The organism is Leeuwenhoekiella obamensis (assembly GCF_055391795.1).
The window spans coordinates 2,370,106-2,485,448 of record NZ_AP029251.1 but is presented as its reverse complement, the minus strand read 5'-3'; the positions used below and the strand labels follow the sequence as shown (position 1 = coordinate 2,485,448).

Below are 115,343 nucleotides of genomic sequence, written 5' to 3'. Positions count from 1 at the left end.
CGCCATAGGTGTCTGGCATGATTTGATAAAGAATGGGGTGTGCTTCTTTGCGTTTTTCTTTGTTGCGATGCCGCATAATATACTCTCGCATCATTCCGCTTTTTGCAACGCCTGGTCTTATGATGGAGCTGGCGGCAACAAGAGTGTTGTAATCTTCAACGCCTAATTTTAGCAACAGCATGCGCATGGCTGGAGATTCTACATAAAAACAACCGATGCAATCTGCGCGTGCAATCATCGCGTTGATCTTTTTATCTTTAAAAAAAACTTTTGCATTATGGATGTCTGGAAGTTTTACCTCTGGATGATTCTGTTTAATGATCTCTACCGCATCTTTTATTTTGCCAAGGCCTCTTTGTCCCAAAATATCAAATTTGAATAACCCTACATCTTCTGCGATGTGCATATCAAACTGTACTGTTGGGAAGCCTTTCGGCGGAAGATGGGTTGCAGAAAAATAATGAATAGGCTTCTCAGAGATCAAAATTCCGCCGGCATGAATACTCAAATAATTAGGTTTTTCATGAAGCAGTCGCGCATACTTCAAAACTAATTTTGAGAGTTCATCGATTTTTGCAGGATTGAATTTACCGCTACTTAATTTGTCAATCTCGTGTTTAGGTAAACCAAAGACTTTTCCTAGCTCACGCACGGCACCACTGTGTTTAAAAGTTACATATGATCCTAAAAGCGCTGCTTGACCGTTTTGACCAAATTCTCTAAAAATAAAGTCTGTAATATCATCACGATCCCAGGTAGAAAAATCAATGTCAAAGTCTGGTGGATTTGCTCTAAATTCATTCATAAATCGTTCAAAATACAAGTCGAGCTCCATAGGATCTACGTCAGTAATTCGTAGTATATAGGCAATTATACTGTTAGCTCCGCTGCCGCGGCCTACATAAAAATAGCCTTGTTCACGAGCATAATCTATGATGCATTTATTGATAAGGAAGAAAGAGACAAAGTCTAACTTTTTAATTACAGAGAGTTCTCTATTGATGCGTTCTTCAATTTCTGGGGTGAGCGCGTCATAACGGTCAGGGAAACCTTTGTTACAAAGATCTTTGAGAGCTTCATAATCAGCTTCTGATGATCCATGTAGGGTTTTAAGATTTTGTGGTTGTCTGTTTTTTGAGAAATCAAAATGTATAGAACAAGATTCTGCTAAATATTTTGTGTTTTCAATAATCTGAGGATATTCAGCAAAAGTATTTTTGAGCTTTTCTAGATCAACCATCATTTCCCACGGGTCGCCTTCTTCCTCTTTGGGGAGTTTGCTGAGTAGACAATTATTGTCAATGGCCCGTAGTAACCTATGTAGATTAAAATCGCGTTTGCAGGTAAAGCTTACGGGTTGCAAGATGACCAGTTTTTCTAGTTTGTTCTTGTATAGTGAGAACGGCAGTCTGCTTATATTTCTTAGGCTTACGCCAATGTATTCATGAGGTAATAGATCTGTTTTTCTAAGGGTTACGGCAGTTTCAAATGGATAAATGACAAAAACATTTTTAAATGCGGGGGCTTCCGCCAAAAAGGATTTCTTTTCATGTAAATGCTGTGAAAGAAAATTATTGAGTTCTAGAAAACCATCATTATTTCGCGCAAGGGCAACATAGCATTGCTCCATGCCATTTCTAAAGTCAATACCCACAATAGGCTTTATGGATGCTTCCTGTGCTTTTCTTATGAAATTTAAGCACGCAGAAGTGTTGTTGATATCTGTGAGCGCTAGAGAGGTTACTCCATTTGTTTTTGCCAGCTCAAGGAGCTGTTCTTCGGCTAGTGTGCCGTAACGCAGGCTGAAATATGAGTGACAGTTAAGATACATATTACTGATGTCTGTGAGCAAGCACGATAGGAGGCTCGCCGTTAAACGGATTTTTAAAATTGCCAATGGTTCTCGCGCCATCGCCCATACAAGCGGCGCGCATGATGATCCTGTCTCCATAGCGATCACGTATATTGTCCATCGCTTTATAGAGATTGATGGTTTTTTTAGGATCTTCAAATAGTTCGATCTGGGAGTGACCTTCAGTAAGAGAGCTATATCTTACGCCTACTAGCCTGATGAGCATACGTCGGTTGTATAGCTTATAAAAAAGCTCCATAACTTTGGGTATTAGATTATGATCTGCAGCGGTGTATGGAATACTCATCTGTTTTGAATAGGTTTGAAAATCTGAGTATCTAATCTTCACGGTAATACATGATGTAAGTTTGTTACCTCGTCTTAATTGAAATGCGAGATTCTCTGCCATGGCGCTAATAGTAGTCTTTAGCATGCTCATGTCTGTTGTATCCTGACCGTATGTGCGCTCATTAGAAATAGATTTACGCTCATGATATTCTATTATAGGAGAGTTGTCAATGCCATTTGCGCGCTCCCAGATAATTCTGCCATTCTTGCCAAAAACAGAGATCATCATTTCTACGGGCATTTGTTGAACTAGTGAAACTTGCCGCACACCCAGATTGCAAAAGGTGCGAAAGGTTTTCTCTCCTACCATGGGTATTTTTTTAATAGATAATGGTGCTAGAAATAACTTTTCATACCCATTGTCTATTTTTAATTGATTATTAGGTTTGGCTTCATTTGTGGCAACTTTAGAAACAGTTTTGTTGAGTGAAAGACCAAAGGAAATAGGCAGGCCGGTTTCTTTTATGACTTTTTTGCGTAGTTCAGATGCATATTTGTAGCACCCGAAAAATTTATCCATCCCTGTAAGATCTGCATAAAATTCGTCTACGCTTGCTTTTTCGAGAATGGGGACTTGTTCTTGGAGAATTTCCGTTACGGCTTTAGAGTATTTAGTATAAATACTGGCGTTGCCTCGTATGTAAATGGCATTTGGCAATAGTTGACGAGCCATTTTCATAGGCATGCCAGAGTGAACACCAAATTTTCGGCACTCATAACTAGCAGCGCTTACAACACCTCTGTCACCAGTGCCGCCCACAATTACAGGTTTTCCTTGTAGTCTGCTATCTCTAAGTCTTTCGCAAGAAACAAAGAAAGTGTCAAGATCTAGATGTAAAATACTTCTTGCCATAAATTGGAAATATTACAAAATTATGGAAATATTCCAATTTTTTAAAAGTGAGGAATACTAAAGTTTTGAACAATTCCCCTTTTGGCTTTAAGCCAAATCAACTAAAAAAACCAACATGGCATTTACCTAAAAATTTGCGTAAATTCGCACCCTATTCTACACAGCATGCTAGATAAACTCAATATAGTTAAACAACGTTTTGACGAGGTTAGTGACCTTATCATTCAACCAGATGTAATTAGCGATCAGAAGCGTTACATCGAACTTAATAAAGAATACAAAGACCTTAGAGCTTTGATGGATGTGAGGGAGCAATATGTTACCCTGCATGATCGTCTTACTGAGGCAGAAGAAATTATCGCAGACGGTAGCGATGCAGAAATGGTTGAAATGGCCAAAATGCAACTGGATGAAGCTAAAAGCGAACTTCCAGGGCTTGAAGAGAAAATAAGATTCATGCTTGTGCCTAAGGATCCTGAAGACGGTAAAAATGCCGTGATGGAAATTCGTGCGGGAACTGGTGGTGATGAGGCAAGTATTTTTGCAGGAGATCTGTATCGTATGTACACTAAATATTGCGAGAGCAAAGGTTGGAAGACAAGTACGATAGATTATAATGAGGGTACTAGCGGCGGTTTTAAAGAAATTCAGTTTGAAGTAAACGGTGAAGATGTTTACGGTACTTTAAAGTTTGAAGCAGGAGTGCATCGTGTACAACGTGTGCCACAAACCGAAACTCAGGGTCGTGTACACACAAGTGCTGCGACTGTAATGGTTTTTCCAGAAGCTGAAGAGTTTGATGTAGAGATCGATCCTAAGGACGTTCGTATAGATTACTTCTGTTCATCAGGACCTGGAGGGCAATCTGTAAACACAACCTATTCTGCGGTGCGTTTAACGCACGAGCCTACAGGACTTGTTGCTCAATGTCAGGATCAAAAATCACAGCATAAGAATAAAGAGAAAGCCTTTAGAGTACTGCGTTCTAGACTGTATGATCTTGAGCTTGCAAAACGCCAGGAAGAAGAGGCTGCAAAACGTGGTAGCATGGTAACTAGTGGTGACCGTAGTGCAAAGATCCGTACGTATAACTATCCACAAGGTCGTGTTACAGATCACCGTATCAACCTTACTTTGTATGATTTGTCAAACATAATTGATGGTGACATTCAAAAGATTATTGACGAGTTACAACTGGTAAGCAACACAGAGAAACTTAAAGAAGCCGGCGAAACCTTTTAGCATACCGTTTTGACAATAGACCACCTTTTTGACCAGATCAAGAAAAAAAGATCCATGCTTTGCGTGGGGCTAGATGTTGATCTTGGTAAAATACCAGCACATTTGCTGGATGAAGAAGATCCCATTTTTGCATTTAATAAAGCGATCATTGATGCAACGCATAAATTTGCGGTGGCTTACAAGCCTAACACAGCTTTTTATGAGGCTTATGGATTAAAAGGGTGGCAGTCGCTTAAAAAAACCATAGATTATCTCAACGGCCAGTATCCTGAGATTTTCACTATCGCAGATGCAAAGCGTGGCGATATAGGCAATACCAGCCGCATGTATGCAAAAGCATTTTTTGAAGATATGGCTTTTGATTCGGTTACGGTGGCGCCGTATATGGGTAAAGATTCAATTGAGCCGTTTTTGTCTTTCGACGAAAAGTACGCCATCATGCTTGCGCTTACCTCTAATGAAGGCGCATTTGATTTTCAGACTAAAGATGTTGAAGGTACTGAGCTTTATAAACAAGTGCTTGAGACTTCAAAACAATGGTCTGGAAGTGAGAAATTGATGTATGTTGTAGGCGCTACAAAGGCTGAATACTTTTCAGGCATACGTGAGATCATTCCACATGCATTCTTACTTGTACCTGGTGTAGGAGCGCAAGGCGGTGATCTAAGGTCTGTTTGCAAATATGGCATGAATGATCAAGCTGGTTTGCTTATTAACTCCTCACGCGGAATCATCTATGCATCAAACGCAGAAGATTTTGCAGAGGCAGCCGCTAATGAAGCAAGCAAGCTACAAACACAAATGGCCGAAATACTTACAGAAAAATTCGATTTGTAAAAGCGGTTAAGCTACTGTAAGATCTGCACGATTTTTATTTGAAGCCATTGATGAGATCTCTCTCATGATCTGCTCTGCTTCAAAATCATAATAATCGCTTTCAGAGGGCGAAGTGAACTTTAAATTGTACGCTAGTTCTAGAGCCTGCTTATACTTGGCTTCTAGTTTTTCCATGATAGACATAGGGTAAATATTTAGGGGTTACTCTAGTAAATATCGAATAAAAACGCATTAATCGCATGTGTATTTTGCAAATTCGAAATTGTTTAACAGCTTAATTGTTAAATTCCTAAAAGTGCAATTCTACCTTTAATACAGCTGTTTCTTCCTTAGCCTTTTAAAAATCAGCGTTTTCAGATATCGGTGTTTTTTTCGCTTAAAGCGAAAAGAAATTTTCTTAAATAAAGTTTAACATCTTTTGTAAATTGATGTGCGTCAATTTTTTATAAAATGAGGAAGTTTATACAAGTAGTTACAGTCTATTTCTGTCTATCGGCGGCGAGTTTGACTTTTGTTTATGCGCAAAATGAATGTAATTGCTGTTCAGAGTCTTATGAAAGTTTTGATTTTTGGATCGGCAAATGGAGTGTTACAGATCCTTCTGGTAAAGTTGTAGGCTCTAATACGATCACAAAAATGGAAGATGGATGTGTGATTCGCGAAGAATGGAAAGCAGCAAACGGCACATACACAGGAACAAGCTATAATTTTTATAATAGTAAAGAAAAGCAGTGGGAGCAGCTGTGGATTGATAATCAAGGTCAGCATTTAAAATTAAAAGGCAACCGTGAAGGGAGCAAAATGATTTTGGCCTCTGAGCCAACAAAAGATCGATCTGGAGAAACAATAATTAACCGCATCACTTGGAGGGCAAATAGCGATGGCATAGTGCGCCAGCTTTGGGAAGTTTTAAAACAAGATGGAAGTAAGACTACGGCCTTTGATGGATTGTATAAAAAGGTTGACTAGCCGTAATGTTCTTCACGAATAAGCTCAGTTTCTGGAGCGCTTTTAAAAACGTCCCAGTCTTTACCTTGTGTTCTTCTTGCCCCTAAAATATTAGCATACTGCCCGGCAAGAATAGGATCGTTAAATTTTGCGAATCCATAAGCTAGTCCGCCAGCAAAACTATCACCACAACCAGTGGTGTCTACAACTTTGTCCACTTTTACTGATGGGATCCAGTCTTTCACGGTGAGACCTTCTTCTTTGTGATACAATACGCAACCGCGAGAATCCATAGTGACATAGAAATATTTCACGCCTTTATTTAAAGCGTGTTCTGCCACAGCATCAAGATGATCTACTTTGTTCTCATCATAAATTGACGGTATATCACCATCATATTCATTTGCAAACCACATGCATTGTGATTCTTCAAGATTCATTTTAAGAACGTCTATATAAGGCAACCATTCATCACGATCTACCCAAAATTTGCGATGTCTATTTCCTTTTACATCCATTGCTGTGGTTGCTCCATGAGCATCAAAAATAATAGGAGCTTCGCTATTTTCTTTAATGAACTTTAGCGTGCTAAGGGCGATCTCAAAATCTGTGATAGGCACAAAAACAAATGCATCTGCATCAATATGCGCTTCCACATGATCTGGACGTATGGGATTCATACACGCGAGTTGTTTTTCTTCGCGATTGTTTTGATCCTTGAAGTTTAAGAAGATTACCGTTCCGCGGTCTTCTTCACTATTGATGCCTGTGAAATCTATATTGTTGTGACCGTCAAACTCTGCTATGATGTTTTCTTGATCTTTTTTATGGATGTTAGAAACTGGGATTACAGTACCTTCCTCTTTTAGCAATTTCGCAAGAGCGATAACCGGATGCGTAACGCAACCGTAGCGTGTGATGATATCGTTCTCATATGTTGAAATTGTATCTCTGGGAATAGGTCCTGCGACCACGATCTTAAGTTGATCCATAATTAATCTTGTAATGCAAAAACGCGCTGCAACAGGTTTGTGGTGCGTGCGGCAATATTGTCTCTAATATCTTTTTCTTCAACAGCGATCATGGTAAAAACACCATCTAACGCCTCGTTTGTAACATAATCGGTAAGGTCTGGATTTACCTTATTCACAAACGGAATTTGATTATATCTCGTGATCAGTTGCTCCCATATGGCGTCTGCGCCAACCTTTTGAAATGAGCTTTTGATCACCGGATTAAATTTTGCGTAAAGCGCAGTTGTTGTTCTATTCTCTAGATACGTGGTCGCAGATCTGTCGTTGCCTAGAAGAATTTTTCTCGCATCTGCAAAAGTGATTCCTTTTACTGCATCTATAAAAATAGGTGTGGCTTCACTCACGGCATCTTCAGCGGCACGATTGAGTAATTTTAAGCCTTCATCGGCTAAATTGTCAAGGCCAATATCGCGCAAGGTTTTGTCAACTCTTTGCAATTCTTCTGGCAGGAGAATTTTTACCAGTTCGTTTCTATAAAAACCGTTTTCCTGAGTGAGTTTTGTTACCTCTTTATCTATACCAAATTCTAATGCTTGTTTCAATCCGTCAGCGATCATCGCGTCGCTAATGCCTACATCGCCAGGCAGGTTATTGATCACTGTGTTAAGCTCTGCACAGCTCACAAGGGAGAAAACAAGAAATAGGGCAACGATTTTTTTCATGTAGCGGTATTTATTTAGAAAGTTACGAATTCTAAAACTCTCAAGAGTCTAAAAATGAACTTTGCGTGCGTATTTTTCGCTTAAAGCGAAATCAACTAAAAATAACTGTTTTGTTGTTGTAAACCAGAACTTTATTTTCGATGTGTGCTTTTATGGCTCTTGCCAAAACTACTTTCTCAAGATCTCGCCCTTTCTCAATAAAATCCTTAACCGTATGCACGTGCGAAACCCTAACGATCTCTTGCTCAATGATGGGACCTTCATCAAGATCTGCAGTGGCATAATGACTGGTCGCACCTATGATCTTCACACCGCGTTTAAACGCCGCGTGATAAGGCTTTGCGCCTATGAAAGCTGGCAAGAACGAATGGTGAATATTGATAATCTGATCTGGAAATTGTCTCACAAAATCATTACTTAGAATTTGCATATAGCGTGCAAGAATGATGAGATCAATGTTGTGTTCTTTTAAGATCTTAGTATGCGCTGCTTCGGCTTGAGATTTTGTTTCTTTTGTGACCGGCACATGTTTAAAAGGGATATCAAAACGCTTAGCGACGATCTCAAGATCGGGATGATTGCTAATGATCAACGGAATTTCAATTTTTAACTCACCGGAAGCATAGCGACCTAAAATATCATACAAACAGTGATCGTATTTTGAAACAAACAGCGCCAATCTAGGCGTGTAATGTGCGTCAAAGATTTTATAATCTAGTTGATATTCTTCTGCAAAATGCTTTTTAAACTCTGCTTCAAAAACCTCTTGATCAAACTCCGGACTATCAAATTCACATTCTAGGCGCATAAAGAAAACCTGTTGCTCACGATCTACATGCTGATCGAGGTAGACAATGTTCCCGTTTTCATCAAGCATAAATTGCGTGATTGTAGTGATAATTCCTTTTCTATCAGGACAATTGATAAGAAGTGTGATTTTATGCATAGCAAAGCTTTAACACTAAACTAAAACTTTCTATGAAAAATCATAATCAAAACACTTCAAAAGAATCGGCTTTTTCTTGTCAAATCCTTAAATTAGCAACGCATTAAAGCAATTTTTTTACGAATGGAACAAATAGCGCCGTACACGCCAAAAAATAAAATCAGAATTGTAACCGCAGCCTCACTTTTTGATGGTCATGATGCTGCCATAAATGTGATGCGTCGCATCATTCAATCCACTGGTGTTGAGGTGATTCATTTGGGTCACGATCGCAGTGTGGATGAGGTGGTGAATACAGCTATCCAGGAGGATGTGCAAGCCATTGCGATGACGAGTTATCAAGGCGGCCACATGGAATATTTTAAATACATGTACGACCTTCTTCAAGAGCGCGGTGCTGGGCAGATCCAGATTTTTGGCGGCGGCGGCGGAGTGATCCTTCCAGAAGAAATTGAAGAATTGCAAGCCTACGGCATCACTCGTATTTATTCTCCAGATGATGGCCGTGAGATGGGCCTTCAAGGTATGATCAATGACCTTGTAGGGAAGTGCGATCATACGGTAGGTGATTTGGCTTTAAGCCAAAATCTAACCGATGCACTACACGCAAAAAATACAAATGCCATTGCGCGTCTCATTAGCTTGGCAGAAAATCGCCATGATGAGTTTGAAAATCATTTTAAGCCTTCCGGTGAAAAGGTGCCTGTGCTGGGAATTACCGGTACTGGCGGTGCTGGGAAGTCGTCTCTGGTAGATGAACTGGTGCGTAGATTTTTAAGCGATTTTGATGATAAAACGCTTGGGATAATTTCGGTTGACCCTTCTAAAAAGAAAACTGGCGGCGCTTTACTGGGCGATAGGATCAGGATGAATGCGATCAATTCGCCTCGTGTTTATATGCGATCGCTAGCGACCCGTCAGAGTAATTTGGCGCTATCAAAACACGTGCAAGAAGCCGTTGAGGTGCTGAAGGCTGCCAAGTTTGATCTTATTATTCTTGAAACGTCTGGGATAGGGCAAAGCGATACCGAAATTCTAGATCACAGCGATGTTTCGTTATATGTGATGACGCCAGAATTTGGCGCGGCAACCCAACTGGAAAAAATCGATATGCTTGATTTTGCAGACCTTGTTGCCATCAACAAATTTGATAAGCGTGGCGCAATGGATGCCCTGCGTGATGTGAAAAAGCAATATGCGCGCAACCATCAATTATGGGATGCAAAAGATGATGAATTACCGGTTTTTGGTACGATCGCTTCCCAGTTTAATGATCCGGGAATGAACCAACTTTACAAAGCCGTGATGGATGAGTTGGTTGAAAATACAGAGGCAGATCTGCAAAGCGCTTTTGAGATCTCAAATGAGATGTCTGAGAAGATTTTTGTGATTCCGCCGGCACGCACACGCTACCTTTCTGAGATCGCAGAGAGCAATCGTCATTATGATAAAACGGCTTCAGAGCAAGCTGAGGTTGCGCAAAAACTTTACGGCATTTTCAAGACGGTTTGTACAGTTGCAGGATTGCCTTTCGGCGAAAGCGAAAATGCAATTATCACAAAGAACGGCTTAGATGCTGATGCGTTAGTGAGTCAAGTTCAAGAGGAAGATAAAAAGGAATTGGTTGAATTGCTTCTCAAAGAATTTGACCGCGTAAAAATGAATCTCGATCCGTACAATTGGGAGGTGATCGTAGGCTGGGATGAAAAAGTGAACAGGTACAAGCAACCGGTGTATAGCTTTAAAGTTCGTGATAAAGAAATAAAGATCGATACGCATACAGAGTCGCTGTCGCATTCTCAAATCCCAAAGGTTGCCTTGCCAAAATATAAGGCGTGGGGCGATATTTTAAAATGGGTTTTACAGGAGAATGTGCCGGGTGAATTTCCATACACTGCGGGACTTTATCCTTTTAAAAGAACTGGCGAAGATCCCACGCGAATGTTTGCAGGCGAAGGTGGCCCAGAGCGTACTAATCGTCGCTTTCATTATGTAAGTTTGGGCATGCCGGCAAAGCGACTTTCTACGGCTTTTGATAGCGTGACGTTATACGGTAACGACCCAGATTACCGCCCTGATATTTATGGGAAAATTGGTAATGCCGGTGTTTCTATCTGTTGTTTGGATGATGCAAAAAAACTCTATTCTGGTTTTGATCTGAGCGACCCGATGACCTCGGTGAGTATGACGATAAATGGTCCTGCGCCTATGTTGTTAGGTTTTTTTATGAATGCCGCGATCGACCAAAATTGTGAGAAATACATCAAACAAAACGGTCTGGAAGATAAAGTTGAGGCAAAGCTAAAAGAGCTTTATGATGACAAAGGAATAAACAGGCCGGCGTATAAAAATTTTGCCGCTCAAGGCGAAAACCTCAATGACAAAAACCTACCAGAAGGAAACGATGGTCTAGGTTTGATGCTGTTAGGTCTTACGGGTGATCAGATTTTGCCAAAGGATGTTTACCAGCAGATTAAGATCGAGACTTTAAATAAAGTTCGTGGTACCGTTCAGGCAGATATTTTAAAGGAAGATCAGGCGCAGAATACCTGTATTTTCTCAACCGAGTTTGCCCTGCGCTTAATGGGTGATGTTCAGGAATATTTTATTGAGCAGCAGGTGCGCAATTTCTATTCGGTTTCTATTTCTGGATATCACATTGCAGAGGCTGGCGCAAACCCGATTACGCAGTTGGCCTTCACGCTTTCTAATGGTTTCACTTACGTGGAATATTATCTGAGCCGTGGCATGGATATCAATAAATTTGGTCCTAATCTTTCGTTCTTCTTTAGCAACGGAGTTGACCCAGAATATGCCGTAATAGGACGTGTGGCGAGAAGAATTTGGGCGAAAGCCTTAAAAGAAAAATACGGTGCTAACGCGCGTGCGCAAATGTTGAAATATCATATTCAAACTTCGGGAAGATCACTGCACGCTCAGGAAATTGATTTCAACGATATTCGTACAACCTTACAAGCATTGTATGCCATTTACGATAACTGCAACTCGCTGCACACAAATGCGTATGATGAAGCCATCACAACACCTACAGAAGAAAGCGTGCGCAGGGCAATGGCGATACAGTTGATCATCAATAAAGAATTAGGATTGGCGAAAAACGAAAACCCAATTCAAGGAGCGTTTATCATTGAAGAACTTACAGACCTTGTGGAAGAAGCTGTTTTGTTAGAATTTGATAGGATAACAGAGCGCGGCGGAGTGCTGGGCGCGATGGAAACCATGTACCAACGTAGCAAAATTCAAGAAGAGAGTTTGCATTATGAAACCTTGAAGCATACAGGTGAATATCCTATTATTGGTGTGAATACATTCTTGAGCAGTAAAGGTTCGCCAACCATAAAGCCTATGGAAGTAATCCGTGCGACTGAGGATGAGAAAAAATCTCAGATCAACACGCTAGAGAATTTGCATGTAGCTTTCGCCGAAAGGCAAACAAACGTCTTAAAAGAAGTGCAGGAAGCTGCCATACAAAACGAGAATATCTTTGAAAAACTCATGGAGGCATCAAAGGTTTGCTCGCTAGGGCAGATCACTAATGCGCTGTTTGAAGTAGGCGGTCAATACCGCAGAAATATGTAGGGAAATTGTATTGAAGAGCTAAAAAAAACCGTTGTCAGAATTAGAACTGACAACGGATACGCAATAAAATGATTAGGGGTGAAATTTTAAAGCGTTAAAGCCCATTTGCGTTGCAGACGGTTAAATTTCTTCACCTCGCGACGCAATACTTTTATAAAATCTTTTCCGTTGCTCTCTGCGCGCTCAAGGCGAACGCATGTTTTATACAGACGCTGACTTAGCTTGCTTACAGAGTCGGCGTGCTTTAATCTTTGATCCTGGAAGGGATGCATTTCAGCCTTTTTGATCTCTGGCGCAAGAGAATCTGAATGTCTTATAATATCACCAGTAAAATAAATATTAAGATCTTCTGAGCCGTCATTTTTAAGCTCAGTAAGATCATAACCTAAGTAGTCTGAAATATTGCGAGATAAGTGCAATATTTCTAACGCATGGTTATAAAGTCTAATATTTCCTGGTAATCTTTCCATAGCAAATTCTAATATCAAATTTAATAGGAAAACAAATTGATTATCTTTGTGATTTAACGTGATATTCATTTTTTGATTTAAAATCAAAAGATTTAAAGCTTAAAACCTTTAAAATGAAAATAGATTCAACAAACTGGAAAATTTTGCAGTGTTTACAGCAAAATGCACGCATGAGCAATGCAGAGATCGGTAGGCGAGTAGGCATCACTTCTCCCGCTGTTGCAGAGCGTATTAGGAAGATGGAAGACGCAAATATTTTAACCGGTTATCGCGCTGAGGTTTCACCATGGCACACTGGCCATCAACTTAAAGCGATCATCACGCTGCGCGTTTTTATGGGTCGCTTAAAACCCTTTCTTGAAAAAGTAAAAGAATACAAAGAGATTCTCAACTGCTATCGTATCACAGGAAATGAGAATATCATCATTGAAGTTGTGCTAAAAGACCAATTTCACCTTGAGAAATTCATTGATAAACTCATCACGTACGGCGAAACAAAAACCCACATCGTGCTCTCTACAGTTATAGAAAACGCACCGATCTATAGCAACGAAATGAAATCTACATAGAGCCTAATCTGCCGCCATCAACTGCTAGACTTACGCCGTTGATATAACTAGCTGGCTGGCTGGCCAAAAATACAATGGCATTTGCCGTTTCCTCAGGGTTCGCAAATCTGCCCATTGGGATGGCGCTTTTCCAGTTGTTTTCTTCCTCGGCGATGCTGTGTCCTCCTTTTTCTGCGCGCGCTTCTATCAAGCTAGAAAGTCGTTCTGTTGCTGTCGCTCCAGGTAAAACGTTGTTTACTGTAATTCCAAATTTCCCAACCTCATTGCTCAAGGTTTTTGCCCAGCTAGCGACTGCCCATCTTGTCGTGTTTGAGACGCCAAGTCCCGGGATAGGTTCTTTTACAGAGGTCGAGATTATGTTTATGATTCGGCCGTAATTTGCTGCTTTCATTCCGGGTATTATGGCTTGCGCCAAAAGGTGATTGCACTTAAGATGTCGCGTAAGTGCAGTTTCAAATTCTGACACGTCAGCTTCTAGAATCGGGCCGCCAGCAGGACCGCCAGAATTGTTGATGAGAATATGAACGGGATCATTTTTCTTTAGAAATTCCGTGACAACGGCATTTACATATTCAGGATTGTCAAAATCTGCTGCAAGCATCGTGTGCTTTTGACCGGCAGAAGTGTCAAGCTCAGCTAATGTGGACTTAAGTTTGTTTTCATTTCGCGCAAGCAAAATAACATTTGCGCCTTCTTGTGCTAATAGCAAAGCCGTTGCTTTCCCGATGCCGGCCGTGCTGCCACAAACCAAAGCATTTTTACCGTGTAGACCTAAATTCATAGTTAATCTTCTTCCATTTCATTAAGCACAGCCTCATCGTGAAGCATACTTTTTATCTGTGCTTTTACGAGATTCAACTTTTCGCGTAAGCTTAAAGAATCTGGCAGTTTGCCGTCATAAATAAGGTTAAGGATCGCCTTATCTTGCAGTCTACCACGCAGCATGGCTTCTGTGTAGCGCAGGTCTTCCCTGAAAGTAACAAGCGAATATTTGCTGTAATATTCGGTAGGGAATTGTTCTTCAAAAGCGATTTCAAGCTTGCGTTTTTCCTGAAAAATAGGACGCGCCGTATGCGCTTTCATCTCATGAAAATTGTCTACGGCAAGGTCTGCAATCGCATCTGTATCGTCTTTGCGCACCGCTTGATATTCTTTAAAAATCTTTGTCCAGTCGCCCTCATATTTGTCGATAAATCCATCCAGCACATGAATGTCTTCAAAGGCGCTATTCATCCCCTGACCATAAAATGGAACGATACCATGTGCGGCGTCACCTATTAAAAGTGTTTTGCCGTAGGCGTGCCAAGGCGAACATTTAATCGTTCCTAATGGTGAAGTTGGGTTGTTCTCAAATTCTTCGGCGAGATTGGGCATCAACTTTAAGGCATCAGGAAATTCTTCCTCAAAGTATTTTGTTACCGCTTCCGCGGAATCTAATTTGTCAAAACTATTAGGTCCTTCATCCCAAGAAAGGAAAAGCGTAACCGTAAAACTGCCGTCAAGGTTAGGCAGCGCGATCATCATGTCTTTGCCACGCGGCCAGATATGCAATGCGTTCTTAAAAACCTGAAAATCTCCGTCTTTCGTTGGTGGGAAGGAAAGTTCTTTGTAACCGTGCGTCAAGAAATGTTGACCATAACTGAACAAGAATTTTCTATGCGCAAGCATACTTTTTCGCAGCATACTGCCCACGCCATCAGCTCCCATAATCACATCTGCTTGAAAGGTTTTTTTCTCCTCGCTCACAAAATGCTGAAAAGTCGCTTTGCCTTCCTCAAGGTTTACATCCACGCATTTCATATTAAAATGCATTTTGATGTTTGGCATTTTATCGCATTCGTCAAGCAACATTTTGTTGAGGTCTTCTCGCGAAATACTATTGATAAATTCCCCGCGACCACTATACGGACTCATAAAAGTTTCGCCCTCGCGGTCATGTATCATGCGGCCTTGCATTGGGATGCAAAGCGGTTTTACTTTATCTTCAAGGCCGGCGAGACGAAGACCTTTCATCCCCCTATCAGAAAAAGCAAGGTTAATACTACGACCAGAGTCAAGAGACATGATTCTAAGATCTGGGCGTTTTTCCATCACGGTAACTCGGTAACCACGTTGCGCCATGCGCAGTGCAAGAAGCGAACCGCAAAGTCCAGCGCCTATTACCAGTATATGTTCGTTATTGGTCAAAGTTTTTTGATTGATTGGTTAGCAAAAATTAGTTGTTTAGCAATTCGCGCAGTCGCACCGCCATTTCATAAACATCTTCAAAGTTGTTATAGATAGGAGCAGGTGCCACACGAATTACATCAGGCTCACGCCAGTCGCAAATGATGCCAGCCTCCAAAAATCCGTCAAACATGCTTTTGTCAGCATTTTTCACTTGGATCGAGAGTTGACAACCGCGCTCCTCCGGATTTTTTGGAGTGATGATATTGATACGGTCATCGTTGATCTCATTGATCAGAAATTCCAGATAGCCGGTTAACTTTATAGATTTCTCTCTAATGTTTTTGAATCCCGCTTCCGCGAAAACTTCTAGCGAAGCTCTCACTGCTGCCATGCTCAAAATAGGAGGATTGCTCAATTGCCATCCGTCTGCGCCAAAAGCTGGGTCAAAATCCAGACGCATATTAAAACGCGTTTCCAGTTTGTGTCCCCACCAGCCTGTGAATCGCTGAATTTCTTTATCATCTGCATGACGCTCATGAACAAAACATCCGCCAAGACTTCCGGGGCCGCTGTTCAAATATTTGTAAGTACACCAAACAGCAAAGTCAGGACCGGTTTCATGCAAATCTGCTTCGATGTTACCCACGCCGTGAGCCAAGTCAAAACCAACCATTGCGCCATGTTTGTGACCTAACTCGGTGATTTTTTTCATCGGGTATTTCTGGCCCGTGTAATAATTTGTATTTCCCAGCATGACAAGAGCAACTTCGTCGCCATGTTTTTCCATGATAGCTTCTAGATCCTCATAATGATTGAGGTATTCACCTTCGCGAGGTTGCCATAAGATCAAGGATTCATCAGGGTCGTAGTCGTGATGTTTTATCTGTGATTTTACCGCGTAAATATCAGACGGGAACGCATCACTCTCGATGACGATCTTATTTCTTTTTGGCGTAGGCCTGTAAAAAGAAACCATCATCAAATGCAAATTCGTTGTAAGCGTATTCATGATGATCACCTCGTCTGGCTTGGCGCCCACAATGTCTGCCATTTTTTTAGACAGCGCACGGTGATATTCTGTCCATGGGATTTCTGCTTTAAAATGGCCTTCTACACCTATTTTTGCCCAGTGGTCCAATTCTTTCTGAATAAATTCTTGAGCATTTTTGGGCTGTAAGCCTAGCGAATTCCCGCAGAGGTAAATGTAATTGTTACCATCTGGATCTTTTGGAAAATGAAACTTTTCGCGAAAGCTACGCAACGGGTCTTGCGCGTCGCATTCTTTGGCAAAAGCCAAACTGTTTTGATACCGAATCTGAGTGTCTTGCATATCCTACAAATTTAACAATATTGCTTTTTAAATGCCTGCGAGAATTGTGATATGTGCGATGTTTAAGGCTAAAATTTTGTTATTTTTCATAATTCAAAAGCATTTATGGAAGCCATCAAACTCGTTTTTACGAACCGAAAGTATTTTTCTCCTGCATTTCTCTTTGCGACGTTGAATATTGTCATCGGGACTTGGGCGATTTACATTCCTGCGATAAGCGCGAGACTTGATCTTGAAGAAAGCGAACTGGGTTTTGCGCTGTTTTTTATTGCGCTGGGCACGCTTGTGGCGCTTCCTTTTTTGCCTGTTTTGGCTAAAAGGCTCGGCATTGGGAAACTTTCTTTCTTGGCGGTTGTCTTGATGTGCGTGAGCATTCTAGGTCCATTTCTGGCTGAAAATTATATCACACTTTGCGCATCGCTTTTTGTTTTTGGCGTTTTTAATGGGTTGCTGGACGCTGGGATGAATACGTTGGTCAACGAAATCGAGAAGCAAGAAAATGCTCATTTTATGAGTATTTCACACGGCTTTTTCAGTCTCGGCGGGATGGTGAGCGCGGGTATCGGGACTTTTTTGATAGGTGTTTTTGACAGTGCGGTGTTGCATATCGCGACGGTGGTGGGGTTGATGATCGTTTTGAATCTGGCTTTCGCCAAAAACTATTCAAGTGTAAAAACCTCTGCCCATGAAGAAAGTTCAGGGTTTAAGTTGAAAAACCTCAAACCTTTGATTGGGCTGGCTATAATCGCTTTTTTGATCTTTGCCTCAGAAGGTGCGATCGTAGATTGGAGTGCTTTGTATCTTGAGAAAGTTACGCTGGCAGATGTTTCGCTTTTTGGGATGGGTTATACCGCTTTTAATGGTATGATGGCTGTGGGGCGCTTCTTTGGCGACGGAATAAGTAAAAGATTTGGTTCAAAAGTGATTCTCGTGGGTGGTGCTTTACTTGGTGCGATAGGTTTTGCGTTAGTTTTAACCGGCGAAACTTGGGTTGCCATCACTGGTTTTGCCATTGTAGGAACTGGCCTTTCAATTATAGTTCCTGAGTTGCTGCGTTATGCAGGTCAGCTTCTTAATGTTCCTTCAGCGGAAGGAGTGAGCTTTGTTGCAGGTGTAGGATTCTCAGGAATGCTATTAGGTCCGGTTTTACTTGGGTTTCTGGCAGGCGCCTTTTCGCTAAAAAGCAGCTTTATCGCACTATTGTGCGCAACGGTATTTGCTGCGGTTTTATCCTTTTCGCTTAAGCGAAAATAAATTGTATCTTGTATCAAAAGTAATGGATATGAAAGAGATTGTAGTAAAAGTGCCTGAATCTAGATTTGAGTTTTTTATGAATCTTGTGCGAGAATTAGGGATAGAAGCGATGGATACTGCTACCATATCTAGAGAGCAGGAAAAGGAGGTGGAAGCAAGAATAATGAAATCTTCAAAAAATCCAAGTCGCCTGTTGAAATGGGATGAGGTTAAGGGTGATCTTCTATAAGTTTGATGAGTTTTGAAATTTTAATAGAACCCGAGGTTCTTGAGGATATTAGAAATTCACATGCTTATTATGAAGAAAAATTAGATGGTCTGGGAGACAGGTTTATTGAGGAGGTCACTAAATGTATTGAAGACATAAAACTAAATCCCTATTATGAGGTGAGATATGGCAAGATTAGATGTGTTCCGCTTAAAGTTTTTCCTTATCTCATACATTTTGCACTTCGCGAGGAAACTGCTGAGATAACGATTCACGCCGTTTTTAATACATATCAAAATCCTGATAAATACCCAAAGAAATAAGACTACTCTGCAGTTTTAACTTCTATACCTGTAAAATAAAGCTTTACCATGTCACCTTCTGTATTGTGAGTTTCGGCGATCTGTAAACCTTCAAAGTTCTTGTAGTCTTCACAGCTGGTAACCATGCTCCAAGAATCTGCATTACCACGACGGAAGATCCACTCTTTTACCATGTAATCTTTGTCGTAATAAAAGTCGTAAGCGTCGCCAGGAGTATAACCACCTTCGTCACCATAAACGATGGTGATCTTTGATAAAAGTTCTTTGCTCATCGGCGCTGTGGCGGTGTCTTGAATAGTAAGACTTGTAGATTCTTTATCCCAAACCAAGTGATATGGAGCCAGTAACCAGAAAGAATCATTGATAAAACCTTTGTCTGTGGTAGTGGCTAGACTATCCATTTTAGTACGGTTATATTCTACCATGTCTTCTGGGTTTTTCATGGTGATATCGCCAGTCTTTGGCTTCCAAGTCCATGAACGCGCCATATGATCTTGACCACGATCTACATTAAATGTAAAAGCTAATTCTTCTACTTTATCCCAGTTTTCAATACCCGAAGCTTCTGCAATTTTCCAAGCAACTTCCTCTTCAGAAGTAAGGCTAGCGATGTCTATTTCTTCAGTTACTGTTTCTTGTTTTTTAGTGTCATTACAAGCGATCAATACAAGGCTTAGAAGAAATACTGAGAAAAGATTTTTCATGGTAGTTGTTTTTGTAAAAATACACAAAACTAAAAGCGGTATTCTTAATATTTTCTCAAAGCGGTGGTATCTTTGAATCAAAACAAATTCAAGATGAAAAATCCATCCATACTTTTACTTCTACTTTCAATTTTAACTGTGGCCTGCAATAATAAGGAAGCCGATATGCAATCTGATTATGATGCTATGATGGCCGAAACTATTGAAGTGCATGATGCTGTGATGAAAGATATGATGCCGTTGGGCAACATGAGTTCAAAAATGAAAAGGATGACAGACAGTCTTCCAGAAAATATGGAGTATAAAAATGCCTTGTCAAAACTTGAAAATGCGCATGATTTTATGATGAACTGGATGCAGGATTTTGGGCAGAAATTTCCTTATGAAGAGCGTCAAGGTAAAGTTGAACCATCGCAGGATCTTAAAACAAGATTTGACTTACTAAAGGAAGAAAATCAAGAGGTAAAAGCGATGCAAGATTCTGTTACCACTAGCATTGAGAACGCAAAGCAATTACTAGGCAGTTAATGAAAGGCTAAAGTAGCAACGTCTAAAAACGCGAATGGGTAACTTTGAGTAAATACAAATTTTATGAAAACCATATTGCATAGATCAGAGTCCAGAGGCGAAGCAAATTTTGGCTGGTTGCAGAGTAGACATACATTTAGTTTTGGGAATTATTATGACAGTCAGCGTATGAACTTTGGTGCGCTGCGTGTTATAAACGATGATAAAGTAAAAGGCGGTCAAGGTTTTGGTACGCATCCACACAAAAATATGGAGATCATTTCCATACCGCTGGTGGGCGCGCTAGAGCACAAAGACAGCATGGGCAATAGCGGTGTGATCCAGAACGGCGACATACAAGTAATGAGCGCCGGGACTGGCATTCGTCATAGTGAATTTAATCACAACGCAGATGAGGTTGTAGAATTTTTACAGATCTGGGTGATCCCAAATAAAGATAATGTTACGCCTAGATATGATCAATTAACCATGGACGCTGGGGCGCGAAAAAACAAATTACAGCAGATCTTATCGCCTAATCCAGATGATGACGGAGTTTGGATTCATCAGGATGCATGGTTTTTTATGAGTGATCTTGATAAAGACAATTCAATTGAGTATTCATTGCAGCATCCGGATAATGGCGTTTACATTTTCGTTTTAAACGGAAAAATCACTGCTGCAGATCAAGAGCTCGAAAAAAGAGATGGTCTTGGCGTTTTGGAAACCGAAACTTTTACAGTGACGGCGCACGATGACGCTCAAGTACTTTTTATGGAAGTGCCTATGAAATAATAAAATTCTTAAAATTTTTCAGGTCTTAGTGTAATTGATACAATTGTGGCTCGACTACTTAAAACATCAATCATTAATATTAAAATCTGAAAAGCATGGAAACACCTATTCAACTCACCTTAGTAGGATTTAAGAATGGAAATTATCAACTAAAATATCCTAATCTGGATATTCCCATTTCGGTAAACGAGGAACTTTACAGGAAGTTTTGTTCTAGCAAAGAGTATGTGATAAAACACGCGGTAGACAAGACAAAAATCCCAAAAGAAGAACTACAACAAATGTCCATTTGCGGCATGCAATAACTTAAGAAGCGCGATCCTGAGTCGCGCTTTTTTATTTTTTGGCTGCAGCCAAAAGAACACTCAAACCTTTTAGGTTAAAATTATGCGGTAAACTGCTAAAGACAGTTTGCTTTATGCGCAGAGGCGTAAATTTGCAAAACATGATAGGGAAGACAGAAGCGCTAAGAACAAAATCAAAAAACATCATTGTTGTCCTGCTGGGAACACTCATCGCACTAGGACCATTTTCTATAGACATGTATCTGCCGGCTTTTGGCAGTGTGGCAGAAGATTTTAATGTTGATATTTCAAGAGTTGGGCTCACGCTTACTAGTTATTTTATAGGCATTTCGTTAGGTCAATTAGCTTACGGCCCGTTGATGGACCGTTATGGAAGAAGAAAACCGCTGATCTTTGGTCTAATAATTTATATAGCATCCAGCCTTCTTTGCGCCTTGAGTTGGAATCTAGATGTACTTATCGTTGCCAGATTTTTTATGGCGCTTGGCGGTTGTGCTGGGATGGTAGCCAGTAAAGCCATGGTGCGTGATCTTTTTGAAAAAGAACAAGTAGCAGATGTCTTGTCTACTTTGATGCTTATAATGGGTGTTGCGCCTATTATTGCACCCACAGTGGGCGGAATTGTGATCTCGTCTTTAGGCTGGCACAGTGTGTTTATCATTTTGGCCGTTTTTGCAGGGTTAATGCTTTTTAATGTAACCTACATTTTACCCGAAAGTGCTTCGCCTAACCGGGCGACAAGCCTGAGACCAAAAGCTGTTTTTCTTGAATATGTTTCTATTTTAAAGAACAGAGATTTCTTTATTTTCTCAATGGTGCGCGGTATGGCGATGGGAGCTTTACTTTCTTATGTGTCAAGTGCGCCGTTTGTTTTTATCGAGTATTTTGAAATGAGCGAGCAGCAATTTGGTTGGATCTTTGGTGGTAATGCAGCAGGTTTAATTTTAGGTAGCCAGATGAATCGCTTTGCATTAAAACGCTTTTCACTATTAAAGATCACAATAGCAACGGCCGTAATTCTTGCGATAATCACAGGTGTAGGGCTGGTTGTAAGTTCGGTGTCTGTTCAGTTTTGGGTGGTTTATCCTATTTTATTCTTGATGCTGTTCTTTATAGGTTTTCAAAATCCCAATGCCACAGCACTTTCTCTACAACCGTTCACAATACAAGCGGGTAGCGCATCAGCTTTGATAGGAAGTTTAGGGATGATCTTTGGGAGTCTCGCTAGTATTCTTGTAACCACTTTTGTTACGACGAGCATCCTTCCGCTTTTTGTAATTGTTTTTACAAGTTGTCTTCTCAGTTTGGCGCTCATCGTGGTTTATAAAAAAACAAGACATTCATAAAGAATGCCTTGTTATTGTATGTGTTGCGCTTTCGCGAAAGCTATTCTAACCCAAAATCGACATGATCAGGATCTGGACCTAAACGCTCATGCTTGTCCATTGCATCAATGGTTGCCATTTCTTCATCTGAAAGTTCAAAGTTAAAAACATCTGCATTACTGATGATGTGGTCTTTTTTTACCGATTTTGGTATTGTAATCACTCCGTTTTGTAAATCCCAGCGCACGACAACTTTACCTTCGCTCACGCCGTGCTTGTCTGCTATTTTCTTTAAAGTTTCGTTGCCAAATGCATTGCCTTGCATAAGTGGCGACCATGCCTGATATTGAATATCGTGTTTAGCGCAAAATTCTTGTAGATCTTTTTGCACCAGCCAAGGATGAAATTCTACTTGATTAACCATAGGTTTTATGGTTGCGTCTTGCATTAGATCTTCGAGGTGATGCTGCAGGAAGTTACTAACTCCTATCGCTTTTATGCGGCCTTCTTTATACAGATATTCTAAGGCTTTCCAAGTTTCTTTGTATTTGCCTTTTACCGGCCAGTGCACGAGGTAAAGATCTAGGTAATCTAGATTAAGTTTTTCCATGGTCTTGTCAAAGGCGGCAATGGTTTTCTCGTATCCTTGATCGCTATTCCACAGTTTGCTGGTGACAAATATTTCGCCACGAGGCACATCGTGAGAATTTACAGCTTCTCCCACGCCTTCTTCGTTATCATAAAATGACGCAGTATCTACGTGTCTGTATCCTGCATCTAGTGCCCAGTGAATGGCATTAATGACTTCGTCGCCATCTTCTGCTTGATAAACACCTAGGCCTAAATATGGCATTTCAACACCATTGTGCAGCTCCCATTTGCCTTGAAGGTTTGTTATAGTTTTCATTTTATATTGTTTTTATAATTATGATAAAACACAAAACCCGTGATGTTTTAATTCACGGGTTTCATCTTTATTAGTGCGTATTGTTAATCTACTGCATCTTCTAGAGCATCTCCTGCATCGTCGATCGCATCTTCTACATCATCTGCAGCGTTGTTGCTTTCGCGACAGCTAACTAAAGTTGTACTTAGCGTTGCCATCATGCATAGAACTAAAAATATTCTTTTCATAATTATAGTGTTTAGTTAAGTTAATGGTTGATTACAGTCTTCTACCAGTAAGAAGTTTGTAAATGATAGCAATTACTGCTAGTACTAGAAGTATATGAATGATACTTCCTAAATCTGGAAATGCGAAATATCCCACTAGCCATCCAATAATAAGTAGTACGACTATGAGCCAAACAATGTCTCTCATGATAAATTAGTTTTAATTAGTTATCCTAAAAGTACCTAGTCGCTATGGCTATCGATGTCTAGTTAACAGCGGTTTAACGCGGGTTCTAGAAATTTTGTGGGTTCTTTATGATTTCGTAAGCCCTTTTCTTAAGGTTTTTAAGTTCTTCAGGATCTTTTTTCTCAAGAAGGCTCATCATCATGCTCATGCGTTGATTGTCTTTAAAATGTTCTCGCTTGTCGTCAAGAAAATTCCAATACAGACTATTAAATGGGCAAGCATTTTCACCAGTCTTTTTACTTACTGAGTAATGACAGTCTTTGCAGTAATTACTCATTTTATTTATATAGCTTCCGCTAGAAACGTATGGCTTTGTAGCTACGAGGCCGCCATCTGCAAACTGACTCATTCCACGTGTGTTTGTGATCTCAACCCATTCTATCGCGTCAATGTAGATGCCAAGATACCAATCGTCTACTTCGTCTGGATGCGTTTGTGTAAGTAAAGCATAGTTACCAGTGATCATCAACCGTTGTATGTGGTGCGCGTAAGCTTCATCAAGACTTTGCTTGATCGCATGGTGTAGGCAATTCATTTTAGTTTCTGCAGTCCAGTAGAATTCTGGTAGCTTGTTCTGGTTGTCAAGCTTGTTACTGCGGCGGTAGCCTGGCATTTCCTTCCAGTAGACGCCACGCATATATTCTCGCCAACCTAAGATCTGCCTAACAAAACCTTCTACCTGACTTATATCTATCTCATCTTTATGATCGCGCCAGTAATCAACAACACTCTCAATAACCTCAAGCGGATGCAGCATTTTACTGTTTATAGCAAAGCTCAGTCTGCTATGAAATAAAAATGCTTGATCTGGATCCATCGCGTCTTGATAATCGCCAAAGTGTTGTAGTAGATTTTTACAGAAATAATTAAGAACCTTAAGGCCGTCTTCTCGAGTTGTGGGCCAAGAGAAATTTTTCTCTTTAATATTTCCAAATGTTTTGACACCTTCATCATTGATCATTTTTACCAAAGAAGAAACGTCTTTCCTAAAGCCGCGCTCATGCGGAATTTCAGTGTCGCCTTTCCATTTGTTGCGATTGCTCTTGTCAAAATTCCATTTACCACCTTCAGGATCTTTACTGTTTACCATCATGATGTCGTATTTCTTGCGCATATCGCGGTAGAAATATTCCATTGTCATGGTCTTTTTGTTCTTGAAAAACTCTTCTAAATCTCCGCGCTGTGTAAGAAAATGTTCGGTGTCAAAAGCCTCTGTCTCAATCTCTAGATCTTTGCAGATTTCCTTGAGTTGCTTATCTAAGCGGTATTCATCTGGTAGTTGATATTCAAACTTTTTGAAGTTGTGCTTTTTGATGAGGTTTTTCAGGTTTTGTTGAAGATCCTGTTTGTTTTCTTTTGCGTCAAGCGAAAAATATATAACCTGATGATTTTTGGCTTTAAGCCAATCTGAAAAATTGCGCATCGCACTGAAAAACGCAACCACCTTTTGAATATGATGCTTTACATAATCTGTCTCCTGGCGCATTTCGGCCATGAAATATGTAATTTCTTCATTGGGATCATCATACCAAGAATGTTTATGGTTAAGCTGATCTCCCAAGATTAAGCGAAGCGTTTTCATAATTAAGAGGTAAGAGTTGAGTAATTAAAGACCGCCGTTTACTATGGCGTTAGTTAGGGTTTGCCCTGAAGTTACCCACAGGTAACTACGCTATAACCACGCTATAACTATGCTATAAGGTGATTCTAGAAAGCGAGTTTATATAGTTTAAACCATGAAAATACTTTGTGCGATCTAATAGATGTGTCATGGTTTTCATAAATTAGAAATGGTATTTGTTAAAATGATGGTTTGTTGAATTTTGTAGATATGAGGAATTTTTAATTGTATGGTGTAAAAAACTATCTTTGTGCGAAGCATACCTTATGTCTAGAAAAGCCCCTCTTCTTTATTTATGCCTGCTGCTTATATGCACGCTTGCTTCTTGCGTGCCTACTAAGAAACTCACTTATTTACAGGAGAATGAGAATGTGTTAGATTCTCTTATGGTTGTAAACAAACAGCAACAACCTTATCGTGTGCAGATGAATGATGTTTTAAGCATACGCGTTAAGGCGTTGGATCCTGAGCTCGTGGCATTTTTTAATCCGGTTAATGCAGGAGGAGAATCTGGCGGGCAATCAGCTTTGAGTGAAGGTTATTATTATGACGGTTTTGTTGTAGATCGCCACGGGAAGATAAGAATTCCTACGTTGGGTGAAGTTTCAGTTTTGGGATATACCACAGAAGAGATTAGAGGTATAATAGAGAAAAAGTTGCTTGAAGATTACCTTAAAGAAGATGCTGCACTTTTTGTAAGCGTGAAATTAGCTGGTATTCGCTATACTATTGCAGGTGAAGTAGGCTCTCCAGGAACTAAAGTTGAACTTGCTGAGCAATTAACTCTGCTAGAAGCGATTGCAAATAGTGGAGATATCCCGATTACAGGAGATCGTACTGATATAAGGATAATAAGGCAATATGCCGGTGGGCAGCGCGTTCACCACGTAGATCTGACTAAGCTCGAGTCTATGAACTCTCCGTATTATTTTGTGCAGCCCAATGATGTTATTATTGTGAATCCGTTGCCACAAAAAGCTTTAGGGACAGGTACGACTGGACTTTCAACTTTTACAACCGTTTTTTCGCTTATTACATCTATATCAGCTATTATTCTATTAGTTACTCGATAAATGGACGACGGATTTGAAATAAAGGATAAACATAACTACTTTGATTTTAGAGGGTTCTTGATCAAGCTACTTAATTGGTGGCCTTTGTTTGTAATTTGTTTGTCAATTGCGATGTACGTAGCATATTATATTAATGTAAGAAAGCAGACAGTATATAGGATGAGTAATATGATCACCGTTAAGGATGATCAGAATCCTTTTTTTACCAGTAACACGAGCCTTACCTTTAACTGGGGAGGAACTACAGATAAGGTGCAGACTTCAATGATCCTTCTTAAATCTAGAAGTCATAATGAGAAGGTCGTTGAAGATCTTCAGTTTTATGTAGATTATTTACAACAAGGCGAGTACCATCTTAATGATGTTTACGGTTCAGCACCTTTTAAGATAATAGTTAATGAAAGTAGGCCTCAACTTCAGGGGCAACTTATAAAAATCACTTTTACTAGCGCTGAGAATTTTAAGCTGTCTATTCCTTTTAGTGGAGGAAGTGGAAATCTTTATAATTATGAGACTAAAGAGGCTGTCAATACTAATTTTCCTGATATAGCTTTCGCCAAAAGCTATGCGCTAGGAGACCCTGTTGATGAACCTTTCATGAATTTTAAAGTTCAGCCTACAGATGTTGCTCCTGTTGCTGGTAAAGAATATTTCATACGCTTTTCAGGTTTTGATGGGACGGTGGGACGCTATCGTGGCATTAACATTAATCAGACACCCACGGGGAGCAGCATTCTTGAATTGAGTCTTACAGGAACCAATAAAGAGCGTCTTGTAGATTATCTTAATACTTCTGTGAGAGTTTTAAGTGAAGATCAGCTAGAGCGTAAGAATCTTTTTGCGACAAAAACCATTCAATTTATTGATAGCAGTCTGGCAGTGAAATCTAGAGAGCTTAGTGCTGTGCAGGATGAGTTGGATGATTTTCGTAACTCAAATAGCGGAGTAGGCATTACAGGTAATGAAGAGAGTTTAGTTACCAAAGTGACTGAGCTAGATACGCAAAAACAAAACATTGAGCAGCAGCTCACTTATTATCAAAATTTAGAAGATTACCTGCGGAATCGCACAGATTACTCACAAAATATCCCAGCACCATCTATTACAGGTATAGGAGAAGGAAGCATAAGCACTGGTATCGCAACAATCATTGAACTATCTGAGCAGCGTAATAAATATACATTTACTGCACGCCCCGGGAATCCTGTTTTTCAGGATCTGGATCGTAGAATAAACGCTACTAAGAGTGTTTTGCTTGAAAATATTAATTCTTCAAAAAGCTTACTTAACGCTCAGCTACTAGATATTCGCAAAGAAATAGGCAGAACAGAATCACAAATGCGTCAATTGCCGGCAGAACAGCAGCAATTGATGGGGATTCAGAGAAGGTATAATTTAAGTGAGAATACATACAGTGTGTTTCTTGCAAAACGCAGTGAAGCCGGGATCGTTAAGGCTGCAAATGTTTCAGATGTTTTAGTTATTGATCCTGCTAGAGATACCGGCGGCGGCGCTATTGGTCCCAATACGCGCACAAATTATGTGATGGCTAGCATTGTAGGGTTAGCATTTCCTTTTGCGTTGGTTTTTTTCCTTTTCTTTTTTGATAATAAGATAAAGAACACAAAAGAGATCAAGCGTTTAAGTACGATTCCTATTCTAGGGACGATAGGTCAAAGCAAATCTGATTCTAATTTGGTTCTAATCAATGAGCCTCGAAATGCTATTTCAGAATCTTTTAGAGGTTTAAGAAGTAGTCTTCAGTTTTTATATAAAAAGCAAAATGTGCGAGGTGCAAAAACGGTGCGCCTGACGTCTTCTATTTCTGGAGAAGGAAAAACATTTTGCTCTATTAATCTGGCATCGGTTTTCGCTTTAAGCGAAAGAAAAACAGTGCTTGTAGGACTTGATCTGAGAAGGCCAAAGATATTTGATGATTTTGAGTTGACTAATGATAAAGGGGTTGTGAATTACCTTATCGGCGAAAAGTCTGTTGATGAGATCACACAGAAGACTAAAGTTGATCATCTTGATATTATTCTTGCCGGTCCTGTGCCGCCTAACCCATCAGAACTTTTGATGAGCGATCAGATGGATGAGTTGATGAAAGAATTGAAACAACGCTACGATTATATAATTCTAGATACACCGCCTATAGGTCTGGTTGCAGATGCGCTAGAACTTAACGATTATGTTGATGCAACTTTATATGTTGTAAGGCAGGGCTATACTAAAAAAGGTATGCTTGAAATCATCAACGAAAAGTACAAAAAGGGTCAGGTGAAAAACATCAGTTTTGTGTTTAACTACTTTAGAACAAAAAGTAGAATGGGTTATGGCTATGGTTACGAATATGGCCACACTTATGGTGGTTATGGGGAAAAGCGTAAAAAAGGATTGATGTCTAAGATTTTCAATAAAAGGAAATAACTATCAGGATGCAGAGTAGTGAGCAAGATGATTGGCTTTATGTGATTGATAGTAAGCAGAATCTGCTTGATTTTAATTTTCAGGAAATCTGGAGGTATCGAGATTTGCTTATGCTTTTCGTGCGAAGAGATATCGTAGCAACTTACAAACAGACGATCTTAGGACCGCTTTGGTATTTGATCCAGCCATTATTTACCTCGGTGATATTTACGTTAGTTTTTAATAATATCGCTACGATTAAAACTGGTGGAGCACCACCTTTTCTTTTCAATCTGGCTGGAGTGACTTTGTGGGGATATTTCACACAATGTTTGACTAATTCTTCAAATACGTTTGCCAGCAATTCTGGTTTGTTCTCAAAGGTGTATTTCCCACGGTTGATCTCGCCGCTTTCGCAGGCAATTAGTAGTTTGTTCAAGTTAGGAGTTCAGATCTTGATCTTTACAGCATTTTATCTTTTTTACTTTTTAAAAGGAAGTGCTATAAGTCCGGAGCCGCAATTATGGCTTTTTCCTATTTTGATATTGATACTTGCTATTTTTGGCCTTGGAGCCGGAATGGTAATCTCATCGTTAACTACTAAGTATAGAGATTTTAGGATCTTAATTGGTTTCGCAACAACCTTGTTGATGTATGTTTCTGCTGTGATGTATCCACTTTCAGAAGTTGAAAATAGCGCTACGCTTTCAGAATATTCATGGATAGTTGAGTATAATCCTATTGCTATAATCATTGAAGCATTTAGATATATGACGTTAGGAGAAGGATATTTTAATGGTGTAACTTTAGGATATTGTGCAGGAATAAGTGTGTTTCTTTTTCTTTTTGGCTTAGCCATATTTAATAGAACAGGTAAAAACTTTATTGATACGATTTGATATGAGTAAAGTGATATTAAAAGCCGAAAATATTTCAAAACAGTACCGTTTAGGACTTGTAGGAACGGGTACATTGCGCGATGATTTTAAAAGAGGTTTAGCACGCTTACGCGGAAAGGAAGATCCTTTTCTTAAAGTAGGCGAAGTGAATGACAGGAGCAAGAAGGGGAATGATGATTATGTGTGGGCGCTTAGGGATATAAATTTTGAAGTAAAGCAAGGAGAAGTCCTTGGAATTATAGGAAAGAACGGAGCGGGAAAGTCCACTTTACTGAAAATACTTTCTCAGGTTACATCACCTACCACAGGGAGAATTAAGAGCAGAGGTAGAATAGCTTCTTTGCTAGAAGTAGGAACAGGTTTTCATCCAGAATTGACAGGTAGAGAAAATATATATCTAAACGGTGCGATCTTAGGAATGAACAAAGCTGAGATCAACTCAAAGCTCGATGAGATCATTGATTTTTCGGGCTGTGAGCGATACATAGATACTCCGGTAAAAAGATATTCCTCAGGAATGACTGTAAGACTTGGTTTTGCGGTAGCAGCCCACCTAGAACCAGAAATTCTTGTAGTGGATGAGGTATTAGCCGTAGGTGACGCCGAATTTCAGAAGAAGGCTATAGGTAAGATGCAAGATATCTCGCAAGGAGAAGGTAGAACTGTACTTTTTGTGAGTCATAATATGGCGAGTGTGCAGAGTTTGTGTACAAGGGGGATTTTGCTAGAGAATGGGAAAGTATCTTATGAGGGTCAAGTAGACAAAGTGATTTCTCACTATATATCAGGAGAACGCGGTTTGTTATCGGGATTTGATACGTTTAAGAATCCTGATTACTATGATGGCAATGATAATTTTCATGGGATATATAAGGTGGGAATTTATCAAGAGAATCAATTATCCAATAATATAGAAATAGGTCAAGATTTAAAGCTTAAGATTTATTATAAATCTTTGAGAGATTTAAATAATGCAGAAGTGGGGTTTATTTTAAAAGACGCTCTTAATGTTGCCTATGCAGGTTTAAATAATATTCATTTAGGAAAAAAAATTATTGTAAATAAGGGTTATGGCTCTTTTGAACTTTTATTTCCGAAGTTTTCCATTTACACTTCTAATTTTTTCAAATTTGATCTTTTCTTTGGAGATGAAAATAATTCAGATTATTTCGAATGGAAAGACGCTTGTCATTTTAAAACAATAATATTGAATCCTTATAATTCAATTAGAAATATAGATCCGCATTTAAATAAAATTTTCTTGGGTAATTTGGAAATAAATCATGAAATACTTAATTAACACTCAGGTTTTAATCAGAATAAAGTTTTCAAGATTTCTAATTAAGTTTTCGGAAAGGGTTAAACCAAGATTTATTTTGGAAAATATTTTGAATAAAAATTTTCCTGTAAATAGTAACTTTTCATTTGTTCAAATCGGCGCACATGATGGCAAAAGTTTTGATTTTTTATATGATTTTCTAAAATTAAGGAAGTGTAATGGTATTGTTGTTGAGCCAATAAACTTTTACTTTGAGAAATTAGTTATGAATTTTTCAAGTTTTGAGAACGTTAAGGCTTTTAATCTGGCTATACATGATTCACAATCTAATGTGTCTATCTTTAGAGTGGCTTCTAAGCATTTAGACAAATATCCCGATTGGGCTGAAGGGATTTCATCAGTTTTACTAAGTCATCTTGATAAATTTAGGATTGAAAGGTCGGATATAGAGGAAGAAGTAGTTCCAGCGGTTACATTAATGGAATTGATAACTCTTAAACCAGATTTACCTCCTCTTGATTTAATTCAAATTGACGTAGAGGGTTTTGATTATGAAATTTTAAAAATGATAGATTTTAGAGAAATGAAACCTTCAATCATCAAGTTTGAATGTGTGAATCTATCTAGTGCAGATTTGAATTCTTCTATAACCCTGCTGAGAAAAAACGGTTATTTTGTTTTTCAAGAAATGAATGATTGTATTGCAATAAACTTAAAAAAGATTATTATTTGATTCCCAAAAAAATTCATTATTGCTGGTTTGGTAAAGGAGAAATGTCTCAAGTTGAATTGAAATGTATAGAGTCCTGGAGAGATAAGTTATTTGATTATGAGATTGTTGAGTGGAATGATTCGAATTTTAAAAGTTCTAATAAATTTTTTAGAATTGCTCAAGATGAGAATAAATGGGCATTTATGTCTGATTATGCTAGGTTGAAAATTCTTTACGATCATGGAGGGATTTATCTTGATACGGATATGTTGGTCTTAAAGAGCCTAGATGAATTTTTGAGTAATAAATTATTTTTTGGAGCAGAATCAAATGAATTTATAAATGGAGCAATAATTGGTTCGGAAAGAGGAAATAACTTTATTAAAAGCTGTATTGATAATTATGGCAAAAAAGACTTTTTTAAAAATGATTGGGGCTTAATTACAATTCCTAGGGTTATTACATCTGTGTATCGGAAAAAGTATGATCATCAAGGCAATTTTGATAATAATATTATTAAAGGTGAAATTGCTATCTATTCTCCATTTTATTTTTACCCAATCCCATATGAAAAAAAAAATTTAATTGATGAAAAATATATTTTGTCTGAAAAGAATAAAGCAGCCTATGCGATACATTTATGGAAATCTTCGTGGGTAAATAATTCTAATAAGAGCCAATTAGCAAAAAAAAATACTCTGCTGAAACAAATCAAATCAATATTAGATCTATTAAGAAGATGAATGGTTTAGTTTCAGTTATCATACCCTGCTATAATCAGGGGGATTTTCTCGGTAATGCTTTACAATCTTTAATAAATCAAACTTATTCAAATTGGGAGTGTATTATAGTTGATGATGGTTCCGCAGATAATACACCCGAGGTAGGTAAAATATTTCAAAATGGAGATAGCCGAATTACATACTTTAAAAAAGAAAATGGGGGGCTGTCCTCTGCAAGGAATTTAGGACTTAATAAAATAAAAGGAGATTTTGTTCAATTTTTGGATGCAGATGATTTTATTTCAGTTAAAAAATTCGAATTAAGTATTAAAAGCTTAGTGGAAATGCAAGTTGATATGGTCATTTCCAATTTTCAATATTATAAAAGCAGTCTTGATAAATTTGTATCTCCATATTTTAAATTAAACGAGAAGGTCTTAGATACATCCTCTATTATTAATAAATGGGATCTAGAATTCACAATACCTATTCACTGTGGATTTTTTAAATCAGAAGTTTTTCGCAACTTTAGATTTCCAATCGAGCTAAGAGCAAAAGAAGATTGGATAATGTGGGTTGATCTATTTAAAAAAGAAAATACCTTTTACTTTATTGATTTATCTTTAGCTTTCTATACAATTCATGACGCAAATATGACAAAAAATTCAGCCTTCATGTTTGCTATGCGAAAGAATGCTATTCTTTACCTGAATCAATCACTGGGAGAGCAGGAATGTGCTGTTTTGAATAAAAATGAACTCATAAAAGTTTTTGATTTATATGAATCAAATTTAAGGCACCAAGAGAACATTAAATCTTCATTGGGATATAAGATTGTTCAGACTCTAAAATCCAGTTTTCTTCTTAATATCTATAGTTTTTTCAAAAAAAAATGTTAGCTGTAGTTATACCATATTTTAAAATAGATTTTTTCAAAATATGCCTTGATTCTTTAGTTAATCAAACTAACCAAAACTTTAATGTATATATTGGGGATGATGCCTCACCGGAAAATCCCGAGGAAATATTAAAGGAATATTCTGGTAAATTGAGTTTTGAATACAAAAGATTTAAAAACAATCTAGGCAACAAATCCCTAGTTCAACATTGGTCTCGCTGTGTTGAAATGACTCAAGGTGAGAATTGGATAATGCTTCTTTGTGATGATGATTTTATTGGAAATAATGTTGTTGAAACATTCTATGAAAATATTGATTTCATAAACTTTCATGAAACAAATTTAGTGAGTTTTGCTACTCAAGTTATTGATGAGAAAAACAGACCTATTTCAAAAATATATAGGCGTCATAAAGTAATGAATTATGCTGATTTTTTCTTTGATAGATTTGTACACGGGGGGCGAAGTTCGCTTTCAGAATACATTTTCAGGTATGATATATTCAAGGAAAAAGGGTTTAGAGACATGCCGCTGGCTTGGCATTCAGATGATCTTGCGTGGATGGATTTTGTTGATTTTAATAAAATCATAGTTTTTAATGAAGCAAAGGTTTTGTTTCGACTATCTAAAAAAAATGTATCTCGTCCAAATTATAAGTTGGATACTAAAGTCATTGCTACAAGAAAGTTTTTTCAGATAATCTTAATTGAATCTTTTAATAAGTTTAAAAAAAATGAAAGGAAACAACTATTACTTCTTATAGAGAATACATGGTATAGACACCCTTTTAACCCTTTCAGATTTTGGAATCTTTTAATTTTGAAAAAAATCAAAAATTCGGGTTTGATAGATTCAATAAAATTTTCGCGGAGAGTTTATCTTAATTACTTACGTCATAAATGAAGCTTGTTTCTATAATCATTCCAGTTTACAATAGGGCTAATTTATTAGCCTATACATTGGATTCCATAGCTGAGCAAACTTATACAAATTGGGAGTGTATAATAGTTGATGACGGAAGTGTTGATGATACCTTAACTATAGCAAAATCATATGAAAATAAAGATTCAAGATTTAAAGTTTTTACTAGACCAAATTATTTAACAAAGGGGGCTAATTCATGTAGAAATTTCGGGTTTAAGAAGGTGTCAGGAGAATACATTAAATGGTTTGATAGTGATGACTTAATGGAGCCAAAGCATATAGAAATATCTGTAGAAGCATTAGAGATTGGCGGGTATGATTTTGTTATTAGTGATTCGATTAATTTTATTACAGGTAAAGAAATTAATCAAAAACCCTATTCTTTCGATAGAGGTTTAGCTAGAATTAATATGATTGATTTTGCAAAAAATAGAATAGGATGGATTACCGATGATTTTTTAGGAAGATATAATGTTCTACGGAACCTTTCCTATAATGAAGATTTAATTGATGGGCAAGAATATAATTTTTTCACAAGATTTTTAAGCTTAAACACGAATGGGATTTTTTTAAATGAAATATTGACTAAAAGAAGATTACATGTTGATTCATTGACTTCGCAAAATGCAAAAGATTTATTCTCTTACAAAAAAATTGTTGCAGAGATTAAAATTTTGACCGCGTATGATTTAAATAGAGAGTCTCGAAGTGAAAATAAACTTATTGAGTGGTATCTATCAGGTTATATAATATATAGTTATGAGTTGTCTAAACAAAGGATTATACCTCCATATTTCTATAAAGCTTCAAAAATGATACTTAGGTTTAAAGGATTTATGAAAGTAACATCATTTATTTCTGGCGTATTCATTAGTTATTTAATTAAGAGAGGCTATGTTCTTTTTACTTTTTCCAGGTCCTAAATAAAAGGGGTTATATCTAAGAATTTTATTTTTTATAGATGAACATTAATAGCAATAAGAGCGGGTCGATTTCTAACCCTTTAATCTCCATAATTCTTCCAGTTTATAATGGACAAAAATTTCTCGACAAATCTATTCAAAGTATTCTGGATCAAACTTATAGTCATTTCGAGCTTATAGTTGTTGATGATTGTTCAACAGATCTCACCCCTGATATTATAAAGAGATTTGAAAAACTAGATTCGCGAATAAAATCATTCAGAAACCCTTTCAATAAGAAATTACCCGCGTCTTTAAATCTGGGGCATAAAGTTGCTTCTGGTGATTATTTTACTTGGACTTCAGATGATAATTTGTTAAGAAATAATTTTCTTCAAGTATTAGTAGAGCATATTAGTGAACGCGATAGTGACTTGATCTTTGCAAATTATTTCTTAGTGGATTATCAAGGGGAAGTGCTAAAACCTTTTATTGCAGGTCCTTTAACGAAAATTTTTATTGCCAATGTCTGGGGATGTGCTTTTTTATATAAAAGGGTGGTTTATGAAGATTTAAAAGGGTACGATGAAAACTTATATTTAGTAGAGGATTATGATTTTTGGTTAAGAGCTATCTGTAAATTTAAAGCTGAGCACATTTCAGATTTTATTTATTATTACAGGATTCATGAGGATAGTTTGTCTTCAAAAATTGAATCTAATGAGCTTTATAAGTATAAGTTAGAGAAAGGAATCCGAACTATATTTTTGAAGGTAGGGAAGGATATGGGGTGGAGTAAAACAACTATTTTAATGACGCCAGATTTATATTTTAATAAAAATATAGGGGACATTAATTTACTCTTAAATACCAAGGATAGCTTAATTAAAGATTGGATGAAGAGCGTTTCTTTAAAAGGGGACGAGAGTAAGAGTCTTTCTCTTCTATTATATAAAAGAATACGTGAAATATTACTAAAAGATAATGTCAAACTAAATTTTTTTATGTTGATAATTGTTTTAATCAAAGCACCAAAACTATTGCTTCATCCGAAATTTAGTAAAAAATACACTTTACAAATCTTAAGAAAATGCGTAAGAATTTAAAGGTTGACTTTTGTGATTTCTGGGCATATTTTGATAAAACTGATAATTTTTTCTTCAAGAGTCTAAGTAAGAAATATAATTTATTAATTTCTGATGATCCCGATATATTAATCTACTCTTGTTTTGGAAATGATCATTTAAAATATAAATGTGTTAAAATATTCTATACAGGGGAGAACAAAGTCTCTGATTTTTATGCTTGCGATTATAGTATATCTTTTGAAGATAATAATAATCCAAGACAATTTAAGTTGCCTTATTATGCATTTAGGCTCCTGGAACTTGATTCTATAAATGAATTATTAAAGCCAAAAACGCATGAAGAGGCTTCGTTGATATGGAAAAACAAATCTAAATTTTCTTCTTTTGTTATATCTAATGCTAAGGCAAAGGAAAGAATATCATTTTTTGAAAAGTTAAGTTTATATAAGAGAGTAGAGTCTGGAGGAAGATATTTAAATAATGTAGGTGGCCCAATAAAGGATAAAATTCAATTTATTTCTCAATATAAATTCAATATTGCTTTTGAAAATGAACGCTTTCCTGGCTATTTAACTGAGAAAATAGTTGATGCATTCTTAGCGAATACCATACCAATTTATTGGGGAGATCCATTGATATCTAAAGTCTTTAATGAGAATAAATTTATTAATGTATCTCATTATTCTTCTTATGAAGAGGTCATTGAAAAAATTAAAATTATAGAAAATGATGAGGTCTTAGCTATAAATATGTTATGCGAACCAGTTTTCGAAAATGTTTTGCCGAATGAGTTAAACTTAAGTAAGTTTGAAAATTTCTTATTCGGAATTATTGAAAATAAAAATAAAATTAAGCCTGTGAGCCGAACTTGGAGGAGATATGTTTGTATTTTCAAATATGGTAAGAAAACTTTCGAAAAAAATGTCAAGAGGCTAATAATGAAAACCACGAGATTTTTAAAGTTTTTAATTCTTTGACCAAAGAATTTTTCAAAAACCTCCAAAGCGTTTTTTGAGATTTTTTATTAATCTTCTTTTTCTTCTTTTTAAAGGAAATAATGAATCTTTAAAGATAAAGGGAGAACTACTTTTAGTATCTGAAAAATCAAATTTTTTAAAAACACTATCAATTCTGTCAGTGTGCCTTCCTCTTTTATCACCATATTCTCTCGAAAACCAAGTGTGATATAAAAGAGGTTTTTTTTCATGGTCTAGCACTAGATTAGTTATTGAGTCTTCTTTAAAAGGAAGATATGTATCTAAATAAAGAGCTTTCTCTCCAATTCTTTTTAGCCAAAAATAGAAGCAATAGTATGGTTCACTCATACTTAAAACATTATAGTCGTAAATTAGATGAGATAAATCATCCTCAAATTCATCATTGAGAATATAATGTTCCTTAAGCACTTTCTTTCTATTCCATAAACTCTTTATTTTTCTAAGATTTAAAATAGAGAAGAAAGGATTTATAACATATGGATTTCCAGATCTTTCAGGTAGCATTCCTCCATCTCTAACTCCGCAGGTTATAAAATCATTCTCACTCATATATTCGATTAGAGGGAAAAGTCCTTTAGGTTCGATCAATAGAACATCTTCATCCATCAAAATTACCCAGTCAATATCTTTATTTTTAAATTTTCTCATCATGTACATGATACTGTCGATACCAAACATTCCATTTCTTCCATCAATTACATAAGAGTTTATATTACTAGGGTATAGTAAAGAACTTTTTCTGTAAAGAGTGAAATTGTTTACGGTTGAAAGAATTGCTATTTTACTATTATCCATTGTCATAAATTTGAAGCTAATATATAAATTTAGTATTAGCAAATTTATGGTGTCTATTATTCTATCTACTTATAATCGAGCACACCTCATAGGGGGGACATTACAATCTATTTCTAATCAATCATATAGGGATTTTGAGTGTGTTATAATTGATGATGGTTCTACTGATAACTCATTTGAAGTGATAAAAAGCTTTTTAAAGGATAGTCGTTTTAGATATTATTTAAGGACAAGTAAATACAAAAAAGGATTACCGGGTTGTAGAAATTATGGTCTTGATATCTGCTCAGGAGATTTTGTTATTTTTTTTGACGACGATGATATAGTGCACCCAGAGAATTTGAGGGTTTCTTTAAATGCTATTTTAAAAGAAAAATCAAAGTTTTGTTTATTTGGAAGAGAGGTTTTTTTTGGTGAATTTATTGCTGAGTTTCATTCTTTAGATAATCTTTCAACTACAAAATTGATTGGGCAAGAAATTTTGTATGAAATGGTGACCGGAATTATACCATTCAATAGTTGCGCGGTACTATGGGATTTTTCATGTTTTAATAATTTAAGATTCAATGAAGATTTGCTGTATGCAGAAGAATGGGAATGCTACCAGCGAATATTAAGTAATAAAACAAATGGGGTTAAGATAGACCAAGTTTTATACTATGCTCGAAAGCATCCCGAATCAAATACGGGAGAGTTTTATTCTGGAAACTCAATAAGGTTAAAAAGTTATATTGAAGCGTGCATATTAATTGTGAATAATCTGAACACAAAAAAAATATTTTCATCGAATCTTGTGAAATATTTTACTTGGGTGGCTTATATTCAGAATTCGAATGATCTGTATAACAGTATTATTGCGAGCGACATTCCAAAGTGGCAGAAAGTGAAATCAACATTGTTGTATAAATGTGGTGACTTGATTAAGGGCTATTTGCTATTTAAAAAACGCATAAATTTTCGATGAGAGTATTGATTGTAGCTGATAATATAGATTTTCAAACTTCAAGCGGAGCAAAAGCAAATTGGGCCTTCGCCAGATCACTAGCTTTTAATAATAGGAATAAAGTAAAGGTGTTACACTATAGTTTAAAAGATCTTTCCTCATCTGTAATGGAACTAGTAGAAATTAAAGAAAATAGAAGGGGTTTTTATTTTTACTCTAGTCGATTGCAAAGGGTTATTCGTAGAAATTTTGGAATCGATTTGCCAAAATATATTAATAAATATAGTGGATTTGATCACACCTTTAAAAATGATGTACAAAGTATTGTAAGTTACATTACAAAGGAAAATCCTTCTAAGTATGATTTACTGATCACATTAAGCCAGGGAGCTCAATTTATGAGTCATGCTGCGGTTTTAAAAAGGCAAGAGTGGCACCATAAATGGCTTGCTTATATGCATGATCCATTTCCTATGTGTTGGTACCCTGAGCCGTATAACTGGGTTGAACCTGGATACAAGAAAAAGAAGCATTTTATCATATCTGTTGCAAATAAAGCTAAATGTATAGGTTATCCTTCAAAGAGACTTGCTGATTGGATGGGGCAATTTGAAAATGCTTTTAAAGCGAAATCAATTATTTTAAGACATCAATCTATTGAAGTTAAAAATAGCTTAAAAAATCAACAAGCATATTTTTCAGAAAATAAATTTGTGGTTTTGCATTCAGGTAATCTTCTTAAACAAAGAGATCCCTTTCCTCTTATAGAAGCATGGACTAATTTCTTAAAGAACAATCCAAATGCATCCGATAATGCAAAGTTGGTTTTTTTGGGTAATGGCGAATATCATGAGCCGGAACTTAGCGAAATGTGTTCGAAATATAGTATTCTTAGAATCTCAAAAAACATTGACTATGAAATTGCTAGGCAATTAGAAAGTCGATCTACTATAAATGTTATCCTTGAGGCAAAGGCAGAAATTAGTCCATTTTTGCCAGCAAAGTTTACGGGTTTGGTGTTAGCAAATAAGATTATTTTACATTTAGGTCCAAAGAATAGTGAGGTTTTGGATATTTTAGGGTCATCTTATGAGTGGCATTCTAGCGCAGGTAATGTGGCTGCAATATGTGATTGTTTGTCTAAGCTTTATGATAAGTGGAAAAAGGGCAATTCTTTGACACTGGATAGAAATGATATTTTGAAAGAAATTTCTCCTGAGAAATTAAATAAAATGATCTACAAATCTATTGGAAAGTAAATTATCACACTCAATTGTCATCACAACCCATAATAGGGCAAAGGAACTTCGAGAAACACTTCAACGCATGAAGCAATTGACACAGGGACAGCCTGTGGAGTATATTGTCTATAATGATGCAAGTACAGATGAAACTAAACAAATTTTAAATAATTTTAAAGATGTTAGGATAATAAACGGCATTAAGAATATTGGCCTTATTGCAGCACGCAATATTCTAATGCAAGAAGCTCGTGGGGAATATATTTTGTCTCTTGATGATGATTCTAATATTGTCAACAAGAATTTTATGCATAATATTGAAAACTACTTTATCGAGAATCCTAGATGTGCTGTAATCGCAACAAGAATATTTTGGGGGAAGACCTTCCCTGATAATTATACTATCAATGAGCAGATTACAACTGTTAAGTCATTTGTAGGTTGCGGGCACATCTGGCGAAAGTCTGCGTGGTTAAATATTGTAGAGTACCCAGAATGGTTCCAATTTTATGGGGAAGAAGATTTTGCATCTATTAATCTTTTCATTAATAATTGGGAAGTAAATTATGTTCCCAATATAGTCGTACATCATAGGGTCGATTTGTTGGCTCGCAAAGGGGATAAGGATAATTTTAGACGTGCGAAATTATCGCTAAGATCGGGGTGGTTTTTAATTTTACTTTTTTATCCTCTAATGAGTATACCTAGAATAATGATTTATACTATCTGGGTTAAAATCAAAAATCGTGTTTTTAAGGGTGACTTTAATGCTCTTTGGGTAATTTTTGCTGCACAATGGGATGTAATTGTGAACATGCCTAAAATACTATCCAATCGAAATCCGATGACAAAGAAAGAATTTATAACTTATAAAAAGTTAGAGGAGACTAAGGTTTACTGGAAGCCAAATCTATAATATGAACTTGCAAAAGGTAATTTTATAACTAATGCGAAAGGGATCGAATCCGCAAAAAAAAGATTTCAAGGTTGCTAAGATTAAAAATCATCACGTGGTTATGGTACTTTTTGTACCTGAGCTAAAAGGCTATTATGAAAATCTCTTTGAAGTTTTTAAACTTTCCATACAATCATTATATCTTACTTTACCTTTAACTTCTTCAATTACAATAGTTGATAATAATAGTTGTAAAGAGGTGAAGGATTTTTTGATAAGGCTACATAAGGATAACAAAATCCATGGCTTACAACTTCTAAATGAGAATATAGGGAAAATTGATGCTTTAATTGGGGTTGCGCGTTCCTTAAGAGAGGATTATATTACGTTATCCGATTGCGATATTCTTTTCAGACAAGGTTGGGTTAATGCAACATTTGATATATTCTCTAAAATAGGAAAGACAGCATCAGTATCTCCCATTCCTACAAGAGGTTTAAGCTATTATACATTTAGTCTACAGAAAGATATTCTTTTGAAAAAAATCAAGTTAAGATTTAAATCATTTCCTTTAAATCACAAAGACTATAATTTGTTTTTAAATAGTATCAATTGGGATATTTCTGATAATAAGGACTGTAAATGGCCAGTTATTTATAAAGGAGAAGAGGATGTGGCCATAATGGGTAGTGATCATCAGGTACTTACTCTTAAAAGATCTATTTTATTTAAAAACTCCCCAAAGGAACCATCCTATGTTAAAGTTGGTAACCTCTCAGAAGAAAATTATATAGACTTTCCAATAGACGTGAGTGGAGGCTATAGACTGTCAACGCTTAAGTTTTATGCACAGCATATGGGTAATAAACCTGAGGCTTGGATGTACAAAGAACTAGAAAAGCTTAAAAGCAATCAAGGGAAAATTGACTTGTTCCATTTAAAAGAAGATTATTACGATAAGAAATCTTTCAACATAATAGGTCACAAATTAGTGAAGCGAATTGTAAAAAAACCTTTTCAATGGATTTCAAAAGGCATGTTGTGAAAAGGACCTATGGATAAAAATCAAAAATATCTAATCATCATCCCCGCTCGCGCGAATTCACAGCGCCTTCCGGGGAAAAACATGAAGCTTTTAGACGGTATTCCTCTTATAGCGCATTCAATCAATTATGCTCAAGAATGCGGAATCGAGAATATTGTTGTCACTTCAAATGATTATGATGTTTTGGCTTACGCCAAAAATAATCAGGTTGAAGCAATTGAAAGACCTAATGCCTTAGCGGGAAATGAAGAGCCAGTGATCACGGCGTTACAACATGCTATTGATCAAATTGGTCAAGATTTTAAAGCTGTTGTTTTGCTTCAGCCCACAAATCCACTAAGGCCAAAGAATCTTTTAGCAGAAGCTATAGAAATATTTGAAAAAGAGAATATAGATTCATTTATGACAGTATCCAAGCTAGAAAAAAAGCTTGGCAAAATTACAAATCATCAATTTCAGCCGTATAATTATACAATGGGGCAACGTAGTCAAGATCTCGAGCCTTTATTCTTTGAGAATGGTTTGCTCTACATTTTTACACCAAAACTTCTTCAGGAAGGTAAATTGATCGGGGATAATAATTATGCAATGGTTGTCGAGCATCCATTTGCAGAAATTGATATTGATACTCAAGAAGATTTTGATAAAGCAGAACTATATTTAAAACATTACGTTCACTAGTAGATGGTTTTATAACTTTGTCTAGCAAAATTTCATTAAATCATGAATCCCCAAATAGAAATAGCAGGTCGAAAAATCGGTCCAGAACATCCCCCGCTAGTCATCGCCGAAATAGGTATTAACCATGAGGGTTCTTTGGCTGTAGCCAAAGAAATGGTAGATGCGGCAGCACGCGCAGGTGCTGAGGTTGTAAAACATCAAACACATATCGTGGAAGATGAGATGAGTGGTGAAGCAAAGAAAGTTATTCCTGGCAATGCAGATGTATCCATTTATGAGATAATGAAGCGTTGTGCGCTTAATGAAGCAGATGAAATTGCGCTAAAGGAATATGTAGAATCAAAGGGAATGATTTTTATTTCTACTCCTTTTTCAAGAGCGGCGGCAAACCGACTCCAAAAAATGGATGTTACTGCATTTAAAATTGGTTCTGGTGAATGTAATAATTATCCACTTTTAAAGCATATTGCTTCCTTTGGAAAGCCCGTTATTCTCAGTACAGGGATGAATGATTTGGCAAGCGTTGCTAAAGCAGTTGAGATTTTTAAAAATTACGACGTGCCAGTTGCGATACTGCACACGACAAATTTATATCCTACTCCGGTAAATTTGGTGCGTTTTGGAGCAATGACACAGCTGCATGAAGCCTTTCCTGATTTGCCTTTTGGACTTTCAGACCATACATTATCTAATCATGCATGTCTGGGAGCAGTGGCGCTTGGAGCTTCGATATTAGAAAGACACTTTACCGACCATAAAGCGCGAACAGGTCCAGACATTATCTGCTCTATGGATGAGCAGGAATGTAAAGAATTGATTGAAGGAAGCAGCTTGATTTGGCAAATGCGCGGCGGTAAAAAGGAAGCTGCTAAAGAAGAAAAGGTGACAATTGATTTTGCCTTTGCTACAGTTTGTACAATTAAGCCTATAAAAAAAGGAGAGCAGTTCACAGAAGAAAATATCTGGGTAAAGAGACCAGGAACAGGAGAAATTCTTGCAGAAGAATACGAGCAGGTTCTTGGCAAAATCGCAGCTGTTGATATTGATGAAGATGCTCAATTAAAGAGAGATTATTTGGCTTAAAGCCAAGAAAGCATTAACTAATAAATACCTAAGTGAAAATCAAAGCTCTGAAGAAAATTATAAATGGTCTACTATCGTATTCCGATTTAAGACTAGTAAATAATTCTTCTTATCAAAAAATATTAGAATCAAAAAAAAGACTAGATTCACTGGGTTTTTGTATTAATTATAATGAGAGTATAATAGGACAATACTGTGCTAAAAAGTCTTTTAGCAAATCTCAATTAAAACAAGATTTGTTTGTGCTTTGTGAAACAGATTTTAAAAGGAATGGTTTTTTTGTAGAATTTGGAGCTACCAACGGAATTGATTTAAGCAATACCTATTTACTTGAGAAAGAATTTGGTTGGCAAGGTATTCTAGCAGAGCCCGGAAGAAATTGGCATGAGGCTCTTTTTAAAAATAGAAGCTGTGAAATAGAAACAAAGTGTATTTATAGTTCAACTGGGAGAAATATACTTTTCCATGAAGTCGATATGCCAGAGTTATCTACAATTTCAGAGTATTCAAGTCAGGACTACCATAGTCAATTTCGACGAAATACAAAAGAATACAGGGTAAAAACATTGTCTTTAAATGATTTGCTAACTATTCATCAAGCTCCTATTGAAATAGATTATATCTCCCTAGACACAGAAGGTTCAGAGTATGAAATTTTAAAAGGCTTTGATTTCTCAAAATATAAAATCAAAGTTTTGACTATAGAACACAATTATACGGCTAGTCGTGAGTTGATTTATGAATTGATGATATCTAATGGATATCATAGAGTTTTTCAAAACTATAGCATGTTTGATGATTGGTATGTTTTAAAGGACTTATGCTGAAGAAAACCTTGAAAAAAATCCTATTTCTTACCGGTACCCGTGCAGACTTTGGCAAGTTGAAGTCTCTCATTCAGGTGGTTCATGATTCCATGGAGTTTGAATACTGCATTTTTGCAACAGGGATGCATCTTTCAGATAAGCATGGGCTTACGGTTATTGAGATTGAGAAATGTGGTTTTAAGAATATTCATCGGTTTGAAAATGCTACTTCTGAGGCTACGATGGACTTGACACTTGCTAAAACCATTGAAGGCTTTTCAGCTTTTGTAAAGCAGGAAAACTCTGATTTAATTATTGTGCATGGAGATAGAGTAGAAGCGCTCGCTGGTGCAATTGTGGGCTCCCTTAATAATATTCTTGTAGGTCATATTGAAGGCGGAGAAATCTCTGGAACTGTTGATGAATTGATTAGGCATTCAGTGAGTAAATTGTGCCATGTGCATTTTGTTTATAACAAGACCGCGGCTAAAAGACTGGTGCAAATGGGTGAAAGAGAAAGCTCTATTTTTCAGATTGGTTCGCCAGATTTAGACGTGCTTTTTGATAAGAATTTGCCAAGCCTAGAAAAAGTAAAGAACTACTATGAAATTCCGTTTAAGCAATATTCGGTTGTTCTTTATCATCCTGTTACAACAGATTTTAGCAATTCAAAGAAGCATGCTAATACATTTGTAAAAACACTTCTTGGCGATGAGGGAAATTATGTGGTAGTTTATCCCAATAATGATTTGGGTTCAACCCAAATCTTGGAAGCTTATGAACAGTTAGAAAACAATCAGAGATTTAAGATATTTCCCTCGTTACGTTTTGAATATTTTATTACGCTTTTGCGAAATGCAGATTTTCTTATAGGCAACAGCAGTGCCGGAATTCATGAAGCGCCTTATCTGGGCGTCGCCAGTATAAATATTGGTAGGCGTCAGGAAAATCGGGATATTGAAACTTCTTCAATCTTGCATGCAGATAATATTGAAGCTGAAATTAAAGCCGCCATTGAGCAAGCGAGGGAAATGGAAGTTGAAGCAAAAGAAATCAAGAGTAGCGAAAAAGCTTCAAGTGCATTTCTTAAGGCTCTTAATAACGATACGCTCTGGGCGATTGACCATCAAAAACAATTTAGGGATATTTAGCCTATTGCTTTAAATAGCGTATTTTCGCCTAACCCTAAAATCTTCACATTGAGAAACAAAACCCTTGGCATTGTAATTACTGACGGTGTAGGTTATAGAAATTTTATTTTAAGTACTTTTTTGGCTAAAGCCAAAATGAGTTTTTCTCAAATCATCATATTTTCTGGTTTGCCAGCATCAGCATATCCTGAGCTTGAAGAGGCTGTTTTTAAAATCGTAGAACTTCCTGTTTTTACTGAAAATAAACTGAATTGGTATTGGCGAAAAGCCAAAGAAGTTGCGCATCTACAGAAGTATAAAGACAATCCAGGTATCAAGGATAATTTAAACATGAACCGTAAAAAGGGCTGGTCGCCTAATTCGGTTCTTGTGAAATCTATTTACGCTTTTACCCGTTTTTTACATTCTGAAAATTGGATTGAAAATTATGAACGTCTACAAGAAAAGAGTTTTGCTAAAAGCGAAGTCGTTAAGAATTACAAGGAGCTTTTAGAAGAAAATCCAGTTGATTTATTATTCTTTACGCATCAGCGTCCGCCTTTTATTTCGGCTTTGGTGTATTGTGCAAAGGCTCTCAAAATACCGACTTCAGCATTTATTTTCTCATGGGACAACTTGGCTTCAAAAGGTCGTATGGCAGCAAAGTTTGATTACTTTCTAGTGTGGAGTGATTTGATGAAAAGCGAACTTTTGCGTTTTTACGAAAATGTAACTGTGGACAAAGTTTCAGTTGTGGGAACTCCACAGTTTGAGCCGTATGTTTTGGATGAATTTGGTCTAGAGAAGGAAATGTTTTTGAGAAAATTTGGGCTTGACCCAAATAAAAAAATAATCTGCTACAGCTGTGCAGACAAATCAATCGGGCCTAATGACCCATTGGTGATTAAAACAATTGCCGAAGCTATTGATAATGGTGTTTTAAAGAATTGTCAATTGCTGGTTCGTACTTCTCCGGCAGAGGATGAAAGTAGATTTTTGCCTACAAAGCAGGCGTATCCTTCTATAAATTGGAATCATCCCGTGTGGCATTTAACGCGAGAAAATCATCCTGAACCTTGGTCACAACGGGTAGCGACAAAAGATGATATTTCTGATTTGAAGTCGATTTTGCAGTTTTGTGATATTAATGTGAATATGTGCTCTACGATGAGCCTTGATTTTATGTTGTATGATAAGGCTGTGGTAAATACGGTTTTTGGGAATAAAGAAAGCGGACTCTACGATGACCAGCGATTTTTGAACTATGAACATTATGATAATGTTGTAAAAAGTGGCGCTGTCGTAATCGCAAAAACAGAAAATGAATTGCTCGATGCCTTAAATGCATATTTAGAAAATCCATCTCTAGACGCTGAAAATCGTAAAAAACTCATCGACCTTCAAGTAGGTCAACCTTTAGAAAAAACTACGCAGGCCTGCGTGAATGCACTTGCTGATGTCATCAATTAAAAAGAACATTGCGGTAATCTGTAAATATGCCCTTAGGCCTGATAGGATAGGAGGTATGGACAGGTTCTATGTGGCTTTTGATGCAGCTGTAAAAAATCTTGGGCACGATATTGAGTGGTTTTTTGTGGATGTTAAGTCATTTGATTTTTATAATGATTTAAAGATTCACAGTGCTCAAGGCGGTGCTGTAGAGCAGTGCTTCTTAAACCGGGCGTCATCAAATGAGGTGAAATATGACGTTGTCATCACCCATTTTATTGAGTTGTGTACACCGTTTTACAAATCGGTAAAAAGTTTAGACATTGACAAAATCATTGCGGTAGACCACAATCCACGACCTCTAAATGGTTTCCCTTTGAAGAAGCGTTTAAAAAACAAGCTGAAAGGAATTTTATATTCAAAGTATATAGACCTTTTTGTGGGCGTGTCTCAGTACACGGTTGATAATATCCTGAGGGATTATGGGAGTTTTTTAAAGAAGAAAACCCAACGCATTTATAACGGCATTGATACTTCGGTTTATAAAAATCAGAGTGATAAAACTTCGGGTAAAAAACGCTTTATTGTGGTTTCTCATCTTCGGGAATCAAAGGGCATTCAAGATTTGCTTGAAGCTGCACGATTGATGGATTCTGGCTTACGCCAAAAGTTTACTATAGACATTTTTGGTGAAGGTCCACTAGAAGATAATTTCAAGGAATTTACTGCTCAGAATAATTTATCTGAAAGCATAAAATTCCACGGAAGCTCTTCTGATATTCCGGCATTTTTATGTGATTATGATTATTTGCTCCAGCCTACGTACATGGAGTGTTTCAGCCTTTCTATTCTTGAGAGTTTGTCAGCAAACGTTCCTGTGATAACCACGACCGTGGGCGGTAATCCCGAAATCATAAAGAACGGTGAGAATGGTTATTTGTTTAGCGCAAAAGATATTTTGGCTTTAAGCCAAATAATAACTGAAATAGTTGAGGGAAAAAGAGCAATTGAAGAAGAAACCCGAAATTTGATTGAAGAAAAATACAATCTTGAACGTATGGTGCAAGACCATCTAAAATATATTGCTTAATGCATCTAGGCTTTCTCACTCCAGAATATCCACATGAGAAACTTGGTCATAGCGCCGGGTTAGGGACGAGCATAAAAAATATGGTGGGAGCTCTAGTGAAAAATGGAGTAAAAGCGACTGTTTTTGTCTATGGCCAGCAAGAAAACGAAATCTTTAAGGATGGAGATGTAGTTGTTCATTCCATAAAAAAGAGAACATATAAAATTGGTGGCTGGTATTTACATAGAAAATTCATTCAGCGGTATGTAAATAAGGTTGTGCTTCTGGAAAAAATTAATGCCATTGAAGCGCCAGATTGGACGGGGGTTACAGCGTTTATGAAATTTAAATGTCCGCTGGTAATACGCTTTAATGGTAGTGATTCGTATTTCTGTAAGATTGAAGAAAGAAAGCAGAAAAAGAAGAACTTCTATTTTGAGAAATTTGCTCTACAAGATGCAGATTATCTGCTTTCCGTTAGTGAGTTTACAGCCCAAGAAACCCGTAAGATTTTTGATTTAAAAAAAGAAATCCAAGTTATTCCTAATAGCATTGATACAAATGTTTTTGCACCTGATGAATCTGTAAAAGTTGAGCCTTTCAAGATTCTGTACTTTGGAACAATTATCAGGAAAAAAGGTGTATTAGAGATTCCAGAGATTTTCAATAAGGTGGCTAATCAAATTCCCAATGCTGAAATTTACTTTGCAGGTGTTGATGTAGTGGATAGTAAGACTGGGAATTCGACATTGGAGTTGATGATGAGTACTTTGGGCGAAAGTCATAAAAATAAAGTGCACTATCTAGGGAAATTGCCTTACGGCGAAATCAAAAAAGAGATTCAATCTGCGGCGGTAATTATTTTGCCTAGTTATGCCGAGGCTTTACCTATGACATGGATTGAAGCAATGGCGATGGAAAAGGCTTTGGTGACTTCAGATATCGGTTGGGCAAAAGAGGTGATGGTTAATGGAGAAACCGGTTACACTGTTAATCCTAAAAATCATCAGGAATACGCTGATAAGATTATTGAATTGCTGCATGATGAAAGTCTTAGAGAAAGGATGGGAAGAGCAGCAAGAAGAAGGGTTGAAGAAAGGTTTTCAAATATGATAGTGGCTCAAAGAAATATTGAGTTTTATAAAAATATAACTGCCTGATGCAAGAATATATCACATCTAGCGGAGAAGTTCTGTTGTATAGTGGCAAGCCAGATTTAAGTTTGCTAGAAGGGTTAGCTCATGGCCCCGGAGACCTTTGGCATAGCGGCTGTCAGCAAGGTTTTAAAAATGCATTTAAAGAGATCATTTATCAAACTGCAACATTTTGGTGGTATCTTAATGATTTTGAAAATATAGATCCCGCTATTAGTTGGCGTTTAAATCCTGAAGCATTTGTGGTCCGTAAGTCCGTTTGGGAGCATCTGGGCGGTTTTGATGATAAATATGAAGGAGCGGCGATTAAAGGTTTGGACCTAGCATATCACATGTTGAGAAATCTTGGTGGAATTCCACTCAACGTTACTAATTTGTTTCCTGCAGAGAATAATGAAGTCAAGATTTCAGCTGTTGATCGCTATAGATTTTTTCTAAAGCATTTCAAAAAACATCATAGTTATTATATGATGTTGCGTAAGGGAATTTTTAAATTTCCGGCAGAATACAGAGCTTTTAAAAAGGCTCAAGAAGATCCTGCTTCTAAAAAAATAAGTGAGGTTATCAAATCAAGAGAGCTTCAAGAAATAAAGGGAAATCCTAAAGTTTGTGCTGTGATTCCCACAATGCGTAGACAGGATTTTATGCTTAAGTTACTTCGTGATCTTGACGCACAGACTTATCCTTTGCATCAAGTAGTTTTGGTAGATGCAACTCCGCCAGATGAGCGAAAGGAAGGGATTTATCAATCTATCGATACTGCATACCAATTAACGGTGATCTGGCAAACTTCTAAGGGTAGTTGCCGAGCCCGCAATGAAGCTATTGAGGCGTGTGTTGGCGATTACATCATATTTGGAGATGACGATATTAGAGTGCCGCCTGATTTTGTAGAAAATCATATTCGCACTTTACAAACCTATGGCGCAGATGCAGCAAATGGTTTAGACATTAGAGCAAAAGCACCAGATGATGATCTAGATAATTTATACAATTACTTAAGCGATTACGACAAGAGTTTCTTTAGAGTTGGTGCCGCACAAAGCTTCAGTAATGCAAACTCTTGTGTAAAAATAGAGTGGGTAAGAAAGCTTGTAGGTAACGATATAAACTATGATGGCGGTTATGGAGAAGACGGTGATTTTGGTATTTCGCTTACGCGAAAAGGAGCCATTGTCATTCACAATCCACATTCAGTAAACTTGCACCTTAAGCCACCCGCTGGAGGTTATAGATGGTGGGGCGAACAAGCCAAAGTTATAGGCAAGAAAAGAAAAAAACAACCTTGGGAATTGGATCATCCAGTACAAGGCTTGGCGCCAAAACCTAGCCCGACAGTTATGTATCAAATCATGAAATTTCATGATGCATCGGAGGTTAAAGAATATAAATGGAAATATTTCTTTATTTATCTCTTTCAATCAAAAGAAGGGACGATCTTTTCACGAATTTTGCATTTACCCAGACGATTGAAGCAATTCAAGAAATCACAGTTTTACGCAAAAAATCTCCTGAAGCTTGGAACAAGGCATAAATAACAGACTTTCATTTGCGCTTATTGTTTGCACTTACAAGCGTGCAGTTCCTCTTGTCCTGTTGCTTGATTCTGTTGTGCCTCAATCTTATTTTCCAGATCAAATTCTAATTGTTGATGGTTCTGAGGATAATGAAACTAGAATTGCACTTCAACAAAAGAATTATCAAAACTTAGAGTGTTTTAAGATAAACCCTGAAGATCGCGGAATAACGAGACAGCGTAATTTTGGGATAGACAAAGTGCATAAAAGTATTGATGTTGTCTGCTTTCTTGATGATGATATAATTTTAAAACCTAGATATTTTGAGCATTTGATCAATACGTATCAGAAATTTCCAGAAGCTTTGGGAGTTGGTGGTTATATTGATAATGAGGTGAAGTGGGAGAAGAGGTCTTTTGGCTTTAAGCCAAATAAAAATGAGTTTTTTTACGATGGTTATTGCCGTAAGGATGGAAGCCGATTTGTTCTAAGAAAAAAGCTTGGTCTAGATGCTGATAGGCCACCGGCACATTTCCCGGATTTTGGTCATGGTAGAAGTGTTTCGTTTTTACCGCCTTCAGGAAAAATTTATGAAGTAGAGCAGTTTATGGGTGGTGTGGCTTCATACCGAAAGGAAGTTTTTGAAAAACTAAGCTTCTCAAAATACTTTGAAGGATATGGTCTTTATGAAGATGCCGATTTTACCTTGAGACTTTCAAAATTAGGAAAGCTGTTTGTGAATACGGCTGCTCGGCTAGAGCATCATCATGATCCGTCTGGAAGACCAAATATGTTTAAGTACGGAAAAATGGTTGTGCGCAACGGCTGGTATGTATGGCGAGTAAAATATCCTAAGCCATCGATCAAGGCTAGACTAAAATGGAATGCGACAGCTTTATTGCTCACTCTTGTGAGAGCATCAAATGTGATCACTACTTCAAAAAGAAAAATGGCGTTTCAAGAAACACTGGGACGAATAATGGGATGGTTTAGTGTTATTTTTAATAAGCCAAAAGTTCAATGAGATTTTTGATCGTTAGTCATACGCCGCATTTTATTGAACAAAAAGACATTTATGCTTATGCACCCTATGTTCGGGAGATGAATATTTGGTCAAAGTATGTTGATGAAATTGAGGTTGTAGCACCACAGAAAGATTCTAGAAAAAGAATTGATTCTGCTTACGAGCATAAACAAATTGAGCTTACGAGAATTCCGGCGATTGATATTACATCATTTGCAAACGCATTGAGAGCTTTGGTGTTGCTTACGGTAATCTTTCTGAGAATTGTTGTTGCAATGCGACGAGCAGATCACATTCACTTAAGATGTCCTGGAAATATCGGTTTGATAGGATGTTTTGCTCAGGTGTTCTTTCCGCGAAAGCGAAAAACAGCAAAATATGCGGGTAATTGGGATCCTTATTCTAAACAACCGAGGAGTTACAGGTTGCAGAAGTGGATTTTAGCGAATAAATTTTTGACCAAGAATATGCAGGTTTTGGTGTATGGCGATTGGCAATCAATATCAAAAAATATCAAGCCGTTCTTTACTGCAACCTATGCTGAGGAGGATAAACAGGCAGTCCCGATTAGGAAATATGATCTTCCTTTACGTTTTGTTTTTGTGGGTTCTCTAGTCTCTGGTAAGCGCCCGCTGTATGCTTTAGAATTGGTTGATGCGTTGATAAAAAAAGGGTTTCCTTCTGAAATTCATTTTTATGGCGATGGCCCTGAAAGAGAAACGTTAGAGAATTATATTCTGGATCATAATTTGAAAAATATCGCGTATTTGCATGGCAATCAAAATATGGATGAGGTGAGAAAGTCATATTCAAAAAGTCATTTTTTGATCTTGCCATCAAAGTCTGAAGGCTGGCCTAAGGTTGTTGCAGAAGCGATGTGGTGGGGCGTTATCCCTATAGTTACTAAAGTTTCTTGCGTGCCGTGGATGTTAGATTTTGGCAAAAGAGGAGTACTTATAGATGCTCATTTAGATGATGATTTAGAAAATATTCAGGATGTTCTAAAAGATAAGTCAGCGTTAAAATTAATGTCTCAGGATGCTGTTGAATGGTCTATAGAATATACGCTTGACAAGTTTGAGTCTGAAATAAAGAAGCTTTTATAATGCGCGTTTTACAAGTCATAGACAGTTTGCAGTTGGGCGGAGCAGAGCGCATGGCGGTCAACTATGCAAATGCGCTTGTAGGCAAAATTGACGCTTCATATTTGTGTGCGACACGTGAAGAAGGTGATCTTAAGGATGAAATTTCAGATGAGGTTGGTTATCTGTTTTTAGATCGTAAATCCACATTAGATTTTAATGCGTTACGCCGACTTTTAAAATTCATAAAGAAGAATATGATCACGGTAATTCATGCGCACAGTAGCAGTTGGTTTATTTCGGCTTGCGCCAAAATGTTATCGCCGGGAGTAAAATTAGTTTGGCATGATCACTATGGTAATAGTGAAAATCTAGAGTTGAGGCCTTCAAGATTTCTTAGAATATTCTCTCATCAATTTGACATGGTATTTGCCGTAAATGATAAGCTTAAGAAGTGGGGAATTGATAAATTATCAATCAAGAGAATATTCGTTATTCGGAATTTTATAAAAATACTACCGTATAAAGAAGATTATAAAAGAAGTGAATATTTTAATATAGTTCACATAGCTAATTTTCGACCTCAGAAAAATCATATCTTTCTTTTAAATTGTTTTAAGAAGATTGTTAAGGAATATCCCTCATGTCGACTTCACTTATATGGTAAAAAATTTAATGATGCGTATAGCTCAAAAGTTTTATCAACCATTGAAGAATTAGAATTAAAGGATGTTGTTGCTGTACATCAAGAAAATCCAAATATATCTGAAAATATCTATAAATATGATCTTGGCGTTTTAAGTTCAATATCTGAAGGTTTGCCTTTAGCTTTGCTTGAATATGGTATGGCTGGTTTACCAGTTGTAATTACTGATGTAGGACAATGTCGAGATGTGGTAGGGGAATTTGGAGCGCTAGTGCCATCAAACTCTATAAATAAATTTATATCAGAAGTAAGACAGGTAATTGAAAACAAATCACAAGCTGAATTGAAGGGAAGTTTGCTTAGGCAGCACGTTTTGGCAAACTTTAGTAAAGACTCAATTATCACAGGAGTTGTGGAGTATTATAGTCAGATTTGAAAGAGATTTTAAAAATAGGATACATTAAGCTTTTACTTATTCATATAGGTATAGGTTTTGGTGTTTATATTTTTAGACCTATAGCAATACTTTACTTCTTTGCGACATTAATTTTCTTCACATTTAAAATTTTTCAAACAGCAAACAAAAGAAATGCTGCTCTCATCGCTGCGGTCTATGTTACTGCTGGAGAGGTTTTTTTTAGAATGACCATTAGTGAATCTATACTGCCTTGGGATGGAGGGAAATATAGTGTGATTGCTTTTGTGACATTCGGACTTTTTTTTAGCGGAACCTCGAGAAAATCGATACCCTATTGGATTTATCTGCTTTTGCTCATTCCAGGAATTGTATACTCCGCAGTTACACTCGATTATGACACCGATGTAAAGAAGGCGATTTTCTTTAATCTGAGTGGACCAATTTGTCTTGGGATAGCAGCATTGTATTGTTATAATAGGAATATTACTAAAGCGCAATTGCAGCAAGTTTTGTGGTCATTAGCAATGCCGGTTGTAGCTATGACTACTTATCTTTATTTCTATACGCCAGCAACACAATCTGTGTTAAATGGTACCGCTTCAAATTTCGCTTTATCTGGAGGTTTTGGGCCAAACCAAGTGTCCACAGCTTTAGGTATAGGCATGTTCGCAGTTTTTACTCAAATTCTAATTCACTCAAAGAATAGATTTTTATTGATTGTAAATGTTTTATTACTCGGTTTGATCACTTATCGGGCGATAATTACATTTTCAAGAGGTGGTGTTCTTACAGCTTTATTGATTAGTATAGCATTTGTTTATGCCTATTTTCAAGGTGTATCTATTTCGCGGAAGCGTAATCTGGTAGGATACATTGCGGTTATTGCCGGAGTTTTATTCTTAACATGGTTTATCACATCTATAAGAACTCGAGGTCTTATTGATATGAGATACGCAAATAAAGATGCAGCAGGTAGAGTGAAGGAAGACCTTTCTACAGGAAGAAAGGAGCTTATAAGCTCAGAGTTGACCTTTTTTCTAGATAATCCTATAATGGGTATAGGTGTTGGTAAAACGAGAGAATACAGAGAAGAGAAATACGGTATTCTCGCAGCGACTCATAATGAGGTCAGTAGGCTTCTGTCTGAGCATGGGATTTTCGGTGTGGCGGCGTTGATAATATTAGTTTTAACTCCGTTTACCTACAGACTACAAAACAGAAAGAACTATCTTTTTTTCTCATTTTTGGGCTTTTGGTTCTTAACCATAAATCACTCGTCAATGCGAATTGCGGCCCCTGCATTGATCTATGCACTTTCGTTACTTAATATAGTCGATGACAAAAAGGAAGAAAATACTGTACATAGGGAACAAATTAGCGCATAAGAGAACAGCTACGTCCATTGATACTCTAGGCCCACAATTGGAAAGTCTTGGTTTTGATTTGCAGTATTCTTCTCATTTTTATTATAAGCCGCTTAGGTTTTTGCATATGATGTTATGTGCTTTATTCACTAAATATGATTTTTTAATCATAGATGTTTATAGCACAACAAATTTTTGGTATGCTTACTTTTCTTCGGTAGTGGCTCATTTTAGAAAGAAGAAATACATTCCTATTTTACATGGTGGAGATTTGCCGAGGCGCTTTAATTCAAATAGGGATAAGATGGCGTTTGTGCTATCCCAGGCCTATACGGTTGTTTCTCCCTCAAACTATTTGCTTGATTTTTTTAAGAGATGCAGCTTCAATAAACTTGTGCATATTCCTAATTCGATAGATTTAGATAAATATATATTTAAAAAAAGACCCAGGCTTTCGCCAAAATTACTCTGGGTGCGTTCATTTGCTGATATCTATAATCCTTCTATGGCGATCGAGGTTTTTGAGAAGTTGAAAGTGGACTTTCCTGATGCGGAACTTTGCATGGTCGGTCCTGAAAAAGACGGGAGTTTAGAAGCTTGTAAACATTTGGCTGCAGCCAAAAAATTACCTGTGCGTTTTACAGGGAAATTGGAGAAATCTGAATGGACTGCACTCGCAGCAGAATATGATATTTTTATAAATACCACACGCTTTGATAATATGCCAGTAAGTGTTATTGAAGCAATGGCGCTGGGTTTGCCTGTGGTTTCTACTAATGTTGGCGGAATTCCTTTTATGCTAGAGGATAAAAAAACTGCTCTTCTTGTTGAAAATGAGAATGTAAATGAAATGTATGACGCCTTTAAGTCTCTTCTGATTAACCCTGAATTTGCTTCAAAAATCGCTTTTAATGCAAGAAAGCAGGCTGAGAATTATGATTGGGAGATTATCAAGCATCAATGGGAGGATTTATTGGTTTAAAATCAAGTATATTTGAGGGGTCAAAACATTGCCCCTATGTCTTGGTTGCCCAACATTCACTTTGATATCTCTGAACGCAAGGTTCTTCTGCGCTTCATTGACGTGGTGGTGATTTTTGTTTCGCTAGCTTTTTTCTCACGAATTTTAGAGTTTAATTACTTTGTTATCACAAGAGCAAGATGGTCTTGGATCTTAGTTTTATTTACCTATTTTTCGGTTTTTGCTAGCATTTTTGAGCTTTATGATCTGCGTATGGCAAATAGTTATACTTCAACGTTGCGTAAAGTGATATTGACCATTTCGGCAACTGTATTGTTCTATTTGTTGACGCCGTTTTTCACACCAGTTTTACCAGAGAATCGTTTTCAGATCTTGGCATTTTATCTTGCCATGGTCGGCGGACTAGTGATCTGGCGATATGCTTATATCTCGCTTATTGCGATTCCGAGATTTTATAAGAAGATCCTTGTTGTAGGTGATGCGTATGATATTGAGTATATAATAGAGAATCTTCAAAAAGCAGATCCTAATTATAAAGTTGTAGCCTTTGTAAATACTGAGCAAGAAACAAATACTCCAGATGCTTCTCGAGAAATAAAGAGTATCACTGTAAGTAAGCTGCAGATGGCGGTAAAACGTCTTGGTATCTCAGAGATCGTCGTTTCGAGTACGGCGAGTGGTATAGACACTGCTTTATATAATAAACTCATCGTGTTGTTAGAGCGTGGCTATTCAATACGCGAATTTACGCAGGTGTATGAAGAATTAACATATAGACTTCCTGTGCATCATGTAGGGAAGGATTTTTATAAATATTTCCCGTTTAGCCGAAATAATCAAAACAGGTTTTACCTCTTTTTCCACCGTCTTTTTAATGTTGTTTTCTCGATATTTATTTGCTTACTAACGTTGTTGTTCATACCGTTTATTTTGATAGGGAATCTTCTGGGGAATCGCGGAAAACTTTTTTACACTCAAGAACGCGTGGGGAGAAACGGTATTCCGTTTACCATTATTAAATTCAGGACTATGGTAGCAGATGCCGAAAAGAACGGAGCGCAGTATTCACAAAAAAACGATCTACGTGTGACGCCTTTTGGTAAATTCATGCGTTATACTCGGCTAGATGAATTACCACAGTGTATCAACATCCTTAAAGGTGATATGAGTCTGATAGGACCGAGACCAGAGCGTCCGGTTTTTGTAAAAGAACTTTCAGAGAAAATACCGTTTTATGAGATAAGGCACATCGTAAGACCTGGTCTTACCGGCTGGGCTCAAGTAAAAGGTCGCTACGCCAGCACAGATGATGATGCGTTAGAGAAGTTGCAATACGATCTTTACTACATCAAGCATCGCAATATTTTTCTGGATATTGATATTATTATTAAAACGATAAGCACCGTTATTTACTATCGCGGTCAATAAAAAAAGGTCTGACGTTAAGTCAAACCTTTTTCTGTATTTATTCTTTTGGCTGTAGCCAAAACATCTACGCCATTTGCGCTTTATTGAATTTCATCTCATATTCTTCAATGGCTTCTGCAATTGCTTCAGAATTCTTTGAAACGCGCTCATGCGCCTCATCCATTGCCTTCTCCAGTTCCTTGTCTGGATGGCTGAATAGATCTGTAATCACGTGATTGATCTTATCTAAAATGCTGTCTTGACTATTCTTGATATCCTCAAGTTTGTTCAACATTTTTTGCATTTCATCATATTTTGCTTGATCCATAATTTTCAATTTTTTAATCTATATCTTATAAGATACAGGTAAACCGAAGTCGTGGACGTGTTTTTAACCCTTTGTTAAATAGGGTTTTGCAAAACATTATGATTCTGAGTCAGCCAATTCTTCTTTGTATGATGGGTAATCAGTGTAACCTTCTGTGCCGGTGGTGTAAAATGTATTTTCATCCCAAGCTGCTGTAGGTGCGTTAATTGCATAGCGCTCTACTAAGTCTGGATTAGAGATATATAGTTTACCAAAAGCTACTAGATCTGCATCACCATTTTTAATAACTGCGTTTCCTTTTTCCTGATCAAAGTTGGCGTTGATCATCAGATTACCTTTATAAATCGGGCGGTAATGTTTCGCGATCTCGGTTTCAAGAAAGTCAATATCACTTACATCTGTAAACGGCTCCGAAAGGTGTAAATACGAAAGATCATAGTCGTTAAGACGCTCTACGATATAATCAAATGTTGGGATCGTTTCTTCTGTGGCTTCAATGCCAAAAACACCATTGAGCGATGGATTAAGACGCACACCAATTCTGTTTTCTGGCCAGATTTCTTTTACCTTATCTAAGGTTTCAAAAAAGAAACGCGTTCTGTTTTCTACGCTTCCGCCGTATTGATCGTCTCGCTGATTTGCATTTTCATTAAAAAATTGATGAAATAAATACCCATTAGAAGAATGTATCTCAATACCATCAAAACCTGCTTCTTTTGCGTTTTTAGCGGCATTTACAAAATCTTCTTGTGTGCGTTTAATATCTTCTAAAATCATTGCACGTGGCTCAACAGTGTCTTTAAAACCTTCTGGTGTGAATGATTTTGAATCTGGATTTACAGCACTAGGAGCTAACGGTTTCTCACCATTATGAAAATCTGGATGCGACATTCTACCTACGTGCCACAGCTGGATAAAGATCTTACCATCTTCTTTGTGCACTGTATCTGTAACTTTCTTCCAAGCCTCAACTTGCTCTTCAGAATAAATTCCTGGAGTGTTGATGTAACCCACAGCTTCTTTAGAAACTTGTGAACCTTCAGAGATTATTAAGCCTGCCCCAGCACGTTGCTTGTAGTATTCTTGATGAATTTCAGTAGGGATATTTTCTTTATTGTCAGCACGGCTACGTGTCATTGGCGCCATGATAACGCGGTTTTTCAGTTGTAGTCCGTTAAGGTTATACGCTTGTAATAGCGGTTGATCGCTTTGCATGATTTTTTGATTTTTCCGGCTTTTTCAGCCATTATTTAGAAATTACAAAGAGTCAGTCTTACAAAAAGCAAGTCACTTACTTTTGTATAGTTAAACTAATCCTAAAATCTGGTGAGCGATCGGGTTGAGGTTCTTTTGGCTTAAAGCCAAAAAAAAACTGACGCAAGGCCAGTAATTTTTTAAAGTATTGTATGTGTGCAGGATCTAGTCTACGATTATATTTTGCTTCATCTCTTGTTGACGCATAGGCATCTGATCGATGTTTAGAAAAACATCCTTAGGATCTGAAAAATATTCTTTGCGTGACTTCACACCACCATCCTTACCTATTAAAAGGAAACCGGGATAAGAGGCAGTGATCTGGTATTTCTTTCTGATTTCGGAAACTTCCATTTTTTGAATTGCTCGTAGATCTGCGTCGTAGATCTTGCCTTTGCAAAGCACAAAAAGAATAATGTTGCGGTCGCTGATCTTTTTTGGGAATTCTTGAAAAGCATCCCATTGCGCCCTGAAATCTTCGTTAGAAAGCGTAGGAGTGTTAAAAACGATGATTCTGTTTTTCCACTTTAATTTAGAAAAATCCTGCTGTGCTGCTGTATTCATGCTTATTAAAAGAGTTATGATGATTAGATGAAAGCGCATTAGTGTGCGGCTTGTTTTTTAAGCAATTCTGGGAATTTTGCTTTAAACCTGTTCAATCTTGGGATCGAAACATTTTTTATATACGGCTCATTAGGGTGAAGTCGCTCATAATTTTGATGATAATCTTCGGCCTTCCAGAACTTTTGAAATGGTACAACCTCTGTCACGATATCACCGTCAAAGGTAGTTTTGTTTAGTTCATCAATTACATCTTCAATGATCTTTTTTTCGCTTTCATTTTGATAAAAAACAATAGATCTATATTGCTTGCCGCGGTCTGGACCTTGGCGATTTAGCGTTGTGGGATCTTGCGAACCAAAAAATACTCTTACCAATGTTTCATAAGAGATCACTTCTGGATCATAATATACTTCTACAGCCTCTGCGTGACCAGTTCTACCATAACTTACCTCTTTGTAGGTAGGATTTGATTCTTTACCGCCGCTGTACCCGCTAACGGCTTCTTTAACGCCTTTAAGACTTTCAAAAACTGCTTCTACACACCAGAAGCAACCGCTTGCAAAATATGCACGCTCGTAACCTTCTACAGGTTGCGTTTGCACAGGGTCTTGCATTGCTAGCTGTGTGTTTGCTGTTTTCTGTTCGGCATTCTTACAACCTGTAACAAGAAAAAGTGTTGTAAGGATAAGATATAAAGATTTCATGCTTTTGATTTAAAATGCAAAGTTAGAGTATTGACAAACGCATGGCTGTCAAGGTCTTGTTAAAGCCATAAAATAAAAAAGCCTCGCTGTTGCGAGGCTTAATGTCATATTTACAAACTAGTTACTATAGTTTAGCAAAGATGTTTTCCATTCTTTCTTGCTCTTCGCGAGCTAGTTCTTCGTCTACAAGGATACGTCCACTGTGCTCATCTGTGATGATCTTTTTGCGTGAAGCGATTTCCATTTGTACCTGTGGAGGAATGGTGAAGAAAGAACCACCAGAAGCTCCTCTTTCAATAGGAACGATGGCAAGACCGTTACGAACGTTAGATCTGATGCGCTTGTAAGCTTTTACAAGACGATCTTCAATGTTTTGCTCGTATTCATCACTTTGAGAAAGTAGCGCTTGCTCTTCTTTTTGCGTTTCAGCAAGAATCTCGTCAAGTTCTCCTTTTTTGTGATTAAGGTGTGCTTCGCGTTCAGAAAGTCTTTCTTTCGTTTTCTCGATCACTTCCTTTTTCTGCTCTATTTGAGCTTTGTATTCTTTGATGTTCTTTTCGGCAAGTTGAATTTCAAGTTCTTGAAATTCAATCTCTTTGCTTAAAGAGTTGTATTCTCTGTTATTTCTAACATTCTTTTGTTGCTCTGCGTATTTCTTGATGGCAGCTTTGCTTTCTTCAATAAGATTCTTCTTAGCCTTAACTTGCTCATCGATCATATCACGCTCTGCATCAAGTTTTTCAAGGCGTTTGTTTAGGCCAGCTACTTCGTCCTCAAGGTCTTCAACCTCAAGTGGTAATTCACCTCTTACGCTACGAATAGTGTCTATTCTAGAGTGTATAAGTTGAAGGTCATAAAGTGCTCTTAACTTTTCTTCAACCGTAGCTTCATTCTTCTTTGCCATGCGTTATAAATACTTAATGGGATTGGTATCTTCGTCTGATAAAATGACTGCAAAATTAGGAAATTTTTCTGTAAGATGTTGGGTTAAAATATTTTTTGTGTATTGTTCGCTTTCATAATGCCCAATATCTACTAAAACTATTTTACCCTCAGCTTGATAAAATTGATGATACTTAAGGTCTGCAGTGATAAATGCATCAGCACCAGATGCTTTTGCAGCTTCAATAGCAAAGCTCCCGCTGCCGCCTAGCACTGCAACTTTTTCTACAGGCTTGTCTTGAAGTTCAGAAAAACGCACGCCGCCACAGTGAAAACTCTTCTGAACTAATCTTAAAAACGCCATTTCATCCATCGGGTTAGGTAAAAAACCTACCATTCCCATACCTATATTTTGCTGTGTGTTGTCTAGCGTGTAAATTTCATAAGCGACTTCTTCATACGAATGCGCGTCAAAAAGCGCATTGATCACTTGGCGTTCTTTATGTGCTTCAAAGGTTATGTGCAACTGCACTTCCTTTTCAATATGAACTTCTCCTTTTTCGCCAATAGTTGGGTTGCTAAGCTCATTTCCGCGAAAGCTACCTTTACCCTTTGTTGCAAAACTACAATTATCATAATTGCCTATGTTGCCCGCACCGGCTTTAAACAAAGCTTCACGCACATGTATTACCTCATTTTTTGGCACATAGGTGACTAGCTTTTTAATATTCTGCTTTTTTGGGATAAGAATGCTAGTTTCGGTTAGTCCTAGCGCATCGCACATCCCTTTATTTACGCCTGTTGGCACATTGTCTAGCGCGGTATGGATGGAATAAATAGCGATGTCATTTTTAATACATTTAAGTACAACACGCTCCACATAATTTTTGCCGGTGATCTTCTTAAGGCCAGAAAAAATTATGGGGTGAAAACTTACAATCATATTACACCTTTTGGCAATAGCCTCATCCACAGTTTTCTCAAGCGTGTCGAGGGTTACAAGAATTTTTGAAACTTCTTGATCTTTATCACCCACAAGTAAGCCCACATTGTCAAAATCTTCAGCGTAGGGCAGGGGAGCGAGCTCTTCAATAGCAGCAGCAACGTCTTTAACAGTCATGATTTCTGGTTAAGTTGTAAAGATAAAAATTATACCTTCGTCCTATGAACGCGCTTAGAAAATTGCTTTTTCCACTTTCGGTGATCTATGATGGGATCACGCTTACGCGAAATCTACTCTTCGATAATGGCATTTTACCTTCTCAAGAATACGATTTTCCTGTAGTAGGTGTAGGCAATCTAAGCATGGGCGGCACCGGCAAAACTCCTATGGTGGAATATATCATTTCTCAATTGAAAGATGAATATTCTCTAGCCGTACTAAGTCGCGGTTATGGTCGCAAAACATCAGGATATCTTAAGGTAAATCCAGATTCGACTACGCAACAAGTGGGTGATGAACCGCTGCAAATTGCCAGAAAGTATAGTGATGTCAATGTTTTTGTGGATGAAGACAGACGCCATGGTATGGAGAATTTGATTAAAGAGGCATCGCCACAAGTTATTGTTCTTGATGATGTTTTTCAGCATCGTTATGTGAAGCCTGGTTTTATGGTAATGCTCACGTCTTATGAGCAATTGTTTTATAATGATCTTGTTCTTCCTGCTGGCAATCTTAGAGAATCCAGAAAAGGCGCGCAACGCGCAAGTTGTATTGTGGTGACTAAATGCCCTTCGCAACTTTCAGAAGAAAGGAAGCATGAGATCAAAACTAGAATTGCCAAATATTCTGATGCACCTATTTTTTTCTCAGCGATAGGGTATAGCACAACTTTTCACGGAAGTGATAACAAGATCACCGCTGCAGATCTAATGAATCTTACGTTTACTGTGGTTACAGGAATTGCAAAACCGCAGCCATTTGTAGATTATTTGTTTGGGTTAAAATTGAATTTTGAGCACATTGCTTATGGTGATCATCACGATTTTAGCGACAGCGAAATTCAAAAACTAGATCAACTGGAGACGATTATCACTACAGAGAAAGATTATATGCGCTTGCGCGGAAAGTTGAAAAAGGCAAAGGTTCTATATCTGCCGATCACTACTGATTTTTTGGGCGATGAAGCGGCGTTTAATATGATGCTATCTCGCTTTTGCGAAAAGGTTAAGCGTTAACCTTATTGCGGCTTATGCTCTTGTAGATCTTGCTGAAGAATTCTTCTACTTTGTACGGTTTTGGGATCACATCTGTGAAACCTGCTAAGTAAAAATCATCAATGTTTTCATCAATGGTAACCGCTGTTAGCGCAAGAATTGGTAGTTCTTTATCAGTTTTTCTTACGCGTTTTGTAGCCTCAATACCGCTTATTCCAGGCATGTGAATATCCATCAAAACAAGATCATACGTCACCTGACTGATCTTCTCTAGCGCCATCTCGCCGTCATCTGCAACATCGCAAGTTATCTTGTTTTTCTCAAGGATCTTGCGGGTGATCATCTGGTTGATCTTGTTGTCTTCTACAACAAGAACGTGCTTATTTTCTAGCGCTGCGTAATCTATATCATATTCAACAACCGCTTCTTCTGTAGCAGATTTGCGCTGAACACCATACTTAATATCAAAACCAAAAACAGATCCTTTACCCAACGTACTTTCCAGCTCGATCTTAGAGCCTTGAAGCTCCAGAAGACGCTTAACGATTGAAAGTCCGAGGCCAGTACCACCAAATTTTCTATTGATCTGCACAGAGCCTTGTGTAAAGTTCTGGAAGATGTTTTTCTGTTTTTTCTTACTGATTCCCTCGCCAGTATCCTCAACCTCAAAACGCAGGTAGATCTGTGAATCTGTCTGACTTTTCTTGATCACACGCACGATCACATCGCCTTCTCTGGTAAACTTGTTACCATTACCCACAAGGTTGATAAGGATTTGAGAGATCATTAAAGGATCACCAATGATCTGCTCTGGGATGTCGCTTTCAAATTCAAGTTTTAGTTTGTTGCCTTTTTCTTGTGCAGATCTTTCAAGTGCAAAGATCACATCGTCTATGCGCTTGCGTAGGTTAAAGGTGGTTTGTTCAACTTCAACTTTATTAGCTTCAAGCTTGTTGAGGTCAAGAATATTATTGATCAAAGAAAGCAGGTATTCACCAGAGAATTTCAACGAATCTAGATGTTTTTTCTGCTCCTCGGTAGGGTTTTCGTTAAGCAAAAGATGCGTCAAACCAGTAACCGCATACATAGGAGTTCGCAGTTCGTGCGTAATGGTTGATAGGAACTGCGCCTTCACCATTGATGCTTTTTCTGCATTGTCTTTTGCGATCATCAACTCTGTGTTCTTCGCTTGAAGCAGTTCGTTTGCTTTAGCTCTTAAGCTGTTGTTTTTATAAAGCGAAAGAGCAAGAAGACACAGGATCGTAAATAAAGCGATAACAAGAACGGTTGTGATCTTGTTCACGCGGTTTCTTATCTCAGGATTGTAGTTGTCAGGATCAATTTCTGGCGTAAGCTGATTTAAAATATTGCGATTTACTTGCGTTCCTGATGGACCAAAATATGGATCTTTTTTCTCCTGATATTCATTAAGTCTTAGGTACGCATCTTCATAATGGCCTAGGTTATTGTGAATCTTGCTCAAGGCAAGTAAAGCTTCAACTTCTACACCAGGAAGATTTTTTTCTTTAGCGAGGTTATGTGCAAACACAGCATTTTTTAAAGCCGTTTCGCTATCGTTAAGTCGGTATTGTGTTTTTGCTATTTCTAGCGAAATGCTGGCGATAAGATAATTGTCAATCTTATCAATAGCTACGTTGTTTATTAGCTTTTCAGCGGAAGTAAGGGTTTTTAAAGCGTCAGCTAAATTCCCTTTTTTATAATAAACCTTACCTAGATAAAGTCTTGTTCTCGCTAGATACAGATTGTCTTCATAGTCTTCAAAAAACTTGTCCGCATTGAGAAAGTAATCTCTAGCATCGTCAAGCTGTTCTTGTTCTAGCAGAACTCTACCGTATGTCAAATAACTCTTTGCAAGTTCTTCAATATCTTCTTGATCTTGCTGAATATTGATGGCCTTTGCACTTTCAACTCTGGCCTTATCGTATTCTTTTCGCGACAAGTAAATACTAGCAAGCAGACTGCTACTTAGCGACATTTTACTTTTCTCATCAATGCTAGAAGCAAGCTCTTTAGCCTGTGTTAACTTCTGAATTGCAAGAGGTAAGTCAAGATTTTCTATGGAATGACGAGCCTGAACAAAGAGCGAATCAATTGTCTCATTTGTTTCATAAATGTTCTGGCCGCTACTTTGAGCAAAGCAAAAACCAGTAAACAAAAAGAACACAATAAAAAGCGCTCTATTATACTTGTACATTTAGCTCAAATTTGAAGTGGGGTAAAGTAAAATATATTCTTAAAAAAAACCAAAAATTACTTCAGCTTATCAACAAAAATAAAGAATTAAATCAACAATACGCGCTGAGTAACCGGTTTCATTGTCATACCAGCCTATTAATTTAACGAGATTTCCTATTACAGAGGTCATTTCAGCATCAAAAATACAGCTGTGCTTATTCCCAATAATGTCTACAGATACCAGAGGAACTTCACTATATTCTATAATTCCTTTTAAAGATCCTGATGCAGCATTTTTAAACGCTTCATTGATCTCTGCGATACTTGTGGGTTTCTCAACATTAAGTGTAACGTCTGTGAGTGAGCCGTCTGGCACGGGAACTCGTATACCGCAACCGCCTATAAGTTCATCAAGATCAGGAAAAATTTTTGTCAAAGCCTTTGCTGCTCCGGTAGTTGTGGGAACGATAGATTGTCCTGCAGCACGTGCTCTACGTAGATCGCGATGCGGCTGATCATGCAAACTTTGATCTGTAGTATAGCTATGTACAGTAGAAATATAGGCTTGTTTAATACCACAAAGATCTTTAACTACTTTGATCATTGGTGCGGCATTGTTTGTTGTGCAACTTGCGTTTGAAATTATTTTATCGTCAGCCGAAATAATTTCTTCATTCACACCTAGAACAACCGTTTTAATTGAGTCTTCAATGGGTGGAACGCTTAGGATAACTTTTGGCGCCCCAGCCAAAATATGCTTCTCAAGACTGTTTCTATCTTTAAACTTGCCTGTGCTTTCTATAACAACATCCAGATCATGACGTTTCCACGGAATGTTCTCTGGCGCAGTCTCGCCATAAAACGCAATTGCATGCTGATCAATTAGCAGCGTTGCAGAATTCTCTTTGATCTCAGTTTTAACCGAAGCATCCAGAATACCATGAATACTATCGTATTTTAATAAATGTGCTAAAGTTTCAACGTCAGCGACATCATTAATGGCAACCACTTCGATTTGTGGATGATCTATAAGTAAACGGGTTAGTCTACGGCCAATACGGCCAAAACCGTTGATGCCTATCCGTAATTTTTGCATGGCAAACAGCCTTTAAGATCTAGTTGATATGCTTGTGTGCTTTGTAAGAAGAACGCACTAGCGCGCCGCTCTCTACATGACGGAAGCCCATTTCTAAACCAACTTCTTCGTATTTCTTGAACTGATCTGGAGTGATGAATTGTTTAACGGGTAAATGCCTTTTAGAAGGTTGAAGATATTGACCTATTGTCACCACATCAACATTCGCCTCGCGAAGATCTTTTAAAACTTGCATTACCTCTTCTTCTTGCTCACCAAGACCTAGCATAATACCTGTTTTTGTTCTGCGAGCACCTTGTTCTTTAAGATATGCAAGAACTTCTAGGCTTCGCTCATATTTCGCCTGGATGCGCACTTCACGCGTAAGACGTTTTACAGTTTCCATATTGTGAGAGATCACTTCTGGAGCAACTTCAATAATGCGATCTAGGTTTTTTTTGTTCCCTTGAAAATCTGGGATCAAAGTCTCAAGCGTAGTTTCGGGATTCATGCGGCGGATGGCTTTTACCGTCTCTGCCCACATAATGCTTCCCATATCTTTAAGGTCGTCACGGTCTACAGAAGTAACCACAGCATGCTTGATGTTCATCAATTTAATACTGCGTGCTACCTTTTCTGGCTCTTCCCAGTCTACTGTGTCTGGACGTCCTGTTTTTACACCACAAAAACCACAACTACGTGTACAAACATTTCCTAAGATCATGAATGTTGCAGTTCCTTCGCTCCAGCATTCGCCCATGTTAGGACAACTTCCTGAAGTACAAATAGTGTGCAGGTCATATTTATCTACAAGTCCGCGAAGCTCAGTGTATTTTTTACCGGTAGGTAATTTTACACGTAACCATTTTGGTTTTGGCTTATGAGCAGGAGCTTTGATAGTTTCCGTTTCCATAGAGGTGAAAATTGAACTGCAAAGATACAAACCAAAAACGAAGTAGAAACCGCTTTAGTGATCGAGAAATTTGATCGTATGTGCTTATGATTTTGATGCGCGCAACATCTCTCTTTTTCCTGGTGGTCCGGGTAATCTTTCTACAGTAAAACCTACGGCTTGCATGGCTCTGCGCACACTGCCTTTTGCAGCATAAGTAACAAGTACTCCGCCGGGTTTTATGGCTTTAAACATTTTCATGAAAATGTCTTCTTCCCAAAGTTCTGGCTGCACTCGCGCACCAAAGGCATCAAAAAACACCAGGTCGTGCTGCTCAATATCTTCAATATCTTGAAATTTGAGCTGCCTTTTAATAAGATTAAAGTCTGCTGTGACCGCATGGTTTTCTTCCCAGGATGTGGCGTGCATTTTCTTAAAAACAGCCTCATGATCTTGCGCTTTAAGCAAATCTATGTAGTTGAGATGTGAGATCTCTTCTGGCGTTACAGGATATGCTTCAACGCCGTTGTAATTAATTTTTATTTTTTTCGCTTCCGCGGAAAGCAGTGTAAGAAATGCATTGAGACCGGTTCCAAAACCTATTTCTAAGATCTGGATGGGTGATGGCGGAGTTTTTTTCGTGCAAACGAAATCCAAGCCCATTTTTAAGAAAACGTGTTGCGCTTCTTGAATGGCGCCGTGCATAGAATGATATTGCTCATTCCACTCTGGCAACTGAATTGTGGTACTGCCGTCTGCAGTTTTAACGATTTTGCGTTGCAATTACTCGTTGATCTTAACGCCGGTAGCAGTAAATGATAATGTCTTTTTTGGTGCAGTGATGGCGTCGATCTCTTCTTGCGGGCTGCCAGCATCTTCAGCAAGATGTTTTTGATCTTCTACCGAAACTTCTGAGATAAACGCCTTGCCGTGCACTACCACGTCTTTGCTAGAAAGATCTTTTGGTACAAAAAAGGCATAATCTTTAAACTTGATCATCACAGGATCTTCTGCGCCTACATCAACCTTCATCCAGCAGCCTTTAGCTTGACAAACAGATTGAACCTGGCCAGAAAATGTAGCGTTTATGGTGTCTCCTGGTTTTAGATTTTTGTAAATGTCACCCATTTCTGCGCTGCTTAGGGTTTTAAGATTTTTAAAATCTTCACCATAAATTCCTTTGTCTTCTACAAGTGCGAGGTCTTCAGAAGTGGTCTCTTCTTGCGTTTCTGTTGCGTTTTGTTTACAAGCAAATAGAGATAATGTAGCTAAAGCGAAAACGAATCTAATTTTCATAAGTGACATTTTTTATGGACGGTAAATATAAAAATAATGATTTCAGGTAGATGCCATAGAACGGAAATTGATAAATTTGTAGCATAAAAATTTAATGTAATGACAACCGAAACACTGAAGATTACTAAGGTAAAAGAGTCAAAGATAGACCAGGTGGATTTTAGCAATCTGGTATTTGGAACTGTGTTCACAGATCATATGTTTATTTGCGATTATAAAGACGGTAAATGGCAAGCTCCAGAGATCGTTCCTTATGGTCCAATGACCATGGATCCTTCTGCAAAAGTGTTTCACTATGGGCAGGCGGTTTTTGAAGGTATGAAAGCCTACAAAGATGATAATGGAGATGTTTTTATGTTTCGTCCAGAAGATAACTTTAATAGAATAAATAAATCTTCTGAGCGTCTTGCGATGCCTGCATTCCCTAAGGATTACTTTTTTGATGGATTAAATCAATTGCTTAATCTAGATAATGAGTGGATCAAATCTGGCGGTGAGAATTCGCTGTATATTCGTCCGTTTGTGATCGCAACAGAGTATGGTGTGTCTGCATCACCTGCAAATCAGTATAGATTTATCATCATTTGTGCGCCTGCACAAGCATATTATGCTGGTGAAGTGCGTGTGAAGATCGCTGATAAATATAGCCGTGCTGCTGATGGTGGTATAGGTTATGCTAAGGCTGCAGGTAACTATGCAGGGCAGTTTTATCCTACAGAGCTTGCGAAGCAAGAAGGTTTTCAGCAAGTGGTATGGACAGACTCTAACACACACGAGTACATTGAGGAAGCAGGAACTATGAATGTTTTCTTCCGTGTAAACGATACATTGATGACTGCGCCTACGAATGACAGAATTCTAGACGGTATTACTCGCAAGAGTTTAATAGAACTTGCAGAAAAACTAGGAATTAATGTTGAGGTAAGACCTATTAAAGTTGCAGAAGTTCTTGAAGCTGCAAAAGATGGTTCGCTTAAAGAAATGTTTGGTGCTGGTACTGCAGCAGTGATCAGTCCTATTCTTGGGTTTGGGTATAAGGATGAGAAGTTTGAACTTCCTAAAGTAGAAAACCCATACGGACCTATGCTTAAGAAAGCGCTGAAAGATATTCAAAGCAATAAAGCAGAAGATCCGTTTGGATGGAGGTACGAAGTACCAATGATCTAAATCTTATCGATCTAATATAGTTTTAATATCGGGCCTAAAGTATTTAGGCCCTTTTAGTACCTTACCATCTTCTCTGTAAATAGGTAAGCCATCTTCGCCCAGTTTACTCATGTTGCTGCGTTGTATCTCGTCAAATACTTCGTCTATTTTATGTTGCATGCCATGCTCAATTATGGTTCCACATAAAATGTAAAGCATATCGCCTAGCGCGTCTGCAACTTCTACAAGGTCATTATTATTTGCCGCTTCAAGGTATTCTTCATTTTCTTCTTTCATCAGGTTAAAACGCAAAAGGTTTTTAGCTTTTCCTAGATCAGCGTGCGGTGCTTCTTTAGCTCCTAGCTTAAAAGCGCTGTGAAATTCATGAACGGCATCTGTGTATTTTTTCATCTTTAATACGGGTTTTATGCTGTAAATTTGACCAAAATTTATAAAAAATGTTCAGCACCGGTCAGTTGATTTTTGCGATTCTGTTTGTCATAGCATTTGTGATCTTTATTTCATTAAGTTATCGCAGAGACAAGAAGCTTCACAAAAAACATTACAAAGGCAGTAAATGGGTGTTGGTAGGATTTATAGTTTTTGTGTTAGTGCTTTTCGTTATAAAGTTTTGGCTTAAGCCATAAAAATATAGCGCGGCGCTTAAACCATTTAGGGTTTTATCTTCTAACCATTATAAATTGCTATCTTAGCATACCTTGACAACCCTAAAATCATAATAGGAAATGAAAATCCTTAAATATCTCTTTTTCCTACTGCTTATCGTGGTGATCGCTGGGGCGATCTATTTTGCAACTAAAGACGGTAAATACAACATACAAAGTTCTGCCGTGATCGCAGCTCCTCAAGAGATGATCTTTGAGAAAGCTAATGAGTACAGAACCTGGGAAAACTGGGGGCCATGGAAGAAGGATGATCCTGCAATGGTTTTTAATTATCCTGAGAAAACAAGTGGAGAAGGGGCAAGCTACTCGTGGAATAGCAAAGACGGCGATGGTTCTATGAAGACTATTGCCGTGATACCATATAGCCGTATTGAGCAACAAATTACTTTTAATACGCCTCTTGGCGAAAGAACCTCAGACGTGATCTGGGAGTTTGAGGAAGTAGAAGGCGGAACCAAAGTGGTCTGGTCTATACAAGGAGAACATCCATTAACTGATAAAGCTTATTTTGCTATCGCAGGTTATGATTTTGATGAAGAAATGCGCAAAATGTTTCAGCGTGGGTTAGAAGGTCTAGAGGAAAGCGTTAAAGCAGATATGAAAGTGTACAGCATAAGTGTAGATGGTGTAACACAATACAGTGGAGGTTTTTATATGTATGCCTCAAGTTCTACAACCCTAAGCGGTATTAGTGCAAAAATGGGACAACTTCTAGGTCAGGTAGATAATTTCATGAAGCGTGAAAATATTACAGTTTCAGGAAAGCCGATGACTATCTATAATCAGTACAATCCTGAAGGAAATAGCGCAATAATCTCATGCGCAATACCTACTACTTCACAAGTAATCGTCCCTGCTGAAAGCAGTGTGCTTTGTGGATTTATGCCATCTCAAACTGCAATTAAAACTGTGCTTAAGGGTAATTACAGTAATCTTGAAGAAGCCTGGAATGAAGCAATGAAATACATCAGCGAAAACGGTTATGCTCCAGATGAGAATAATCCACCATTTGAATTGTATGCTAATGATCCTGGTGAAGTTAAAAATCCGGCAGAATGGATCACAGAGATCTATGTGCCAATTCTAGCGCCAGCCGCAGCCGAAAGTGACAGTCTATGAGACAAGTTCTCCTTATTTTTCTAGGTGGCGGCTTAGGAAGTTGTCTACGATTTTTAATAGGTAAATGGCTTAACAGTGCGCAATCTGGTATTCCTTATGGTACGCTAGCTGCTAATGTTCTAGGAAGTTTGGTTATAGGATTGATTTTAGGTTGGGCTTTAAAAAATGAGATGATGAACTCACCCGTGATCTCTTTAATCGCAGTAGGCTTTTGTGGTGGTTTCACAACATTTTCAACCTTTGCTTACGAGAATCATGTTATGCTGCGCAACGGCGATCTGGCCAATTTTGCGCTGTATACCGTAGGAAGTTTGCTAGTAGGCTTTGCCGCTGTTTTTCTCGGGATGTGGCTGAGTAAGCAGTTTTAGTGTGCCTTAAATTCTTTTACGCCAGCTTCAACAGCAACATCTAGTCTATTTTCTGCAGGTGGGATAGGACAAGAAAAATTAGGACTGTACGCACAATACGGATTATAGGCTTTATTAAAATCTATCACGATCTCATCGCCTTTTTCTGGGATAAAAAGATCTATAAATCTACCGCCGCCATAACTGCCATTACCATTTGTGGCATCTGTAAAGGGTAAGAAGAGATAATTTTCATAACCCTCTTCTTCTATAGGCATAACAGATTCATATAGATAAAGAACCTGCGGTTTTCCATTAAGTGTAAAATGCGCTTCGGCATATCTTGTTTGATAAGAAATCCTATCAGTAGTTGTGGCAAAACCTATAGGTGTCTTGTCGTAGATCAAAACAAGTTTTGCTGTTACTTTATAATTTTCATTGATGGGATAAAACTCTAGTCCTTCAAAATCTTTTCTGTCTTCCTCTAGCAAAATGGGCTTTTCTTCTCTAGAGATCTCCTCATTAAGCTCTTTTTGAAACTCCTTTATTTCCTTCTTATAGTTTTGGCTGTAGCCAAAAGAAATAGAACATAAAGTGAAAATGAGTGCGTTAAGAATTAATTTCATTATAAAGAGATTGTTGTAAGCAGTTTTGTTTTAGCTTTGACAAAGTAAACAAAAGAAATGAAACTTTTTACCATGACATATCAAGTCTCTCTGTGCTATAAGCAAAAAGTACGGGCTGGATATCTATGGTAAAAATTGAAAATAAACTCAATTATATCTAAGTCCGGCTTTTAAAAAGGCCGGACTTTTCTTTTTTAAACGCTTTTTTAAACGCTTTTTAAAACTAACCAAAAATGAAAAAGCTATTTAGAGCATACTTAAACACCTTTAGCGGTTTGTCGCGAGAAGTGTGGTGGCTCGCACTTATTACATTAGTAAATAGAACCGGGGCAATGGTAATACCTTTTTTGTCATTGTATCTAAGAGAAGATCTTGAATTTTCAATAAGCTCCGTGGGATGGGTGATGACGTGTTTTGGTCTTGGATCCTTTTTTGGTTCTTGGTTAGGCGGTAAGCTTACTGATATAATAGGGTATTATAAGGTGATCTTGTATAGTTTATTGATCAGTTCTGTGTGTTTTATCGCGGTTCAATTTGTAAGTTCTTTTGTGGGAATTTGTATTAGCTTTTTTGTGCTGATCTCAATTATGGATGCTTCGAGACCTGCATTTTTTGTGGCTTTAAGTGCATACAGCAAACCTGAAAATAAAACAAGGTCATTAACGCTTATAAGACTTGCGATAAATCTAGGGTTTTCAGCTGGGCCAGCACTAGGCGGAATCATTATCGCAAGCATTGGTTATGCTGGCTTGTTTTGGGCGGATGCCTTAACATGTGCTGCCGCGGGAATTTTAATGATACGGGTTTTAAATCCTAAGCGAGTAAAAGAAACTGATAAAGAGGTGCTTGTTGAAAATCCGCTTTCTCCATTTTCTGATAAAGTATATGTGTTGTTCTTGCTTGTTTTGGTGCTTTTTGGGGTGATCTTCTTGCAATATATCTCTACAATGCCGCTGTATTATAGCGAAGTGCATTTGCTGAAGGAGAGTCAAATAGGCTTGTTACTTGCCCTTAACGGATTTATGATCTTTGTTTTTGAAATGCCACTGATCAATTTCCTAGAAAAACGTGGGATATCAGCGCTTAATAATGTGATCCTGGGTTTGCTTCTTGTGGGTGGAAGTTTCTTGCTTTATGAGATCACGCCAATGGTAGGAATTCTAGTTTTAGGGATGATCGTAGCTACGCTAGGAGAAATGATCGCTTTTCCATTTGGTAATGCTTTTGCGTTAAGCAGATCAAAATTAGGCAGACAAGGCGCATACATGGGATTATACAGTATGTCATTTTCTATGGCGCACATTTTTGGTCACAATGGCGGGATGCAACTTGTGAGCCTTATAGGGTATGAGAATACATGGCTTTGTATGTTTGGGTTAACCTTAGTGGCTTTTGCATTGTTAATGTATGTGCGTTTGTGTGTTAAGAGAAAGCAAATTAAAGATCAAGTTGTCTTAGCAGAATAGATCATTGATATTTTGACTTGAAGAAGTATGTCTTAACGATCTCATTATACGCCGGACTTATTTTGATCACATCAGTTTCTGGGATCTCATAAATAGCATCATAATCTCTGTAGCCTGTGCGAAGTAATTCTTCAAGGTAGAAGTAAGCGGTATTGCTATCATTATCTTCTGCGGCTAGACTTATTAATCGCATATAAGAGTCGGCATTATCTGGTTGAAGAAAAGTCATTAGAATATGAGGATACATTCTTTTATCTATTGACTCTTTCTTTTTTACTACAGAGCTGTCACTGGTAGGTGTGTTGTATTCTTCAACACTCTTAATATAGGCTTTTACACTAGCATTTAAAAAACCTAAAAGTCGTTGTGCTACAATAGCTTCAGAGCTTTTGTAGGCGTTTTGTGCAGCGGCCTCAAGATCTTGAATTTTTTGATCCCAATACGCTAAGTTCTCAAAATTTGCTGTGCCTACATCTAGACTTAAAAAATAGGTGAGATCTTCAAGAAGATAGAATTCATCATACTCATCACCTTCTGCAGTTTTGTTTGCGGTCTTGAAACCTGGATCGTCCCGCAGATCTCTAAGTAAATAGCGCAATGTGTCTAGGTCATGCTTATTGCGATATTTGTCTTTAAAATCTTTAATATAGTTTTCTGCTATGAGGTAATGTCTGTTTTGTATTAGGTATTGTGCAGTGCTTAGATCTGCATTCAGTGTGGCTTCAATTGTTTTTTCTGGTAGTTCTTTTCCTAGTTGATCGTTTCTCAAAAAATACAAATTAGAGATCGCTGTAGAAAGCACAGATGTGATGGGCCAGCCGTCTGCTTCTGGATATTTGTAGAGTTTATTTTCACTTTTGGCTGCAGCCAAATTATCAAAAGCATCAACCATTTTATAATAATCAACTGATGCATTTGCGACAAGGCCAGAGACAAAACCGCGGTTTTTTAATGCTAAAAAGTTTACTTTAAAAAAAACATCATTAATAGGAAGCGTGCCTGCAATTCCTGCAACTACATAAGAAATACTACTAGCGACCACGCCGCCTTCGTTTAGTCCAGAAACGTAAAATTGATCTTGATCTGTACTCACTGAAAGGATGACGTGATTCATCATCTCCATAGTGTTTGTGATGTTCACCTCTGTAGAATCTGTGAACTTAAATTCGTTTGCGGCAACAATAAAGTCAAGTGCGCCGGTTGCTGCGGTAAATAATCTTGCTGTGCGTATTGCATCTCCATCTGGATCAAGCGCAAAGATCACAGGATACTTTTTCTCAGGGCTGTAAGAGGCTGGTAGGTATAATGAATACGTGAGATCTGTTTTATTGATCTTGATATTTTCAGTCACTCTGCCTTTTGTGATCACAATAGAGTCTTGTGCGTTAACAGTAAGGCATAAGAGAAATGCAAGGATAGCTAAGGAATATTTAGTCATAAAATGTAGAATCTATAAGCATTACTTACAATAATCGTGCTAATGCTTTAAGAAAAACTAATTTAAATAAAAAAACCGCTCAGGTGAGCGGTAGTTCTGTGTAGTTTAGTGTAGTATATGTAGTTTTTTTATGCTTCTACTTTGCTTGGTACTGCTTCTCTTGATTTAATGATCTTGCTAGTTTCTCCTTTAAAAAGAAGTCTTGCGAATAGGGAAACAACAAACATATCTGCTGCGATTAAGAAAAGTACTCTTGCAGCTTCAGTTCCCCAAAGGTCAAATCCAGAGAAACCATATACTCCTAAAATAATTGCCATGATCAAAAAATGTATTGTAAATCGTTTCATGTTGTTTCTCTCTTTTTGGTTAATAATTACTTCTTATTGTTGATACAAATTTACTATGCGTACACAGCGTTTTCTCCCAACAGATTCCTAATTGAATATTTTTTAACCAAACGGTGATGATTTGTTAAAGCTTCTTAATTTGCTGAGAAGGTGTAATTTGTGTGCCGGGTTGATCTCTATCTAAAGAGTTCCCAGTCTAGCTTAAGCGAAAAGATGTTACTGTAAATTGCGGCGCTCTGGTCACCAATATCTGTAAGCGCATAATCTACATGAATACCTTTGTATTTAAAACCTACACCTATATTAGGTTGAAAGCCTACACGCTCACTGCCATCAAGTTGAGTGATATTTTGAAAGTTGCCAACGCCTGCTCTTATAAAAACCAGATCTGTGTAACCAAATTCTAACCCAACCGCCGGACTCGCACTTACTGCAGAAGAGCTAATGATGTCATTAGTTTGTGTAAAGCGCATGAGCATATCAAACTCTGCTTTGATAGAATAATCATATCTAATAAGCCAAGATCGTGAAACGCCTAATTGTAGCTTAGGTAAAGTGATCTCTAAGGTTTCTGGGAGTTCTTGATTTTGACCTTCTACAGCATCGCTGATCTTTGCAAATTCTTCTTCGTTGATACTCCAGGTATTTACAGATGTTGTGATATCTCGAGCCATTACTCCAAATTGCCAATCATCATTTTCATATTGTAAACCAAAGTCAAGCCCAAAACCCCAACTGTTTGCAAAATCTCCTATAATACGTCGTATCACTTTTGCATTTGCGCCCAGACGCAAACCGTCTAGCGGTAATTCTCTGGCATAAGAAAATGTAAAAGCATAATCAGCTGTAGAAAATAAGCTGATGTTATCATAATTAATATTTCCGTCTGCGTCTATAAGTTGTGTGGTGTTAAGGATATCATCCACACCAAAACGGATCACAGAAAAAGCCGCAACGCTTTTGTCGTCTAACTTTTTGGCGAAAGCCGCATAATCATAAAGCGCAATATTGGCAAAATAACTGGCGTGCATCAGGGCAAGTTCGTTATCCTCAATACGTGTTAATCCTGCGGGATTCCAGTAGCCGGCGTTAACGTCGTTTGTAGAAGCGACAACGGCGTTACCCATGCCCATGGCAGCAGCATCTACACCAATGTTTAAAAATTCATTGGAATATTTTCTGGTGGTTTGCGCACTTGTGATCGTAATAACCAGAAGAAAAAATGCTATGCAATATCGTTTTGCCAAAGGCCGTAGTTTTTAAGCAAATATGCTCAAATCAATTCTTAATTTAAACTTTATTTGCCCCTCAATATTGCATACGTAGTTTTTAGCAATGCAGACTTTCTTATTTTTACTCAAAATGATTGTATGAAGATTACTCGCTTTATTCCTAATGCGTTTACGCTGGCTAACCTTTTTTGTGGTACAACGGGTGTTTATTTTGCGGCTATAGGAGAGCTAGAGATTGCGGCGTATGCTGTGATGCTTGGGATATTTTTTGATTTTTTTGATGGCTTTTTTGCACGTCTTTTTAAAGTGCAAGGCGAGCTTGGTTTACAGTTAGATTCACTGGCAGATGCGGTGACTAGTGGTGCTGTGCCGGGAATGGTAATGTTTCAATTATTAAAACAAAGCACTGGCTGGACTACAAATTCTGGTTCTAATGAGATTTATTGGGAATCTTTGGATCTTCTGCCGTTTTTAGGTTTTGCGATCACATTAGCATCAGCTTTTAGACTGGCAAAATTTAATATAGATACACGTCAAACAGATTCTTTTATAGGTCTGCCCACACCGGCAAATGCGCTGCTAATAGTGAGTTTGCCGCTCATAATGCAATATCAGGATATCGCTTTCGCGGAAGCGATCATCACAAATCAATGGTTTCTTATCGCACTTACCGCATTATGTTGCTATCTGCTTAATGCCGAAATTCCGCTATTTGCTTTAAAATTTAAAAGTTGGGCTTTCGCCAAAAATAAAGTTAGATATCTATTCATACTCGCCACAGTGATCTTGATCGCAGAGTTACAATTTGTGGCGATCCCGCTCATCATATTGCTGTATGTAGTTGTGTCGCTTTTAACACCTAAGAAAGCATGAGTTTTACCATTTTAGATAAAGAAAAGTGGGCGAGAAAAGAGCATTTTGAGTTCTTCTCTAAGTTTGACGAGCCGTTTTATGGTGTAGTTGTTACCATAGATGTGACGGGCGCTTACCACTTTGCTAAAGAAAATAACAAGTCATTTTTTGTGGTGTATTTGCATCGTATTCTCAAAGCGCTAAACTCGGTTGAGAATCTGCGATATCGCATACGTGAAAATGAGGTTGTTGTGCACGATAAAATAGGAGCTTCGGCTACGATCGCGCGAGAGAATGAAACCTTTGGGTTTTCAAATATTGAGTTTTCTGAGGATTTTGATGCGTTTAATGTTTTGGCTTGCGCCGAAATTGACCGCGTAAAAAACAACACCGGACTCGAGATCGGGGTTTCTGGCGACGATGTGATCCATTTTTCGGCATTGCCGTGGGTAGATTTTACATCCATTTCTCATGCTCGCAGTTTTGCATTTCCAGACAGTTGCCCGAAGATCTCTGTAGGTAAACTGAAAAATGAAAACGGTAAATTAACCATGCCAATGTCTGTACATGTGCATCATGCGCTTGCAGACGCTTTGCATGTAGGTAGATTTATAGAACAGCTAGAAAAAGAGCTACGTGCGGTTTAAGATTTTTACGGCATATTATTTCCTTTCATTTCTCATTGGATCCATCTTTCAAGCACTTTTTAATTCTTTAAAAAGTGTTTCAATTGTGTCTAATTTTTTGGAAAGTTTTGTGCTGAATTTTTGTTTAGGAATTTCAATTGGTTTGATAATCGCAATTCCATCATTCTTAATTTGGTATTTTTCAGAATTGATCTTTTTTAGATTGGGCTATGAAAGTAGTTTGAAAAACTTCACATGGTATTACTGGTTGAGAATTTTGATTATTTACATAATCTTTAGCCTTATTGTTTCTGAATTTATTATAGTCGGACTAATGGTTGTAAATTATTCTTTTATTGGCTTTTTCTTATATCGCTATTTCCTCAAAAAAGATTTAAAACGTGATGAATAACAAAGAACTTCTTAATCTCTCAAAGCAAATTAAAGCGCTCGCAGATGCTGGTCTTGTTTTTAAGAATAGCGAATATGACGCTGAGCGCTATGAGCAGTTGCAAGAAATTGCGCTAGAGATGCAGGCGTTACTTACTGAACAAGAGGTTGAGGTTTTTAAGAATTTTTATTTGCCTAAAGAAGATTATCCTACGCCAAACGTCGACGTAAGAGCCTTTATCCTCAATGAAAAAAAGGAGATCTTGTTTGTAAAAGAGCAGGTGGATGGTAAATGGACGTTGCCTGGCGGCTGGGCAGATATTGGGCTTTCGCCAAAAGAAAATGTGATCAAAGAACTGGAAGAAGAAACGGGTTACATTGTTGAGGTTAAGCGCTTGCTAGCTGTTTTTGATAAAAAGATGCATGCGCATCCGCCGCAACCGCATTATGTTTACAAAATGTGCTTTTTGTGCGAGATCGTCAGTCAAGAGTCAAAACCTAATTTTGACATCGCCGGGATTGATTGGTTTTCGCTTAAAGCGTTACCAGAATTATCTACAGACAGGATCTTAAAAAATCAGATCGATATTTTGCTAGAGCATTTGGATGCATCCAAACCAGTATACTTCGACTAGTTTTATTGAAAAAGTTTCTTCTTTCTCAACTCAAAGTTCTGACCTAAGTAAACCTTACGCACCATTTCGTCAGCTGCAAGTTCTTCAGGAATACCGTGTTTTAAGATACTACCTTCAAACATTAAGTAAGTGTGATCTGTGATCGCAAGCGTTTCTTGTACGTTATGGTCTGTGATCAAGATCCCGATGTTTTTTTGCTTAAGCTGCGCCACAATACGCTGAATATCTTCAACCGCAACCGGGTCAACACCAGCAAATGGCTCATCTAGCAGAATAAAGTTAGGATTTGTCGCCAGCGCACGAGCGATCTCAGTTCTACGGCGCTCCCCACCCGAAAGTAGATCTCCACGGTTTTTGCGAATGTGCCCCAAACTGAACTCATCGATAAGTTCATCCATCTTCATGCGTTGCTCCTTCTTACTAAGGTTTGTAAGTTGAAGCACGCTAAGGATGTTGTCTTCAATACTCAGTTTTCTAAATACTGAGGCTTCTTGTGCTAGATAACCTATACCGTGTTGCGCACGTTTGTACATGGGGTATTTTGTGATCTCTTTGTTCTCAAGAAAGATCTTTCCGCCGTTAGGCTTCACAAGTCCCACGATCATGTAAAAAGAGGTGGTCTTACCAGCACCATTAGGTCCTAATAATCCAACGATCTCACCTTGTTCAACTTCAACGGTGATACCTTTTACAACCTGACGGCCTTTGTACGATTTTACTAGATTTTGTGCGCGTAGTTTCATAGTGGCATACAAATATCAACTTTTGAGCCAAAGCTCACAAGTCTATTGTTTTTCCTGCTCTAAAGCATCCCAGTATTCGTGGGCTCTTCTTAAGTGTGGTATAACGATGGTTCCACCTATTAAAGTGCCTATGCTCAAAGTTTCTAGAACTTCTTCACGTGTTACGCCGGCATCATAGCAGCTCTCAAGGTGATATTTTACACAGTCATCACAACGTAAAACAGTAGAAGCTACAAGACCTAGAAGCTCTTTAGTTTTTAAGTCTAGCGCACCAGGCATAAAGGCGTTAGTGTCTAGATTAAAGATGCGATTGATCACTTTATTTTTATCAGCAAGAATCTTATCGTTCATTTTTGCACGATACTCGTTAAATTCTGCTACAGGGTTATTGTTTGATGACATTATTAATATGATTTATGACCATTTAGGTCGGTAAGGGGATTATTTTCTTACTTGTGATCCAGTTACTTTTTTGTCTTCTTTTTTCGCTACAAGCGCAGAGATCAAAATACTTGCCTCATAAAGAATAAGAATAGGGATCGCAACGATGATCTGTGTAGAGATATCTGGAGGCGTGATGACAGCAGCCAGAAGCAGTACAACTACAAGTGAATATTTTCTATATTTTCTAAGTAACTGCGGAGTTACAAGACCAATTTTTGTCAAGAAAAAGATCACAATAGGAAGCTCAAAGATCACACCTGCAGATAGACAGCTCATTCTCACAAGACCTATGTAAGAATCGATGTCAAATTGATTTTTGATCTGATCACTTACCGTGAAATTTGCTAAGAAATTTATGCTCAAAGGCGAAATCACATAATATCCAAAGAGTACGCCAGCAAAGAAAAGTAAGCTAGAAACAAAGATAAATCCACGTGAATTTTTGCGTTCATTTTCATAAAGTCCAGGAGAGATGAATTTCCAAACTTCAAACAGGATGTATGGAAAACCTACTACAACACCAGTCCATATTGAGGTCCAGATGGCGGCATTAAACTGTGCGCTCATCTGTCTACTCTGTATTTCAAAATTAAGTCCCTCTGAGGTTAAACAACCTTTATCAGAACCAAAGATGTTTGAAAGTTGGCAAAGCAGGTCATAAGAAACAAACTCTGGTCTTGACGGAGCAAAAATGATCTGTTCAAAGATAAAATCTGTGAAAATAAATGCCACGATTCCCACAATTACCACAGCAAGTACAGATCGTATAAGATGCCATCTTAATTCTTCAAGATGGTCAAGAAACGACATTTCTGCATTAGGGTCTTTTTTATTTGTCTTTGCCATTAGAGTATTCCTTCCTTAATAAGATCGTGAATATGAACCACACCTGCATAATGCTCATTGTCATCTTCAGCTAGCAATTGTGATATGTTATGTGTTTCCATGATCTCAAGCGCCTTTGCTGCCATAGCAGTATTTGCTACACGTTTGGGATCTTTGGTCATTATATCTTTGGCGGTTAAGCCAGTTAAAACTTCGTTGTGTTGTAGCATTCTTCTAATATCTCCATCTGTCACGATACCTACGATCTTCTTATCTTCTAGGACGGCTACAACGCCTAGCATTTTTGTAGATATTTCAACAATTACATCCTTAAGCGGAGTATCTGGAGATACGTGCGGTTTTTGATTTTGTGATGTAAGATCACTCACCCGCATGTATAATTTTTTTCCTAATGTGCCTCCAGGATGATACTTAGCAAAATCCTGACTTGTGAATCCGCGTAATTCTAATAAGGCTATAGCCAAAGCGTCTCCCATCACCATTTGTACCGTTGTACTAGTGGTAGGAGCCAGATCGTGTGGGCATGCTTCCTTTTCTGCGTAAGCATAAAGAATATGATCTGCTTGCTTTGCAAGAAATGAATCTTTATTAGATGTAAGAGCGATGATCTTGTTCTTTCTACTTTTTATGTAAGGAACAAGCACTTCGATCTCCGGAGTATTTCCACTTTTTGAAAGGCAAATAACGATATCATCCTTAAGAATTGTTCCCAGATCACCATGAATTGCATCTGCCGCGTGCATAAAAATAGCAGGCGTACCTGTACTATTTAGCGTTGCTACGATCTTTTGTGCAATAATTGCGCTCTTGCCTACGCCGGTAAGAATCACTCTTCCTTGCGACTCATAAACAGCCTCAACAGCAAGTGCAAACTGGTCATCCACAAGGTTTTTGAGGTTGGCAATTGCATTGTGTTCTATGTCTATGGTGCGCCTCGCGCATTCAACGATCTGATCCCTTAAATTCAAAAGATAGGATTTAGGCAATTTTTCTTTTAGGAAATTATTATATTTAGGTTGCAAATGTATGTAAAATTGAAGCAAGATTGATGAGTAAGGAAGAAATCGATTTACACGCGGCACTCAAGAAATACTTTGGCTTTAGCCAGTTTAAAGGCTTACAAGAGCAAGTAATTAAAAGTATTGTAACCGGGCAACACACCTTTGTGATCATGCCCACCGGTGGAGGTAAATCTCTATGTTATCAATTACCGGCATTAATTGAGGAAGGAACCGCGATCGTAGTATCACCTCTTATCGCACTGATGAAGAATCAGGTAGATGCGCTTAGAGGCTTATCAAATGAACATGGAATTGCGCACGTGATGAATTCGTCGCTTACTAAAGGCGAACTCAAACAGGTGCGGGAAGATATTGTAAATGGCGTAACAAAGTTGCTCTACGTAGCGCCAGAGTCTCTTACTAAAGAAGAGAATGTAGAATTCTTAAGAGCACAAACTATTTCTTTTGTAGCTGTTGATGAAGCGCACTGTATTAGCGAGTGGGGTCATGACTTTAGACCAGAATATCGCAATCTGCGCAGCATTATAAAGCGCATAGGCGATAACATCCCGATCATTGGGCTTACCGCTACCGCTACGCCTAAAGTTCAGGAAGATATTATCAAGAACCTTGGGATGAAGGAAGCAAATACGTTTAAAGCTTCTTTTAATAGACCTAATTTATATTATGAGATTCGTCCTAAAACTAAGAATGTAGATGCAGATATTATTCGTTTTGTAAAGCAAAATGAAGGTAAAAGCGGTATCATTTATTGTCTTAGTAGAAAACGCGTAGAAGAACTCGCGCAGGTTTTACAGGTTAACGGACTTAAAGCTGTGCCTTATCATGCCGGTTTAGACGCAAAAACCAGAGCAAAGCATCAAGACATGTTCCTAATGGAAGATGTAGATGTTGTAGTTGCGACGATCGCCTTTGGGATGGGAATTGACAAACCAGATGTACGTTTTGTAATTCACCATGATATCCCAAAAAGTATTGAAAGCTATTACCAAGAAACCGGTCGCGCTGGTCGTGATGGTGGCGAAGGTCATTGTTTAGCATATTATTCGTATAAAGATATTGAGAAGCTAGAGAAGTTTATGAGTGGCAAACCTGTGGCAGAGCAGGAAATAGGTCACGCATTGCTTCAAGATGTTGTGGCTTACGCCGAAACTTCAATGTCGCGCAGAAAATTCATTCTTCATTATTTTGGTGAAGAATTTGATAATGAAACTGGTGACGGTGGAGATATGGATGATAACGTTCGTAATCCTAAAAAACAGCACGAAGCCCAAGATGATGTTAAGCAACTGTTAGAAGTAGTTCAAAAAACAGGCGCGATTTATAAAAATAAAGAGCTTGTAAATACATTGATCGGTAAGAATAATGCGATAATTACCTCGCATAAAACTAATGAAGAAGCGTATTTCGGCATTGGTAAAGACAAAGATTCACATTATTGGAAGGCGCTTGTTAGACAAGTGATCGTCGCCGGACTCCTTAAAAAAGATATCGAAACCTACGGTGTCATAAAACTTACAGACACAGGTAAAGCATTTTTGAAAAATCCTAAGTCGTTCATGATGACAGAGGATCACATCTTTGATGAAAATGCAACAGATATTACACCTAGCGGAGCAAAATTAGGCGGAGGATCTGATCAAAAATTGATCAGCATGCTTAAAGATCTTCGCAAAAAAGTAGGTAAAAAGAAAGGGGTTCCACCGTATGTGGTTTTTCAGGATCCTTCTATTGACGACATGTCGATTAAATATCCTGTTACCATTGAAGAACTCTCTAATGTAAACGGAGTAGGCGAGGGCAAGGCAAAAAAATACGGTCGTGAATTCATCGATCTTATTTCGAGATATGTAGAAGAAAACGATATCATTCGTCCAGATGATCTTGTGGTAAAATCTACGGGTTCAAACAGTGCGTTAAAGTTATATATCATTCAGAACGTAGATCGCAAATTGCCGTTAGATGATATCGCTTCCGCGAAAGGGCTTGAGATGGTAGATTTTGTAAAAGAGATGGAAGCCATCGTTTACAGCGGTACAAAGCTCAACATCGATTACTGGATCGATGAAATCCTGGATGAAGATCAACAAGAAGAATTGCACGAATACTTCCTAGAGGCAGAAACTGATAAAATAGAAGACGCCATGGAAGAATTTGATGGCGATTATGAAGATGATGAGATCAGATTATACAGAATTAAATTTATCAGTGAGGTAGCAAACTAGTCGATTATTGTGGATGAAGAAATAATTATATTTGGAATCGTAGGGGTCATTATTCTTCTATTTGCTATACAGCTTTCTAAGGCGTTAAGTAGAAAGCATACTCAACTTGAGCAAAAATATCAGGACACAGATTTATCTAAAACAAAGATTGGGGTAGCCTTTAAAGGAACAGAGTCATTTGTAAATAATCAATTTGATAAAGCTAAAAGATTCACGGATTTACAAATTAGTAAAAGATATTTAACAGGCTGTTCTTGGCTTTTGATTGATAAAAATGAGACCGAAATTATATATTCTTTTAACCTCAATGGAGAACTTCTGATAATAACTAATGGTTTAGTTGAAAGAGTCAGTTATGAACTGTTGAATGGAAGTAGTAGTATTATAATCACATACGAGGATAAAACCGAATATTTAAGGATAGTTAATAAATATGATAGTTTTTTGTTTTTGAAAAAAGTAGCAAACAACACAGATTTATTATTTGCAAATCAAACAAAATTTGAGGGAATATTAAAAGAGCAAATTCGACAAATTGCAAAAAGAAATAATCTCGTTAAAGAGTGATAATAGGATTTAGTCATCCGTTAAGATTCCTATAAATTAAGCCGCTTTCTTTAGCGGCTTTTCTTTTTCTGAGTAATTTCGTTTAAAAAGCTACTATGAAAACCAGAATACAACTTTTGGCAACAGCCATGATAATCACATTTTTTTCTTCTTGCGGAGTAAAGAAATCTGCAGAGACCGCTTCAATCTATGGGAATTGGGAGCTAGAAAAGGCGATCTGTTTTTGTCCTTTTACAGATGAAACAGATTTTAGCGGCAACACACTTGAGATCCAATCTAATCAAATTGATATCAACAGTCCCAAGAACATGCAGTTTATCAAACCTACCGGTGAATATACTTTCTCAACGCAGGATAATTATTTGAAGATTGGGGAGACGGTAGAATATTCCTATGAAATCAAAGACGGTAAACTCATCATAAAATTTCTGGAAGAGCCAGAACTTGCCGATGATGAACTTACCTTGATCTACAAGCCGGTATCTGGGAAGTGATTTTTTGGCTTGCCTGTCAAGCTTCAAAGCATGAAAGCCAAATCAACACTTACGCTTTTTACAGGCTAAACCTTTTACAATCCGTATCTTTGCACCTCAATTTTTAAAACGAAGACATGCAAGACGGTATTTATGCTAAATTTCATACGCCAAAAGGCGAAATCTTGGTAAAACTTACCCATGATAAAACTCCAGGAACAGTAGGTAACTTTGTTGCCCTAGCGGAAGGAAACCTGGAAAATGCTGCTAAAAAGCAAGGAACTCCATATTACGACGGACTTAAATTTCACCGTGTGATTCCAGATTTTATGGTGCAAGGTGGTGACCCTAACGGTACAGGTTCTGGTGGTCCTGGTTACAACTTTGATGATGAGTTTCACCCAGACTTAAAACATACAGGTCCTGGTATCCTTTCAATGGCAAATGCAGGTCCTGGAACAAACGGAAGCCAGTTTTTTATCACGCATGTGGCTACGCCATGGTTAGATGGTAAGCACACTGTTTTTGGTCACGTGGTAGAAGGTCAGGATGTTGTAGATAGCGTTGCTCAAGGCGATACAATGGATAAAGTTGAGATCATCCGCGAAGGTGAAGAGGCTAAAAATTGGAATGCGGTTGAGGCTTTTCGCAAGTTTGAAGGAGCACGTGAAGAGCGTGTGAAGCAAGAAAGAGAAGCTGCAAAAGCTGAGCTTGATAAACTTTCTGCTGGTTTTAAAGAAACTGAAAGCGGACTGCGTTATCAAATCATCCAAGAAGGAAATGGTAAGCCAGCCGTAAAAGGAAACCAAGTTTCTGTACATTATAAAGGTCAACTCGCAGACGGTACTGTGTTTGATTCTTCATACAAGCGCAACCAGCCGCTTGACTTCACCGTAGGTGTAGGTCAGGTGATTTCTGGATGGGACGAAGGTATTTTATTGCTTAAAGAAGGTGATAAAGCAAGATTTGTGATTCCTTCAGACCTAGGTTATGGAAGTCGCGGTGCAGGTGGTGTGATTCCTCCTAACGCGATTCTTGTGTTTGATGTAGAGCTTGTAAAAGCTGGATAGTCTATAATTCCTTGAAGAAGGAATAAATTAATATTCTAAAAGGGAGTGGATGCTGCGATTTTGTAGTTTTTCGCTCCCTTTTAAAAATTTAAGCTCCATCAAAAAGCTCACCTGAGCGACTTTTGCGCCCACGGTTTCAATCAATTCGCAAGCAGCTTTTGCGGTTCCTCCAGTGGCCAGAACATCATCGTGAAGCAAGACATTATCTTCTGCCGTAAGGCAATCGCTTTGCATCTCCACGCAATCCTCGCCATACTCCAGCGAATAACTTTTTGCCAAAACTTCACCAGGCAATTTCCCAGGTTTCCGGATTGGGATAAATCCTACGCCCAACTTCTGTGCAATCAAGATTCCTAACAAAAATCCGCGGGATTCAATGCCCACGACTTTTGTGATATTCTTGTCTTTTACCGCTTCCGCGAAAAGCGTAGCCGCATAATCCACCGCCGCCGCGTCATTGAGCAGCGGGCAAATATCTTTAAAGATGATGCCTTGTTTAGGGAAATCTGGAATGTCCTTGATGTACTTGCTTAAATCCATGTGGGAAAGTTATTCAATTTCGCCGTCAGGCTGAAAAACTAATGGTTAATTTCGCATAAAATTATTAAGCATGAACGATATTTTAATGACACAGGTTTTTGGAGCTTTCTTCGGGTTTTTAGCGATAATTCTTGGAGCTTTTGGTGCGCATGCGCTAAAAAAGCGATTTACTGCAGATCAACTCACAAGTTGGGAAACCGGCGTAAAATATCAAATGTATCACGCGATAGTTTTGCTGGTAATCAGCTTTAATCTGGGATTCAATACAGGTTTAGAAAGTGCGATTGCCTGGCTTTTTGTGATTGGCACCGTTTTGTTCTCTTTCAGTATTTACGGGTTGTGCATCAGCGGCGCCACCGGTAAAAAATGGAAGTTTCTTGGGCCAATAACGCCACTCGGCGGACTTTGCCTCGCCGCAGGCTGGATTTGCTTACTGGTGTATTTTGTAAAAGTATTTGTTTAGGCTAAAGCCAAATCTTCTGCTCTTTCATACTCAAATAACCGCGAGTAATCCATCACATTTTGTACGCCGTCAAGCTTGCATAAATATTCAACAACGCCCTGTAAACCATTAAAAAGAATTTCTTTGTCTGTAGCGTTTTTTGGCTTTACCCCATTGTGACGTAGTGGTAAAGAATAGCCGCAATGTTGTAAAAAAGTAGCTTCAATCTCTAGGATTTCAAGCGGAGAATACCCGCCAAATTTCTTCCCGGTAAGTTGGTTTACCTTACCCACATAATTAAGGTTAAGACTGCCGTGATTATCGCTCAGATGCTTCCAACTATCCGTGTTGTTGAGGATGTTTCCCACCGCGCATTGCTTGCAGCATTCAGGATTTAACTGGTCGTTATGGAAAGCCGTGTACAGCTTCTGGATTGCATTCTCAAGTCTCGCGGTCGTCTTCATAGAAATGATTTATGACATAAAATTACTCAAAATCAGTCGGTATGTAAAGCATGTTTTGTTAAAGCGCTTCAAGCGAACTCATTTTTGTGTCTTTTGCAATTCCATAACCATAAAAATAAAGCATGGCTCCGGCGATTTTACCTAGGTTTTTCGGGGTTTCACGGGTCATGATGAGGTCGCTATCAAGCATTATTTTTGTTTGGCTTTCGCCAAATTGAATCCTAAGTTCGTGCTCTTCATAAACATTTGTCGTAAAACCGCTGAGGTCATTTACTTTACCGCCGATGATGTCTTTGCCCAGTTTGATTTGTGGGTTACTTTCGCAGCCTTTTTGCGTAAGCGGAATCATGCAAAAATCATTCTCGCCATAAATCATCACACCCATTGTGGGGCAAGTGATATTTGCCACTTTTTCAAGATTTAAAGTTGTGGAAAACTCAAAATTTGTTGGCTCAAAATCAAAATCACCAATGTTGTAATAACACATTATCGACTCGGCGGCGATAGTTTCTTTGTAAGTCTCAAGAGCTTCTGCGCTAATTTGTAATGTATTCTCCTCCTTCGCAAGCTCAAAATATTGCGGTACATTATCCTCATAACCTTTTCGGGCAATTGCGGTCCAACCATCTGTATTTATGCGTAGTGTTGCGGTCTTGATAACAGAATCATTTGCAAAAAGCTTGGCGTGATGCACTCCAGGAAAGTAATACTGACTGGTGAAAATACTATCCGTTTTTGCTACTTTTTTTCTGCGATACGCATTCCAAGATTGCTGAATGGCAAAACTATCTGCTTCAATTTTTGAGACATCATAACGAAAAATCACGGTGTTCGGAACTCCGTTTTTCACAGTATTGTCTGCTTTAAAAATAGCTTCGTTTGTATTTTTTAGTCGCTTTCGCGAAAGCGAATCTGACCCTCTCCATGGCGCCCAAGCAAGAAGCACAATAAGAATAATTCCAAAAGCAGTAATGGATAAATAGATTTTAGAATGGGATTTCTTTGCAGGTTTTGTCTGTGAAGTTGGAGGTGTTACGCTTTGATGTTGATTTGAAAAATCAAGCCAATCTTGATAATCCAGAAATTGAGCCAATGCATCCAGCGTCGCAGGATGCGGATTGCCAGTGTAATTATCTGCCCAAATTCTTTTTAATGTAGAAAGGCTTAAAAGTATTCCCGTTTTTTCTTCAATAAGCCTAATGAGATTCTTGTAATCTCGCTGCTTCCAAGTCGCGCTGGGCGGCCAGGCGAGTTGGTTCTCTATTTCTTTTTTGCAGGTTTTTAAAAGTTGGTCTTGCACTTAAACGGCTTTTGAATGTAAAATGAATGCGTTTCAAATCGCATTGAATCAGCCTTATAAATATACTTGCCTAAAATTAATTAACCACGAGATGAAGAATAATTTTAGACTTACGGCGCTGATATTTTTGCTAACTGCGGCTGTACATGCGCAAACAATTTATGTTGATGCGATAAATGGAAATGATAAAAATACTGGCGCGAAGGATGCACCATTTAAATCAATAATCGCTGCTGTGGATACAGCCAACAAATTAAGTGCAAACGAGGCGATAACAGTGATTTTAAAATCAGGAACGTATGTTCTGGAAGATAGAGTAGATGTGAATCCGCTTGCGGTTTTTGATGTTGAAAAGAGATTTACAATTACCGCCGAAATCCTGCCGGGAGATAAAGATTGGGAACTTGCTAAAATGCCTGTTGTACTTTCAACTTCTGGGTATAACAGCAAATTTATCTTTGAGCATGCTGCCGGATTTTTGATAAACACCTCGCATGTTTCCATTAAAGGAATTAAGTTTTTGGGTAACCCAAATCCATCTGTTGGGTATTATTATCCCATCACAAAACCGAATAAAATGTATACAGATTTAGAGGTTTCTCAATGTGTATTTGTGGGCGACAAAGAAGCAGGTAAGATTCAAGGTGCGGTCTGGATTCAAGGGAAGAATAACAAAGTAGAACACTCGGTTTTTTATGGATGCAGAAATGCAATCCTGTTTTTTGATGATGTTGCTGGTATGCAGATCACAAACAATATCATCGCAAAAAGTTATGAGAGCGCGTTTTGGTTTCCCCAGGAGGATGTCGACGTAACTTTTAAAAACAATATTTTACTCGATAATGAATATGTTGTTGTGAAACCAGATATGAATTTTAGCTCGGTTTGGGAAAATTCTTTGTTGCTTAACAATGCAAATTTTGCGGGCAAATGGTCACGAGAAGAACAAAAAATCCTTGAGTTGAAGAAATCTGGTATCCCAGAGAAAAATATAACTCGAAAGGGAAATGCCGCATTAATCTTAAATGAAGAAACCCTTCCGGAGAATGATCATTTACAACTTAAAGAAGGCTCTGCTGGCGCTGAGCTCAAAGCCGGTTTATTTAAAGAATAGATCGTCTTTGTTTAGCTTTCGCCGAAAGGCAGAAATATGGGAGATCACACTTTTTGATGCTTCCATTTTCCTTTTTTGAAAAGCCAAATGGTAAAGAAACTGGCCGCCACTTCTGAAATATAAACTGCCCAGAAAACGCCAGTATAACTCCAATCTAGCACCAGCGCAAAAACATACGCCAGCGGAATCTGGATCAACCAGAAGAAAACAAAATTGATCTTTGTGGGAGTCGTGGTGTCGCCAGCACCGTTAAAAGCTTGTGAGGTTACCATCCACCAGCCGTAAATAAATATCGCATAAGAAAGGATCTCGAGCCACTTTGCGCCAACGTCGATCACTTGCGGAGTGTCTATAAAAAGTGCTACCAGTTCGCGGTTAAAAGCATAAAAAATAACAGCGACAACTATGAGGAATATCATGTTATAAACACCCACCTTCCAGATGGTTTTTTCTGCTCTATCGGGATTATTTGCACCTAGATTTTGACCCACTAAAGTTGCCGCCGCGCTTGCGAGACCCCAAGCAGGCATTATACTTAGCAGCATAAGTCGCAAACCAATTGTTGCGCCAGCAACGGCCTCGCTGCTTATTTGCGCAAGAATCCACATTATAAAGATCCAGGAAGTCATGCCAATGATCATTTGACCAACGCCTCCTAGCGAAGTTTTTACAATGTTTAGCGCCGCCTTTGCATTCCAATAGAGTTGTGAGAATTTTATACGAATATGTTTTCCACCCCGTGTAATCGTCCATATCTGTATGGCAACTCCCACGCTGCGACCTATAAACGTCGCGATCGCCGCGCCTTTAAGACCCAACTCAGGAAACGGACCAATGCCTAAAATAAGCATAGGATCAAGGATCATGTTGATGCCATTTGCAATCCAAAGAATGCGCATTGCGATCGCCGCATCGCCAGCACCTCTAAAAACAGCATTGATCACAAAAAGCAACATGATCACCACATTACTACCCAGAAGCCATTGCATATACGGGTAGCCATTTGTCACGATCCACTCATCGTCGCTCATAAGATTGAGAAGTTCTGGCGCATAAAAAATACCAGCAATAGCAAATGGAATAGAAGCGAGGATGCCTATAAAAATCGCTTGCACTGCCGCAACAGATGCTTCTTCTTTTTTCTTTTCGCCCACACGGCGAGCAATGATCGCGGTCACACCCATCGCGAGCCCCATACCTATAGAATATAGCAGGAACAAATAGGTCTCTGTCAATCCCACAGTCGCCACGGCTGATGCGCCTAGCTTACCCACAAAATAAATATCTACTACTGCAAAAGTGCTCTCCATCACAAGTTCAAGAACCATGGGCACTGCCAGTAAAAAGATCGCTTTATTGAGGCTAATTGTGGTGTAATCTGCCGTCGTTCCTTTGAGGGCGTCCATTAACGCTTTCCAGAAATTTCTTTTTGGTGGTTTTGGGGTTTCGGGAACTTCTTGAGCGGGCTGCATGACGATGATTAAGGTACGCTAAGATAGATTTTTATGGCTTTCGCCGAAAGGCAGACACCGCAATATTTCTTTAAGAAATGTTAGAGACTGTGATAGTTATGATGCAGATGATTACTTTTATCGAAAATTTTGCAACATTTTGATTTTTAGAAAGATTCTTCTTGCGCTTGGCGTGCTTTTTTGCTGCGGTTTTATGCATTCACAATCGGTGAAAATCGAGCAAACAGAGGGCGAATATGCTTTTATTGAAAACACAGATACGGTTTTAGTTTATCAGGCTTCCGCCAAATCGCTTAACGGAAAATATGAGCGTGCAAACTATGTGCATCCTCTTTATGGGATGGACGGTGAAGTGCTCACAGAAGACTTCCCGCAAGATCATAAGCATCATCGCGGAATTTTCTGGGCATGGCATCAAATTTTCATAGGCAACAAACGCATAGGTGATGGCTGGGAAATTAAAAATATAGAATGGGATGTTGCAGATGTGCAGCAGATCACAAAAGATAAAGGTGCAAAAGCGCTAAAAGCAGAGGTTTTATGGCTTTCGCCAAATTGGACGGATGATGCATTAATCTCTGTGCCGTTTATACGTGAGATAACCACGATCACTGTTTTTCCTGCAAAGGAAGATTATAGGATCATTGACTTTAAAATAAAACTTTGGGGTCTTGAGCCAGACATTGCTTTAGGTGGCTCTGAAGATGAAAAAGGTTACGGCGGGTTTTCAGCAAGGATCAAATTGCCAGAAGACATTGCGTTTATAGGAGCAAAAGGTGTTGTGACTCCAAAAAACACGCCTGTAGCGAGCAAAGGTTGGTTGGACTTTATGGGAACTTTTGGCGAAAGCCAAAATAAAACAGGCGTGGCAATTATTGCGCATCCTGAGAATCCCGGTTATCCTAATCCATGGATCTTAAGAAAAAAGGCAAGTATGCAAAATGCGGTTTTTCCGTATCCAGGAAGATACCCTGTATTTTTAAAGCAAGACGAGCCGCTGGTTCTTAAATATAGGGTTGTTATTCATAAAGCTGGTGTTGATCTTAATTTACTGAGTAGGAAATTTCAGTAAACTTTATACAAACAAAAAAACCACGCTGTTGAGCGTGGTTTTTATTTTTTAGTGACCTCGGCAGGATTCAAACCTGCAACCTTCTGAGCCGTAATCAGATGCGCTATTCAGTTGCGCCACGAGGCCGATTTTAAAGCTTTGTGCCTACCTGAGCTTAAACAGGTTCGCTATTTATCCCGATAGCTATCGGGAGCGCCACGAGGCCGATTTATTTTCGCTGTAACGAAAAAATTAAATGTGCTTTGTTAAAAATGTTGCTATCAACCTTTTTACTTAAGCGGGTGCAAATATAGTTATTCTTGGTTATTTGACAAATATCCTTGAAGAATTTTTTAATTAAACAATTTCTGCGCTAAGTCCAGCACGCAAGATCTTTGTGCAACGAGGCTCAAGATCGTCGTAACTACCAGTCTTTACAGTGCATTTGCCTTTGTAATGTACAATTATAGAACATTGCTCTGCTTGATGCGGAGTGTGGTCGCAGGTGTCAATTAAGGTCTGAATAACGTAATCAAATGTATTGACCTCGTCATTATAAAGAACGATCTCGTTCTCGTTTGTATCTTTTAGCAATACATCAGACTCTTCCTGAATTTTTTCTATGAGACTCATACAACTTGCTTTTTGTCAATTCTTTGCAAATTTACAGGCTACCCAGTTATTTTTTTCATAATTCATTGTGAAATTTATTCCGTGGGCATTGCAAGCGCTATTGATAAGTGGGATGTCTTCTGTGTAGAAGCCGCTGAGCAATAAAGTTCCGCCATCGTTAAGACAGCTAGCATAAACAGGAATATCTTCAAGAAGTACATTTCTGTTAATGTTTGCAATGATAAGATCGTATTGCCTGTTTGCAAGTATGGGAGAAGTTCCTAGTTCTACCTTGATATTAGGATGTGCGTTTCTTTCACAATTTTCAATAGTGTTCTCTACGCACCAAGGATCAATATCTATGGCTTCAACTGGTCCGGCGCCCTTCATAGCGGCAAGAATTGCAAGAACTCCTGTGCCACAGCCCATGTCTAAAGTCTTTTTGCCTGCAACGTCTAGTTTTAGCAAGTGCTTAATCATAAGGTGGGTGGTCTCGTGATGGCCGGTGCCAAAAGACATCTTTGGCTCGATCACAATATCAAATTCTGTATCAGTCTTTGCATGAAATGGAGCCCTCACCGTGCATTTACCATCTACTTCTATAGGCTCAAAGTTCTTTTCCCATTCTTCATTCCAGTTAACGGGTTCGATCTCAAGCTGCGAATAGGTGATGGTAAAATCATCGCTTTGCATCAACCATAAATCATCAAGGGCTAAATCTTTAACATCCGCAGATGGGATGTAAGCGTTTAGCCCTTCTTCAGTTTCTTCAAAGCTTTCAAAGCCTAGTTCTCCTAGTTCTGCTACAAGAATGTCTCTGGTAGGCTCTAGAGGTGAAACTGTAAATTGAAATTCAGTATACTTTACTGCCATTAAAATGCATTAACGATAGCCATAAAATCTTCCGCTTTAAGCGAAGCTCCACCTATCAAACCACCGTCTACATCAGGTTTAGAGAAGATCTCGTTTGCGTTTGCAGGTTTTACGCTACCACCATAAAGAATGGTAAGATTATCAGCTACTTCATCATTATATTCTTCACGAACGATCTTTCTGATAAATTCGTGCATTTCTTGTGCTTGCTCAGGTGATGCTGTTTCTCCTGTTCCTATCGCCCATACTGGCTCGTAGGCTAAAACGATATTGCTCCAAGAGTCTTTTTCTAAGTGAAAAAGAGTGTTTGAGATTTGCTTGTTCACTAGCTCAAAGTGCTCGTTATAGTTACGATCTTTAAGTTCTTCACCGAAGCAAAAAATAACGGTCATATCATTTTCTAGCGCTGTATTTACTTTTTCGGTAAGAAGATTCTCGTCTTCACCAAAGTAAGCTCTACGCTCGCTGTGTCCTAAGATCACAGTTTCTACACCGATGCTTTTAAGCATTTTTGCAGAGATCTCGCCAGTAAAAGCGCCATTTGCAGACTGGTGCATGTTTTGAGCAGCAACTGCGATATCGCTATCTTTTAAAGCTTCAAAAGCGCTATAAAGATTTGTGTAAGGTGGCGCGATGATCACTTGCGCGTCGCTAGTTTTTGATAAGTTCTTAAGGCCAGAAATTAAGTCCTGAGTTTCAGCCAGGTCATTGTTCATTTTCCAGTTTCCGGCAACGATCTTTTTTCTCATTGTATGTGATTTAAAAGGTTTTGGTCAGTTGTTTCTATTGCTTTAAATACCTCGATATTTCCTTTCGCGTCAAGCAAAATATAGCGCGGTATCCAATCTAGATTTATTGAAGTGCAAAAATCACCTTTCCATCCTTCTTTGATGTAAAAGTGCGAACCTTGAAGGTCGTATTTTTCAATTCCGTTTTTCCATCTTTCTGTTTCTTTGTCAAGCGAAAGAAAGATATAATCCATTTCTGGATGTTGTGCTTGTAGCGATTTAAGCTTAGGGAAACCAGCGATGCAATCTTTGCACCAGGAAGCCCAAATGTCTATTAAAACTGGCTTGCCTTTATGCTGATCTATAATTTGCTTAAAGGAGATTTCCTTTCCCTGCAGTGAAAGCATTTTTTCTGATAATGCTTTATTGTCAAACTTTTTTTGCGCTTGAATGCTTGAAATCGTAAAAAATGCAGCTACAAAAAGTAATATTCTCATAAAAATAGAGTGAACGATAAAAGTACTCGCTGTCTTTGAAATCTACAAATAAACTAGGATTATATTATTCTTACCTTAGGGTCAAGCCAACCATAAATTAAGTCTACAAGAATATTTATCACGATAAAAACCGTAGCGATCACGAGCACGGCGCCCATAATTATGGGTAAGTCAAGCGTGTTTAGCGCATCAACGATCTCTTTTCCTAGGCCATTCCACCCGAAGATATATTCTACAAAAACGGCTCCCGCTAGCATACTGGCAAACCAGCCGCTAACTGCAGTAACCACGGGGTTTAAAGCGTTGCGCAGCGCATGACGCCACACGATCTGATAATTGTTAAGACCTTTGGCTTTAGCCGTCCTGATGTAATCTTCATTATACACCTCTAGGAGTGAATTTCGCATAAGCTGTATAACCACGGCAAGTGGTCGTATGCCTAGTACGAGTGCCGGTAGTATTAAATTTTTCCATTGTATGTGTAGGCTTTCGCCAAAATCATCCAACTCATACAAACTGCCCGTCATATTAAGGTCTGTGTATTCATGCAATACATAACCAAAAAGCCATGCAAACAAGATCGCACTGAAAAAACTAGGAACACTCATGCCTAGCGTACTCACAACTTGAATGATCTTATCTACCCAAGTATCTTTATAATTTGCTGAAATTATCCCTAAGAAAACGCCTAGAAGTATAGCGATGGTAATTGCGCCAACGGCAAGAATAAAAGTATTAGGCAAGGTTTCGCCAATTACTTGCGTGACCGGCTTTCCAGATTTCTGAAAAGATTCTCTTAAGTAAGGCGCTTTTAAAACAACGGTAGTGTTGCCAATGGTAAAAAGCTTAGCGTAATTGTATTTGTCCTCCTTTAAAAAAGTATAATCATCCGCAGATCGCGAGTGAAAGGAAAGCGGAGAAAGATCGTTAAGGTAATATGCGTATTGTGTGGTTATGGGTTTGTCAAAACCATATTTCTTCTTGATCAATGCTAGCTGTTCTGGATCTTCATTTTGATCTAGCATCATCCTTGCGGGGTCGCCCGGTAAAACAGTAAATAAAAAGAAGATAACTGTTACAACACCAAAGAGTGTCAATAACGAATAGAAGATTTTATTTACAAAGTAAGAAGCCAAATTTAAAGCGTTTGAACTTCGCTTAAAGCAATCGCTTGATAAACATAATCTTCGCCTAGAAGCGCTTTTCCATACTCCTCAATTGGCATTGCGAAGCCAGCTTCTTTGCGTCTAATATTTAAAGTGTCAGCATCTTTAACTGGCCAAATAAAAGAACCACTAGCAGTGATCACGGCCTGAGTGCCATAAATCTGCTCTTTGCCTTCACTCATTAAATATTTGTCTTCAAGCGCAGCGACTAAAGTAAAAGGTAATTGTTTGTTTTTTGCGGCCTTTTTAATAGTGTCAAGATACATCGGTATCTGCTCTGGATTTTTCTCAATTACTTGTAAAGCCACAAGGTTTGTAGGTTCGCCAACCAAGTCTTTGCCGGGATAACCTACAGTGTCAAGCAATGTTTTTACCAGCTTTAAACTTGCGGTATCTAGCGCCCTTTTTTGCATAAGTAGATCGCCAGTGATGTCTTCATCTTCAAGGCCATAAGATTCGGCGATCTCACGGCGTTCTTGATAGTTTTTTGCGTAATATACAGGTTTAAAATACTGGTCTAATTCATTAATGCTGTCTAGATTTCGCTTAAGCGAAAGATCAAGATCTGGGTTTGCGTTAGGTAGCGTTTCTAGTTCAATATCGTCAGTGTCGTTCCAGTGGCGTTTTTGAATGATCGTACCTTTTTTAAGTTTTAAGATCCCAGGATTGCTACGTACAATTGTTTTTAGCGCAGTTTCATCTGAAGTGTAAAAGTCAAAATTCAATTTTTGATTTTTCTTCAATGCGTTAACTTCTTTTGCTCCAGAAGATGAGAGCCCGATTACGGTGTAGCCTTTTTTAAGCGCTTCGTCAGTTTTGTCTTTAATATTGGGCCAGCCGTTATATTCAGTGCTATTGAGATTGTAAGCGACAACGATTATTAGATTTTCTTCGGCTAAGAATTGCTCAGTGTAATCTTCACCGTCTTTACTCATTGAGAAATCATGAATAGGCGGTTCGTAGCCTTTTTGAATTTCGGTGGTTTCAACGCTTATAAATTCTCCATCAACGGTAGGATAGGCGCCATTTGTGCTGATAATTTTTTCTTCGCCATCAATGTTAAACTTCCAGTCATATTGAAAAACGGCTTCGGGAGCTCCTTCAGGTATGCTCATGCCTTCAGTGATGTTCACACCTTCTTTGTAAGCTCTAAAGTCTAACCAAGGTAAATGCATCAACACATGATAGCCAAACGCTAAACAAGCTATGAAGCTGAAGAAGATCACTACGGTGCGCGTAAATTTCGACGCAAGTCCAACAATATATTTTCTATTAAAAATAAGGAAGGCAATAAGAACCAGAAGAATTACATCTTTAGTGAAAGATTGCCATGGCGTTAATGGGATCGCATCGCCAAAACAACCACAATCTGTAACCTTATTAAAGTATGCCGAATAAAATGTGAGAAAGGTAAAAAACACGATCATCGCTGTGAGAATACCCAGCGTAAGATTGCGCAGGTAGCCTATGAGAAGCGCAATGCCGGCAATAACTTCTATAATTACCAGAAGAATCGCAATGCCCAGCGCATACGGACTCAAAAACTCAATATCCAGAACTCCGGGACTAAAATATTCCTGCAGTTTGAATGAAAATCCTACAGGGTCATTGAGTTTTACAAACCCCGAAATTATAAATAGTACTCCTACTATAATGCGTGCAATGTGCGTGAGGATTCTCAAAGGTGTCTGGTTTTAGTTGTTTTCTTCGTTGATGTGAATAAGAGCAAAAACCGCATAATTAAGCATGTCTTGGTAATTTGCTCCTATGCCTTCAGAGACAAGTGTTTTTCCCTGATTATTCTCTATTTGCTTAACGCGTAAAAGTTTCTGCAAGATCAGATCTGTAAGCGAACTTATGCGCATATCTCGCCAAGCCTCGCCATAATCATGATTTTTATTTTCCATGAGTTGCTTAGTCTCGCTTGCATATTTGTCATAAAAAACAAGAGAATCTTCAAGCGACATATCTGGCTGGTCTACCACTCCTTTTTCAATTTGCACAAGCGCCATGATGCAATAATTGATGATGCCTATAAACTCTGAAGCTTCATCCTCATCAACCTTTCGAGTTGCATTTTGTTGCAAACTGCGTATGCGCTGCGCTTTTATAAATATTTGATCTGTAAGCGATGGCAGGCGTAGGATACGCCAGGCGCTCCCATAATCTTTCATTTTCTTTTCAAACAGCTCTCTGCAGGTGGAGATCACACTGTCATACTGTGCAGAAGTTTTGGTCATCAGTGCAAGTGAATTTGCGTAAATTTCGCCTAAAATAAGCAATTACTAAAACCTGTAACCCTCAATTTTATGAAATCCATTAATTGTATAGGAAACCTCATAGATCTATCACAACCTAAGGTTATGGGTGTGCTTAATATAACGCCAGATTCATTTTATGACGGTGGCAAGTATCGAGATATTGATACGATTTTGGCTCAAGCCAAAAAAATGCTTCAAGAAGGTGCAACCTTTATTGATGTAGGCGGCTACAGTTCGCGGCCAGGCGCAAAAGATATTTCGCCAGAGGAAGAAAAAATGCGTGTGGTGCCTATTATTAATCTACTGGTAGAAACTTTCCCAGAGATCATAATTTCTATAGACACCTTTAGAGCAGAGGTTGCAAAAGCAGCAATTGAAGCTGGCGCAGCGATCGTTAATGATATTTCGGCTGGGACATTAGATGATAAAATGTTTGCAACCGTTTCAGCGCTTAAAGTTCCTTATATCATGATGCATATGCGTGGAACTCCACAAAACATGAAAGAGCTTACCGATTATGATGATGTGGTGAAAGATGTGATTTTTTGGCTAAGCCAAAAAATAAAAGCGGCAAGAGCAGAGGGAATAAATGATGTCGTTGTTGATCCAGGCTTTGGGTTTGCTAAAACAACAGATCAAAATTTTCAAATACTCAACAAGCTTGAAATATTTCAATTGCTTGAAGTGCCATTATTGGCAGGGCTTTCGCGAAAATCAATGATCTATAAATTTTTAGATTCTACACCTGCTGAAGCCTTAAACGGCACAACAGTTTTAAATACCGTAGCCTTGCAAAAAGGCCCTTCAATCTTACGCGTGCATGATGTGCAACCTGCCGTAGAGGCGGTAAAATTGATAGAGAAGGTCACGCTTTCGTGATGCAATCTAGTTAACTTATCTTCGCAACCATAATATTGAACTATGAGTGTATTGTTAGTATTGCTGGGGCTTACGCTTCTTGTAATAGGTGGAGAATTTTTAGTGAGATCTTCTGTGGGGCTTTCTTTTAAGCTCAATCTTTCAAAAATGGTGATCGGTTTAACGGTGGTGTCTTTTGCGACATCAGCGCCAGAACTTCTGGTGAGTTTGCAGGCTGCGCTTGAGGGTTACTCAGATATATCGCTGGGTAATGTGATAGGTAGTAATGTGGCAAATATTGGTTTAGTGCTTGGTCTTACGGCGATGTTGAGTACGCTTGGTATTGATAGAGATTTCTTCAGATTTAACTGGCCGGTGATGGTTTTGTTTTCTCTGGCGCTCTATGTGGTTCTTGATAATGACGGAGTTTTATCGCGCTTAGAAGGTGTTTTGCTTTTCGGTGGACTTCTGTTTTATCTCTTCCTGTTGATCTATCGTGCGCGTAACGCTCGTGAAACTAAAGAAGGGCAAAATGATTCAATAGATGATGGCTTGTCTAAAGCCTCATATTTTAAGATCGTGATCTGGTTATTAATAGGTGGCGTTGCGCTCTATTACGGCTCAGAGTGGCTTGTTGCGGGGGCAACTGATATTGCAAAAAGTATCGGTGTGAGCGATTACGCGATCTCTGTAACGGTGATCGCTATTGGTACAAGCGTTCCTGAGTTGGCTGCTTCTCTTATTGCTGCTGCGAAAAGGGAAAAAGCAATTTCTCTAGGCAACCTGATAGGTTCTAACATTTTTAATATCGCATCTGTTTTGGGCCTCACGGCGATGATAACGCCTATTCATGTGGTAGATGAAAGTATTCTGTCGTCAAATATGTTCTGGTTGTTAGGTTTTGCTCTGATCCTTCTTCCGTTAGGATTTTTAAAAACGCGTATGGAATTAAACCGCTGGAAGGGGATTTTTCTTTTTGCCGCTTACTGCGTTTTTATCGGTTTGACTTTCGTTTAAGATCTTTTATTTGTAACAAGGTATTGTGTTTGTTTTTCTTTGGCTTTAAGCCAAAAAAAAGCCCGCTTCACTTATGCGAAACGGGCTCTACCAACATTAATTATAACAATGTGTTATAAGGTTTCTTCTGCAGCTTTTACAGTCTTAACGATGCGACCTGCGATTTTGTAAGGGTCACCGTTAGAAGCTGGACGACGATCTTCTAACCATCCTTTCCATCCCTTTTCTACAGTGATGATAGGAATACGGATCGAAGCTCCACGGTCAGAAACACCGTAAGAGAAATCGTGAATTGATGCAGTTTCGTGAAGACCAGTAAGACGCTGATCGTTAAACTCACCATATACTGCGATGTGCTCTGCAGCTACTGGACGGAAAGCCTCACAAATTTTCATGTAAGTTTCTTTATCGCCACAAGTTCTTAGTGTTGTGTTTGAGAAGTTTGCGTGCATACCGCTACCATTCCAGTCACCTTTAATAGGCTTAGGGTGGAACTCAATATAGTAACCGTAATCTTCGGTCAATCTTTGTAGTAAGTATCGAGCTACCCAGATTTCATCACCTGCTTTTTGAGCTCCTTTTGCAAAAAGTTGGAATTCCCACTGTCCGCTAGCAACCTCCTGGTTGATACCTTCAAAATTAAGACCAGCAGCGATACAAAGATCTGCGTGCTCTTCTACAAATGCTCTACCGTGAGTGTTTTTACCACCTACAGAACAGTAATATAGACCTTGTGGTCCTGGATATCCTCCCATAGGGAAACCTAGAGGAAGTTGAGTTTCTTTATCCATGATGAAGTATTCTTGCTCGAAACCGAACCAGAAATCATCATCCTCATCATCAATTTTTGCTCTTGCGTTAGACGCGTGTGGAGTTCCATCAGCATTAAGAACTTCTGTCATTACAAGAAATCCATCCTGTCTTGCAGGGTCTGGGTAAATGGCTACGGGCTTAAGCAAGCAGTCAGAAGATCCTCCTTCAGCTTGTTTAGTAGAAGATCCATCAAAAGACCACACAGGGCAGTCTTCTAGTTTTCCGCTAAAATCGTCTTCGACCTTAGTTTTACTTCTAAGATTTGCAGTCGGCTCATAACCATCGAGCCAAATGTATTCTAATTTTGATTTGCCCATAACAGCTTTGGTTTTTTAAGATTATTTTAAATGAACTGTAAATATATAATTTCTTTATTATCTACCATATTTGTAAAAGGGGTTGTTATTGTAATAATGGTTCAGATTTAATAATTAACCCCTATTTTAAAGGGGGTGTATTGAAAAATCAAATATTTTTGCGCTTTAGCATTCCTAAATTCATAAAAATCATAAAAAAATGTCAACATATAGATTTGCAGCACTTCAGGATTTTTGGCACAGAAAACCCGTTGAAATAAAGGCTTCAATTGATAGGGCGGATAATTTTGCTTCTAATGTGTTTGGTGCCAGAGCGATGCAGTCTGCTTTGCCAGAAGATGCCTTTGAAGCTGTAAAAGATGCGATAAAGAAGGGTAGCAAGATAGATAGGAAGTTTGCAAATAGTATTGCTTCGGCAATGAAGCAATGGGCAGTTTCTAAAGGTGCGACGCATTATACGCATTGGTTTCAACCATTAACGGGAGCAACGGCAGAAAAACATGATGCTTTCTTACATATGCAACGTGATGGATCTGCGATCGAGACTTTTGGCGGAAGCCAACTTGTACAACAAGAACCAGATGCATCATCATTTCCTCATGGAGGTTTGAGAAATACCTTTGAGGCTAGAGGTTATACGGCTTGGGATCCTACTTCTCCTGCTTTTGTATTAGGAACTACGCTTTGTATTCCCACGATTTTTGTGTCTTATACAGGTAGCGCGCTAGATAATAAAACGCCGCTTTTGCGAGCGCTAAATGCACTGGATGAAGCTGCGACGCAGGTGGCAAATTATTTTGATAAAAGTGTTTCTAAAGTAAATGCGACGCTGGGTTGGGAGCAAGAATTTTTCTTGGTCGATACTTCTATCGCGCGTGCAAGACCAGATATTATGCAAGCGGGTAGAGCGCTTCTAGGGCATTCGCCGGCTAAAGGACAGCAGTTGAGTGATCATTATTTTGGGTCAATTCCTGCGCGAGTAATAAGCTTTATGCGCGATCTTGAAGAAGAGTGTATTGCGCTAGGAGTGCCTTTAAAAACTAGGCATAACGAGGTGGCGCCAAGTCAGTTTGAGTTGGCTCCTGTGCATGAAGAAGCTAACCTTGCGGTAGATCATAATTCGCTTATTATGGACTTGATGGATAAGGTTGCGGCCAGACATCATTATAAGGTGCTTTTTCATGAGAAACCTTTTCCGGGAATTAATGGTAGCGGTAAACATAATAACTGGAGTCTGGAGACAGATAACGGTGTAAATCTTCTTGCGCCGGGTACAACGCCAACAAAAAATTTACAGTTTCTGGCATTCTTCATAAACACAATTAAAGCTGTTTATGATAATGAAGAATTAATACGTGCTTCTGTGGCTTCGGCGAGCAATGATCATCGTCTGGGCGAGGATGAAGCACCGCCAGCGATCATGTCTGTTTATATTGGTTCGCAGCTTACTAAGGTTCTTGATGAGCTCGAAAAAGTTACAGATGGTAAGCTTTCGCCAGAAGAAAAAACCGAGCTTAAATTGAATGTTGTAGGTAAGATCCCTGAAATTTTACTGGACAATACAGATAGAAACCGCACGTCGCCTTTTGCCTTTACAGGGAATAAATTTGAATTTCGGGCCGTAGGTTCTATGGCAAACTGTGCAAAGCCAATGACGGTGATTAACGCTGTTGTTGCAAAGCAGCTCAAAGATTTTAAAAACGAAGTTGATTTTCTTATCGAGAATAAATCGATGAAGAAGGATGACGCGATCTTTAATGTTTTGCGTGAGTATATCAAAGCTTCTAAGAAGATAAGATATGAAGGAGACGGCTATGCAGAAAATTGGGAGAAGCAAGCCTTACGGCGAAAACTAAGCAACAATAAGACCACTCCTGAAGCTTTAAAAGTGCAGACAGACAAAAAAACAATTGCACTTTTTGAAGAGATGGAGATCATGACCGAAGCTGAAATCAAAGCGCGTCATGAGATCGAGATCGAAGAATACACAAAACACGTACAGATAGAAAGTAGAGTGCTGGGATCTATGGCTCGTAATCACATTATACCTACAGCAATACGTTATCAAAACATGCTGATCGAAAATGTGCAAGGCCTTAAAATGATCTATGAAAAAGACTTCAAAGACATCGCTGGTGAACAGATGAAGTTGATAAAAGACGTTTCAGAACATATAACAGCGATAAACAGTGGTATTACCCAAATGATCGAAGAGCGCAAAGAGGCTAATAAATTAAATGTTGCTGACCGCGCCGTAGCGTATACTGAAAAGGTAAAGCCCTATTTTTCTATCATAAAATATCACAGCGATAAGCTAGAGTTGCTAGTGGAAGATAAACTTTGGCCATTGCCAAAACTTAGAGAGATCTTAATGCATTAATTAGCGCGTAGCTGCGGCGAGAAGTTTAATGATATCCTCGTCTGTTGCATAATCTAACGGAGTGCTTCCCGCATTATTTTTTAATGTGGGATTTGCACCCAGATCCAGAAGTTTTGCAATTAGGTTCTTCTTGTTATTCGGGCCGGTTGCGGCGATATGCATTGCGGTTTCTCCGTTACTGTTTTTAATATCTAGATCAAGACCATTTTTAGCAAGAATATTGAGAAATATCAGATCAATATCTTCATAATTCGTGCAAATTAAATTGAGCGCAGTTATGGCCTCAGGACTGGTATTAAAATCATTTTCACTTTCCAGAAGCAATAAAGTTCCTTCGGCAAAATTGTCTTTTACAGTATTAAGAATAGTTTTGTTTGTAAATGCTGCGCCAGCTGCAAGAATTAATTCTAGTGACTTCGCATTTTTATAAAATAGCGCTGTGTCAAGCCCTGCTTCTGCCGAAATTCCTCTTTGTATAAGCGCATCAACAACCTTGTCGTGTTTTGCTCTTACTGCGGTGCTGAGCATTTTTTCTTCTAGATCTTCTTTGTTGCATACAGTGATCAGTGATAGAAGAAGTTCCTCATTATTGTATTGCTGCGCCAGTGTGATATCCTCTTTATTTGGGATGGCATTTAATGAGATCATCTCTTTTGTAAGCTCTAAATCTTGAGCATTGATCGCTGCAGCCAGTATGTTGCCAGGCGAATCTTCAATCTTAACAATTAAAGATTCCAGATCGGGATATTTGTTTTGAGAAGCTTGTAGAAGAAGATCGATCGTGAAATCTTTTAGCTTATTAATTATCAGTCTGGCGGCTTTATGATTTTTTACTTTAAAAGCATAATCTAAGCTGTATTTTAAATCAATATCAGCTTTGCTTACCATAATGTTTAAAGTCTCTTGCATCTCATTTTTTATCGCTTTGATAAGTTGTGTTTCGGTAATGGTTAACGCATTGTTTGACTTTAAAATATTTTGAGCTATCGAATCATCTGCCATCACAAGAGCGAGTTCTAGCGCCTGAGTGGGCATATACTCTTTATTCGCAATGATGTATTTAAAGAGATCTTCGTTTTTAGTCGTGACAGCGAGTTCAAATACCTTTTCATTTTCTGCACCAAATTCTAACGCGAGAATCGCAGCTTCTGGATTTGATTTTTCAATTGCAATCGCAAGCACTTCATTTTCTTGCTTTCGTTTATTAAGGATGATTTTTAGTTGTTCGAGGGCGTTTTTTTGAACTTCTTGAGCTAGCAACCCCTGGGGTAAATTAGCATTACTCAGCTCTAGGTAATGCGTGAGCAGATCGTTGTTTTTTTGGCTTAAAGCCAAAAGAATAATCTCATGAGAGTAAGGTGTGACCGCAATGGTTTGTTGAATAACCTCTGGGTTTTCTGTGTCTAGCGCCGCCTGAAGCACGGTGGCATTTCCTGTTGCGCCTTTATCAATAAAGGTCTTTAAAAGTTCTGGATCTGCACTTTGTGCGGCCACAAAAAGATCGCTAGAGGTGAAGGTGTAATCTGTGTATTCATAAGCTGTGAGCGCCTTAAGCACATTATAATCTTTGATCGAAAGTGCAAAATCTAGATCGTTATTTACCGGTGTTGCGCCTTCTCGCAACAATGCAGTGATCACCGCAGGCTGCTTGTAAGCAACTGCTTTGTAGATCATGTTATTTTTAGGTTTGGCACCGCGTTCTAGAAGCGTGAGTGCTTTTTCTTTAGTGAAATATTCTTTGTCAAAAACCAGATCAAGATCTTCTGTCGTGGGTCTAAAACCCAAGTCAAAAAGCATGTTTAGCAGCTTTGCATCTTGATGATTTTCGATCGTGGCTTTTATGAGTCCGTTAATGTAAGTGGTTTGAGATTGCTTGCGCAGGGCAATGATTTTTGCGCTGTCGCCACGCACCGCCGCTGAGATCCACTCAGATTCTAGCGGAGTGTTGTAATGATTTTGAAGTTTAGTGAAATTTTCTAGTTCCTTTTTTTCAAGCGAATAGGTGACTGTGAAAATGTCATTATCAATGGTTTTAATGGTAACCGTTTTTTGCACTGGCGCAATTAAGGCTTCGGCAACCGGAGTTTGCGCTTCTTTAGTTCCAGAGACGCGAAGTGTTTTGCGGTCTTCTCCACGCACTAGCTTTTTTGTGTCGTCCCAAACGCTCACATAAGCCGCGTCAAGATCCTCTGGCGAAACAGTGAATTCAATAGATTTGTCAACTTTTATGGTCTCGTCTGTAATTAGGGTGTTTGTGTTGAGGTCGCCATAAAGCATGAGAGGCGCAGTTTTTATCATCGCACCATTTTTGGCGAAAGCCCCAAAAAAAAGATCGCCCACATAAGGAACTTCTGCCGGTTGTTTACCCATTGATTTTTTCTCGAGAGACACGATCTTTTGAATAAAAACCAGTGAGAATTTTTTATAGAAGTCGGTTCTTGTCTCTGGACTTTTATAAGTCTTGGCGGTTGTGATACATTGATCTATAGCTTTTTTAAGTAGATCATGTTTTGATGAAATTTTTGGATCATCGGGAAAATTCTCACTAGTAAGCAGCATGTGAATAGGTACTGCATTTACGCTAATGATCGCAGGATTTTTAGTCAGGGTTTTCTCCCAATTTGTGCGATTAAGCATATTCTCATCACCACCTTTTGTGAGAATTCTGGGCTGACTTAAATGAATGTATGGATTGTCATACTTGCCAGAATCTAGCAGTTGAGCGATAGATCGCTGAACTTCATTTTTAAATTTTTTACTGTCATAAGGCGAGTTAACGAGGTCATTTTTGTTGAGCGAAAATGAGACCAAATATCGACCGCCATAAGTAAAGGAAGCGGCATAATGCGTCCCGAATTTGTCAATAAAACCAGCGGGAGAGATATCTGTTCCCAGTCTTTTTACAAAGTCCTTGAAGGTTGGCGCTAACTCGCCGCCGCTCAAAGATTTTGTCTTTTTTGCTACGATTGCATCCAGGTAAACCGGCGTGATCGCGTTAAAATCTGTTTGATATAATTGGTATTTCGTGGGGAGATTAAGTGACGAGAACTGTTTTTGTGATGTGGCTTTCGCCAAAATACTTTCTTCATAATCTCTTACAGAACCGATAAAATGAAATTGTAGCGAATCTTGATTGTTTTCTGTGGAAGATTCTTTGAAATTAACTTCAGAAAAAATAGGAGTTTGTTCTATGCTCAGAACGCTAGCGGTAGACCAATCTAGTGGATTTGCATTTCTCGTGTCAAAACCTTCTCCTAAAACTAGGGATGATTTTTCCTGACCGAAACAGAAATTGCCCAGTGAAATAAAAAAAAGTATGAATAGGTAGACAATATTTTTTGTCTCCATGATACAATTTGATTAAAAATTTCTGGGGGTAAAAAGGGTGGTGTTCAAATATAAATCAATAATGTTAAGCGGCAATTACGGTATTGTCATTTTTTTATTAAAATTCTATTTATTTTTCAATAAAAATATATTCTTATTAAAAATATTTTACGCTTTTCTATAAAATGAATGAAAAGTCGGAAAGTATTTTCCTACATATTTTAAATAACATGCCGTTAAACTGAATTTTAACATTTTTTTAAAATACTGAAAAACAAATACTTGTATAAAGTCTTGAAAATTAACCATCTGATTTTATCGAAAAGTTAAGTTATTCTTTTTCAGGGTATTGATTTAATGATAATTTAGCCCTGTCATCAATCCCTAAGATGACTTGAAATAGAAGTCCCTAATTCTACTTCTGAAAATTTCCCCCCTTATTAATAGTGTGAGCAGAAATGCTTAGATGATATTTTATATGAAAAAAACGTATGTCTTTTTTGTTGGAATTATCATGCTCTTGAATGGAACAATTTGTCTTGCCCAAGAAAATATGGTGCAGGGAATACAAGAGGGAGATGACAATTCTTTAAAATCACTTCAGTATGGAGGCGCCAATGAAGCGCAGATCATACAGCAAGGTGATGGCAATACTTCAAAAAGCATACAGACACTTCTAGATAATACTTTAGAAATTCATCAAACAGGTCTTAATAATAGTGTGCTTACTTATCAAAGTGGAGCAGCTGGAATTCGGTTGCCATTCAATATAAAATTTAAACTAGGTGCTGGTAACGACGCTAAGATCTACCAAGAAGGAGATAATAATCAAAGTATTTTACTTCAAAATATTCTAAGTGTAGGAGGAGGAAATTTTGCTGAGGTTCATATATCAGGAAATAATAATTTCTCAGGTCAAAAACAGTCAGGTAGCGAATCTTCTGCAGTTGTTTTTCAGGGAGATCTTTTAAGTGGATCTACAGAGAGGATTTTTGGCGCAAGCCAAAATAGAAGAAAGGGTGGAGGGCATGGTGGTGCTTCTCAAAATTGCGATCCAGAGACTGTTGCTATCCCTGATCCTGGAGTTTCAGGCTCTGATAATGCGGTAGCTGTACAATTGCAAGTGGGGCATGCTAATAATGCCACAGTTATGCAATACGGCAAGCCTTCGGTAATAGGAAATATGGCGTTTCAAACTCAAAGTGGGAGTAGTAATAATGCAACCATTTATCAAGAAACAAACTATTTAGGTAATCTTTCTAAGCAGGCGCAGGTAGGTTGTGATAACTCGGCGGTTTCTGTGCAGGTAGGAAATGCAAATGCAGGATTAACAATACAAAACGGAAATAGTAATGATGCGCAGATGATGCAGATGGGAGTAGGAACTATTTCGGTTATAGAGCAATTTGGGGCTCAAAACGGAGCGAATATTTTAATCTCAAATTGACCAAACAAGTTTATTTATTAACCATTCTAAATATTTATTAATTAAACACTCTTTTAAAATGAAAAAGGTAATTTTTTGCGCGGGGGCGCTTATGTGCGGGGCAGTTATGTTTGCACAGGACAATGATGCGACTACAACTCAAACTGGTTCTGACCACGATGCTTCTGTACATCAAGTAGGAACAACTAACGTTGCGACTGTAGATCAAACAGGTACTGACAACGATATGATGTCTGAGTCTTATGGAACTAGCAACATGGTAGACGTAGATCAGACTAACTCTGGTAACGACGCTTTTGTAACTCAAAAAGGAGGTGAGCAAAATAGCGCGACTGTAAACCAGTCTGATATAGATAACAATGCATATATAATGCAAGGAAATGGTTTTGCAGCTGTAGGAAACCAAGCTACAGTTACTCAATCTGGGTCTACAATGGCAGGTGATGGTAACGTTGCTCGAGTAGAGCAAACTTTTGATCAGAGTATGGCTACTGTAGATCAAATAGGTGATAGCAACGAGGCTATGGTAAAACAAGTAGGTAAGCCTAATGATGCTGGTGCACCTAACGGAAACTTCCCAAGAAACACAGCTGATGTAGATCAAAATGGTTATGATAACCTTGCTTGGGTAGAGCAAACTTCAAACAGTCTTACTGAAACTGGTAACGTGGCTACAGTAAACACTGTAGGAAATAGCAACCTAGCTGTTGTAAAGCAAGTTGAAGCTATCAGTAATGAAGCTACAATTAACCAGAATACAAGCTTTGCATCTGCATACATCACTCAAACTTCAGACGGTAACAGCGCAACTATTACTCAAACAGGTACAGATGCAACGCTAAGTTCTCCAGAAGATGTAGCTGTTATCAATCAAGAGGGAGGTACAGGAAACATCGCTTCAACTGAGCAAATGACTGGTGAGTCTGATGATCCAGGAAGTTTTGCTTACACTGGTCAGACTGGTAATGATAACGAAGCTTTGGTAGTTAATCAAGGAGGAAGAATCCAGAAGTCATTCATCATTCAAGAAGGAGATGATAACTACGCTAAAGTTGAAAGACAAGGTGGTTTTAGAAACTACTCTGATATCTATCAAAATGGAACTGATCATGAGGCTTTTGTAAATCAATCTTGGTCTTACAATGACTCTTTTGTGAATCAGTATGGTTCTGGTCATATGGCTGACGTTAACCAAGATGGAGGTGGCGGTAATACTGCTGAGATTCTTCAAGAGAATACTGCTAGTGGTATGACAGGTCCTGACACAGTTAAGAAAGCTGCTGCTGACTACACTCCAGCGCCTCCAGCAGGTGTAACTGGTGCAACTGGATTCTAAGATATTATTAGATTTTAAATGAGCGGGCAATACTATTGTCCGCTTTATTTTAAAAAAAATATAATGAAGAATTTATATCTAAGTGCTGCGGCATTGATGTTTGGATTGTTTGTGACTGCTCAGGAGAATCAAGCTTCTGCAGATCAAAACGGGACATTAAATGATGCAAAGGCACAACAAATTGGAGAGAAGAATAAAGTCTTGGTAGAGCAGAATGACAAGGATAATTATGCTAAGACTTTTCAAACTGGTTTGAGAAATTATGGAAAAGTTGATCAAGATGGATTTGCTCATACCGCAAATCTTGAGCAATACGGTACTAGAAACGACGGGCGTATCATTCAAAATGAAGGTGTTGATGGAGTAACTGGTCATGAAGCTTGGCTTGTTCAAGGAAGTGCAACTGACGCAGGAGTAGGTAATGTTTCAAGAATTGCGCAGTCAAGTAGAAACCCTGTGATAGGAGGGAATAAAGCATATGTGAATCAGTTATTTGATGACAACCGCGCTATTGTTGCTCAAGATGGCAACAATAATGAGGTTGAAGTTATGCAAGATGCTTTTGCTAGCGATCCTAATGCACCTCGAGCTGGACACAGTAATAATGCGCAGATTTTACAAGCTCAAAATAACAACAAGGCCTTTGTTGATCAAATAGCAACTTCGGCTGATGGTCTTGAAAACTTTGCTCGTGTAGAATCTAGAGGCGAAGGAAACTATGTAGAGATCGAGCAGAATGGTGAGGGGAATACTGCCATTGCGAACCAAGGATTGAGAGGTTTGCTTAGTAGTGCTACAAATAGCGCTTTAAGCTCATCTGCTTTATCTTCTTGGGCTGATACTATGAGTACGTATGATGAAGCTGATCATTTTGGGTCTCAACATGGTTCTACATATCAAACTCAAATAGGAGAAGGAAATGTTGCTCAAACCCATCAATTTGGCTCAGGACTTTATTCACCAGGAAGCACAGCAGAAAAGAATAACATCGCTGTTCAAACCCAAGTAGGAGAAAGTAACCAAGCTTATGTTTTGCAAAATAATACCTTGAGCGGTACAGCTGATGGTAATTATGCAGATCAAAACCAAATGGGTGAAGAAAATATTGCAATAACATCTCAGCAAGGCAACAGAAACGAAACTTTTGTGACGCAAAAACAAAACGGAAATTACTCTGAAAACACGCAAAGAGCAGTTGAGAATTACGCAACTATTTATCAAGATGGTGAGATGCTTGAATCATACTTAACGCAGTCTGGATCTAAGGATCAAGCGTATGTTTCTCAGTATGGAAATGGTCATATCTCAACTATTACACAAACTGGAGGAAGTGGTAATACCGCTACTGTTTTGCAAGATAATACAGGAGGAACTAATGGAAATGCTACTCCGGGAATGAGGGATTCATCTTTGTCTCAAAGAACAATGAGTGCTTTACCTGGAAGAAACTAAAAGTTTAAAAGGTATCCATGATGTTATTGTTGTAAAGGCGATAACAAAAAATAGGAGGTGCAAAAATGCACCTCCTATTAATGCTAAAAATTATAAGGAATCTATGAAAAATCTGATTTTAAAGTCGGTGGTGGTTTTGAGCTTGCTTTTTGCAAATGCAATACAAGCACAGTCATATTCTGATCCTAAGAACGAGGTTGCAAAAGGTCTGGATAAAGAAGTTGAGGCAACTTTGGTTCAGCAGTTGACTTCAGATCAAAACGCTACTAGAACAAGCACGGCAAGAACTACAAGTGCGGTTTATCTGCGACAAGTGGGTTTTAATAATCAAGCAGATATTCAGTCGCAATCTAGTGCTACAAACATTGTAGTTACGCAAAATGGTAATAACAACGATGTTGATCTAGACTATAAAGTAAATTCTGTTGAAGCCACTGTTGTACAAAACGGCAATGGAAATAGAGTGAGAGATTATGTGCTTGATAAAAATAAGGATGTTGAGTTTAATCTTACTCAGCAAGGAACTAATCTCACTTTTGACAAATTCGGGTCAAATTCTATGACAGATAAAATAGAATTCACGCAGACAGGCGCTAATAAAACGATCATTGTAAGAAGCTTTCAGTAAAACTTGAGGATAACAAGAATTATCATATTGATCTCTTTTTGGCTTATAGCCAAAACATCTTACAGCCAACTTCTCAACAAAGAGGTTAAGGCAAAGATTAATGTGGAGCAAAATAGCGAGTTTATTGAGTTTACCGCTCTTGCGGAAAATCTTACGCTGGCAGACATGAGTTTGCAATATGAGTTTTCAACTTTTACGAAAGATGAAAACGGCAACACATCTAAAAATTCACAAGGAAATCGCTTTGTCCTTGAATCTCAAAACATAAAGCAACTCTCTAAAGTGACGATAAACGCAGCCGAGGGAAAACGCACGATCATATTACTGCTTATATACGACGTAGATGGCAAGCCTATGGGTCAAGATCGTATTGTGATCAATGATGATCCTGATGCTGGCACAGATAGGATTGTGGTGCAAAAGGAAGAAAAACAGCAAGAAAATAGCGCTCAATATCAAAGTCAAGATATGGCAAAACCTCAAGATGGGATTTTTATAGAAGGGCTTGTTGTTGAAAATAGTATCACTAAAGTGGGAAGAGATTTTTATACGCTTTTTTATTCAAAATATTACCTGTCTGGATTAAAGTCTGGGAAGAATATAATTATAGACGAAGAACCAGCCAGAGGAAGAATCACAAGAATTTCGGTTAAAGTAGAGAATCAATTAGTGTGGCAATTTTTTTCAAATCCGTCGCGAGATTTTTTAAAGAAACAGGTGGAGGTCGCTTTTCAAAAAGTGATCGCCAGACTTCAACAGATAAGTAAAACTCAAGAAAGCATAACTAGATATTAATCATGAAACACATTTTTATTTTACTTTTTTTAGGCTTTAGCGTTAATGCGATGGCTCAGCAATTTTCTTATAAACCTGTGAATCCCGCTTTTGGAGGAGATACCTTTAATTATAACTGGTTGCTAAGTTCTGCGACAGCGCAAAATGGCTTAACCGCACCTAAGGATAAACAGGAAGAAAAGTCTGAGTTAAGCAGTTTTGGCGAATCTTTAAGCAGGCAATTGCTTAGTCAATTTTCGCGCACGCTTCTTAATTCACAGATCGAGAGTATAGGTAACTTAAAAGAAGAAGGTGTTTACAAATTAGGAGATCTTAATGTTGAGGTTTTTGAGTCAACAGAAGGTCTTGTAATAAACATTCTTGACACATCTACAGGAGAGACAACCCAAGTCATAGTTCCAAACTAATTACAAATTGATTCAATGAAGTTTACAAAGTGTATAGTCCTTGTGACTATCGTGGGATTATTGCAGTCCTGCGGAACATATTTTAATCAGCCATTTGCTCAAAATTCGGCAAGAGTAGGAGAGCGATCTAAGAGTACAAATCTACTTGAAGGGCTGCCAGAAGCGCAACAACCCGTTGAGGTTGCTGTTTATAATTTTAGAGATCAGACCGGGCAGTACAAAGCTGTTGAAAACGGTAGTACATTTAGTACGGCGGTAACTCAGGGAGCGACTACTATTTTGCTTAAAGCATTAGAAGATAGCGGCTGGTTTATCCCAATAGAGCGCGAGAATCTGGGGAATCTTACCACAGAGCGAAATATCATTCGCAATACAAAACAAGAGTACATTAAAAACCTTAATCCTAATGAGCCGCCTTTACCACCGCTTAAGTATGCAGGTATACTTTTGGAAGGAGGGATAATCTCTTATGATACAAATATCGTTACTGGTGGAATTGGT

At 38.2% G+C, this 115,343-nt stretch carries 115 protein-coding genes and 1 tRNA gene (2 of these 116 only partly in view); 66 read left to right on the top strand and 50 right to left on the bottom strand.

Annotated elements, in window-relative coordinates:
* Positions 1-1,951, bottom strand: the 5' portion of a protein-coding gene (locus tag ACZ5L8_RS11080; protein ID WP_464437478.1) for a DNA polymerase III subunit alpha. The gene continues 1,148 nt to the left of window position 1, outside the view; only the first 1,951 of its 3,099 coding nucleotides appear in the window; its start codon is at positions 1,949-1,951; its stop codon lies beyond the left edge, outside the window.
* Complete coding sequence (gene dinB / locus ACZ5L8_RS11075; RefSeq protein WP_464437476.1) at positions 1,833-3,053, bottom strand: DNA polymerase IV; 1,221 nt, start codon at positions 3,051-3,053, stop codon at positions 1,833-1,835. The genes ACZ5L8_RS11080 and dinB overlap by 119 nt, the downstream gene beginning before the upstream one ends.
* A gap of 165 nt (positions 3,054-3,218) precedes the next feature.
* Between dinB and prfA the strand changes: the two genes are divergently transcribed.
* A complete protein-coding gene (gene prfA, locus ACZ5L8_RS11070) occupies positions 3,219-4,295 on the top strand; it encodes a peptide chain release factor 1 (RefSeq protein ID WP_464437475.1) in 1,077 nt (358 codons plus the stop codon).
* Positions 4,296-4,304: 9 nt separating this feature from the next.
* A complete protein-coding gene (pyrF, locus tag ACZ5L8_RS11065) occupies positions 4,305-5,132 on the top strand; it encodes an orotidine-5'-phosphate decarboxylase (RefSeq protein ID WP_464437473.1) in 828 nt (275 codons plus the stop codon).
* 6 nt (positions 5,133-5,138) lie between these two features.
* On the opposite strand, the gene ACZ5L8_RS11060 is transcribed toward pyrF, so the two are convergent.
* Positions 5,139-5,315, bottom strand: coding sequence for a Lacal_2735 family protein (locus ACZ5L8_RS11060; protein ID WP_464437472.1), 177 nt, complete (start codon positions 5,313-5,315; stop codon positions 5,139-5,141).
* A 267-nt stretch (positions 5,316-5,582) separates the two neighbouring features.
* On the opposite strand from ACZ5L8_RS11060, the gene ACZ5L8_RS11055 reads away from it, so the two are divergent.
* Positions 5,583-6,101, top strand: coding sequence for a hypothetical protein (locus ACZ5L8_RS11055; protein WP_464437471.1), 519 nt, complete (start codon positions 5,583-5,585; stop codon positions 6,099-6,101).
* Here the strand turns inward: ACZ5L8_RS11055 and ACZ5L8_RS11050 are convergent.
* The 3 genes from ACZ5L8_RS11050 to purU form a co-directional block, all read right to left on the bottom strand.
* Positions 6,098-7,072, bottom strand: coding sequence for a carbohydrate kinase family protein (locus ACZ5L8_RS11050; protein ID WP_464437470.1), 975 nt, complete (start codon positions 7,070-7,072; stop codon positions 6,098-6,100). The genes ACZ5L8_RS11055 and ACZ5L8_RS11050 overlap by 4 nt on opposite strands.
* A gap of 2 nt (positions 7,073-7,074) precedes the next feature.
* Entirely contained in the window at positions 7,075-7,776 is a 702-nt protein-coding gene (locus ACZ5L8_RS11045; protein WP_464437468.1) for a DUF4197 domain-containing protein, read from the bottom strand.
* A 91-nt stretch (positions 7,777-7,867) separates the two neighbouring features.
* A complete protein-coding gene (gene purU / locus ACZ5L8_RS11040; protein WP_464437466.1) occupies positions 7,868-8,722 on the bottom strand; it encodes a formyltetrahydrofolate deformylase in 855 nt (284 codons plus the stop codon).
* Positions 8,723-8,845: 123 nt separating this feature from the next.
* Between purU and ACZ5L8_RS11035 the strand changes: the two genes are divergently transcribed.
* Entirely contained in the window at positions 8,846-12,322 is a 3,477-nt protein-coding gene (locus ACZ5L8_RS11035) for a methylmalonyl-CoA mutase family protein (protein ID WP_464437465.1), read from the top strand.
* An 86-nt stretch (positions 12,323-12,408) separates the two neighbouring features.
* Here ACZ5L8_RS11035 and ACZ5L8_RS11030 read toward each other — a convergent pair whose 3' ends face one another.
* Positions 12,409-12,792 carry a hypothetical protein gene (locus ACZ5L8_RS11030; protein ID WP_464437462.1) on the bottom strand — a complete coding sequence of 128 codons (384 nt, stop codon included), beginning with the start codon at positions 12,790-12,792 and terminating at the stop codon, positions 12,409-12,411.
* Between the two features lie 113 nt (positions 12,793-12,905).
* Between ACZ5L8_RS11030 and ACZ5L8_RS11025 the strand changes: the two genes are divergently transcribed.
* Positions 12,906-13,361 carry an Lrp/AsnC family transcriptional regulator gene (locus ACZ5L8_RS11025; protein WP_464437460.1) on the top strand — a complete coding sequence of 152 codons (456 nt, stop codon included), beginning with the start codon at positions 12,906-12,908 and terminating at the stop codon, positions 13,359-13,361.
* Here the strand turns inward: ACZ5L8_RS11025 and ACZ5L8_RS11020 are convergent.
* The 3 genes from ACZ5L8_RS11020 to kynU are packed head-to-tail and all read right to left on the bottom strand — an operon-like array spanning position 13,354 to position 16,860.
* Positions 13,354-14,142: an SDR family oxidoreductase gene (locus ACZ5L8_RS11020; RefSeq protein ID WP_464437458.1), complete on the bottom strand. Its 789-nt coding sequence runs from the start codon at positions 14,140-14,142 to the stop codon at positions 13,354-13,356. The genes ACZ5L8_RS11025 and ACZ5L8_RS11020 overlap by 8 nt on opposite strands.
* 2 nt (positions 14,143-14,144) lie before the next feature.
* Positions 14,145-15,548 carry an FAD-dependent oxidoreductase gene (locus tag ACZ5L8_RS11015; RefSeq protein WP_464437456.1) on the bottom strand — a complete coding sequence of 468 codons (1,404 nt, stop codon included), beginning with the start codon at positions 15,546-15,548 and terminating at the stop codon, positions 14,145-14,147.
* Positions 15,549-15,576: 28 nt separating this feature from the next.
* A complete protein-coding gene (gene kynU / locus ACZ5L8_RS11010; RefSeq protein ID WP_464437454.1) occupies positions 15,577-16,860 on the bottom strand; it encodes a kynureninase in 1,284 nt (427 codons plus the stop codon).
* 105 nt (positions 16,861-16,965) lie between these two features.
* Here kynU and ACZ5L8_RS11005 point away from each other — a divergent pair, with 105 nt between their 5' ends.
* Genes ACZ5L8_RS11005 through ACZ5L8_RS10995 form a run of 3 tightly spaced genes read left to right on the top strand, consistent with a single transcriptional unit; the run spans position 16,966 to position 18,645 of the window.
* Entirely contained in the window at positions 16,966-18,114 is a 1,149-nt protein-coding gene (locus tag ACZ5L8_RS11005) for an MFS transporter (RefSeq protein ID WP_464437453.1), read from the top strand.
* A gap of 28 nt (positions 18,115-18,142) precedes the next feature.
* The gene (locus tag ACZ5L8_RS11000; protein WP_464437452.1) at positions 18,143-18,343 is read left to right on the top strand and encodes a hypothetical protein; all 201 of its coding nucleotides are present in this window, start codon (positions 18,143-18,145) and stop codon (positions 18,341-18,343) included.
* A gap of 5 nt (positions 18,344-18,348) precedes the next feature.
* On the top strand, positions 18,349-18,645 hold the full coding sequence (locus ACZ5L8_RS10995) for a type II toxin-antitoxin system RelE/ParE family toxin (protein ID WP_464437449.1): 297 nt from the start codon (positions 18,349-18,351) through the stop codon (positions 18,643-18,645).
* Between the two features lie 2 nt (positions 18,646-18,647).
* On the opposite strand, the gene ACZ5L8_RS10990 is transcribed toward ACZ5L8_RS10995, so the two are convergent.
* Positions 18,648-19,349 carry a hypothetical protein gene (locus tag ACZ5L8_RS10990; RefSeq protein WP_464437447.1) on the bottom strand — a complete coding sequence of 234 codons (702 nt, stop codon included), beginning with the start codon at positions 19,347-19,349 and terminating at the stop codon, positions 18,648-18,650.
* A gap of 93 nt (positions 19,350-19,442) precedes the next feature.
* Here ACZ5L8_RS10990 and ACZ5L8_RS10985 point away from each other — a divergent pair, with 93 nt between their 5' ends.
* From ACZ5L8_RS10985 to ACZ5L8_RS10970, 4 genes are all read left to right on the top strand, one after another.
* On the top strand, positions 19,443-19,877 hold the full coding sequence (locus ACZ5L8_RS10985) for a hypothetical protein (protein ID WP_464437446.1): 435 nt from the start codon (positions 19,443-19,445) through the stop codon (positions 19,875-19,877).
* 63 nt (positions 19,878-19,940) lie between these two features.
* On the top strand, positions 19,941-20,651 hold the full coding sequence (locus tag ACZ5L8_RS10980) for a pirin family protein (RefSeq protein ID WP_464437444.1): 711 nt from the start codon (positions 19,941-19,943) through the stop codon (positions 20,649-20,651).
* A gap of 95 nt (positions 20,652-20,746) precedes the next feature.
* Positions 20,747-20,956 (top strand): hypothetical protein, encoded by a 210-nt coding sequence (locus tag ACZ5L8_RS10975; protein ID WP_464437443.1) that lies wholly within the window; start codon positions 20,747-20,749, stop codon positions 20,954-20,956.
* A gap of 140 nt (positions 20,957-21,096) precedes the next feature.
* Entirely contained in the window at positions 21,097-22,302 is a 1,206-nt protein-coding gene (locus ACZ5L8_RS10970; protein WP_464437441.1) for a multidrug effflux MFS transporter, read from the top strand.
* Positions 22,303-22,342: 40 nt separating this feature from the next.
* Here ACZ5L8_RS10970 and ACZ5L8_RS10965 read toward each other — a convergent pair whose 3' ends face one another.
* The 4 genes from ACZ5L8_RS10965 to ACZ5L8_RS10950 form a co-directional block, all read right to left on the bottom strand.
* A complete protein-coding gene (locus tag ACZ5L8_RS10965) occupies positions 22,343-23,188 on the bottom strand; it encodes an aldo/keto reductase (protein WP_464437439.1) in 846 nt (281 codons plus the stop codon).
* An 83-nt stretch (positions 23,189-23,271) separates the two neighbouring features.
* Positions 23,272-23,415: a hypothetical protein gene (locus tag ACZ5L8_RS10960; protein WP_464437437.1), complete on the bottom strand. Its 144-nt coding sequence runs from the start codon at positions 23,413-23,415 to the stop codon at positions 23,272-23,274.
* Between the two features lie 31 nt (positions 23,416-23,446).
* Entirely contained in the window at positions 23,447-23,602 is a 156-nt protein-coding gene (locus ACZ5L8_RS10955; protein ID WP_462597287.1) for a lmo0937 family membrane protein, read from the bottom strand.
* A gap of 85 nt (positions 23,603-23,687) precedes the next feature.
* Positions 23,688-25,223, bottom strand: coding sequence for a cryptochrome/photolyase family protein (locus ACZ5L8_RS10950; RefSeq protein WP_464437436.1), 1,536 nt, complete (start codon positions 25,221-25,223; stop codon positions 23,688-23,690).
* A gap of 305 nt (positions 25,224-25,528) precedes the next feature.
* On the opposite strand from ACZ5L8_RS10950, the gene ACZ5L8_RS10945 reads away from it, so the two are divergent.
* From ACZ5L8_RS10945 to ACZ5L8_RS10895, 11 genes are read left to right on the top strand one after another with little or no spacing between them, the layout of a single operon-like run.
* Positions 25,529-26,335 (top strand): polysaccharide biosynthesis/export family protein, encoded by an 807-nt coding sequence (locus ACZ5L8_RS10945; protein WP_464437434.1) that lies wholly within the window; start codon positions 25,529-25,531, stop codon positions 26,333-26,335.
* Positions 26,336-28,765: an exopolysaccharide transport family protein gene (locus tag ACZ5L8_RS10940; protein WP_464437432.1), complete on the top strand. Its 2,430-nt coding sequence runs from the start codon at positions 26,336-26,338 to the stop codon at positions 28,763-28,765.
* Positions 28,766-28,773: 8 nt separating this feature from the next.
* On the top strand, positions 28,774-29,643 hold the full coding sequence (locus tag ACZ5L8_RS10935) for an ABC transporter permease (protein ID WP_464437429.1): 870 nt from the start codon (positions 28,774-28,776) through the stop codon (positions 29,641-29,643).
* A 1-nt stretch (position 29,644) separates the two neighbouring features.
* Positions 29,645-30,943, top strand: a complete 1,299-nt coding sequence (locus tag ACZ5L8_RS10930; protein WP_464437427.1) for an ABC transporter ATP-binding protein — start codon at positions 29,645-29,647, stop codon at positions 30,941-30,943.
* Entirely contained in the window at positions 30,927-31,655 is a 729-nt protein-coding gene (locus ACZ5L8_RS10925) for an FkbM family methyltransferase (RefSeq protein ID WP_464437426.1), read from the top strand. Before ACZ5L8_RS10930 ends, ACZ5L8_RS10925 begins: the two co-directional genes overlap by 17 nt.
* Positions 31,652-32,377, top strand: coding sequence for a glycosyltransferase (locus ACZ5L8_RS10920; protein WP_464437424.1), 726 nt, complete (start codon positions 31,652-31,654; stop codon positions 32,375-32,377). The genes ACZ5L8_RS10925 and ACZ5L8_RS10920 overlap by 4 nt, the downstream gene beginning before the upstream one ends.
* A complete protein-coding gene (locus ACZ5L8_RS10915; RefSeq protein ID WP_464437422.1) occupies positions 32,374-33,255 on the top strand; it encodes a glycosyltransferase family 2 protein in 882 nt (293 codons plus the stop codon). The genes ACZ5L8_RS10920 and ACZ5L8_RS10915 overlap by 4 nt, the downstream gene beginning before the upstream one ends.
* On the top strand, positions 33,249-34,157 hold the full coding sequence (locus ACZ5L8_RS10910; RefSeq protein WP_464437420.1) for a glycosyltransferase: 909 nt from the start codon (positions 33,249-33,251) through the stop codon (positions 34,155-34,157). The genes ACZ5L8_RS10915 and ACZ5L8_RS10910 overlap by 7 nt, the downstream gene beginning before the upstream one ends.
* On the top strand, positions 34,154-35,101 hold the full coding sequence (locus ACZ5L8_RS10905; protein ID WP_464437418.1) for a glycosyltransferase family 2 protein: 948 nt from the start codon (positions 34,154-34,156) through the stop codon (positions 35,099-35,101). Before ACZ5L8_RS10910 ends, ACZ5L8_RS10905 begins: the two co-directional genes overlap by 4 nt.
* A gap of 38 nt (positions 35,102-35,139) precedes the next feature.
* Positions 35,140-36,186, top strand: coding sequence for a glycosyltransferase family 2 protein (locus ACZ5L8_RS10900; RefSeq protein WP_464437416.1), 1,047 nt, complete (start codon positions 35,140-35,142; stop codon positions 36,184-36,186).
* Complete coding sequence (locus tag ACZ5L8_RS10895) at positions 36,171-37,145, top strand: glycosyltransferase family 10 domain-containing protein (protein WP_464437414.1); 975 nt, start codon at positions 36,171-36,173, stop codon at positions 37,143-37,145. Before ACZ5L8_RS10900 ends, ACZ5L8_RS10895 begins: the two co-directional genes overlap by 16 nt.
* A 12-nt stretch (positions 37,146-37,157) precedes the next feature.
* Here the strand turns inward: ACZ5L8_RS10895 and ACZ5L8_RS10890 are convergent, their stop codons facing one another.
* Positions 37,158-37,961, bottom strand: a complete 804-nt coding sequence (locus tag ACZ5L8_RS10890) for a hypothetical protein (protein ID WP_464437412.1) — start codon at positions 37,959-37,961, stop codon at positions 37,158-37,160.
* A 10-nt stretch (positions 37,962-37,971) separates the two neighbouring features.
* On the opposite strand from ACZ5L8_RS10890, the gene ACZ5L8_RS10885 reads away from it, so the two are divergent.
* From ACZ5L8_RS10885 to ACZ5L8_RS10800, 18 genes are read left to right on the top strand one after another with little or no spacing between them, the layout of a single operon-like run.
* A complete protein-coding gene (locus ACZ5L8_RS10885) occupies positions 37,972-38,925 on the top strand; it encodes a glycosyltransferase family 2 protein (RefSeq protein ID WP_464437410.1) in 954 nt (317 codons plus the stop codon).
* On the top strand, positions 38,922-40,163 hold the full coding sequence (locus ACZ5L8_RS10880; RefSeq protein WP_464437408.1) for a glycosyltransferase family protein: 1,242 nt from the start codon (positions 38,922-38,924) through the stop codon (positions 40,161-40,163). The genes ACZ5L8_RS10885 and ACZ5L8_RS10880 overlap by 4 nt, the downstream gene beginning before the upstream one ends.
* On the top strand, positions 40,153-41,061 hold the full coding sequence (locus ACZ5L8_RS10875) for a glycosyltransferase family 2 protein (protein WP_464437407.1): 909 nt from the start codon (positions 40,153-40,155) through the stop codon (positions 41,059-41,061). Before ACZ5L8_RS10880 ends, ACZ5L8_RS10875 begins: the two co-directional genes overlap by 11 nt.
* Positions 41,062-41,092: 31 nt before the next feature.
* Positions 41,093-42,085, top strand: a complete 993-nt coding sequence (locus ACZ5L8_RS10870) for a glycosyltransferase family A protein (RefSeq protein ID WP_464437405.1) — start codon at positions 41,093-41,095, stop codon at positions 42,083-42,085.
* Positions 42,086-42,094: 9 nt separating this feature from the next.
* Entirely contained in the window at positions 42,095-42,766 is a 672-nt protein-coding gene (locus tag ACZ5L8_RS10865; RefSeq protein ID WP_464437403.1) for an acylneuraminate cytidylyltransferase family protein, read from the top strand.
* A 42-nt stretch (positions 42,767-42,808) separates the two neighbouring features.
* Positions 42,809-43,849: an N-acetylneuraminate synthase gene (gene neuB / locus ACZ5L8_RS10860; protein ID WP_464437401.1), complete on the top strand. Its 1,041-nt coding sequence runs from the start codon at positions 42,809-42,811 to the stop codon at positions 43,847-43,849.
* 32 nt (positions 43,850-43,881) lie between these two features.
* On the top strand, positions 43,882-44,676 hold the full coding sequence (locus ACZ5L8_RS10855) for an FkbM family methyltransferase (protein ID WP_464437400.1): 795 nt from the start codon (positions 43,882-43,884) through the stop codon (positions 44,674-44,676).
* An 8-nt stretch (positions 44,677-44,684) separates the two neighbouring features.
* Positions 44,685-45,806 (top strand): UDP-N-acetylglucosamine 2-epimerase, encoded by a 1,122-nt coding sequence (neuC, locus tag ACZ5L8_RS10850; protein ID WP_464437397.1) that lies wholly within the window; start codon positions 44,685-44,687, stop codon positions 45,804-45,806.
* Positions 45,807-45,854: 48 nt separating this feature from the next.
* Positions 45,855-47,255 carry a hypothetical protein gene (locus ACZ5L8_RS10845; protein WP_464437394.1) on the top strand — a complete coding sequence of 467 codons (1,401 nt, stop codon included), beginning with the start codon at positions 45,855-45,857 and terminating at the stop codon, positions 47,253-47,255.
* Complete coding sequence (locus ACZ5L8_RS10840) at positions 47,242-48,324, top strand: glycosyltransferase family 4 protein (protein WP_464437391.1); 1,083 nt, start codon at positions 47,242-47,244, stop codon at positions 48,322-48,324. Before ACZ5L8_RS10845 ends, ACZ5L8_RS10840 begins: the two co-directional genes overlap by 14 nt.
* On the top strand, positions 48,324-49,463 hold the full coding sequence (locus tag ACZ5L8_RS10835) for a glycosyltransferase family 4 protein (protein WP_464437389.1): 1,140 nt from the start codon (positions 48,324-48,326) through the stop codon (positions 49,461-49,463). Before ACZ5L8_RS10840 ends, ACZ5L8_RS10835 begins: the two co-directional genes overlap by 1 nt.
* Positions 49,463-50,995 carry a glycosyltransferase family 2 protein gene (locus tag ACZ5L8_RS10830; RefSeq protein ID WP_464437388.1) on the top strand — a complete coding sequence of 511 codons (1,533 nt, stop codon included), beginning with the start codon at positions 49,463-49,465 and terminating at the stop codon, positions 50,993-50,995. The genes ACZ5L8_RS10835 and ACZ5L8_RS10830 overlap by 1 nt, the downstream gene beginning before the upstream one ends.
* Positions 50,976-51,998, top strand: a complete 1,023-nt coding sequence (locus ACZ5L8_RS10825) for a glycosyltransferase family 2 protein (protein ID WP_464437385.1) — start codon at positions 50,976-50,978, stop codon at positions 51,996-51,998. Before ACZ5L8_RS10830 ends, ACZ5L8_RS10825 begins: the two co-directional genes overlap by 20 nt.
* Positions 51,995-53,104 (top strand): glycosyltransferase family 4 protein, encoded by a 1,110-nt coding sequence (locus ACZ5L8_RS10820; protein ID WP_464437383.1) that lies wholly within the window; start codon positions 51,995-51,997, stop codon positions 53,102-53,104. The genes ACZ5L8_RS10825 and ACZ5L8_RS10820 overlap by 4 nt, the downstream gene beginning before the upstream one ends.
* Positions 53,104-54,162 carry a glycosyltransferase gene (locus ACZ5L8_RS10815; protein ID WP_464437381.1) on the top strand — a complete coding sequence of 353 codons (1,059 nt, stop codon included), beginning with the start codon at positions 53,104-53,106 and terminating at the stop codon, positions 54,160-54,162. Before ACZ5L8_RS10820 ends, ACZ5L8_RS10815 begins: the two co-directional genes overlap by 1 nt.
* The gene (locus ACZ5L8_RS10810) at positions 54,159-55,529 is read left to right on the top strand and encodes an O-antigen ligase family protein (protein ID WP_464437378.1); all 1,371 of its coding nucleotides are present in this window, start codon (positions 54,159-54,161) and stop codon (positions 55,527-55,529) included. Before ACZ5L8_RS10815 ends, ACZ5L8_RS10810 begins: the two co-directional genes overlap by 4 nt.
* A complete protein-coding gene (locus ACZ5L8_RS10805; protein WP_464437375.1) occupies positions 55,480-56,490 on the top strand; it encodes a glycosyltransferase family 4 protein in 1,011 nt (336 codons plus the stop codon). The genes ACZ5L8_RS10810 and ACZ5L8_RS10805 overlap by 50 nt, the downstream gene beginning before the upstream one ends.
* A gap of 36 nt (positions 56,491-56,526) precedes the next feature.
* The gene (locus ACZ5L8_RS10800) at positions 56,527-57,918 is read left to right on the top strand and encodes a sugar transferase (RefSeq protein ID WP_464437373.1); all 1,392 of its coding nucleotides are present in this window, start codon (positions 56,527-56,529) and stop codon (positions 57,916-57,918) included.
* 64 nt (positions 57,919-57,982) lie between these two features.
* Here the strand turns inward: ACZ5L8_RS10800 and ACZ5L8_RS10795 are convergent, their stop codons facing one another.
* The 6 genes from ACZ5L8_RS10795 to ACZ5L8_RS10770 all read right to left on the bottom strand — a co-directional run bounded on the left by ACZ5L8_RS10795 (position 57,983) and on the right by ACZ5L8_RS10770 (position 62,749).
* Positions 57,983-58,225, bottom strand: coding sequence for a hypothetical protein (locus ACZ5L8_RS10795; protein WP_462597320.1), 243 nt, complete (start codon positions 58,223-58,225; stop codon positions 57,983-57,985).
* 96 nt (positions 58,226-58,321) lie between these two features.
* Positions 58,322-59,440: an alkene reductase gene (locus ACZ5L8_RS10790; RefSeq protein ID WP_464437372.1), complete on the bottom strand. Its 1,119-nt coding sequence runs from the start codon at positions 59,438-59,440 to the stop codon at positions 58,322-58,324.
* Positions 59,441-59,644: 204 nt separating this feature from the next.
* A complete protein-coding gene (locus tag ACZ5L8_RS10785) occupies positions 59,645-60,043 on the bottom strand; it encodes a DUF4174 domain-containing protein (RefSeq protein WP_464437370.1) in 399 nt (132 codons plus the stop codon).
* A gap of 38 nt (positions 60,044-60,081) precedes the next feature.
* Positions 60,082-60,747 (bottom strand): peptide-methionine (S)-S-oxide reductase MsrA, encoded by a 666-nt coding sequence (gene msrA, locus ACZ5L8_RS10780; RefSeq protein ID WP_464437367.1) that lies wholly within the window; start codon positions 60,745-60,747, stop codon positions 60,082-60,084.
* Positions 60,748-60,871: 124 nt separating this feature from the next.
* Positions 60,872-61,651: a zinc ribbon domain-containing protein gene (locus tag ACZ5L8_RS10775; protein ID WP_464437366.1), complete on the bottom strand. Its 780-nt coding sequence runs from the start codon at positions 61,649-61,651 to the stop codon at positions 60,872-60,874.
* A 3-nt stretch (positions 61,652-61,654) separates the two neighbouring features.
* Positions 61,655-62,749, bottom strand: coding sequence for a Nif3-like dinuclear metal center hexameric protein (locus ACZ5L8_RS10770; protein ID WP_464437365.1), 1,095 nt, complete (start codon positions 62,747-62,749; stop codon positions 61,655-61,657).
* Positions 62,750-62,793: 44 nt separating this feature from the next.
* Here ACZ5L8_RS10770 and lpxK point away from each other — a divergent pair, with 44 nt between their 5' ends.
* Complete coding sequence (gene lpxK, locus ACZ5L8_RS10765) at positions 62,794-63,807, top strand: tetraacyldisaccharide 4'-kinase (protein ID WP_464437363.1); 1,014 nt, start codon at positions 62,794-62,796, stop codon at positions 63,805-63,807.
* Here the strand turns inward: lpxK and ACZ5L8_RS10760 are convergent.
* The 5 genes from ACZ5L8_RS10760 to ACZ5L8_RS10740 all read right to left on the bottom strand — a co-directional run bounded on the left by ACZ5L8_RS10760 (position 63,797) and on the right by ACZ5L8_RS10740 (position 69,245).
* On the bottom strand, positions 63,797-66,001 hold the full coding sequence (locus tag ACZ5L8_RS10760) for a hybrid sensor histidine kinase/response regulator (RefSeq protein ID WP_464437361.1): 2,205 nt from the start codon (positions 65,999-66,001) through the stop codon (positions 63,797-63,799). The two genes, lpxK and ACZ5L8_RS10760, sit on opposite strands and share 11 nt — an antisense overlap.
* A 69-nt stretch (positions 66,002-66,070) precedes the next feature.
* Complete coding sequence (gene gap / locus ACZ5L8_RS10755; RefSeq protein ID WP_464437359.1) at positions 66,071-67,078, bottom strand: type I glyceraldehyde-3-phosphate dehydrogenase; 1,008 nt, start codon at positions 67,076-67,078, stop codon at positions 66,071-66,073.
* Positions 67,079-67,097: 19 nt separating this feature from the next.
* The gene (lipA, locus tag ACZ5L8_RS10750; RefSeq protein ID WP_464437357.1) at positions 67,098-67,970 is read right to left on the bottom strand and encodes a lipoyl synthase; all 873 of its coding nucleotides are present in this window, start codon (positions 67,968-67,970) and stop codon (positions 67,098-67,100) included.
* A gap of 84 nt (positions 67,971-68,054) precedes the next feature.
* Positions 68,055-68,732: a tRNA (5-methylaminomethyl-2-thiouridine)(34)-methyltransferase MnmC2 gene (gene mnmC2 / locus ACZ5L8_RS10745; RefSeq protein ID WP_464437354.1), complete on the bottom strand. Its 678-nt coding sequence runs from the start codon at positions 68,730-68,732 to the stop codon at positions 68,055-68,057.
* On the bottom strand, positions 68,733-69,245 hold the full coding sequence (locus tag ACZ5L8_RS10740; RefSeq protein ID WP_462597331.1) for a DUF4920 domain-containing protein: 513 nt from the start codon (positions 69,243-69,245) through the stop codon (positions 68,733-68,735).
* A gap of 99 nt (positions 69,246-69,344) precedes the next feature.
* Here ACZ5L8_RS10740 and ACZ5L8_RS10735 point away from each other — a divergent pair, with 99 nt between their 5' ends.
* Positions 69,345-70,412, top strand: coding sequence for a branched-chain amino acid aminotransferase (locus tag ACZ5L8_RS10735; RefSeq protein ID WP_464437353.1), 1,068 nt, complete (start codon positions 69,345-69,347; stop codon positions 70,410-70,412).
* Between the two features lie 3 nt (positions 70,413-70,415).
* On the opposite strand, the gene ACZ5L8_RS10730 is transcribed toward ACZ5L8_RS10735, so the two are convergent.
* On the bottom strand, positions 70,416-70,802 hold the full coding sequence (locus tag ACZ5L8_RS10730; RefSeq protein ID WP_462597333.1) for a pyrophosphohydrolase domain-containing protein: 387 nt from the start codon (positions 70,800-70,802) through the stop codon (positions 70,416-70,418).
* A 335-nt stretch (positions 70,803-71,137) separates the two neighbouring features.
* Here ACZ5L8_RS10730 and ACZ5L8_RS10725 point away from each other — a divergent pair, with 335 nt between their 5' ends.
* Both ACZ5L8_RS10725 and crcB read left to right on the top strand, forming a co-directional pair.
* Positions 71,138-72,196, top strand: a complete 1,059-nt coding sequence (locus tag ACZ5L8_RS10725; RefSeq protein ID WP_464437352.1) for an SRPBCC family protein — start codon at positions 71,138-71,140, stop codon at positions 72,194-72,196.
* The gene (crcB, locus tag ACZ5L8_RS10720; RefSeq protein ID WP_464437350.1) at positions 72,193-72,564 is read left to right on the top strand and encodes a fluoride efflux transporter CrcB; all 372 of its coding nucleotides are present in this window, start codon (positions 72,193-72,195) and stop codon (positions 72,562-72,564) included. The genes ACZ5L8_RS10725 and crcB overlap by 4 nt, the downstream gene beginning before the upstream one ends.
* Here crcB and ACZ5L8_RS10715 read toward each other — a convergent pair.
* Positions 72,561-73,169, bottom strand: coding sequence for a DUF1684 domain-containing protein (locus ACZ5L8_RS10715; RefSeq protein ID WP_464437347.1), 609 nt, complete (start codon positions 73,167-73,169; stop codon positions 72,561-72,563). The genes crcB and ACZ5L8_RS10715 overlap by 4 nt on opposite strands.
* Before the next feature lie 233 nt (positions 73,170-73,402).
* Here ACZ5L8_RS10715 and ACZ5L8_RS10710 point away from each other — a divergent pair, with 233 nt between their 5' ends.
* Complete coding sequence (locus tag ACZ5L8_RS10710; RefSeq protein ID WP_464437346.1) at positions 73,403-74,635, top strand: MFS transporter; 1,233 nt, start codon at positions 73,403-73,405, stop codon at positions 74,633-74,635.
* 1 nt (position 74,636) lies between these two features.
* Here the strand turns inward: ACZ5L8_RS10710 and ACZ5L8_RS10705 are convergent, their stop codons facing one another.
* The 3 genes from ACZ5L8_RS10705 to ACZ5L8_RS10695 form a co-directional block, all read right to left on the bottom strand.
* Complete coding sequence (locus tag ACZ5L8_RS10705; RefSeq protein WP_464437345.1) at positions 74,637-76,073, bottom strand: hypothetical protein; 1,437 nt, start codon at positions 76,071-76,073, stop codon at positions 74,637-74,639.
* A 128-nt stretch (positions 76,074-76,201) separates the two neighbouring features.
* Positions 76,202-76,390 carry a DUF1328 domain-containing protein gene (locus tag ACZ5L8_RS10700; RefSeq protein ID WP_464437343.1) on the bottom strand — a complete coding sequence of 63 codons (189 nt, stop codon included), beginning with the start codon at positions 76,388-76,390 and terminating at the stop codon, positions 76,202-76,204.
* Positions 76,391-76,596: 206 nt separating this feature from the next.
* The gene (locus ACZ5L8_RS10695; protein WP_464437342.1) at positions 76,597-77,667 is read right to left on the bottom strand and encodes a putative type IX sorting system protein PorV2; all 1,071 of its coding nucleotides are present in this window, start codon (positions 77,665-77,667) and stop codon (positions 76,597-76,599) included.
* A gap of 123 nt (positions 77,668-77,790) precedes the next feature.
* Here ACZ5L8_RS10695 and ACZ5L8_RS10690 point away from each other — a divergent pair, with 123 nt between their 5' ends.
* The 3 genes from ACZ5L8_RS10690 (at position 77,791) to ACZ5L8_RS10680 (ending at position 80,155) form a co-directional block, all read left to right on the top strand.
* Positions 77,791-78,525, top strand: a complete 735-nt coding sequence (locus tag ACZ5L8_RS10690; protein ID WP_464437339.1) for a CDP-alcohol phosphatidyltransferase family protein — start codon at positions 77,791-77,793, stop codon at positions 78,523-78,525.
* Complete coding sequence (locus ACZ5L8_RS10685; RefSeq protein WP_464437337.1) at positions 78,522-79,151, top strand: CatA-like O-acetyltransferase; 630 nt, start codon at positions 78,522-78,524, stop codon at positions 79,149-79,151. The genes ACZ5L8_RS10690 and ACZ5L8_RS10685 overlap by 4 nt, the downstream gene beginning before the upstream one ends.
* A 383-nt stretch (positions 79,152-79,534) precedes the next feature.
* Positions 79,535-80,155, top strand: a complete 621-nt coding sequence (locus tag ACZ5L8_RS10680) for an NUDIX hydrolase (protein ID WP_464437334.1) — start codon at positions 79,535-79,537, stop codon at positions 80,153-80,155.
* Between the two features lie 2 nt (positions 80,156-80,157).
* Here the strand turns inward: ACZ5L8_RS10680 and lptB are convergent, their stop codons facing one another.
* Genes lptB through ACZ5L8_RS10660 form a run of 4 tightly spaced genes read right to left on the bottom strand, consistent with a single transcriptional unit; the run spans position 80,158 to position 83,156 of the window.
* A complete protein-coding gene (gene lptB, locus ACZ5L8_RS10675) occupies positions 80,158-80,898 on the bottom strand; it encodes an LPS export ABC transporter ATP-binding protein (RefSeq protein ID WP_462597344.1) in 741 nt (246 codons plus the stop codon).
* A 42-nt stretch (positions 80,899-80,940) separates the two neighbouring features.
* On the bottom strand, positions 80,941-81,300 hold the full coding sequence (locus ACZ5L8_RS10670) for a carboxymuconolactone decarboxylase family protein (protein WP_462597345.1): 360 nt from the start codon (positions 81,298-81,300) through the stop codon (positions 80,941-80,943).
* Between the two features lie 39 nt (positions 81,301-81,339).
* Entirely contained in the window at positions 81,340-82,188 is an 849-nt protein-coding gene (tatC, locus tag ACZ5L8_RS10665; protein ID WP_464437331.1) for a twin-arginine translocase subunit TatC, read from the bottom strand.
* The gene (locus ACZ5L8_RS10660; protein ID WP_464437330.1) at positions 82,188-83,156 is read right to left on the bottom strand and encodes a KpsF/GutQ family sugar-phosphate isomerase; all 969 of its coding nucleotides are present in this window, start codon (positions 83,154-83,156) and stop codon (positions 82,188-82,190) included. Before ACZ5L8_RS10660 ends, tatC begins: the two co-directional genes overlap by 1 nt.
* An 80-nt stretch (positions 83,157-83,236) precedes the next feature.
* Between ACZ5L8_RS10660 and recQ the strand changes: the two genes are divergently transcribed.
* The 4 genes from recQ to ACZ5L8_RS10640 all read left to right on the top strand — a co-directional run bounded on the left by recQ (position 83,237) and on the right by ACZ5L8_RS10640 (position 87,545).
* Positions 83,237-85,435: a DNA helicase RecQ gene (gene recQ, locus ACZ5L8_RS10655; protein ID WP_464437328.1), complete on the top strand. Its 2,199-nt coding sequence runs from the start codon at positions 83,237-83,239 to the stop codon at positions 85,433-85,435.
* Between the two features lie 9 nt (positions 85,436-85,444).
* Positions 85,445-86,002 (top strand): hypothetical protein, encoded by a 558-nt coding sequence (locus ACZ5L8_RS10650; protein ID WP_464437326.1) that lies wholly within the window; start codon positions 85,445-85,447, stop codon positions 86,000-86,002.
* A gap of 95 nt (positions 86,003-86,097) precedes the next feature.
* Positions 86,098-86,496 carry a hypothetical protein gene (locus ACZ5L8_RS10645; RefSeq protein WP_464437324.1) on the top strand — a complete coding sequence of 133 codons (399 nt, stop codon included), beginning with the start codon at positions 86,098-86,100 and terminating at the stop codon, positions 86,494-86,496.
* 116 nt (positions 86,497-86,612) lie between these two features.
* The gene (locus ACZ5L8_RS10640; RefSeq protein WP_464437322.1) at positions 86,613-87,545 is read left to right on the top strand and encodes a peptidylprolyl isomerase; all 933 of its coding nucleotides are present in this window, start codon (positions 86,613-86,615) and stop codon (positions 87,543-87,545) included.
* Positions 87,546-87,572: 27 nt separating this feature from the next.
* Here ACZ5L8_RS10640 and ACZ5L8_RS10635 read toward each other — a convergent pair whose 3' ends face one another.
* On the bottom strand, positions 87,573-88,085 hold the full coding sequence (locus ACZ5L8_RS10635) for an adenine phosphoribosyltransferase (RefSeq protein WP_464437321.1): 513 nt from the start codon (positions 88,083-88,085) through the stop codon (positions 87,573-87,575).
* Between the two features lie 70 nt (positions 88,086-88,155).
* On the opposite strand from ACZ5L8_RS10635, the gene ACZ5L8_RS10630 reads away from it, so the two are divergent.
* The gene (locus ACZ5L8_RS10630; protein WP_464437319.1) at positions 88,156-88,548 is read left to right on the top strand and encodes a DUF423 domain-containing protein; all 393 of its coding nucleotides are present in this window, start codon (positions 88,156-88,158) and stop codon (positions 88,546-88,548) included.
* Here ACZ5L8_RS10630 and ACZ5L8_RS10625 read toward each other — a convergent pair.
* Positions 88,545-88,991 carry a Na(+)-translocating NADH-quinone reductase subunit F gene (locus tag ACZ5L8_RS10625; RefSeq protein WP_464437318.1) on the bottom strand — a complete coding sequence of 149 codons (447 nt, stop codon included), beginning with the start codon at positions 88,989-88,991 and terminating at the stop codon, positions 88,545-88,547. The two genes, ACZ5L8_RS10630 and ACZ5L8_RS10625, sit on opposite strands and share 4 nt — an antisense overlap.
* A 58-nt stretch (positions 88,992-89,049) precedes the next feature.
* On the bottom strand, positions 89,050-90,291 hold the full coding sequence (locus ACZ5L8_RS10620) for a hypothetical protein (protein ID WP_464437316.1): 1,242 nt from the start codon (positions 90,289-90,291) through the stop codon (positions 89,050-89,052).
* Positions 90,292-90,382: 91 nt separating this feature from the next.
* On the opposite strand from ACZ5L8_RS10620, the gene ACZ5L8_RS10615 reads away from it, so the two are divergent.
* Positions 90,383-91,405 (top strand): DUF1565 domain-containing protein, encoded by a 1,023-nt coding sequence (locus ACZ5L8_RS10615; protein ID WP_464437314.1) that lies wholly within the window; start codon positions 90,383-90,385, stop codon positions 91,403-91,405.
* Between the two features lie 44 nt (positions 91,406-91,449).
* Here ACZ5L8_RS10615 and ACZ5L8_RS10610 read toward each other — a convergent pair whose 3' ends face one another.
* Complete coding sequence (locus tag ACZ5L8_RS10610) at positions 91,450-92,877, bottom strand: MATE family efflux transporter (RefSeq protein ID WP_464437313.1); 1,428 nt, start codon at positions 92,875-92,877, stop codon at positions 91,450-91,452.
* 139 nt (positions 92,878-93,016) lie between these two features.
* Between ACZ5L8_RS10610 and ACZ5L8_RS10605 the strand changes: the two genes are divergently transcribed.
* On the top strand, positions 93,017-93,949 hold the full coding sequence (locus ACZ5L8_RS10605; RefSeq protein ID WP_464437311.1) for a DUF6807 family protein: 933 nt from the start codon (positions 93,017-93,019) through the stop codon (positions 93,947-93,949).
* A gap of 52 nt (positions 93,950-94,001) precedes the next feature.
* Here the strand turns inward: ACZ5L8_RS10605 and ACZ5L8_RS10600 are convergent.
* The 8 genes from ACZ5L8_RS10600 to ACZ5L8_RS10565 all read right to left on the bottom strand — a co-directional run bounded on the left by ACZ5L8_RS10600 (position 94,002) and on the right by ACZ5L8_RS10565 (position 100,044).
* Positions 94,002-94,075 (bottom strand) — tRNA-Arg (locus ACZ5L8_RS10600).
* Positions 94,076-94,285: 210 nt separating this feature from the next.
* On the bottom strand, positions 94,286-94,561 hold the full coding sequence (locus ACZ5L8_RS10595; RefSeq protein WP_464437308.1) for an ATP-dependent Clp protease adaptor ClpS: 276 nt from the start codon (positions 94,559-94,561) through the stop codon (positions 94,286-94,288).
* 15 nt (positions 94,562-94,576) lie between these two features.
* Positions 94,577-95,413: a 50S ribosomal protein L11 methyltransferase gene (gene prmA / locus ACZ5L8_RS10590; protein ID WP_464437307.1), complete on the bottom strand. Its 837-nt coding sequence runs from the start codon at positions 95,411-95,413 to the stop codon at positions 94,577-94,579.
* Positions 95,413-96,162: a triose-phosphate isomerase gene (gene tpiA / locus ACZ5L8_RS10585; protein ID WP_464437305.1), complete on the bottom strand. Its 750-nt coding sequence runs from the start codon at positions 96,160-96,162 to the stop codon at positions 95,413-95,415. The genes prmA and tpiA overlap by 1 nt, the downstream gene beginning before the upstream one ends.
* Positions 96,159-96,638 (bottom strand): TlpA family protein disulfide reductase, encoded by a 480-nt coding sequence (locus tag ACZ5L8_RS10580; protein WP_464437304.1) that lies wholly within the window; start codon positions 96,636-96,638, stop codon positions 96,159-96,161. The genes tpiA and ACZ5L8_RS10580 overlap by 4 nt, the downstream gene beginning before the upstream one ends.
* A gap of 59 nt (positions 96,639-96,697) precedes the next feature.
* The gene (locus ACZ5L8_RS10575; protein WP_464437303.1) at positions 96,698-97,774 is read right to left on the bottom strand and encodes an ABC transporter permease; all 1,077 of its coding nucleotides are present in this window, start codon (positions 97,772-97,774) and stop codon (positions 96,698-96,700) included.
* Between the two features lie 2 nt (positions 97,775-97,776).
* On the bottom strand, positions 97,777-99,486 hold the full coding sequence (locus tag ACZ5L8_RS10570) for a BT_3928 family protein (protein WP_464437301.1): 1,710 nt from the start codon (positions 99,484-99,486) through the stop codon (positions 97,777-97,779).
* A gap of 12 nt (positions 99,487-99,498) precedes the next feature.
* The gene (locus ACZ5L8_RS10565; RefSeq protein WP_464437300.1) at positions 99,499-100,044 is read right to left on the bottom strand and encodes a DUF1599 domain-containing protein; all 546 of its coding nucleotides are present in this window, start codon (positions 100,042-100,044) and stop codon (positions 99,499-99,501) included.
* Positions 100,045-100,113: 69 nt separating this feature from the next.
* Between ACZ5L8_RS10565 and folP the strand changes: the two genes are divergently transcribed.
* Together folP and ACZ5L8_RS10555 are read left to right on the top strand one after the other, a co-directional pair.
* Entirely contained in the window at positions 100,114-100,944 is an 831-nt protein-coding gene (folP, locus tag ACZ5L8_RS10560; RefSeq protein WP_464437298.1) for a dihydropteroate synthase, read from the top strand.
* A 42-nt stretch (positions 100,945-100,986) separates the two neighbouring features.
* Positions 100,987-101,940: a calcium/sodium antiporter gene (locus ACZ5L8_RS10555; protein ID WP_464437296.1), complete on the top strand. Its 954-nt coding sequence runs from the start codon at positions 100,987-100,989 to the stop codon at positions 101,938-101,940.
* 113 nt (positions 101,941-102,053) lie between these two features.
* Here the strand turns inward: ACZ5L8_RS10555 and ACZ5L8_RS10550 are convergent, their stop codons facing one another.
* On the bottom strand, positions 102,054-103,070 hold the full coding sequence (locus tag ACZ5L8_RS10550) for a glutamine synthetase beta-grasp domain-containing protein (RefSeq protein ID WP_464437295.1): 1,017 nt from the start codon (positions 103,068-103,070) through the stop codon (positions 102,054-102,056).
* A 199-nt stretch (positions 103,071-103,269) separates the two neighbouring features.
* On the opposite strand from ACZ5L8_RS10550, the gene ACZ5L8_RS10545 reads away from it, so the two are divergent.
* Positions 103,270-105,450, top strand: a complete 2,181-nt coding sequence (locus ACZ5L8_RS10545; RefSeq protein ID WP_464437293.1) for a glutamine synthetase III family protein — start codon at positions 103,270-103,272, stop codon at positions 105,448-105,450.
* Here ACZ5L8_RS10545 and ACZ5L8_RS10540 read toward each other — a convergent pair whose 3' ends face one another.
* Complete coding sequence (locus ACZ5L8_RS10540; protein WP_464437292.1) at positions 105,451-108,798, bottom strand: MAC/perforin domain-containing protein; 3,348 nt, start codon at positions 108,796-108,798, stop codon at positions 105,451-105,453.
* Between the two features lie 457 nt (positions 108,799-109,255).
* Between ACZ5L8_RS10540 and ACZ5L8_RS10535 the strand changes: the two genes are divergently transcribed.
* From ACZ5L8_RS10535 to ACZ5L8_RS10505, 7 genes are all read left to right on the top strand, one after another.
* Entirely contained in the window at positions 109,256-110,224 is a 969-nt protein-coding gene (locus tag ACZ5L8_RS10535) for a hypothetical protein (protein WP_464437290.1), read from the top strand.
* Positions 110,225-110,282: 58 nt separating this feature from the next.
* Entirely contained in the window at positions 110,283-111,560 is a 1,278-nt protein-coding gene (locus tag ACZ5L8_RS10530) for a hypothetical protein (RefSeq protein ID WP_464437289.1), read from the top strand.
* Between the two features lie 63 nt (positions 111,561-111,623).
* Entirely contained in the window at positions 111,624-113,012 is a 1,389-nt protein-coding gene (locus tag ACZ5L8_RS10525) for a hypothetical protein (protein WP_464437287.1), read from the top strand.
* Positions 113,013-113,115: 103 nt separating this feature from the next.
* Positions 113,116-113,640, top strand: coding sequence for a hypothetical protein (locus ACZ5L8_RS10520; protein ID WP_464437286.1), 525 nt, complete (start codon positions 113,116-113,118; stop codon positions 113,638-113,640).
* Positions 113,641-113,643: 3 nt separating this feature from the next.
* Positions 113,644-114,435 carry a CsgE family curli-type amyloid fiber assembly protein gene (locus ACZ5L8_RS10515; protein ID WP_464437285.1) on the top strand — a complete coding sequence of 264 codons (792 nt, stop codon included), beginning with the start codon at positions 113,644-113,646 and terminating at the stop codon, positions 114,433-114,435.
* 2 nt (positions 114,436-114,437) lie between these two features.
* Positions 114,438-114,842 (top strand): curli production assembly/transport component CsgF, encoded by a 405-nt coding sequence (locus ACZ5L8_RS10510; protein ID WP_464437283.1) that lies wholly within the window; start codon positions 114,438-114,440, stop codon positions 114,840-114,842.
* A gap of 15 nt (positions 114,843-114,857) precedes the next feature.
* Positions 114,858-115,343, top strand: the 5' end (the start) of a protein-coding gene (locus tag ACZ5L8_RS10505; RefSeq protein ID WP_464437280.1) for a CsgG/HfaB family protein. Its footprint extends 924 nt past the window's final position; 486 of the gene's 1,410 nt are visible here — the first part of the coding sequence; the start codon lies at positions 114,858-114,860; the stop codon falls past the right edge of the window.

Coding starts and splice junctions, on each gene's coding strand:
- lptB (WP_462597344.1), bottom strand. CDS start 80,898: ATGAAACTACGCGCACAAAATCTAGTAAAATCGTACAAAGGCCGTCAG.
- gap (WP_464437359.1), bottom strand. CDS start 67,078: ATGCAAAAATTACGGATAGGCATCAACGGTTTTGGCCGTATTGGCCGT.
- msrA (WP_464437367.1), bottom strand. CDS start 60,747: ATGAAATCTTTATATCTTATCCTTACAACACTTTTTCTTGTTACAGGT.
- ACZ5L8_RS10685 (WP_464437337.1), top strand. CDS start 78,522: ATGAGTTTTACCATTTTAGATAAAGAAAAGTGGGCGAGAAAAGAGCAT.
- ACZ5L8_RS10905 (WP_464437418.1), top strand. CDS start 34,154: ATGAAGCTTGTTTCTATAATCATTCCAGTTTACAATAGGGCTAATTTA.
- ACZ5L8_RS10950 (WP_464437436.1), bottom strand. CDS start 25,223: ATGAAAACGCTTCGCTTAATCTTGGGAGATCAGCTTAACCATAAACAT.
- ACZ5L8_RS10805 (WP_464437375.1), top strand. CDS start 55,480: ATGACAAAAAGGAAGAAAATACTGTACATAGGGAACAAATTAGCGCAT.
- ACZ5L8_RS11005 (WP_464437453.1), top strand. CDS start 16,966: ATGGAAGCCATCAAACTCGTTTTTACGAACCGAAAGTATTTTTCTCCT.
- ACZ5L8_RS10985 (WP_464437446.1), top strand. CDS start 19,443: ATGAAAAATCCATCCATACTTTTACTTCTACTTTCAATTTTAACTGTG.
- ACZ5L8_RS11055 (WP_464437471.1), top strand. CDS start 5,583: ATGAGGAAGTTTATACAAGTAGTTACAGTCTATTTCTGTCTATCGGCG.
- ACZ5L8_RS10945 (WP_464437434.1), top strand. CDS start 25,529: ATGTCTAGAAAAGCCCCTCTTCTTTATTTATGCCTGCTGCTTATATGC.
- ACZ5L8_RS10670 (WP_462597345.1), bottom strand. CDS start 81,300: ATGTCATCAAACAATAACCCTGTAGCAGAATTTAACGAGTATCGTGCA.
- ACZ5L8_RS10790 (WP_464437372.1), bottom strand. CDS start 59,440: ATGCAAAGCGATCAACCGCTATTACAAGCGTATAACCTTAACGGACTA.
- ACZ5L8_RS10550 (WP_464437295.1), bottom strand. CDS start 103,070: ATGGGCAAATCAAAATTAGAATACATTTGGCTCGATGGTTATGAGCCG.
- ACZ5L8_RS10730 (WP_462597333.1), bottom strand. CDS start 70,802: ATGAAAAAATACACAGATGCCGTTCATGAATTTCACAGCGCTTTTAAG.
- ACZ5L8_RS10535 (WP_464437290.1), top strand. CDS start 109,256: ATGAAAAAAACGTATGTCTTTTTTGTTGGAATTATCATGCTCTTGAAT.
- ACZ5L8_RS10645 (WP_464437324.1), top strand. CDS start 86,098: ATGAAAACCAGAATACAACTTTTGGCAACAGCCATGATAATCACATTT.
- ACZ5L8_RS10775 (WP_464437366.1), bottom strand. CDS start 61,651: ATGGCAAAGAAGAATGAAGCTACGGTTGAAGAAAAGTTAAGAGCACTT.
- ACZ5L8_RS10915 (WP_464437422.1), top strand. CDS start 32,374: ATGAATGGTTTAGTTTCAGTTATCATACCCTGCTATAATCAGGGGGAT.
- ACZ5L8_RS10545 (WP_464437293.1), top strand. CDS start 103,270: ATGTCAACATATAGATTTGCAGCACTTCAGGATTTTTGGCACAGAAAA.
- ACZ5L8_RS10700 (WP_464437343.1), bottom strand. CDS start 76,390: ATGGCAATTATTTTAGGAGTATATGGTTTCTCTGGATTTGACCTTTGG.
- ACZ5L8_RS10555 (WP_464437296.1), top strand. CDS start 100,987: ATGAGTGTATTGTTAGTATTGCTGGGGCTTACGCTTCTTGTAATAGGT.
- ACZ5L8_RS10705 (WP_464437345.1), bottom strand. CDS start 76,073: ATGACTAAATATTCCTTAGCTATCCTTGCATTTCTCTTATGCCTTACT.
- prmA (WP_464437307.1), bottom strand. CDS start 95,413: ATGGCAGTAAAGTATACTGAATTTCAATTTACAGTTTCACCTCTAGAG.
- lipA (WP_464437357.1), bottom strand. CDS start 67,970: ATGGAAACGGAAACTATCAAAGCTCCTGCTCATAAGCCAAAACCAAAA.
- ACZ5L8_RS10965 (WP_464437439.1), bottom strand. CDS start 23,188: ATGAAAACTATAACAAACCTTCAAGGCAAATGGGAGCTGCACAATGGT.
- ACZ5L8_RS10680 (WP_464437334.1), top strand. CDS start 79,535: ATGAATAACAAAGAACTTCTTAATCTCTCAAAGCAAATTAAAGCGCTC.
- ACZ5L8_RS10925 (WP_464437426.1), top strand. CDS start 30,927: ATGAAATACTTAATTAACACTCAGGTTTTAATCAGAATAAAGTTTTCA.
- neuB (WP_464437401.1), top strand. CDS start 42,809: ATGAATCCCCAAATAGAAATAGCAGGTCGAAAAATCGGTCCAGAACAT.
- ACZ5L8_RS10735 (WP_464437353.1), top strand. CDS start 69,345: ATGACAACCGAAACACTGAAGATTACTAAGGTAAAAGAGTCAAAGATA.
- lpxK (WP_464437363.1), top strand. CDS start 62,794: ATGAACGCGCTTAGAAAATTGCTTTTTCCACTTTCGGTGATCTATGAT.
- ACZ5L8_RS10770 (WP_464437365.1), bottom strand. CDS start 62,749: ATGACTGTTAAAGACGTTGCTGCTGCTATTGAAGAGCTCGCTCCCCTG.
- ACZ5L8_RS10960 (WP_464437437.1), bottom strand. CDS start 23,415: ATGAAAAGAATATTTTTAGTTCTATGCATGATGGCAACGCTAAGTACA.
- ACZ5L8_RS10935 (WP_464437429.1), top strand. CDS start 28,774: ATGCAGAGTAGTGAGCAAGATGATTGGCTTTATGTGATTGATAGTAAG.
- ACZ5L8_RS10610 (WP_464437313.1), bottom strand. CDS start 92,877: ATGCAGCCCGCTCAAGAAGTTCCCGAAACCCCAAAACCACCAAAAAGA.
- ACZ5L8_RS10880 (WP_464437408.1), top strand. CDS start 38,922: ATGAGAGTATTGATTGTAGCTGATAATATAGATTTTCAAACTTCAAGC.
- purU (WP_464437466.1), bottom strand. CDS start 8,722: ATGCATAAAATCACACTTCTTATCAATTGTCCTGATAGAAAAGGAATT.
- recQ (WP_464437328.1), top strand. CDS start 83,237: ATGAGTAAGGAAGAAATCGATTTACACGCGGCACTCAAGAAATACTTT.
- ACZ5L8_RS10940 (WP_464437432.1), top strand. CDS start 26,336: ATGGACGACGGATTTGAAATAAAGGATAAACATAACTACTTTGATTTT.
- ACZ5L8_RS10510 (WP_464437283.1), top strand. CDS start 114,438: ATGAAACACATTTTTATTTTACTTTTTTTAGGCTTTAGCGTTAATGCG.
- ACZ5L8_RS11035 (WP_464437465.1), top strand. CDS start 8,846: ATGGAACAAATAGCGCCGTACACGCCAAAAAATAAAATCAGAATTGTA.
- folP (WP_464437298.1), top strand. CDS start 100,114: ATGAAATCCATTAATTGTATAGGAAACCTCATAGATCTATCACAACCT.
- ACZ5L8_RS10725 (WP_464437352.1), top strand. CDS start 71,138: ATGAAAATCCTTAAATATCTCTTTTTCCTACTGCTTATCGTGGTGATC.
- ACZ5L8_RS10840 (WP_464437391.1), top strand. CDS start 47,242: ATGTCATCAATTAAAAAGAACATTGCGGTAATCTGTAAATATGCCCTT.
- ACZ5L8_RS11050 (WP_464437470.1), bottom strand. CDS start 7,072: ATGGATCAACTTAAGATCGTGGTCGCAGGACCTATTCCCAGAGATACA.
- ACZ5L8_RS10615 (WP_464437314.1), top strand. CDS start 90,383: ATGAAGAATAATTTTAGACTTACGGCGCTGATATTTTTGCTAACTGCG.
- ACZ5L8_RS11000 (WP_464437452.1), top strand. CDS start 18,143: ATGAAAGAGATTGTAGTAAAAGTGCCTGAATCTAGATTTGAGTTTTTT.
- ACZ5L8_RS10625 (WP_464437318.1), bottom strand. CDS start 88,991: ATGAAGACGACCGCGAGACTTGAGAATGCAATCCAGAAGCTGTACACG.
- ACZ5L8_RS10975 (WP_464437443.1), top strand. CDS start 20,747: ATGGAAACACCTATTCAACTCACCTTAGTAGGATTTAAGAATGGAAAT.
- ACZ5L8_RS10800 (WP_464437373.1), top strand. CDS start 56,527: ATGTCTTGGTTGCCCAACATTCACTTTGATATCTCTGAACGCAAGGTT.
- ACZ5L8_RS10830 (WP_464437388.1), top strand. CDS start 49,463: ATGCAAGAATATATCACATCTAGCGGAGAAGTTCTGTTGTATAGTGGC.
- ACZ5L8_RS10640 (WP_464437322.1), top strand. CDS start 86,613: ATGCAAGACGGTATTTATGCTAAATTTCATACGCCAAAAGGCGAAATC.
- ACZ5L8_RS10980 (WP_464437444.1), top strand. CDS start 19,941: ATGAAAACCATATTGCATAGATCAGAGTCCAGAGGCGAAGCAAATTTT.
- tatC (WP_464437331.1), bottom strand. CDS start 82,188: ATGGCAAAGACAAATAAAAAAGACCCTAATGCAGAAATGTCGTTTCTT.
- ACZ5L8_RS10900 (WP_464437416.1), top strand. CDS start 35,140: ATGAACATTAATAGCAATAAGAGCGGGTCGATTTCTAACCCTTTAATC.
- ACZ5L8_RS10540 (WP_464437292.1), bottom strand. CDS start 108,798: ATGGAGACAAAAAATATTGTCTACCTATTCATACTTTTTTTTATTTCA.
- ACZ5L8_RS10565 (WP_464437300.1), bottom strand. CDS start 100,044: ATGACCAAAACTTCTGCACAGTATGACAGTGTGATCTCCACCTGCAGA.
- ACZ5L8_RS11030 (WP_464437462.1), bottom strand. CDS start 12,792: ATGGAAAGATTACCAGGAAATATTAGACTTTATAACCATGCGTTAGAA.
- ACZ5L8_RS10990 (WP_464437447.1), bottom strand. CDS start 19,349: ATGAAAAATCTTTTCTCAGTATTTCTTCTAAGCCTTGTATTGATCGCT.
- kynU (WP_464437454.1), bottom strand. CDS start 16,860: ATGCAAGACACTCAGATTCGGTATCAAAACAGTTTGGCTTTTGCCAAA.
- ACZ5L8_RS10995 (WP_464437449.1), top strand. CDS start 18,349: ATGAGTTTTGAAATTTTAATAGAACCCGAGGTTCTTGAGGATATTAGA.
- ACZ5L8_RS10930 (WP_464437427.1), top strand. CDS start 29,645: ATGAGTAAAGTGATATTAAAAGCCGAAAATATTTCAAAACAGTACCGT.
- ACZ5L8_RS10910 (WP_464437420.1), top strand. CDS start 33,249: ATGTTAGCTGTAGTTATACCATATTTTAAAATAGATTTTTTCAAAATA.
- ACZ5L8_RS11060 (WP_464437472.1), bottom strand. CDS start 5,315: ATGTCTATCATGGAAAAACTAGAAGCCAAGTATAAGCAGGCTCTAGAA.
- ACZ5L8_RS10580 (WP_464437304.1), bottom strand. CDS start 96,638: ATGAGAATATTACTTTTTGTAGCTGCATTTTTTACGATTTCAAGCATT.
- ACZ5L8_RS10865 (WP_464437403.1), top strand. CDS start 42,095: ATGGATAAAAATCAAAAATATCTAATCATCATCCCCGCTCGCGCGAAT.
- ACZ5L8_RS10890 (WP_464437412.1), bottom strand. CDS start 37,961: ATGGATAATAGTAAAATAGCAATTCTTTCAACCGTAAACAATTTCACT.
- ACZ5L8_RS10955 (WP_462597287.1), bottom strand. CDS start 23,602: ATGAGAGACATTGTTTGGCTCATAGTCGTACTACTTATTATTGGATGG.
- ACZ5L8_RS10690 (WP_464437339.1), top strand. CDS start 77,791: ATGAAGATTACTCGCTTTATTCCTAATGCGTTTACGCTGGCTAACCTT.
- ACZ5L8_RS10795 (WP_462597320.1), bottom strand. CDS start 58,225: ATGGATCAAGCAAAATATGATGAAATGCAAAAAATGTTGAACAAACTT.
- ACZ5L8_RS10820 (WP_464437383.1), top strand. CDS start 51,995: ATGAGATTTTTGATCGTTAGTCATACGCCGCATTTTATTGAACAAAAA.
- ACZ5L8_RS10530 (WP_464437289.1), top strand. CDS start 110,283: ATGAAAAAGGTAATTTTTTGCGCGGGGGCGCTTATGTGCGGGGCAGTT.
- tpiA (WP_464437305.1), bottom strand. CDS start 96,162: ATGAGAAAAAAGATCGTTGCCGGAAACTGGAAAATGAACAATGACCTG.
- ACZ5L8_RS10595 (WP_464437308.1), bottom strand. CDS start 94,561: ATGAGTCTCATAGAAAAAATTCAGGAAGAGTCTGATGTATTGCTAAAA.
- ACZ5L8_RS10760 (WP_464437361.1), bottom strand. CDS start 66,001: ATGTACAAGTATAATAGAGCGCTTTTTATTGTGTTCTTTTTGTTTACT.
- ACZ5L8_RS10630 (WP_464437319.1), top strand. CDS start 88,156: ATGAACGATATTTTAATGACACAGGTTTTTGGAGCTTTCTTCGGGTTT.
- ACZ5L8_RS11025 (WP_464437460.1), top strand. CDS start 12,906: ATGAAAATAGATTCAACAAACTGGAAAATTTTGCAGTGTTTACAGCAA.
- ACZ5L8_RS11045 (WP_464437468.1), bottom strand. CDS start 7,776: ATGAAAAAAATCGTTGCCCTATTTCTTGTTTTCTCCCTTGTGAGCTGT.
- ACZ5L8_RS10520 (WP_464437286.1), top strand. CDS start 113,116: ATGAAAAATCTGATTTTAAAGTCGGTGGTGGTTTTGAGCTTGCTTTTT.
- ACZ5L8_RS11020 (WP_464437458.1), bottom strand. CDS start 14,142: ATGAATTTAGGTCTACACGGTAAAAATGCTTTGGTTTGTGGCAGCACG.
- ACZ5L8_RS10815 (WP_464437381.1), top strand. CDS start 53,104: ATGCGCGTTTTACAAGTCATAGACAGTTTGCAGTTGGGCGGAGCAGAG.
- ACZ5L8_RS10715 (WP_464437347.1), bottom strand. CDS start 73,169: ATGAAATTAATTCTTAACGCACTCATTTTCACTTTATGTTCTATTTCT.
- ACZ5L8_RS10525 (WP_464437287.1), top strand. CDS start 111,624: ATGAAGAATTTATATCTAAGTGCTGCGGCATTGATGTTTGGATTGTTT.
- ACZ5L8_RS10785 (WP_464437370.1), bottom strand. CDS start 60,043: ATGAATACAGCAGCACAGCAGGATTTTTCTAAATTAAAGTGGAAAAAC.
- ACZ5L8_RS10870 (WP_464437405.1), top strand. CDS start 41,093: ATGCGAAAGGGATCGAATCCGCAAAAAAAAGATTTCAAGGTTGCTAAG.
- ACZ5L8_RS10895 (WP_464437414.1), top strand. CDS start 36,171: ATGCGTAAGAATTTAAAGGTTGACTTTTGTGATTTCTGGGCATATTTT.
- crcB (WP_464437350.1), top strand. CDS start 72,193: ATGAGACAAGTTCTCCTTATTTTTCTAGGTGGCGGCTTAGGAAGTTGT.
- ACZ5L8_RS10835 (WP_464437389.1), top strand. CDS start 48,324: ATGCATCTAGGCTTTCTCACTCCAGAATATCCACATGAGAAACTTGGT.
- ACZ5L8_RS10970 (WP_464437441.1), top strand. CDS start 21,097: ATGATAGGGAAGACAGAAGCGCTAAGAACAAAATCAAAAAACATCATT.
- ACZ5L8_RS10635 (WP_464437321.1), bottom strand. CDS start 88,085: ATGGATTTAAGCAAGTACATCAAGGACATTCCAGATTTCCCTAAACAA.
- prfA (WP_464437475.1), top strand. CDS start 3,219: ATGCTAGATAAACTCAATATAGTTAAACAACGTTTTGACGAGGTTAGT.
- dinB (WP_464437476.1), bottom strand. CDS start 3,053: ATGGCAAGAAGTATTTTACATCTAGATCTTGACACTTTCTTTGTTTCT.
- ACZ5L8_RS10710 (WP_464437346.1), top strand. CDS start 73,403: ATGAAAAAGCTATTTAGAGCATACTTAAACACCTTTAGCGGTTTGTCG.
- ACZ5L8_RS10740 (WP_462597331.1), bottom strand. CDS start 69,245: ATGAAAATTAGATTCGTTTTCGCTTTAGCTACATTATCTCTATTTGCT.